Below are 112,620 nucleotides of genomic sequence, written 5' to 3'. Positions count from 1 at the left end.
CTCACCGCGCTCAGCCTGGTCTCGGTCTGGCAGTTCGTCGGCATCCCGATGATGCTGATCTACGCGGCTCTGCTGTCGATTCCCGACGAGGTGATCGAGGCGGCCGAATGCGACGGCGTGACCGGCATGGCGCAGTTCTGGAAGATCAAGCTGCCGCTGATCCTGCCCTCGATCGGCATCATCTCGATCCTGACTTTCGTCGGCAATTTCAATGCCTTCGACCTGATCTACACCGCGCAGGGGGCGCTCGCCGGGCCGAACTATTCGACCGACATCCTCGGCACCTTCCTCTACCGTGCCTTCTTCGGCTTCCAGCTGCAGGTCGGCGATCCCAACATGGGCGCTACCATCGCGACGATCATGTTCCTGATCATCCTCGCCGGCGTCTGCGTCTACCTGTTCCTCGTGCAGACGCGCCTGCGTCGCTACCAGTTTTGAGGCGCGCCATGAGCCTAGCCACCCGCTCCTTGCCCCGCACCATTGGCGCGCATGCGATCCTTCTGACCTACACCATGATCGCGCTGTTTCCGGTGATCCTGGTGGTGATGAACTCGTTCAAGTCGCGCGCCGGCATCTTCGGCGCGCCGCTGACGCCGCCGACACCGAAGACCTTCGACCTGATCGGCTACACCACCGTGTTCGGCCAGGGCGATTTCATCCACTATTTCCAGAACAGCCTTGTCGTGACCGTCGCCTCGCTGTTCTTCGTGCTGCTGTTCGGCGCCATGGCCGCCTTCGCCCTGTCGGAATACCGCTTCCGCGGCAACACGATGATGGGGCTTTACCTCGCGCTCGGCATCATGATCCCGATCCGCCTCGGCACCGTCGCCATCCTGCAGCTGATGGTGGCGAGCGGGCTGGTCAACACGCTGACGGCGCTGATCCTGGTCTACACCGCGCAAGGCCTGCCGCTGGCGATCTTCATCCTGTCGGAATTCATGAAGCAGGTTTCCAACGATCTGAAGAATGCGGGGCGCATCGACGGGCTGTCGGAATACACGATCTTCTTCCGCCTGGTGCTGCCGCTGGTGCGTCCGTCGATGGCGACGGTCGCCGTCTTCACCATGATCCCGATCTGGAACGATCTGTGGTTCCCGCTGATCCTGGCGCCTTCGGAAGAAACCAAGACGGTGACGCTCGGCGCGCAGCTCTTCCTCGGCCAGTTCGTCACCAATTGGAACGCCATCCTGGCGGCACTCTCGCTGGCGATTCTGCCGGTGCTGATCCTCTATGTCATCTTCTCGCGGCAGCTGATCCGCGGCATCACGTCGGGAGCGGTGAAGTGAGTTCAGAAAAACCCCTTCGTGTTGTCGTCGCCGGCCTCGGCAATATGGGCCGCAGCCATGCGCTGGCCTACCATACCAATCCGGGCTTCGAAATCGCCGCGCTCGTCAACCGCTCCGACGTGCCTTTGCCGGACGGGCTTGCCGGCTACGGTATCAGACGCTCGTTCGAGGACGCGCTGCGCGACGAGAAACCGGATGTCGCCGCGATCGCCACCTATTCCGACAGCCATGCCGATTATGCGGTGCGGGCGTTCGAGGCCGGTTGCCATGTGTTCGTCGAAAAACCGCTGGCAACGACGGTGGCCGACGCGCAGCGCGTCGTCGACGCCGCCAAGGCCAACGGCAGAAAGCTGGTGATCGGCTATATATTGCGCCACCACCCGTCCTGGGTGCGGCTGATCGCCGAGGCACGCAAACTCGGTGGTCCTTATGTCTTCCGCATGAACCTCAACCAGCAGTCTTCCGGCCACACCTGGGGGACGCACAAGCAGCTGATGCAGACGACCTCGCCGATCGTCGACTGCGGCGTGCATTATCTGGACGTGATGCTGCAGATCACCGACGCCAGGCCGGTCGAGGTGCGCGGCATGGGCGTGCGGCTGACCGACGAAGTCGCTCCCTCGATGTATAATTACGGCCATCTGCAGGTGCTGTTCGAGGACGGTTCGGTCGGCTGGTACGAGGCCGGCTGGGGGCCGATGATCTCGGAAACGGCCTTCTTCGTGAAGGACGTGATGTCGCCCAAGGGCTGCGTGTCGATCGTGATGAAGGAGGGGGTGAAGTCCGACGACATCGATACCCACACCAAGACCTCGACCATCCGCCTGCATAGTGCTGTAACCGGGCCGGACGGCAGGTTCGCCAAAGAGGACCAGATGCTGTCGATGGAGGGCGAGCCGGGCCATCAGGAGCTCTGCGACCTCGAACAGGCCTTCCTGCTCAAGGCCATCCGCGAAAATATCGACCTCACCCGCCACATGGACGATGCCGTGAAGTCGCTCGCCGTCTGCCTCGCCGCCGACGAGAGCGTGCGCACAGGCGCCCCCGTGAAACTCTAGAACAAGGACGAAGCCGTGGGCTCGCTGAAGATCGAGAATGTGAAAAAGGCTTTCGGGCCGGTCGAGGTGCTGAAGGGCATCGACCTCGAGGTGACGGATGGCGAATTCGTCGTTTTCGTCGGCCCGTCCGGTTGCGGGAAATCGACACTGCTGCGCGTCATTGCCGGGCTGGAGGACTCGACCTCAGGCCGCGTGCTGATCGACGGCACCGACGTTTCGGTAACGCCGCCCGCAAAACGCGGCATCGCCATGGTGTTCCAGACCTACGCGCTCTACCCGCATCTGACGGTGAAGAACAACATGGCGCTTGGCTTGAAGCAGGCCGGCACGCCGGCGGCCGAGATCGAGCGCCGGATCAAGATCGCTTCCGCCATGCTCTCGCTCGAGCCCTATCTCGAGCGCCGGCCGGCGGAACTGTCAGGCGGCCAGCGCCAGCGCGTCGCCATCGGCCGCGCCGTGGTGCGCGAGCCAAAACTGTTCCTGTTCGACGAACCGCTCTCCAACCTCGACGCGGCATTGCGTGTAAACACAAGGCTGGAGATCGCGCAGCTGCACCGGCGGCTGAAGGCGACGATGATCTACGTCACCCACGACCAGGTCGAGGCGATGACGCTGGCCGACAAGATCGTGGTGCTCAATGCCGGCCGCATCGAGCAGATCGGCAGCCCGATGGAGCTCTACAATTCGCCGGCCAATGAATTCGTCGCCGGCTTCATCGGCTCGCCGAAGATGAATTTCATCGACGGCGCGAAGGTGGGCGAGACGGCCAAGACCATTGGCGTGCGGCCGGAGCATCTCACCGTCGACACGAAGTCCGGCGCCTGGAAGGGCATGGTGGTGCATGCCGAGCATCTCGGCGCCGACACCAATCTCTATCTAGACTGCGAGAAGGCCGGGCTGATCACCGTGCGCATCTTCGGCGTCTACAACGCCGAACCGGGCTCGACGCTGTATGCGACGCCGGATGCGGCGAAGACGTACCGGTTCGGAGCGGATGGGAAGGTGGTGAAGTAGGTGGCGCGCCCTCTCCTTCTCCCCTTGTGGGAGAAGGTGGCCGCGAAGCGGCCGGATGAGGGGTGTTGGAAGGATATCGTCGCGGCAGAATTAAGTGCGTTCGGGATCCTTCAATCTTCAAGGTCGCACTCCGCTGGAGCACCCCTCATCCGTCTCGGCGCTGCGCGCCGATCCACCTTCTCCCACAAGGGGAGAAGGGAAAGTCTGCGCTCTACTCGTCCGCCTTGAACGTCTGCTTCTGCTGGCCCAGTCCCTCGATGCCGAGCTCGACGACGTCGCCGGCCTTCAGGAACACCGGCGGCTTCATGCCCAGCCCGACGCCGGGCGGGGTGCCGGTGGAGATGATGTCGCCGGGATGCAGCGACATGAACTGGCTGAGATAGGACACCAGATACTTCACGCCATAGACCATGGTCTTGGTCGAACCGTTCTGCATGGTCTTGCCGTTGACGGTCAGCCACATCTTCAGGTTCTGAGGATCGGCGACCTCGTCCTTGGTCACAAGCCACGGGCCGGTCGGGCCGAACGTGTCGCAGGACTTGCCCTTGGTCCACTGGCCCTGGCGCTCGGCCTGGAAGGCGCGCTCGGAAACGTCATGCGCGACGCAGTAGCCGGCAACATAATCCAGCGCGTCGTCCTCGCTGACATATTTCGCCGTCTTGCCGATGACGACGCCTAGTTCGACCTCCCAGTCGGTCTTGACCGAGCCGCGCGGGATCAGCACGTCGTCATCCGGCCCGACGATCGCCGAGCTTGCCTTCATGAAGATGATCGGTTCCGGCGGCACGGTGGCGCCGGTCTCGGCGGCGTGATCGGAATAGTTGAGGCCGATGCAGATGAATTTGCCGGTGCCGGCGACGCAGGCGCCCATGCGTGGGCTACCGGAAACCGCCGGCAGCGACATCGGATCGAGCTTGGACAGCATCTCCAGCGAGGCCGGATGAAGCGTCGTTCCGGCTATATCGGCGACATGAGCGGAAAGGTCGCGGATCGTCCCATCCGCATCGAGCAGGCCGGGCTTTTCGCTGCCAGCTTCGCCATAGCGCAACAACTTCATCTTCTTCTCCACCTTGCGGCCCAGCGGCCGTTTTCACAAATTCCCGTCAAAGCCAGCGGACCGTAGTCGTCGACCCCATCGGCGGCAAGCGCGCCATTTGTTCGAGCCGGCTAACCAGGAAGATTTTTCAGACGCTTCGATCCACCAAACGCGGGGATCGGCTTCTGTCTTCCCGTTCGCCGCTATTCCTTTCAAGCACCCGTCAGATCGACCAGCCGCCGTCGATGTTGTAGGCCTGCCCCGAGGTATAAGTGGCGCCTGCCAGATAGACGGCGAGGTCGGCGATCTCTTCCGGCGTGCCCAGCCTTCCCATGGGCTGGCGGGCGATGAAGGCGGCGCGGGCGGCCTCATAGTCGCCCTGCGCATGCATGCGGTCCTGTAGCGACGGGCTCTCGACGGTGCCGGGGCAGATGGCGTTGCAGCGGATGCCCTTGGCGACATAATCGGCGGCGACCGCCTTGGTCAGGCCGACGACGGCCGCCTTGGTCAGGCCGTAGGCGAAGCGGTTCGGCACGCCCTTTTGCGAGCTCGCCAGCGAGGCCATGTTGATGATCGAGCCGCCGCCGCGCTCCAGCATGCCGGGCAGCACGGCGCGGATGGTGCGGATCATCGAACGGACGTTGAGGTTCAACGCAAAATCGAGGTCCTCGTCCTTCATTTCCAGGATCGAGCCTGCATGGACGAAGCCGGCGCAGTTGAACAGAACATCTACCCGGCCGATCTCGGTGAAGGCAGAAGCGACGGCTGCCTCGTTCAGCACATCGAGCTTGCGGGTTTTTACGCCTGACGTCCTGGCGAGCTCGGCAAGGAGCGGCTCGTTGATGTCGGTGGCATGGACGGTGGCGCCCGCCTTGGCAAAGGCAAGCGCGCTCGCACGTCCAATCCCTTGCGCCGCCGCGGTGACGACCACGACCTTGCCTGCCAGATCCGTCATGCTTTCCTCCTGGTGCCGCAAGCGTTCTACCGGCAGCCAAACTAGGCGCAATGTGCCAGGCGAGCTTGTCGCCTGATTTGCCGAAGATAAATTGTTTTTTCTGGTTAAAGAACACGTGACGAGGCGTCAAGCCTGGAACAGACATCGCTTCGGGTTTCGGATTTGCCCATCGCCTCTTTCCGAGTGCAGGCGCTGCCCCTCACCTGCCTGCCGGCATCCTCTCCCCGTATAGTGACGGGGAGAGGGGCGCTGCCACCACCGGTTTCGCCAATCACCAACGTCGAAAAAGGGCGCGGTCGTTGCGGCCAGCTCCCTTCTCCCCGTCACTATACGGGGAGAAGTGCCCGGCAGGGCGATGAGGGGCGGCGCCGACTTAGGAAATTGGCCATCCCACCACAAGCTCGAAACTGGCGTTGGTTTGAAGCGACTACCCTTAAGCCGGCAAGGCTGCGGCAAAAGCGAACATCGTGCTTCGCAAGTTTAGTCGCCGTAGGGCACCCAGACGTTCTTGACCTCGATGGCGCGGCGTAGGAAGGCCTCGCCGGCGGCCTCGCTCGACGCCCAGTCGAGACTGCGGCCATTGCCGGTCCAGACGCGCTTGAGGTTGCCGATGGAATCGGCCTCCGCCTTGGCGCAGGTCTCGGCATCGCCGAACACCCAGAGCCCGTCGACGTCGTCATGCTTGGCCAGCACGCCGCAAAGCTCCGCGCTGCGGCCAGTGACGATGTTGATAGCGCCAGCCGGAATATCGGAATATTCGATCACCTGATAGAGGTCGGTGGCTAAAAGCGGGTGCCGTTCGGACGGGACGGCGACCACCGTGTTGCCCATGGCGAGCGCCGGCGCGACCAGCGAGACGAAGTTGAGCAGCGGCTGGTTGTCCGGCGCGACGATGCCGACGACGCCGACCGGCTCATGCAGTGCCAGCGTGACGACACGGGCCGGCGGCTGGTGGACGCGACCCTCGAACTTGTCGGCGAGACCGGCATAAAGGAACAGCCGCTCGATGGAGAGGTCGACCTCCTGCCGCGCGGCCTTGGCGGCGACGCCGGTGAGCTGGACAAGGCGAGACGCGAATTCCTCGGCGCGGCCGGACAGGTTCTCGGCGAAGTAATAGAGCACCTGGCTGCGATTGAAGGCCGTCGCATCCGGCCAGGCCTTGCAGGCGCGGGCAGCAGAAACCGCGTCGCGGATGTCCTTGCGGTTGCCGAGGCCGACTTCGCCGGCGAGCTTGCCCTTGGCGGTGGCGACGCCAAGCGAGTAGCTGCCGTCCGGGCGCACCTGCTTGCCGCCGATAAACAGTTTTGCCGTGCGGTCGATTGCCGAGCCGTCGGCCTGTTCGACCGGCTGGGCCGAGCCGGCCGAGGCCGGCTTGATCACCGGGCCGGCCGGCAGCTTGGCGGCAAGATATTCGAACATGCCTTCGCGGCCGCCCTCGCGGCCGAAGCCGCTTTCGCGATAGCCGCCGAAGCCGCAGGCGGCGTCGAACATGTTGGTGCCGTTGACCCAGACAACGCCGGCCTTCAGTTGCGGCGCCACGTGCAGAGCCAGATTGACGTTCTCGCTCCACACCGAGGCCGCCAGCCCGTAGCGCGTGTTGTTGGCGAGCTCGATGGCTTCCTCCGTGTTGCGGAAAGTCATCGTCGCCAGCACCGGGCCGAAAACCTCTTCCTGCGCCAATATATTAGCCGGCGAAACACCTGTCGCGAGCGTCGGCAGGTGATAGTAGCCGGAAGACGGCAGAGCGGAATCCGGCTGCCAGCAGACGGCGCCCTGCTTCGCGCCTTCGGCGATCAGGCCCTTGACTCGATCGAGCTGGGTGCGGTCGACGAGCGGGCCGATATCGGTGTTCTTGTCGAGCGGGCTGCCGACGCGCAGCCGGCTCATCCTGACCTTGACCTTGGCGATCAAAGCCTCGGCGATGCCTTCCTGCACCAAAAGGCGCGAGCCGGCGCAGCAGACCTGGCCCTGGTTGAACCAGATGCCGTCGACCAGACCCTCGACGGCGCTGTCGAGATCGGCATCCTCGAAGACTATAAAGGCCGACTTGCCGCCGAGCTCCAGCGAAAGTTTCTTGCCCGATCCGGCGGTTGCCTTGCGGATGATCTTGCCGACCTCGGAAGAGCCGGTGAAGGCGATCTTCCGGACGCCGGGATGGTTGACGATCGCGGCACCCGCTTCCGGCCCGCCCTGGACGATGTTGACGACGCCTTTCGGCACGCCTGCCCGCTCGCAGATCTCGGCAAACAGGATGGCCGTCAGCGGCGTGAATTCGGCCGGCTTCAGCATCACCGTGCAGCCGGCGGCTAAAGCCGGCGCGATTTTCCAGGCCAGCATCAGCAGCGGAAAATTCCACGGGATGACCTGGCCGACGACGCCGACCGGCTTGTGATCGGGAAAATCCTTCTCGAGCGTCTGCGCCCAGCCGGCATGGTGGATGAAATGGCGGATCGCCAGCGGCACATCGATGTCGCGGCTCTCGCGGATCGGCTTGCCGTTGTCGATCGATTCCAACACCGCGAACAGGCGCTGATGCCGCTGCATCGCGCGGCCGATGGCGTAGAGCACCTTCGCGCGCGCATAGCCCGAACTGGCGCTCCACTTCGGCAGCGCTTTGGCAGCCGCCGTAACGGCGGCGTCTATGTCGGCAGCGCCGGCTTCCGATATCTTGGCCAGAAGCTTGCCGGAGGACGGTTCGCTGGTCTCAAAAGTCTTGCCACTGGCTGCCGCTTTCCAGGCGCCGTCGATGAACAGCGCTTTCGCGAAATCGCGGCCCGCGAGCCAGGCATCGGCCTCGTTGCGGGCTTCCGGCGCCGGGCCGTATTCCATGGCGTGATAGCGTTCGAGGATGTTCATGGGGCGCCTCCTTTACCCTCCCCCTTGTGGGGAGGGTCGATCGGCGAAGCCGAACGGGTTGGGGGTAAATGGCTAATGGTTTCGTTCATAGGACCGGCCGTTCTGTTCTTTCGACCCCCACCCCGCCGCTTCGCGGCGACCCCCCACAAGGGGGAGGGTGGGAGCTACGCCATCGCGTGGCGATGGTTGGCCGAGTAATGGCCGGTCAAATGATGCTCGAGCTGGCGTTCGATGTCGGTGAGCAGGCTCGACGCGCCGAAGCGGAACAGGGCCGGCTCGAGCCAGGGCCGGCCGAGCTCTTCCTTCATCAGCACCAGCCAGTCCAGCGAGACCTTGGCGGTGGAAATGCCGCCGGCCGGCTTGAAGCCGATCAGGTAGCCGGTCTCCTCGAAATAGGCGCGGATAGCGCGCACCATGGCAAGGCCGACGGGCAGCGTGGCGTTGACGCTTTCCTTGCCGGTCGAAGTCTTTATGAAATCGGCACCCGCCATCATGGCCACCATCGAGGCGAGCATGACGTTGCGCAAAGTGGCGAGATCGCCGGTGCCGAGGATCACCTTGAGATGGGCATCGCCGCAGGCGGCGCGCATGGCGACGATCTCGTTGAACAGCTCGCGCCATTTGGCGCCGTAGACCAGGCCGCGCGGAATGACGACGTCGATCTCGTCGGCACCGTCCTTTACCGAAGCCTCGATCTCCTGCAGTCGGGTCGAGAGCGGCGCCAGCCCATGCGGGAAGGCGGTGGAGACGGCAGCGACGTGGATGCCGGTGCCGCGCACGGCATCGACCGCGGTGGCGACAAAGGGATGGTAGACGCAGACCGCCGCCGGGCGGATGGTCTCGCCTGATATGCCGAGACCCTCGACGATATCGCGGCGCAGCGGGTTGATCGCCTTGGCGCAGAGCCGGCGCACACGCTCGTCGGTATCGTTGGAGTTCAGCGTGGTCAGGTCCATGCAGGCGATGGCGCGCAGCAGCCAGGCGGCCTGGTTGTCGGCCTTGATCGAGCGCCGCTTGGTCAGCGTGGCGACGCGGCGCTCGAGCGCCGAGCGGTTGACGCTGCGCACCGATTCCAGGAAACCGAGATCGAGCTTCATGCCGGGGTTGCGGGCAATGCCGTGTTCCAGCGGCATCGGTGTGTTGGCCGCGGCGCGCGCCGGCAGCGGCATGACCTTGGACGCGCCGGTCCCTGTGCCGGCCTCGCGGATCGTGCTCATCTCCTGCCCTTTCATTCAGCGACCTCAGCCGAAGATAACCCGCGAAGTTGTCCTTCACGAGTCCTTCGGCGGGTCATAGCTGAAAAAGGCGGCCAAAGCAGCCGATTTTTGACTGCATGGTCAAAACAGCTGCGGCAGGACGGCGAAGCTGCCCTCAGCCGACGAAGGCGCGCTCGACCACGAAGGTCGCCGGATGGCTGAGCGAACCTTCCTGGAAGCCGAGGCTTTCGGCGAGTTCCTTGACGTCTTTCAGCATATGCATCGAGCCGCAGATCATGATGCGGTCGGTCTCGGGATTGAGCCTGTCGATGCCGAGGTCGGAATAGAACTTGCCCGAGCCGATCAGAGCGGTGATGCGGCCCATGCGCGCCGATTCCTCGCGGGTCGTCGAATTGTAGAGCGTGACGCGGCCGCCGGTCAGCTCGCCGATCAGCGGATCGCTCTCCAGCGCCGCAACCAGCTCCTGGCCATAGGTAAGCTCGGCATTGTCGCGGCAGGTGTGGGTGAGGATGACCTCGTCGAACTTCTCGTAGGTGTCGGGATCGCGCAGCAGGCTGGCGAAGGGCGCGATGCCGGTGCCGGTCGAGATCATGACCACGCGCTTGGCGGGCGTCAGAGCGTCGAGCACCAGCGTGCCGGTCGACTTCTGGCGCATGATGACGGTGTCGCCGACCTCAATCTTCTGCAGCTCGGAGGTCAGAGGGCCATCCGGCACCTTGATCGAGAAGAATTCGAGCTCGTCGTCCCAGGCGGGGCTCGCGACCGAATAGGCGCGGAAGATCGGCTTCTCTGCATTGGGAAGGCCGATCATGACGAACTCGCCGGAGCGGAAGCGCAGCGACTGCGGGCGGGTGATGCGGAAGGAGAACAGCCGGTCGGTATAATGCTTCACCGACACCACGGTCTCGGCATAGACATTGGCCGGGATCGGGAACTGCAGCGGCTTTGCGCCGGCAATTTTCAACGCGGATGTCGTGTTCATCAAACCCAACTTTCCAGCCCGGACGGAACCCGCTAGGGCCAAACTCTCTCCTGCGCGCCCGAACGGTCAGGTTCCGGCGTGCTCCCTGCACACTGCCAAGCGGTAAGCTCTTGTGTCCCGAATTTATTAGTATACAAATGATCTTCAGGTCAAGATGGCAGCGTAAAACGCCTTTCCAAACCAAGGCATATCCGTAGTCCTGGCATTTCGGGTTTCGGCAATGAATGAGAAATTTTCGGCGTCGGCGGGCAGCGTCGTTGCCGGCATCGATGTCGGCGGGACCTTCACCGATCTGCTCCTGATCGACGGCAAGGCGGGCGGCAAGGTCCATATCGCCAAGACGCCGACGACGGTGGAAAACCAAGCCTTCGGCGTGGTCGCCGCGCTCGGCGCCACCGGCTTCCCGGTCGACGGCATCGACCTCATCGTGCACGGCACGACGACCACCACCAACGCCGTGCTGGAGCGGCGGCTGGCGCGAACCGGCATGATCACGACGCGCGGCTTTCGCGACGTGATCGAGCTCGGACGGCGCACGAGGCCGCAGGCCTACGGAATGACAGGCACCTTCGTGCCGGTCATTCCGCGCGATCTGCGGCTCGAAGTGTCGGAGCGGGTCGAGGCTTCCGGCGCCGTTCGTGTCGAGCTCGACGAAGCCGAGATGCGCGATGCGTCGAAGAAGCTGCTCGATGCCGGCTGCGAGTCGCTGGTCATCCATTTCCTGCATTCCTATGCCAACCCCGCGCATGAGCGGCGCGCCGCCGAAATCGCGGCGGAGCTCTGGCCGAACGGCCATATCACCACCGGACATGCGCTGCTTTCGGAAGCGCGCGAGTTCGAGCGCGGCGTGACGGCGGCGGTCAATGCCTCGGTGCAGCCAATCCTCGAGCGCTATGTCGAGCGGCTGCGCAAGGAGCTTGCCACCAAGGGCTACGCCCGCGACTTCCTGATCATGAACGGCAATGGCGGCATGATCTCGGCCCGTTTCGTCACGCTGGAATCGGCAAAGACCGTGATGTCCGGCCCGGCTTCCGGTGTGATCGCGGCCGCCTATACCGGAAAGCGCGCCGGCTTCGGCAACCTCGTCACCTACGACATGGGGGGCACCTCGACCGACGTGGCGCTGATCCGCAACGCCGAACCCGCCGTTTCCAACGAGATCGAGATCGAATATGCGATGCCGATCCATGTGCCGATGGTGGCGGTGCACACCGTCGGCGCCGGCGGCGGCTCGATCGCGCGTGTCGACGCGGCCGGGCTGATCCAGATCGGCCCGGAAAGTGCGGGCGCCAATCCCGGCCCGATCTGCTACGGGCGCGGCGGCACGGAACCGACCATCACCGACGCCAATCTGGTGCTCGGCAGGCTGGCGCCGAAGAAGCTGCTGGCGGTCGACAATCCGGTTACCGTCGAGCGCGTCACCGGCATTTTCGAGGAAAAGATCGGCAAGCGCAGCGGCCTTTCCGGCGTCGAGGCCGCGGGTGCCATCTTGAGGCTCGGCAACATGAAGATGGCGGGCGCCATCCGCATGGTGTCGGTCTCGCGCGGCCATGATCCGCGCGATTTCGCGCTGTTCGCCTTCGGCGGCGCGGGGCCGTTGCATGCGACGGCGCTGGCCCGCGAACTCGGCCTGCCCAGGGTGCTGGTACCGGCGCGTCCCGGTATCACCAACGCGCTCGGCTGCGTCGTCGCGGACCTCCGCCACGACTTCGTCAACACAATCAACTTGCCGGTTGCAAACCTCGACGAAGCGAAGCTTCGCGAGGTGTTGGAACGGCACCGGAACGAAGGCGAGGCGCTGATCGCCAAGGAAGCCGTCAAGCCCGACGCGATCCGCGTCACCCATTCCGCCGACATGCAGTTCGTCGGCCAGACGCACATCATCAATGTGCCGCTGCCGTCGTCCTCGGTTTCACGAGAAACACTGCAGGAACTGTTCGAAAAGGCCTATTTCGCGCGCTTCAAGGTCGAGCTGCCGGAAATCCGCGCCAATCTCGTCAATCTCAACACCTCCGTCACCGGCGTGCGGCCACAGATCGACCTGTCGCGGCTGATCGACCCGGCGGGCCGCGCGGCAACGATCGAGGAGGCGCGGCGCGAGATCCGGCCGGTCTGGTATCACGGCACCTGGCACGACACGCCGGTCTATGCCCGCGAAAAGCTGCCGCTCGATGCCGTGATCGAGGGACCGGCGATCCTCGAACAGATGGACGCCACCACAGTGCTCGAACCCGGCGACCATGCGCGTTCGGACGCGGACGGCAACATTATCATCGACATCGGCGAGGCCTGACAATGCCAGCGTTCGGGGCAAAGCTCGACACGATCACGCTTTCGGTGCTGCAGGCGGCGCTGCAGCAGGTTTGCGACGAGATGGACCTGACGTTTTCGCGCGCGGCCTTCTCGCCGGTCATCGCCGAGGCCAACGACCGCTCGGACGGCATCTATTCGGCCGTAGACGGCTCGCTGATCGCGCAAGGCAGCCAGGGCCTGCCGGTGTTCGTCGGCGTCATGCAGTATTCGACCAAGACCGTGATCGAGATGATCGCCGACGGTCGTTGCCTCGCCCCGGAGCCGGGTGACATCTACATCGTCAACGACCCCTATCTCGGCGGCACGCATCTGATGGATGTGCGCTTCGTCATGCCGGCCTACCGCGACGGCAAGATCTTCTGCTGGCTCTCCAACACCGGCCACTGGCCGGATATAGGCGGCTCGGTGCCTGGCGGCTTCTCGGCCTCGGCCACCGCCGTCGAGCAGGAAGGCCTGCGGCTGCCGCCGGTGAAGCTGTTCAAGAAGGGCGTGCTCGATCCGGAGATCTACGCCATCATCTGTTCGAACATCCGCGTCGCCGACCAGCGCATCGGCGACATCCGCGCGCAGGCGGCGGCACTCTTGATCGGCCAGGACAGGCTCAATGAAATACTGGATCGTTACGGCGACGAAACCGTCGTCGAGGCGATCGCGGAACTGCGCCGACGCGCCGCCGAGCAGATGCGCGCCTCGATCGCCGTGATTCCAGATGGCGTCTACCGCTCGCAGGCCTTCGTCGATTCCGACGGCGTGGTGAACGAGCCGCTGACCATCAATCTCGCTGTCGAGAAGCAGGGCGAGACGCTCACCTTCGATTTCGCCGGCTCCTCGAAACCCTGTGCGGGGCCGATGAACAGCGTGCTGGCGACGACATTGTCGTCCGTCTATCTCGCCATGCGCCATATTTTTCCGGAGGTGCCGATCAGCGCCGGCGCCTTCGAACCGCTGCACGTCAAGCGGCCTGAAGGCACATTCCTCGACGCCAAGTATCCGCGCCCGGTTTCGGGCTGCGCGGCGGAGGTCTCGCAGCGCATCGCCGAAGCGGTGTTCGCCGCCATGGTGCAGGCACTGCCGGAGAAGGTGACGGCGGCGCCCGCCGGCTCCAGCGGCAATTTCGCGCTCGGCGGCAACGACCCGGCGCGCGGCCGCGACTATGTCATGTACCAGATCTCCGGCGGCGGCTACGGCGGCAATGCCGGCCATGACGGACTGAGCAATGGCTGCTCGACCATCGGCATTTCGAAATCGCCGCCGGTCGAGATCATGGAACAGGCTTTTCCGGTGCTCTACCGGCACTATGCGCTGCGCGAAGGCTCAGGCGGCGCCGGCAAGCATCGCGGCGGCTTCGGGCTTGCCTATGAGGTCGAGATATTGCGAGGTGAAGCCCGCGCGTCCTTCGTCATGGATCACGGCCGCTTCGGGCCGCAGGGCGCGCTCGGCGGCAAGGATGGCGCGCCGAACAGCGTGACCGTGTTCCGGAACGGCGAAGCGCATGTGCCGCCGCATCTTTCGAAAGAGCAGGACATCGCGCTCAAGGCCGGCGACCGCGTGCGCGTCGGCACGCCCGGGGGCGGCGGCTATGGCGATCCGCGCGAACGTGACGTGAGGCTGGTCGCCGAGGATGTCCGGCTCGGTTACTATACGGCCGAACAGGCCAGGGAGATGTTCGGGGTGGGCCTGTCGGCGGGCGGGCCGCAACCCAATCCAAGCGCCTAGGTCGAGTTCCCGCCAACCCCCCTCTGCCCTGCCGGGCATCCCCCCGCAAGGGGGAGATCAGCCGTCTTCAACGCTTTCGCCAATCGCCAGCGTTGGAGGAAAGGCGCGGGTACGAAGCTGCTAATCCTCCCCCCTTGCGGGGGAGATGGCCGGCAGGCCAGAGGGGGGTGCTGTCCCTCCAGCGCCTAAAGATGTCACCCTGTCGAAAGCACCTTTCAGGCCAGCTTCGCCAGCAACCGCAGGAAAGTCGCGGCCTCCTTTGCCGTCAGCGGCGCGAGGGTCTCTTCGGTGATGGTGCGGGCGAGCGGGATCAGCCGCTCGATCGCCTCGCGGCCTTCCGGCGTCAGATTGACCAGCAGCCGCCTTTTGTCGACTTCGTGCTTGGAGACTTCGACGAGACCCCGGGCCTTCAGCCGGTCGATGACGCCCTTCACGGTGGCGGCATCCATGGCGATCAGCGTGCCGAGCTGGTTCTGCGAGGTTTCGCCGATGTCGTAAAGCTTGGCCAAAGCGGCGAATTGCGGCGGCGTCAGGTCGCCGATATGCGAGGCGAAAAGCGAGACATGGCGCTGATGCGCCTTGCGCAGGATGAAGCCGACCTGGTCCTGCAGATGGTAGTTGTTCTCGTCGCCGTCCTCGGCCTCGACCAGCCGCAGCAGATTGTCCTCGCCGCTCATCTCAGGCCGTCCCATGCCTTGATGTCCGCGGCCGCGAGGCCGCCCATGCGGTCGTGGACGCGCGGGCCGCAGGCCATGGCGAGGCAGAACAGGATTTCGTCGGGACGCGGGCCGTCGCTCACGCCTACCTCCATGGCGTCGAAATGGCTGCGCACATAGGCGGCGTTGATGTGGCCGAGCGGCACATCGAGTCGCGAGCCGAAGGCGCCGACCTTCTTGGCCGACGGCACGATGGCCCTGGCGTCGCCGAGGCGCTCGCGCATGGCGTAGCCGCCCGGCACATGCCACAGCGCGCCGTGCTCCAGCTCGCCGGCGGAGCCGACGATGGCGCCCTTGCCGTAGCCGTCGATCTTCTTCACATCGCAGCCGAGCGCCGCGATCAGCCTGTCGGAGAGCAGAAGCCCGAGCGGTTTCAGGTCTTCCATCGCGCCCTGCAAATCCTCGACATAGCGGCCGGCAAAGGGGTTCTTGACCACGGCAAGCGCCGCCGCGCGAAGGCGCGGTTCCTTCGCCGCGGGGCCGCCGTCGTGGAATATCTCTTCGGTCAGGACCGCGACCTTTCGGATCGGAAAGTCAGGCATGGGCAGTTTCCTTCGCTTGATGCTTGTTGGGCGCGGCCAGCGCCACGGAGCCACAGATGCGGGTTTGACCGCCAAGAAACAGCGCCGATGCGGCGATCAGGCCGCGCCGGCGAAAATCTTCTGCGACGGCAAGTCCGTTGTCCAGCGCCCGCGCCACTTCGCCCGCCGCAAGCGCGCCGACGCCTTGTGTCACCGGCATCTCGCCGAGATCGCTGTCGGGCGCCAGATCGCGCGCCGAAACGCGTGCGATGGCAGGATGACCGGGCAGGTCGACGGCGTTGGCGATAAGCGTCGCCGCCGCGTCGGCCTCGGCGCCGGTCGGCGCCAGAACGGTGACGGCATCGGCGATCCCCAAAGAGAACGACCGGCCGCGCCAGCCGCTGGTGGCAATGCCACGCACGCCGTCCTCGGCGCGAATGGTGACGCGGTTGGCCATGCCATGCCCAGTGCCTGCAATGGCCGATGTCATCGACTGGCCTTTGCAGAGATGGAGGGCGCTATCGCCGCCATTGTTGACATAGGCGCGGTCGAGCCGGCGGCCGGCGACCAGTGAGCTAAGAATTTCGTCGGCTACCGAACCGGCAACGGCGGCCATCGGGGTGATAAAGCACTCCGCCAACGGCATGACGGCTGCCTCCATGCGGCGCGCCGTCGAGCCGGCGAAGGCGCGCGGCGCCAGGAAGAACGCAGGCAGGCGCAATTCGGGAAGCTCTTTGACCAGCTCGATCAGGATCGTCTGAAAACGAGCAACCGCCTGCGCGTAAGCGGCGCGGCATTCATCCGCGGAACCAAACGCCTCGACGATGAGGTCGATCGGCCCATGGTTGAGATGAAGCCTTTTGCCGTCGGCCAGCCAGTGCGCCTGCGGGCCGTTCATCAGCCGGCTCCGTTAGCCGCGCCGCGCCGAAGCTGAGCCAGCGGCGGCCAGGGATTGTTGACCGGCGCGCCTGTGCTGCTGCGCGGGTTGAGATATTCGCCGCCCTTGGCGAGAATGTCCTCGACGCTACGGATCTCGCTTTCGTAGCCGCCCAGCCGGACATAGTCGTCGCGGCGCAGCGTGAACTCGATCGGCGCCACCAGGGCCGGCGTCGGCACGTAGCCGAAGGCGCCTTCCGGCACCCGGGTGACGTCGACCATCAGCGTGATGCCGCCACCCGGCCAGACATAGACCGGCGCGCCGCCGACCGTGACATAGGTCCTCAGGCCCTGCACCGAGCGGGTGAGATTGACCGGGTTCTCGGTGACGCCGGCGCGCAGCGAGCCGCCGGCGCCGCCGATGAAGAGAACCGTGCACAGCGCCGGCTCGCAATTGTCCTCGATCAGGCCGACGGATTTCTGCAGCCGATCCGGAAACGGCTTTTGGACCGGTTTCAGCTGGTCGTCGAGCTCGTAATAGGCGAACTGCTCGCCGGTGGTCGAAACCATCAGCAGCGACAGGCCGGGACGAGCGCCCTTCTTGGCGTTCCAGTCGCCGAGGATCGACAGTGGGTCGTCGATGCTGGTACCGCCCCAGCCGAGGCCCGGCTCCGATACCTTGAAATAGCGGCCGGGCGTCGAGCGGCGGCCGATGATTTTTATCCCCGTATCCTCCCAGCCCAGCACCTTGCCGGCCTGATGCTCGGAGACGACGCCGGTGATGTGGTCGTCGACTACCACCACCTCGTCGACAAGGCCGCGCCATTGCGTGGCGAACATGCCGATGGTGGCCGAACCGCAGCCGACGCGCATGCGGTGTTCGGCCTTGCCGTCGATGACCGGCGCCTTGCCGGCCTCGACGATGACCGTCGCGCCGCCGTCGATGGTGAGCTCGACAGGCTTCCTGTTGCACAGGTTGAGCAGCGCATCGCAGGTGGCGCGTCCTTCGGCCTTCGAGCCGCCGGTCAGGTGATGGACACCACCGAGCGACAGCATCTGCGAGCCGTACTCACCGGTCGTCACATGGCCGACCGCCTCGCCTTGCGAGCGCACGATCGCCGTCTCGTCGCCGATGTGGCGGTCGGTGTCGATCTTCACCTTGACGCCGCAATAGGAGAAGATGCCCTCGGTGACGACGGTGACGAGGTCGACGCCCTCGACTTCCTGGCTGACGATGAAGGGCGCCGGCTTATAGTCGGGATAGGTCGTGCCGGCGCCTATAGCCGTAACGAAGCGACGGCCGGTGTTGACCAGCTCGCCATTCCAGGCTTCGCCCTCGGCGACGAAGGGCACGACGGCGCCGCCGGTCTCGGCCGAATGGTCGAGAATGGTCAGCGGGTCCATGCGCACGATGCGGCCGCCGACATTGCCATAGCGGTCGCAGGCGCCGGTGCGACCGCCGGCGATGTAGCACATGACCGGACAGGCATCGCAGCGGATCTTTTCCGCCACCTGCTTCTCGCCGGGATCGTGGGTCTCGAAACGTTCGGCAAGCTCGCTCATCGGCGCGCCTCCTTCTCGCGGATCGCCGCCAGGATGCGGCTCGGCGTCGCCGGCACCTTGGTGACCAGAACGCCGATGGCATGGCGGATGGCGTTGAGGATCGCCGGCGCCGTCGGGATCAGCACATGCTCGCCCAGGCCCTTGGCGCCGAAGGGTCCTTCCGGGTCCGGAACCTCGACCAGTATGTGCTCGATGGGCGGCACGTCGCCGATGGTCGGGATGAGATAGTCGTGCAAATTCTCGGTGCGGCCGGGGATATATTCTTCCATCAACGCCATGCCGATGCCTTGCGCGATGCCGCCCTCGATCTGGCCTTCAACCAGCACCGGGTTGATCGCCTTGCCGACATCATGCGCGGCGGTGATCTTGATGAGCTTCACGGTGCCCAACTTGAGATCGACCTGGAGCTCGGCGATCTGCGCACCATAGCCGTAGACCGCGTAAGGCTTGCCCTGGCCCTTGGCGTCGAGCGGCAGCGTCGGCGGGTCATAGGTTTCCTCCGCGACGAAGACCAAGCCGTCGGCATCGGCCTTCAGCGCCGACAGATCGATGCGCCGCGCGGCATCGCCTTCCTGGATGGAAATGCCGGCGCCATCGAGCGCGATCACCGCCCGGCCGGAGACATTGGCGAAGCGCAGGATCTTTTCGCGCAGCGCGCGGCCAGCCTTCTCGGCCGCCTTGCCTGTCACAAAGGTCTGGCGCGAGGCGGATGTTTTGCCGGCGTCGGGGGTGATGGCGGTATCGGCGCTCTTCAGCCGAAACTTCTCCAGCGGCAAGCCGAGCGCGTCGGCGCAGATCTGGGTGATGACGGTGTTGGAGCCCTGGCCGATATCGACCGCGCCCTGATGCAAGATGACCTCGCCGGAGGCCGAAATGCCGACCTTGATGGTCGAGGGATTGGGCAGCGAAGTGTTGCCGCAACCATACCAGCAGGAGGCGACGCCTACGCCGCGCTTGCTCGTCGTATGCCTCGCGTTAAAGGCTTCCGCTTCTGCGAGCGCGCGCGTCCAATGCGGCTCAAGCTCTTCCAGGCATTCGCCGATGCCGACGCCCGTCTCCAGGCGCTGGCCCGTGACTGTTTCGCAGCCGTCGCGCAGGCAGTTCTTCAGCCGGAAATCGAGCCTATCCATGCCGAGCTTTGCGGCGAGCTCGTCATAGAGCGTTTCCTGCATGATGGTGGCCTGCGGCACGCCGAAGCCGCGGAAGGCGCCGGCGATCGGGCCGTTGGTGTGGATGGCATAGCCGGTCGCGCGGTAGTTCGGCGTCAGATAGGGGCCGGATGCATGCACCGGGACGCGATTGGCGACCGTCGGCCCCCAGCTCGCATAGGCGCCGGTGTTGAAATCGCCCTCGAAGACCATGCCGGTGACGCGGCCTTCGGCATCGGCGCCGATGGTCGCCTTCATCTCGGCGGGATGGCGCTTGGTGGTCGACATCATCGATTCATTACGCGTGTAGGCAAGCGCCGCCGGCCGTCCGGTCTTCATCGCCACAAGGCCGATCAGCGGCTGCAGCGAGACGTCGAGTTTCGAGCCGAAACCGCCGCCGGTGGCGGTCGGCACGATGCGGACTTTCTCGACCGGCAGGCCGAGCACCTTCGCTGTCTCGTCGCGGTCCATATAGGGCGCCTGGGTGCAGGCGACGACGACCAGCGTGTCGTCATCCATGTAGGCGTAGCCGGCTTCCGGCTCGATATAGGCATGCTCGACAAAGGAGGTCTCGATCGCGCCGGACGCTGTGACGGCGGCACCTGCAAGCGCACCATCGGGATCGCCGCGCTCGACATAGCCGGAGGTAAGCAGGTTCGCTGGGCGGTGCTGGTGGATCAGCGCCGCGCCGTCGGCCTTGGCATCGCGCGGCTGCAGCACGTGCGGCAGCTCCGTCCAGGCGACCGGGAAATCCGTCAGGTCGAGATCGAGGATCGCCTCGCGCTCGCCGGCCACCAGCGCCACCGCCTCGCCGCGCAGGCGGGCGAAGCCTTCGGCCAGCGCCGGCTGGTCGGCAAAGGGGCCGATGACACCAAAACAGTTCTTGCCGGGAATATCGGCGGCGGTGAAGACACCGGCGATGCCGAAATGCGCCTTCGCCCACGCCTCGATATCGCCGAAGCTGAAACGCGCATGATAATGGGGCGAGCGGATCACGAGCACCGCCAGGGCATCGGCCGGAAAGGAATCGCCGCCGAATTTTTCGTCGCCGGTGACTTTCGGCACGCCGTCGAGCCGGATCGGCGAAGCGCCGACGGCACGGCCGACTTCGGGAAAGCGAAGATCGACGCCGTTCATATGCTGCGAAGCCTGCATCACCGCCGCGACGATCTTCCTGTAGCCGGTGCAGCGGCAAAGCACGCCGCCCAGCGCATCCTGCGTCTCGGCCTCGCTCGGCGTGGGGTTGCGTTCCAGCAGCGCGGTGGCCGCGACCAGCAGGCCGGGCGTGCAGATGCCGCATTGCGCGGCGCCATGTTCGAGGAACGAGGCTTGCAGGGCGGACAGCCGGCCATTGGCAAGGCCTTCGACAGTGGTGACGGAAGCACCTGCCACGGAGGCCGCCGGCATCAGGCAGGCGCAGACCGGATTGCCGTCGACCAGCACGGTGCAGGCGCCGCAATCGCCGGCATCGCAGCCGACCTTGGTGCCGGTCAGCCGCAACTCGTCGCGCAAAACCTGCGACAGCCGCCGCACCGGCGGCACCGACACGCTGACAGCTGCGCCGTTGACCTCGAAGGCAATGTCGGCGCGTTCCATACCGGATTGGGCCATGCCGGATTGCGTCATACCGGACTGGGCAATGCTCATGCCGCCACCTTGCCTTCGTCAGGGCCGATAGCGGCGCGCACCGCGCGGACGACGATCTCGCGCGCCGCATCCCGCCGGTACTCGGCGCTGCCACGCACGTCGGCGATCGGCGACAATTCATCGATCGGCGCGGACAGCACCGCGTCCACAAGCCCCCGGGTGACCGGCCGGCCGCGCAGCGCCGCCTCGACGCCGGCGAGCCGGCGGGCGACCGCCGAGCAGGAACCGACCGCGATCGCCGCATCGGCGACCAAGCCGTCTTCGATAACAATGCGAGCCGCCGCCATCGCAATCGAGATGACGAGATAGCGCCGCGCGCCGAGCTTGACGAAGGCCGAGGCGCCGACCGCGGAAGACCTCGGCACGCGTATGGCGGTGACCATCTCGCCCGGCCGCAGCGCGGTGCGGCGATTGCCGAGGATGAACGCATCAAGCGGCAGATGGCGAGTGGCTTTGGCCGACCGCAGTTCGACATCGGCATCGAGCCCCAGCAGCGCCGGCACGCCATCCGCGGCGGGCGAGGCGTTGCAGAGATTGCCGGCAACCGATGCGACATTCTGGATCTGGACCGAGCCGACTTCGCGCGCGGCGGCCTTCAGCGCATCGAATGCGGCCGGCAGCGGATGGCGGACAATATCGGTCCAGGTGGTGCGGGCGCCGATCAGCCAATGCTCGTCCGTCTCTTCGAGGTCGCGCAGCGCGGCGAGACCGTTGATGTCGAGGATGTTGTCGCGGAAAGGTTTGGCGCCCTGCGCGGGATAGAAATCCGTGCCACCGGCAAGAATGCGCCAGCGGTCCTCGCCAAGCAACGCTAGCGCCTCGTCGACCGTGGTGGGTTTCGCGTAACGGATCACGCTTTGCCTTCCAGACAGTTGGGCCTTCCAGACAAATTGGACCTTCCCGAAAAGGGGCCTTCCCCTGGCCCTCCGAAGTGCCTGCTTCGGGTCTTCCTGCCGGTATTCGGACCGGTCAAATTCATTCGTATGCAAATGATATCAGGCCGGCGGCAATTGTCAAAGCCAGAGTTTGTCCTGCACGGCAGGCCGGACCGACCGCAACGCGATTGTTACGCCTTCGGAGGTTGACGCCGCCGGCCATCTGGTCAAGGTTCTGCGTCCGGTCGCGAGAGCGGCATTTTTACTGGGACCCAAGTCGAAACGAGAGGGAACCGCATGGCCGAAGAAGCGCTCATCGTCATCGACCTGCAGAACGATTTTTGCCCCGGCGGCGCGCTGGCGGTTGCCGGCGGCGACGAAATCGTGCCGCTGGTCAACGACCTGATCCGACGGTCCGAGCATGTGATCCTGACGCAGGACTGGCACCCCGCCGGACATTCGAGCTTTGCCTCCAGCCATCCGGGCAAGCAGGCCTTCGAAACCATAGAGATGCCTTACGGGCCACAGACGTTGTGGCCGGATCATTGCATCCAGGGCAGCCTGGGTTCCGATTTCCATTCCGGGCTCGCCTGGACCAAAGCCGAGCTGGTGATCCGCAAGGGGTTCCGTACCGCGATCGATAGCTATTCCGCCTTCTTCGAGAACGATCACACGACGCAAACCGGTCTCGCCGGTTATCTGAAGGAACGCGGCATCGGCACGATCACCCTGGTCGGCCTCGCCACCGATTTCTGCGTCGCCTTCTCGGCGCTCGACGCGGTGAAGCAGGGGTTCAGGACGACCGTGCGGCTCGATGCCTGCCGAGGCATCGACCTCAACGGCTCTGTCGAGGCGATGCTGAAGCGCATGCACGAAGCCGGCGTGACGCTCGAAGACCATTCGGCGGACTGACCGGACTGTGGGGAAGGCGAAGATTCCTTTCGCGTGGGGAGACCCCCTCGCCCGGATTGCCAACTTGCAGCGCCGGGATGCGGGCTCCCCCTTCTCCCCTTGTGGGAGAAGGTGTCGCCGAAGGCGACGGATGAGGTGTGCTCCAGGGAATGCCAGCGTCTCACTCCTCTGGAACACCCCTCATCCGTCTCGGCGCTGCGCGCCGATCCACCTTCTCCCACAGGGGGAGAAGGGAGGGCGCGGAGCGGCCAAATGAGGGGGCTTTTCTCATTCGCCGCACTTACCATAGCGGCGCTGTTTCCAGCCCAGGCGCTAGCCGCCGAGCTCCACGAGCTGCCGGGAGCGGCGATGTCGCTGTGGTGGGCGTTGCCCTTTGCCGGCTTGCTGCTGTCCATCGCGACCGGGCCGTTGCTCTTCCACCACGTCTGGGAACACCACTACGGCAAGATCGCCGCTGCCTGGGCGGTGCTGGTTGTGATTCCGCTGGCGGTCGCCTTCGGGCTTCCAACAGCAGGCGAAGCGGTGCTGCACACGCTGCTCACCGAATACATGTCCTTCATCATCCTCCTGTTCGCGCTCTACACGATCTCGGGCGGCATCCTGCTTGCCGGCAACATCCACGGCACGCCGCTGGTCAATGCCGGCCTGTTGCTCATCGGCGCGGTGCTTGCCTCGATCATCGGCACGACCGGCGCCTCGATGATCCTGATCCGGCCGATCCTGCGCGCCAACGACAACCGGCCATTCAACGCCCATGTGGTGATCTTCTTTATCTTCCTGGTCTCCAACATCGGCGGCTCGCTGACGCCGCTCGGCGACCCGCCGCTGTTCGTCGGTTTCCTGCGCGGTGTCGATTTCTTCTGGACCACCACCAATCTCTGGCGCGAGACGCTGTTTACCGGCGGGCTGGTGCTTATGGTCTTCCTGGTGCTCGACATCGTGCTGCATCGCCGCGAAGCTGGCGCACCGAAGATCAAGGATCCGACGCCGGACACCAAGGTGCGGCTGCGCGGACTGGCCAACCTGCCGCTGCTTGCAGGCGTGATCGGCGCGATCCTGCTGTCGGCGAGCTGGAAGCCGGGCATCGGCGTTTCCGTGCTGGGAGTAGGCCTCGAACTGCAGAACCTGGTGCGCGACGCCATCATCGTGGCGCTGGCCTTTCTGTCGCTTCGCGTGTCGTACAAGAGCCACAGACACGCAAACGGCTTCACCTGGGGGCCGATCGCCGAGGTGGCGAAATTGTTTGCCGGCATCTTCATATGCATCGTGCCGGTCATCGCCATCCTGAGGGCCGGCCACGAGGGCGCGCTGGCGCCGCTGGTGGCATTGGTCACGTCGTCCGACGGCCAGCCCAACGACCTCGCCTTTTTCTGGTTGACCGGGGCGCTGTCATCCTTCCTCGACAACGCGCCGACTTATCTGGTGTTCTTCGAGCTTGCGGGCGGCGATGCAAGGCATCTGATGACGGAGGCCGCCTCGACGCTCGCCGCGATCTCGGCCGGCGCGGTGTTCATGGGCGCCAACACCTATATCGGCAACGCGCCCAACTTCATGGTCTATGCCATCGCCCGCCATCGCGGCGTGAAGATGCCCGGCTTCTTCGGCTACATGGCGTGGTCGGGTGCGGTGCTGATTCCGACATTTTTGATCGCCGGGTTTTTGTTATTTCGATGAGCTGAGCTACTCAATTTCCACCGTCTGCGCCGCCCCTCATCTGGCTGCCGCCATCTTCTCCCCGTGAACGGGGAGAAGGGAGCTGGCACCGCCGATTTCGCCAATCACCGACGTCGCGGAGTGGGCGCCAAGGTCGCGGCAAGCTTCTTTCGCCCCGTTCACGGGGAGAAATGCCCGGCAGGGCAATGAGGGGCAGCGCGACGTTCGGAAAATCTTGGCATGGGCACCGATTTCAGCGCTTTATCCCACGCCCACATACCGCCGCACCGCCGACGGATCGGCGCGCAGTGCTTCGACATGGACCGTTTCGCGGTTGCGGCCATTCTCGATGAATGAGACGCGGTCGGCGACCGAGAGCACGGCGTCGACGCGCTGCTCGACCAGGATCGTCGAGACGCCGAGCTCGCGCAGCTTCGTCACCGTCTCGCGGATTTTCGCGATCATCGACGGCATCAGCCCTTCGGTCGGCTCGTCGAGCAACAGCACCTGCGGCTCCAGGCACAACGCTCGCGCCATGGCTAACATCTGCTGCTCGCCGCCGGACAGCGTGCCCGAACGTTGCCTCAGCCGCTCGCGCAGCAGCGGGAAGAGATCGAGCACGCTCTCGCGGGTTTGCTTGCCCTTGCCGCGCGCCATCAGGCCGATCTCGATGTTTTCCGCCACGCTCATGTCGGCGAACAGCCGCCTGCCCTGCGGCACATAGGCGACGCCGGCCTTCGGCACGTCATGCGCAACGAACCCGGTCAGTTCCTTGCCGTTCAATTTGATCGAACCGGCCGCTGCCGGCACCAGGCCCATGATCGCCTTCAGCGTCGTCGTCTTGCCGGCGCCGTTGCGGCCGAACAGGCAAAGCACCTCGCCCTTGTTGAGGACGAGATCGAGGCCGTAGAGCACCTGGACCTCGCCATAGAAGCAGTCGAGCCCGGAAATGGTGAGCAGGCCGCCATCGGTTCTGACCGGATCAGCCATGGGTCGCTCCGAGATAGGCATCCTGGACTTCAGGATTGGCGCGGATCTGGTCCGGCGTGCCCTCGGCGAGGATCTTTCCCGCATTGAAGACGGTGATGCGGTCGGCGAGGTGCATGACGACCGGCATGTTGTGCTCGATCAAAAGCACCGTCGCGTCCTTGGCGATCTCGCGCACCAGGGTGATGAAGTTGTCGATCTCGCTGTCGGCCAGGCCTTGCGTCGGCTCGTCGAGGATCAGCAGGCGCGGCTTCAGCGCCAGGCCCATCGCCACTTCCAGCAGGCGCTGGTGGCCGTAGGACAATTGCCCGGCCGGCGTGCCGGCGCGGTCGGCAAGGCCGGTGCGCTCCAGCGCCGCCATGACGCCGCTCCTGACCTGCCCCTTCGAGCGGCCGTCCGTCAGCGTGCGCTGCACCGGCAGCGCGACATTGTCGAAGGCCGTGAGGTTGGCGAAGACGCTGGTGATCTGGAACGTATAGGCGACCCCGAGGCGAGCCCGCTTGTAAGCCGGCATGGTGGTGATGTCGGCGCCGTCGAAGACGACCATGCCGGAGGACGGCCGGATGCGACCCGAGAGCAGGCTGACGAAGGTGGTCTTGCCGGCGCCGTTGGGGCCGATGATGGCGCGGATCTCGCCCGGCATCAGCGCGAAGTCGACGCCGTCGACGGCGCGCAGTCCGCCGAAATTTCGCGACAGGCCGCGGGTGGTCAGCAGCGGCATCACGGCAGCCGCCCCAGCCAGCGCTCACGGATCGAACCCAGAATGCCTTTCGGGAAGAACAGCACCAAAAGGATCAACGCCACGCCGACGATCAGCAGATAGGCGGAGGTGAAGCCGCTGGTGATGTCGGTGACATAATACATGAACAGCGTGCCGATGAGCGGCCCAAGCGTGGTCGCAGCACCGCCGAGCAGCACCCAGAGCAGCGGCAGGATCGAGTACTGCACGCCAGCGAAGCTCGATCCGACATAGCCGAACAGCAGGGCATAAGCCGCACCAGACGCGGCGCAGATGGCGCCGGAGGCAACGACGGCGGCAAGCTTGTTGGCGACCGTGTCGTAGCCCAGCATCCTGGTGCGTTCCTCGTTCTCGCGGATGGCAACCAGCACGCGGCCGAAGCGGGAGCGGACGACGGCAAGCGTGATGAGCAGCACGACCGAGAACAGCACCAGCGCGCTCATGTAGCGCACCGTCGGATTGGTCAGCTCGAGCGAAACGCCACCAAAATCGAGCGTGCGCGATGCCTGCTGGATGACCACGCCCTGGTCGCCGCCGGTCCAGGCGGCGAAATAGAGGATGAGCAGGTAGAAAACCTGGGCGAACATCATGGTGACGATCATGAACGCCACACCCGAGGTGCGCAGCGCCAGCAGGCCGATGACCAAAGCGAGCAGCGCGCCGCAGGCGACCCCGGCAACGAACGCTTCGGGCACGCCCCAGCCGAGGTGATAGACGGTCAGCCCCGCGCCATAGAGGCCGGCCGAGAAGAACATGGCGTGGCCGAGGCTGAGCAGGCCGACATAGCCGAAGAGCAGATTGTAGCCCATGGCGAAGACGGCGAGCGCCATGATGCGGGCGAACAGGCCCTGGTGATAGTCCGGCAGGATGAAGTTCAGCGCGAACAAAAGCGCGATGACGCCGATATGCAGCGCATAGGTCTTTGCCGGCGAAGCATCCCTCATCGCGGTGTGGTCCCGAACAATCCTTGCGGCCGGAACACCAGCACCATGGCAACGACCAGCGTGGCGATGATCTTGGCCAAGGTCGGCGAGAAGAACATCGAGATGATGCCGTCGGAGAGGCCGATCAGGACGGCGGCGACCACGGTGCCGCGCAGCGAGCCGAGACCGCCGATGATGACGACGATGAAGGACAAGAGCAGCGGGTCCTGCCCCATCAGATAATGCGCCTGGCTGATCGGCACGATCAGCACCGCGGCGATTGCCGCCAGCATGGCGCCGACGGCGAAGACCCCGGCATAGACACGCTCGACCGGGATGCCGAAGGCCTGCGCCGTCTCGCGGTCATATTGCGTGGCGCGCATGATGAGCCCAATCCTGGTGCGAGTCAGCACCAGCCAGGTGATGACCAGCAGAACGGCGGAGGCAGCGACGACCGAGAGCTTGTAGCCGGAATAGCCGAACCACGGCAGGAGGATGCGGTAGTTGAAGGGCGGCTCCACGGGGCGCGCTTCCGGACCGTAGAAGGTCAGCGCCAGTTGCTGAATGATATAGAGCATGCCGATGGTGGCGACGATGGTGCTTTCGGGATTGTAGTTCAGCCGGCGCAGCACCAGCCACTCAGCGAGAAACGCGACCAGCCCGACCAGCAACGGCGCAATCACCAGTGCCGCCACGAAGCCGATGGCCGGATGGCCCGAAATCGCCGTCGAGATCGCCCAGGCAAGAACCGCGCCCAGCATGAAGAACTCGCCATGGGCGACGTTGACGACGCGCATGACGCCAAACACCAGCGACAGGCCAAGTGCCGTCAGTGCCAGCACGGCGGAGGTGACGAGGCCTTCGAGGGCGGCGAGGAGGAGATGGGGGCCGAAATGCATGGATTACACGCCGATGGATGCGCGAGGCACCCCCCTCTGCCCTGCCGGGCATCTCCCCCGCAAGGGGGGAGATTGGCAGTTTCTGCGACGGCGCCCACTTGTCGACCGTGGAGATTGGCGAAACCCAAGGCGACATCTGATCTCCCCCCTTGCGGGGGAGATGTCCGGCAGGACAGAGGGGGGTGCCTGGGCGCTCACGCTCGGTGAAACGGCACCGGTCACAGCGCGTGCGTCGTGTAATCCCCCTCAGCCTCGTAGAGGCCGTCTTCGATCTTGGTCTTGTGGACGACCTTGAGCTTGCCGCCTTCGACCTTCGAGATGTTCTGGATACCGAAGCACTGGTGGATCTTGCCGTTGAAGGTCTTGGCCCCCTGCGGATGCTCCGGCCCTTCGGCGAATTCCTTCAGCGCCTCGGTGGCCTCGACCAGCTTGGCGCGGTCTTCGGGTCCCTTGTAGCCGGCATCCTCCATCGCCTTCTTCACGACATAGAGCGTTTCCCAGCAGCCGAACATGTGCGAGGCGGTTGAAACGTCCTTGGGGTCGCCGACGGCGGCGCCGTTGTCATCGATGCCGACGGCGGCGCGGTAGGCCTTCTGCGCGGCGGAATCGTCAGGCTGCGCATAGCGCGGCGAGCCTTCCCAGAAGTGGCTGCCGTCAAGGAATTCAAGGCCGGGGCTGTTGATGTCGGTGGCCTCGAGCGAATCCATGAAGCCGAAGAGCTGCGGCCGTTGCGTACCATAGAACTCGCCGAGCTCCTTGACGAAGGTGAGCACGGCCGGGCCGACCATGACGTGGTAGATCACCTCGGTCTCGGCCGGGATCTGCGGGAAGTACTTGGTGAAAGAGCTTTCCGTCGGCGGGATGGCGATCTGGGCTATGACGTCGGCGCCTTGCGCCTTCAAGGCCGGCGGCAGGTAGTCGCGGTGGTCGTAGCCGAAGGCGAAGTCGGGGAATATCTGCGTCACCTTCTTGCCGGCGTTCTGCGCGATCCACGGCGCCATCGACTGGATCTGGCTCTTCACGTCGGTGATGCCGGGCTGGAAGACGTAGCGGTTGAGTTTGGTCGAGGCGACGTGGTGGCCTTCGCTGACCACGAAATAGGGAATCTTGTTCTCGCCGGCGGCGGGCGCCGAGCCGATCACGACATGCGAGAACAAAGTGCCGAAGACGATGTCGGTCTTGTGCTGCTTGGCGAACTTGGCGACAACCTCGGCGCCACGGGCGGGGTCGGTGCCGTCATCCTCGATCACCAACTCGACCTTGCGGCCGCCAATGCCGCCGGCGTCGTTGATCGCCTTGACGGCGGCGGCGCTCGTCTTCTCGTACCAGCGGCCATAGGCGGCGCCGATGCCGGTGCGGTGCGACTGGAAGCCGATTTTGATCGGCGCCGAGCTCTGCGCCTGGCTGTAGCGGACGAAGCCGGGCGCGAGCGCCAGGCCGGCACCGGCGGCCATCCCCTTCAGCGCCGTGCGGCGCGAAAGCGTCGTCTTGGAGAGGTCGAAAAATCCGTTCTTGTCAGCCATGTCCGTTCCCCTGTTTTTCAAGTTTTGACCAGCGATAAGGCGGCTAATCCATCCTCGCTCGGAGAATGGAAAAATTGCATGTGTACAAACTAAATCACCAAAGCCACGACGTGGCAAGCGAGCTTCCACTCGAGCGCCGCGCGTCGTCTCGGGACGCGCAAAGGACGCTGGAGCACTTTGATTTTGCGCATGATCCTTTCCGAAAATCGAACCCGATTTTCGGGGTCATGTGCGCGTCACGACGCGGCCCTTGTCTCATCCCGCCGTCGGCGTGGCAAGCAACCAAAGGCCGAAGATCGTATAGGCGATCATCAACAGGGTGAGCGGGAACTGGCCGAGCGCGGCGCGCGACGGCTGCGGGTGCAGACGCCAGGCAAGGCAATGCGCGACGAGAACCGCCAGCACATGGCCGGCGATGATGACGCCGGCCTGGACATTCCATAGCCACCAGGCCGACTGGGCACCGGCGACAACACCGGCTTCCACGATCATGTTGGCGGTGCCGAACAGGTTCCATCCCTGCGCGAAAGGATCCGACAGGGCGACCAGCGCATACTGGCCGTCGACCAGCAGCACGGTGAGGTAATGCGCGATGTGGTAGGCAAGCGCGATCGGCACGATCGACCAAACCAGCAGGCCGGCGGCCTTGCAAAACAGATGCCGCTCGCCGGCAAGGCGCTGGCCGAGAAGGACGGCAAGCGCGAACACCGCCGCCAGCAAAACGAAAGTCAGCACGAGGCCGAAGCTGCCGATGCCGATCAGCGCGGTGCGGCCTGGGTATTCCAGCGGATTGACGCCGAACAGGCCGAGCCAGAAGAAGGTTTTCGACAGGCCGTCGAACGATACTGAAGACAGGGCCAAGAGGAGAAGGGCTGTACCGCTCAGCGGCAGCGGCTCGGCCGCCAGCAGCTTGGCGCCGGGCCAGCAGAGCGAGAGGCGGGCCTCCCGGCGCTCAAGGGGCGCGAAGCGGGCGACCATGGAGAAGAAGACCGACAGGAATTCGCCGCGCTTACTCCAGTCGTTATAGCCGAAGATGAGCATCGCAATGAAGCTGACCAGCCAGTAGAGGCCGGCAGCATATGCCAAACGCGCCGGGTCGTCGGGCGCCGGATCGATCAGCTCGAACCAGGCGAAGGCGAAGAACAGCACGAAGGCCGGCCAGAAGCCGAGCCATGACGGCAGGCGTGGCGGGTGCCTGCGGTCGCTGCGTCGGCTGAAGAGCCGGCTTGCAATGCGCCAAGGTCCGTACCACGGGCTGAGCCATGACCAGAGGTCGCCGAACACGCCCTGCAACAGCGTGAATCCGGCCCAGAGCAGTGTCCAGATCACCAGCGGCAGCGGGTTGGAAAGCGGGTCGCGGCTGCCGAAGACGCCGGCGGCGACGAGAAGCGCAAAGCCGGCAAAGGAAAGCAGGCTGACGATGATGCGCGGACTGTCGGTGAGGGTGAGCAAGGGCAGGCGCCGGCGCCAGAAGCGATCGAGGGCGGCAGGCGGCAGCAGTGCCAGGACAAGGAAGCTGATGGCCACGGCAAAAGCGCCGCCGACGAGGTAGTAGCCGGTGGGGAGGAGAAGAACGTGGCCACGATCGGAGGCGTGGGCGAAAGCGGGGGTGGGGAGGAACGAGGCAAGTGTAGCGGCCAATGCGATTACCTGGAGGAGATCAACTCCAGCGTCGCGATCCTTCACACCCCCCTCTGTCCTGCCGGACATCTCCCCCGCAAGGGGGGAGATCGGATGTCGCCTTGGCTTTCGCCACTTTTCGATGTCGCAGAAAGATGCGGGGTGCCCGAAGCTGCCAATCTCCCCCCTTGCGGGGGAGATGTCCGGCAGGACAGAGGGGGGTGGGCGGGAACTCAACGTTTCAGAGTTATGGGCGTCGGGGGGTGATCCAGGCATGGACATCACCGGCCACCCCTCACACCTTCACCAACTGCTCCACCCGCCCCTTCTCGCCGAAAATCCTCAGATACCGTTTGATCTCCTTCCCGTCCCCCGTCGCCTTGGCCGGGTTGTCCGAGAGCTTTACCGCCGGCCGCCCATTGGCTTCGGTGACCTTGCAGACCAGCGAGATGGCGTCGAGGCTGTCGGTTTCGGTCGGGGCGCAGCCTTCGAAGTCGTTGGTGAGGTTGGTGCCCCAGCCGAAGGACATGCGCACCTTGCCGCGGAAATGCCTGTAGGTCTCTTCGATGGTCTCGACCTCCAGACCGTCGGAGAAGATGAGCAGCTTCTGCTTGGGGTCCTTGCCCTTCTTGCGCCACCAGTCGATGATTTTTTCGCCGCCCTCGATCGGCGGCGCGCTGTCGGGGCGGAAGCCGGTCCAGTCGGCGACCCAGTCCGGCGCGTCGCGCAGGAAGGAGTCCGTGCCGAAGGCGTCGGGCAGCACGATCAAGAGATTGCCGCCATAGTAGCGCTGCCAGTCCTGCAGCACCTTGTAGGGCGCCTGGCGCAACTCCTCCTCGGAATTGGCAAGGGCTGCAAACACCATCGGCAGTTCATGCGCGTTGGTGCCGAGCGCTTCGAGGTCGTTGTCCATGGCCAGGAGTACATTGGAGGTGCCGGTGAAGGCGTCGCCGATGCCTTCCTTCAGCGCCTCGACGCACCAGCGCTGCCACAGGAACGAGTGGCGGCGTCTCGTGCCGAAATCGGAAATGCGGATGCCCGGCAGCGCCTTCAGCCGCTCTGTCTTGGCCCACATCTTGGCCTTGGCGCGCGCATAGAGCACGTCGAGCGCAAAGGGGCCGTAGGAGCGCATGGCCGCGCGGGAGCGAAGCTCATTTATGATGGCGAGCGCAGGGATTTCCCAGAGCGTGGTGTACATCCACGGCCCGGCGAAGGAGAGCTCATATTGGCCATCGCGTTTGGAGAGCTCGTAGTCGGGCAGCCTGAAACCTTCCAGCCAGGCTAAAAATTCCGGTTCGAAGATCTGTTTGCGGCCATAGAAATTGTTGCCGCCCAGCCAGATCATCTCCTTCTTGGAAAAACGCAAGGTGCGGGCATGGTCGAGCTGCTCGCGCAATTCGCCCTCGTCGATATCGTCGGCGAGACGCACCGAGGTCGTGCGGTTGATCAGCGTGAAGGTGGCGTCGACCTTGGGATACATGCCCCAGATCATCTGCAGCATCAAAAGCTTGTAGAAGTCGGTGTCCAGCAGACTGCGGACGATCGGGTCGAGCTTCCAGGTATGGTTATAGACGCGCCGCGCTATATCGGTTTTTGCCATGCTTGCTCATCCATAAAGCGCAACGCACGGAAACGCCGGCGCCACGCTTCAAGTCCTCGTTTGAGCAATTCCGGAGGGACGACCGTCGCGCAGTTTTCCCGGAATTGCTTTAGCCAACTGCCTCTTAGCACTGTATTTTCGAACGCGCTTCCTGCTTTGCAAGCTGGCCCGACAAAAAGCAGCTATGCGAGTCCAGCCATCAGGACGCCGCCCTGGAGCATTTCACCGTTTCACGGAAGGCGAAATGCTCCATCTTTCTTTGTTTTGACGCAATTCCGGACGGAGACTACGGCGAAGCCGCCGAGCCTAAAGCGCGTCGCGCTGAACCAGGTTCAGGCGACGCGCTTTACGTCTTTGTATTGATGCATGTCGTTGTCCCAGAACCGCTGCGCACTTCTGGGCGACATGCATTAACCGTTTCACACTTTTCCTGGAATTGCCCTGGCTCCGATAACCTTGAGGGCGGGGCGTTTCCTGCGACTGGGTATGCGGCCAGCCACCGGCGCGTCGGCGCGGCCCTCGTCCTGTTCCTTCTCGGCGAACAGCCAATCGATGAAGAGCTGGACGATCGGCGCCGAGCGCATTTCGTTGCGGCAGACGACGTAGAAATCATCGACCGCCGGCACCGACAATGTGAAGGGCGCGACGAGCATGCCCCTGGCGAGCAGAGCGCGAGCGGTGACGGAATCGCCGAGTGCCACGCCATGGCCGTGCACGGCGGCCTCCGTCGCCATGCGCGCGTCGCCCAGATGATGGCGGCGGCCGCGCTCCAGATCGAGCGCGTCGGCGGCGGCCAGCCAGGTGTGCCATTCGCGGCCGTCGTCACCATGCAGGAAGACGTGATCGGCAAGGTCGCGGACGCTGCGGATCGGCCGGTTGTTGATCAATGTCGGGCTGACCACCGGAAAAAGTTCCAGCCCGGACCATTTGCGCATCCAGCAATCGGTCCAGCTGCCGTCGCCGTAATGCACGCAGACATCGATCTGCGGGGCGCGAATGTCGCGGGCGTCGTTGGACGGGATGAGCGTGAGCTGGATATCAGGATATTGCGCGGTGAAGGAGCCGAGCCGCGGCGTCATCCACAACAAGAGCAGCGCCGGCACGCAGGACACCGACAGCGCGCCGGCGCTTGCCGGCCGCGTCATGCGCTGGGTGGCGGCGGCGATGCCGTCGAAGGCGGCGGAAACCGCCGGCAGGAACTCGGCGCCATGCGGCGTCAGCTTCACACGCTGACCGGTGCGCTCGAAGAGTTTTACGCCGAGCGACTGCTCGAGCGCCTTGATCTGGTGGCTGACGGCGCCATGCGTGACATTGAGCTCGCCCGCCGCCTTGGTCAGCGAGGCGTGCCGCGCCGTGGCCTCGAAGGCGCGCAACGGGTTCAGCGGCGGCAGGCGCTTGGCCATGGAGGGCTCCAATTTTGTGAGATTTTCTCACAGCAAAGACCCTAACAATATCAATTGATTTTTCAATGCGGCTGCCCGACACTTTTGCCCGGAACAGCTTCAGGAGACGTGGTATCCGCAGGCCAGCGGGGCAACGATCCAGCCGAAAGGCTGGCTTGGCAGCCACCTATGCGGGCAGCACCGCAAGCAGGCACAGAGGAGGACGGACATGGGTTACGATCGCGGCAAGCTCGAAGCGTTGCGCCGCAAGTATGGCGAGAGCCATGGCGGCGAGATGTTCGACCCGAAATTCCGCAAGGTCGCCGACAAGATCTTCAACAAGTCGGGCACGCGCCTCGCCCCCTATTCCGGCATCCCGACCTTCCTGGCCGCGCCCTACCGGGAAATTGCCGCCGACAATGCTGATTTCGGCGACCTGCAGGTGGCGATGATCGGCGTGCCGATGGATCTCGGCGTCACCAATCGTCCCGGCTCGCGCTTCGGGCCGCGCGCGCTGCGCGCCATCGAACGCATCGGCCCCTACAACCATGTGCTGGAATGCGCGCCGACGCATGAGCTGCGGGTCGCCGACATCGGCGACACGCCATTCCGCAGCCGCTACCGGCTGGAGATCAGCCATGAGGACATCGAAAAGCGCACCAACCAGATCGTCGATGCCGGCGTGCTGCCGCTCTCGGTCGGCGGCGACCATTCGATCAGCCATCCGATCCTCAAGGCGGTCGGCAGACAAGCTCCTGTCGGCATGATCCATATCGACGCGCACTGCGACACCAGCGGGCTGTTCGACATGACCAAGTTCCACCATGGCGGACCGTTCCGCAACGCTGTGCTGGACGGCGTGCTCGATCCGTCGCGCACGATCCAGATCGGCATTCGCGGCTCGGCCGAATATCTGTGGGAGTTCACCTATGAGTCCGGCATGACCGTCGTGCATGCCGAGGAGGTGACCGGGCTCGGCATCCCGGCCATCATCGAGAAGGCGCGGAAAATTGTCGGCGACGGCCCGACCTACATCTCCTTCGACGTCGACAGCATCGATCCGGCCTTCGCGCCGGGCACCGGCACGCCGGAAGTCGGCGGGCTGACGACGCGCGAGGTGCTCGAGCTGCTGCGCGGCTTCAAGGGCCTCAACGTCGTCGGCGGCGACGTCGTCGAGGTGGCGCCGCAATATGACGCCACCACCAACACCGCCCATGTCGGCGCCCAGGTGCTGTTCGAGATCCTCAGCCTGATGGTGTTCAGCCCGGCGATCAAGAAGGGCTGACGATAACTCTTTGTTTTCACGCAATTCCGGACGGAAGCTATGCCGAAGTCGCCAAGCCTAAACCGCGTCACACTTTTCCTGGAATTGCTCTAACCAATACGGCCGCCGCGCTGGAGCCGGCGGCCGGGTGCAACAACAAGCTTCCAGCAGGGGAACCACAATGACACTTCATGCCAAGTTCAAGTCATCCATTGCCGCGGCGATGATGCTCGCCACGGCGGGCTTCGCTCTCGCCACCCAGGCCGCGAAGGCCGACGCTGTCGACGACATCACCAAGGCCGGCGCCATCAATGTCGGCATCTTCTCCGATTTCCCGCCCTTCTCCTCGGCCAGCGCCGACATGAGCATCAAGGGCTACGACGTCGACGTGGCGCAGGCGATCGCCGATGCCTTGAAAGTGAAGCTCAACCTGGTCAGCGTCACCGGCCAGAACCGCATCCCTTATCTCACCGACAAGCGCGTCGATATCCTGATGAGCGTCGGCTACTCGAAGGAGCGCGCTCAGGTGATCGATTTCGCCGCCGCCTACGCGCCCTATTACATCGCCGTCATCGGCCCGGCCGCGCTTGCCGTCAAAGGCAAGGAAGACCTCGCCGACAAGTCGATCGCCGTCAATCGCGGCACGCTCGAGGATACTTCTCTGACCCAGGCGGCTCCGGCTTCCGCCGACATCCGCCGTTTCGACAACTACAATTCCGTCATCCAGGCCTTCATCTCCGGCCAGACGCAACTGATGGTCGTCGGCAACGATGTCGGCGCGCAGGTGCTGGCCAAGCAGGATGCACTGAAGCCGGAGCAGAAGTTCCAGCTGCTCACCTCGCCTTCGCATATCGGCCTCAACAAGAACGAGGACCGGCTGAAGAAGGCCGTCAACGACGCCGTCGCCAAGATGCTGGCCGACGGCAAGCTGGACGAGAGCTCGAAGGCCTGGTTGAAGACGCCGCTCAATCCCGACAACCTCAAGGATTGATCCCGAGCGGTTCGGCTCCATAAGAGGCCCGAACCGCTTCCACTTTCTTCGCGCTAGGCGCGGCCAACAAGGTCAATCGCCATGGGCTACAGCCTGGACTTCGGCTGGCTTGCGGGTGCCGTGGGTGCGATCGCGCGCGGTGCGGGGACGACGATCCTCCTGATCGCCGTCACCACGCTCGCGGGAACTTTTCTCAGCATCCTCGGCGCGGCGGGAAAGAGAAACGGCCCCAAGCCGGTTCGCCTGGCGATCGCGGCCTATGTCGAGGTGATGCGCAACACGCCCTTTCTGGTGCAGCTTTTCTTCATCTTCTTCGGGCTGCCCAGCCTCGGCGTCAGGCTAGACCCGATCCTGGCCGCGATGCTGGCGATGACGCTCAATATGGCCGCCTACACGATCGAGATCGTCGGCGCGGGGCTCGACGCCGTGCCGCGCGGGCAGACGGAAGCCGCGCTGGCGCTTGGGCTGAGGCCTCACCAGGTGTTCGTCAAGATCGTGCTGCCGCAGGCGCTGAAGGTGATCTATCCGGCGCTGACCAGCCAGATCGTGATCATGATGCTGGAATCGGCCGTGGTGTCGCAGATCGCGGTGCGCGAGCTGACCTACGAAGCCGATATGCTGCAGGCGCGCACCTTCCGCGCCTTCGAAACCTATCTGGTGGTGACCCTGGTCTATCTCGGCCTGTCGATGGGACTGCGCCGGCTGCTGGTCGGCGGCGGGCGCCGCATTCTTGGAGCCGGCGTGTCATGATCGAGTTCACCTTCTGGGACATATTGCGCAACCTCCTGCTCGCTGCCCGCTGGACGGTGCTTTTGTCGCTCGCAGCCTTCATCGGCGGGGCGCTGGTCGGGCTGGTTGTGCTGTTCTTCCGCATCGCCAAGAACAAATGGGGGAAGCGGGTCGCCTCGGGCTACATCGCGCTGTTCCAGGGCACGCCGCTTTTGATGCAGCTCTTCCTGATGTTCTTCGGCCTGCCGATGCTGGGGCTGCGGATCGAGCCTTGGACGGCGGCGATGCTTGGGCTCACCTTCTTCGCCAGCGCCTATCTGGCCGAGATCTGGCGCAGCGGCGTCGACGCGCTGCCGCGCGGCCAATGGGACGCCGGCGCCAGCCTCGGGCTGCACTATCTGCAGGAGTTGAGGCTGATCATCCTGCCGCAGGCCTTCGCGATCACCCGCGCGCCGACCGTCGGCTTCCTGGTGCAGCTCATCAAATCGACGGCGCTGACCTCGATCATCGGCTTCGAGGAACTGGTCAGGACCTCGAACGCGATCAACAACGCGACCTTCGAGCCGTTCAAGGTCTATGGGCTGGTGGCGCTGATCTTCTTCGTCATGTGCTTTCCGCTGACGCAATACGCGCGGCGCCTGGAGCAACGCGCGGGAGCGCACTAGAGCATGATGCCGAAAAGTGTGAAGCGGTTTTCGGGCGACATCATGTTCTATCTCTTTGATTTAGAGACGGATTCTGATTTCAGGCCGACTCGACCTGAATTCATCCGGCTCTAAGCCGGCAAAGATACAAGGCGTGCAGGCTGCCGATCGTGCCGACAGCCTGTCTTGTCAATGCCCGAGGGCCAGCGCCGGCGCGATGCGGCCGCGCCGCAGCCAGCGCGCCAGCAGCAGTGCCGCCACCACAGCCAGTCCCGAGGCCAGGCCGATCCAGATGCCGACGCCGTTCAGGCCAAAATGGAAGGCGAGCAACACGCCGAGCGGCAGGCCGACGCCCCAATAGCCGATCGCCGCGTAGATCATCGGCACTTTGGTGTCGTGCAGGCCGCGCAGCATGCCGGCGGCCACCGCCTGGGCGCCGTCAAAAATCTGGAAAAGTGCTGCAAACACCAGGAACGACACGGCTAACGTGATCACCCTGGCATTGGCCGGATCGGCGAGATCGATGAAGGCGCTGATCAGCGCATGCGGCCACAGGATCATCACCAGGCCCATCAGCGCCATGAACGAGACGCCGATGACGAAGGCGGTCCAGCCGGCGCGCGAGACGCCTTCCGGATTGCCGGCGCCATGCGCCAGGCCGACGCGCACGGTCACCGCCTGGTTGAGGCCGAGCGGCACCATGAAGGAGATCGAGGCGATCTGGATGGCGATAGCGTGCGCGGCCAGCGAATCGGCATCGATCAGGCCCATGAGCAGGGCCGCCGCGTTGAAGATCGTCACCTCGAAGGCGAGGATGCCGGCGATCGGCAGGCCGAGCCTGAGCAGGCCGCGAAAGCGCGGCCAGTCGGAGCGCCAGAAGCGGCCGAACAGACGATAGCGGCGGAACTTCTTCTCCTTGATCACCACCACCGCCAGGCCGATGAACATCAGCGTGCTGGAGAGCGTGGTGGCGAGGCCGGAGCCGGCAATGCCCATCGATTTGACGCCGAGATTGCCGAACATGAACACCCAGTTGAAGAAGGCGTTGCAGGCGACCGCGACGAACACGATGATCAGTGCCCAGCCCGGCCGCTCCAGGGCCGAGATGAAGGAGCGCAGCACGATGTAGCCGTAGAAGGGCAGCACCGCCCATTGCAGCGAACGCAGATAGATGCCTGCCTGATGCGCGAGCTCCGGCTTCTGGCCCATGGCCAGCAGCACCTGTTCACCATGCCAGAGGAATACCCAGATCGGGACCGAGATCAGGATCGCCAGCCACAGGCCCTGGCGCACGGTGCGGCGCAGGTCGCGCACCGAATGGCGGCGACAGCCAAGCTCGGTCGCCATCATCGGCGAGGTCGCAAGCATCAGGCCAAGGCCGAAGATCATCGGCATGAAATAGAGGTTGGAGCCGAGCGCGCCGGCGGCCAGCGTATCCGGCCCCAGGCGGCCCATCATCATGACGTCTGTCGCGGTCATGGCGGTCTGGCCGAGATTGGTGAGCACCATCGGCCAGGCGAGCGCCAACGTCGCCCTGATTTCCTGACGCCAAAGATTTTCCGGCGCGCGAGCGCCGGCTTCGATCGCAGACATTATTCCGCTCTTTCAGATCGCGGCGCATCGGGACCATGCCCGGAAGCCGCACTGCAAACGGCGGAAATGCGCCGTTTGCGTCGCCTTGTGAACGAAATGCGACATTTTGGCAAGAGAGGAGGGCTGGTTAGCGATTGATCCAGCCAATGCAAGCCACCGCGGCCCGTCGCGACGACTGCCAGGTCGCTACCAGGTGCGACCAGCTACAGCGACACAGGCCATTGGGCGACACGCGACTCCGACGCCGCCCCCGGCAAGGTTCAGGCCTCCGCCGACGAAAGCAGCGGTTTGCGGCCGCCGAGTATGTAGGCGGCCGACTCAAGGATGATGCCGTTCGTGTTGATGTCGGTGACCTCGATGCGCTTGCCGGTCCGTTCAGACACTCCAGCGGAAAAACCCATTCCCTTCATCTTGGCGCGCTCCCTGACATGGGCCACGAGCTTTTGCGCGTAGTCGCCCGGCCGGGCCGCGAGCCATAGATAGGCGCCTTTGGAATTGACCAGCCGCAGAGAGTCGGAAAGCTTCGCCGCCTTGTCGAGCGCGGAGGTCTTCAACGTGTCGACCGGGAAAGTGCCGCCATCATCGGTCAGCTGGTAACCCTGATAGGTGAAATACGGAGGCCCGGCCATAGCGGTCTCGGAAACGCAGGTCAGGATGCCGGTATCCCGGAAGCGCTTCATCTGAGCGGCGTAGAGGATGTCCGCGATGAGGCGCCCGTGTGGTGACCCGCCCAACTCGATTTCCTCGGTGACATGGGGCTCGGTCGCGATGCGGCCGCGCCGCTGGATTTCCGCCATGGCCGCGAGGGCGGCGTCCATATCGTTGCTCGGATCGGGAGTGGTGAACGCCGCCGATATCGCCTCGCCCCAGAGGCTGTATCCGCGGCCGGCATAGCCGGCATAGCTGTTGTACGGTGCCGACGAAATCTTGCCGGCGTCACTGACCACATGCAACTCGCCGTCTTTGAGGACGGGCCCGAACGACCAATGCCGCACCAGCTTGAACACCGGGAAAGCACCCGCCGTGTAGCTGTCCAGAATCTTGAGTGCAACCAGCAGGCGTCCAACGTCGGCACTGTCGAAGCCATCGCGCTCGCCGCCCTTCGAGCTAAGCCGCCGCTCGGTATTTGGGAGCTTCACCCCGGCAAAGCTGAAATCACCCTGACTCAGGAATGCGAGGATTCGATTGATCATCTTCTCGAATTCGGTCTGGTCGATGATGCGCATTCGCTGAGCGGAAACCGCCGCCAGGATGTGCGATCCGGTATCCCACATCGTTGTGAACGGATATCCGGTCTGCCTGCCGAATTCGACCCACGACGTGGCGGGCGCCATGCCGTTGAAGTTCTTTGCACCCCAATCGAAATAGGTCCAGGCCAGTTCGGCATCGGCTCTCAGCGCTTCCTCTTCCAGCCGATGCGGATCGGGTTTTCTCCAGTCCTTCACCGACACGTCGGCACGGGCTTGCCTGACACGATCCACCTTCGGCATCGCGGGGCAGACGGCTTTGTAATACTCCGCGAAATTGACCAGCGTCGTGCCCGGCTCGCCCGACATCCGAGCGATGGAGTCGAGTATCACTTTCTTTTTTTCGGGCGTTTTGGCGGTGTCCGGGTGAACGCAAAAGACCGCGTCATTGTCCGCTCCAAGGTAATCGAAAACCTGTTCCTCGGAGAAATAGGGAAGGTCGCCCGTCCAGGCGCTTTCGAACTTGATGGTGTTGGACACATGCAGGAGTCCGTGCCTGTCGAGCCCATTGAACCAGCGCAGGGTCCCCTTCTCGGCGGCGAATATCGGCGTCCCTGTGCCAGCCACGGCATTGAGCGTGTTGTCGTCGAAATCGTCGTTCGGGGGAATGTAAGTCAGCGGCAGCCTGCCGGTGGAGCGGTAGATTTCGCTCATGCAGTCCCTGATGAGGTCGACATCCTTTCCGAGCGAGTTTCCGAGCAGTTCGGAAGGCGTATGGTGCCAGCCATGCCCAGCGATATCGTATCGCTGGTCCGCGAGCATCGATTGCAGATAGTCCTTGCTGCTTTCGTCCGCCGACAGCAGGCCCGCCTTGGGAGCCGGGATGATGGCGTCGGTAACTGGATAGCCGGCTTCAATGAGACCGCGCACGAAGGCCATGTGGCTCGGATCGGTGTCGCTGTCGAGGCGCAGATCGTCTACCCTGACCACGATGTAGCGCCTGCCGGTACCGCGGCTCTGCGCATAGAGCTTTTGCGGGGTCAGTACACGCGCGGCGCCGGATGAGGTGGCTGCAAGCACTGCCATGGCAACGCCAGCCGCATAGTCGGCCGCATCTGCGTTGGACAAACCGGCGAGCGCGTCAAAGGGGATTTCAACGATAATCGGGTCGGTGTTGGCGGTAAGAGCCGTGATGTTCGGCGCAAGCGTGGCCGGCGCCGTCAGGGCGGCGACAGTCCCATTGCCCGGTGTGGCGGATGTCCGCGCCGAGGCAAAGGTGTTCACAAGACCGGTGTTGGTCGTCCAGTAACCGCCATCCGACGGCTGCAGGCCAACCTTGTCGTCGTGTTCTCCCGCGAGACGAATGACGGTGCGGATGCCGGCGGACCGCATCGATGCGGCGTCCTGGTAGGATTGCAGCGGCTGATTGGTGGTCAGCGTCAGCGCGGTGATGACGGCCTTGGACTTGTAACGGTCGAACGCGTTGATCATGTGCGAGAAGGCGGCCTGCATTTCGCCCGCCTGCCGGGCCTGAAGATAAGGATCGGGCAGCGCGATCGTCGTGGCATGGATTCCGAATTCGATGGCGTTCGGAACCAGTTCCACGGACTGCCTGATCCACTTGGCCAGCCCCGAGCTGTAGCTTGGAATGTCGCCGGGGTCGCCAGTCATTTTGATGGTCATGGCGATCGGCAGACCTGCGGACGAGAAGGCGTTTGCGACAGCTCCGAGCTTGCCTGTATCGGCACGGGCGCCGACGCCGCTGACGATCACGATCAGCGGATTGGGCAGGCGCGCCGCCGCCGTGGCGACACCGCGGCCGGCAACGGCCAGGAGCGGGATGGTGATGCCGCCGAGAAGAAGCGAGCGCCGGGTAATGTTCATGAGTGCCTCCTGCCGGCGGCGGGGATCGCGTACCGCGCCGGGCTCACCCAGCGGCCGTCGGATTTCGCGGAGAAGGATTTGGCAAGGGCGCGCAGGAAAAGCGCGGCATCGAGAAGCCGGATGGCGGGAAAGGCGATGCCGTAGAGCATCAGGCTCGGCCGCCGCTCGATGAGCGCAACGATAAAAGTGAGCGCATAGTCGACGGCGAGAAACAACGCGAGGAGAATGAGAGGCGAGACCGGCCGTATCGCCAATTGGCCTATCGACAATGCGGGGATTTCAAAGCCGGTCGTCAGATACGCCAGGGTGGCCAACGGCAAGGCGAGGGCGAAAATCGATATGACGAGCAATTCCGCCAGCAAGCCGCCGAGCGAAAGCCAGAAACGGCTTGGCCAGACCCCGTGCCGGCGCACCGTCTGCCAGAAGCCGAGATACCAGCGTTGCACCTGTTTGCGATAGTCGGAGAGGCTGAAAGGGTCTTCCGACGAACATCGCGCTCTCGGCGTATAGGCGACGCGTCCCAGCCGTTTGTGCTGCACCTCGAAGGTCATGTTGAAGTCTTCGATGACAAGGCCCGGGGCCGTGATGTCGATCTGGATCAGAGCCTGGGTGCGATACATGCTTGCAAAGCCAGGCGCGATATAGCTCACGCTGGTCCATTTCCAGGACTGGCCATACTGGAACGCCGTCTGCAGGATCCTGTAGAGGCGTGTCCGATAGGCGGCGAAGAGCATATCCAGCGTCGGCAGGCGCTGATCGCGCCAGCGCGACAGGACATGGCCCGCGACGACGCAGACACCCGGATCGTCAAACAGCGGAAGGGCGTAGTCGAAATAGTGCGGGTCGATTTCGGAGTCGGCGTCCTGGATCAGCACGGCCTTGAACCGCTTGCAAAGGCGATAGTGCTTGATAGCCCGGTCTATGGCCTTGGCCTTGCCCCCGTTGGGCTGGATATCAAGGGCCCTGCAGCCCAGGCTTCGGGCGATAGCCACCGTGGCGTCTCTCGACCCGTCGCTGGCAACATAGATCTGCCGGGCCGGGATAATCGCCTTGAGAGCGGCAATGCATTTGGGAAGCGCGATCTGCTCGTTGTGCGCCGGAATGACGACCGCTACATCGGCGACCTTGATGGCGCGAGCGCCCGCGGCGACCTTGCGGCTGCCGAGCTCGGCGATGAAGCGCAGCAGTCCGACCGTGCACCAGAACGCGATGTTGATGCCCAGCGACGCACTGAGCACCATCAAGGTCAGGTTGAGGACGGCCGTCGCGCTCATGGCGAGGCGGGCTGCGGCCGATCGCCCAAGACCGGCGCGCTGCGGTCCTTGCTGCGCGCGAAGCCGAAAGCCGCGCGAGCCGGCTTGATCTCCATCGAGGCAAGCAGATCCTGATAACTCTGGCGAATGCCTGCTTCCAACGGAATGTTCGGCCGCCAGCCAAGAGCCCGCAGCTTGGTCGTGTCCGGCCAGCGGCCGCGGTGATCTTCGATGAAATGGTCGCGAAAGGCAGCTTCCCCCGAGAGCCCGGTCGCCTTTTTCACCGCGGAAAAGAGATCGCGGACGGTGATCTGTTCGTCACCGCCGACATTGTAAACCTCGCCGCTGTTGCCCTTCTCGACGACGGTGAGAAGCCCGTTCACCAGATCATCGACGTGGAGAAAGGTTCGCGTCTGTGTTCCGTCGCCATAGATCGGCACGGGTTGGCCGGCGATGAGGCGCGTCAACATACGCGGGATGACACGCTGGTCCTTGGGCGACATGGCCGGACCATAGGTGTTGAAAATGCGCACGATGCGCACCTCGACGCCGTATTTGCCGCCCCAGAAGCGGGTTAGCGCCTCGCCGAAGCGCTTGCCTTCCTCGTAAGGACTGCGCGGGCCGACGGGATCGACCCGCCCGACGTAAGTTTCAACCTGCGGGAAAACGTCCGGATCGCCGTAAGCCTCGGCGGTGCTGGCAAACAGATATTTCGCCTTGCACCTGCGCGCTATCTTCAACAGGTTCAGCGTCCCGGCGGACGAGGCCATCAGCATCTGCTCGCCCAGCCGCTTGATGTTGGGAACGCCCGTGGGACAGGCCAGGTTATAGACATGGCTGTAACGGCGACGCTGCAATCGGCGGCAAATTGCCGGATCGGCGACATCCATCTTGATGAACCCGAAGTTCCGATGCCGCGACAACTGGTCGACATTCGCCTGGCGACCGGTGGAGAGATTGTCGACGACGTCGACATGCGCGCCCTGATCGAGAAGGCGACGGGCCAGATTGGTCCCGAGACACCCCGCGCCTCCCGCGATAAGGCATCTGACCTCGTTGCTGTTCATGCTCATAGAGCGACAATCCTCGCTTGCAAAAGAAGAGAGCCGCACCCCCTAATTGTGCGCCTTTCTCCATGAAACGAGGATTTCCCCAGGCAATGCAACTAATAGTTAATAATATGATAAACAACAGTGGTTAATTACGGCCTTGTAATCATTGCCTTTTTTGGGACTTGTTTTTTAACGTGATCTAAAATGAAACAAGTGCGTGCGAAGCCGGCACAAGCAGCACACTTGACAATCCAAAGAATTTTGACCCGGCGCGGACCGCTGTTCTTTGCCTTTGCGGCTCCGCGCATGGCTCAGACGCGCATGAAACCGCGTGGCACAAGAGTTGCATGGCGACCCGCGACAATGTGGGGTTATGACGCCGGCTACCAGAAGTCCTGTCCGTCAGAATTCACGGCATTGCAATGCGGCGCCCGTCCCGGGCCAGCGCCACCGATGGAGGCAACAATGACTTCGGCCGAGCAGGCTCGCGGCGCGACACTTCATTCAAGACTTGAATCACGAACGGCCACGATCGGCATCATCGGACTTGGCTATGTCGGGCTGCCGCTTGCCGCGGTTGCGGCGCGAGCCGGCTTCCGGGTGATCGGCTTCGATATCGACAACAGCAAGGTCGAGAGACTGAAAGCGGGCCGGTCCTATATCGGCGCCGTTACCGACGAGGCCTTGCAGGACATCAGCGCGAGCGGGTCTTTCCAGGCGACATCGGATTTCGCGGCCATCGAGGAATGCGATGTCATCTCCATATGCGTCCCCACGCCGCTGACAAAGCAGCGCGAGCCCGATCTTTCCTTCGTGGAAGGAACAACGCGCGCCATCGCGGCCCATCTGCGCAAGCACCAGCTTGTCGTGCTGGAATCGACCACATATCCCGGCACCACCGATGAGGTGATGAAGCCCATACTGGAAGCGACGGGCTACAAATCCGGCAGGGATTTCTTCCTCGGCTATTCGCCGGAACGCGAGGATCCGGGCAGCATAGGCTTTGAAACCGCTACCATTCCGAAGGTTGTCGCCGGCGACGGCCCAGTCGCTGCGAAACTGGTGGCGCTCTTCTACGGCGCGATCGTGGAGAAAGTGGTGCCTGTCTCAACCATCAAGGTGGCTGAGGTGGTGAAGCTGACGGAAAACATCTTCCGGGCCGTCAACATCGCTTTGGTCAATGAGCTCAAGGTCATCTATTCCGCGATGGGGATAGACATCTGGGAAGTCATCGAGGCGGCAAAGACGAAGCCCTTTGGCTACATGCCGTTCTATCCCGGTCCGGGGCTCGGCGGACATTGCATCCCGATCGACCCGTTCTACCTGACCTGGAAGTCGCGCGAGTTCGAGGTGTCGACGAAGTTCATCGAGCTTGCCGGCGAGATCAACGTCTCCATGCCGCACTATGTCATGTCCAAGCTGTCGGAAGCCCTCGACACGCAGCTTGGCCTGCCGTTGAGCCAGGCAGCGATCCTGATCGTCGGCGTTGCCTATAAGAAGAACGTGGCGGACGTGCGTGAAAGTCCGGCGCTCAAGCTGATCGAGCTGCTCGAAACACGCGCGGCGGACATTGCCTATCACGACCCTCATGTCGCGCGGATACCGAAGACGCGCAAACACCCGACTCTGGCCGGCAAGGATTGCATCCGCCTCAACCGCGACTCCATCGCGGCCTATGATGCGGTCGTCATCGTCACCGATCACGATGGGGTGGACTACGGGCTGCTGGCAAATCATTCGCGCCTGATCATCGACACGCGAAACGCCATGCAGCGCAACGGCATCGTCTGCGACCGGGTGGTAAAAGCCTGACGGAAACCGGAAATTTCTCACCTACGGCATGGCGCATCCGCAATGATCCGGGCCACGGCAGTGCCGAGCGACGAGTGCCCTGTAGTCCGGGTCGGTGTTTCCGGAGAAGGCGCAGCCAATCTCAAGACCACGGCTGCGCCCCAGTTCCTTGAGCCGAACGCCCAAGTCCGCCACGTTACCCAATCGCGTCGAGCGCCTGCCGCTGGCGATGCATTTCGAGGAAGATGCGGTAGTCGCGGTCGAAGCGGGCGCCGGCGGCCTTGTTGGGCGCGCGCGTCCTGCCGCCCTGCTGCATGGCGACACAGGCCGCGTTGAGATCGCCATAGAGTCCGGCGGCGGTCGCCGCCACCATGCCGGTGCCGAGCAGCACCGCCTCGTCGGCCAGCGGCTCGACCACCGTGCAGCCGGTGGCGTCGGCATAAAGCTCCATCAAAAGCGGGTTCTTGGTGTGACCGCCGGTGACATGCAGCGTGTCGATCAGATAACCGTTCTCGTTCAGCGCCTCCAGCACATGGCGCACGCCAAGCGCGATGCCGACGGCAGTGCGCCAGTAGAGCTTGCACAGGCTGTCGAAGGAGGAATCGAGCGTCAGGCCGCTGATGACGCCGACCGCGTGCGGGTCGGCGAGCGGCGAACGGTTGCCGTGAAAGTCCGGCAGCACATGCAGCCTTGCGGCCAGCGCATCGCCGTCCTCGGCGCGCAGCTCGGCGACGCGGCTGGCGATCTTCATATGCATGGCCGCGTCCGGCTCACCGCCGGCGCCGTGCCAGCGGATGATGTGGTCGAGCAGCGCGCCGGTGGCCGACTGGCCGCCTTCCGCCAGCCACAGCGTCGGCAGTGCCGCGCCGTAATAGGGGCCCCAGACGCCGGCAAAGGGCTGCGGGTCGGGCGACATCGCCATGACGCAGGACGACGTGCCGGCGATCAGCGCCAGATGCCGGCTGATGTTTTGCTCATCGCCGGCAAAGCCGCCGAGCACGCCGAGCGCGCCCGCGTAGGCGTCGATGACGCCGGCGCCAACCCGGCACTTCTCGGTCAGCCCAAGTTCCGCCGCCGATTGCGCCGTCAATGCGCCGATGTCAGCGCCGACGGAGCTGGCTTTCTCCGGCAGATTGCCGTGCTCGAACAGGTCGCCGAGGCCGACAAGCTCGAAGAAATCGCGCCGCCAGCTTTTTTCCTCATGCGCGAGATAGGTCCATTTGGCGGTGAGCGTGCATTGCGAGCGGGCAAGCGAGCCGCTTGCCTTCCAGGTCAGGAAATCGGCGAGGTCGAATAGGTAGCCGGCTTCATTCCAGGTCTTCGGCAAATGACGCTTCAGCCACATCAGCTTCGGCGTCGCCATCTCAGGCGACATCACGCCGCCGATATAATCGAGAACGGCATGACCGCTCGTCGTGCATTCATCGGCCTCGGCGATGGCGCGGTGATCGAGCCAGACGACGGTGTCCCAGCGCTTCTCGCCGGTGACCGAGACGCTGAGCTGGCCACCCTGCCTGTCGCGAACGACCAGCGAGCAGGTGGCATCGAAAGAGATGCCGGCGATTTCGCCTGCGGCGACGCCGGATTTCTGGAGAGCGACCCGCACGGCCTTGCACACCGCCGACCAGACATCTTCCGAATCGTGCTCGGCATGATCGGGCTTGGGCTGATGCATGGCGATCGGATGGTCGGCGCGGCCGAGCAGGTTGCCCCGCGAGTCGAGAATGCCCGCGCGAGCGCTTCCGGTGCCGACATCGACCGCGCAAACAAAGCTTTTCGTCAAGATGCTTTTACTCTCGCTCCCAGGCCTGCAATCAGATCGGGCAATTGCAGCATGTCAGCGAATATAGAGTCCGGCTCCGTCGACGCAAGCCGCGCCTTGAGGGCGGGGTTGGACGCATGCGAGCCACCGGTGAATGCAAGGACGCGCATGCCCGCCGCTCGAGCCGCGGCAATGCCGGCGGGACTGTCCTCGATCACCAGGCAGTTGCGCGGATGCGCCCGCATGCTGGCGGCAGCATGGAGGAAAAGGTCGGGAGCCGGCTTGCCGCTTTTGACCATTGTGGCGCTGAAGAGATGCGGCTCCAGAAGCGAGAGCAGGCCGGTGACGTCGAGCGCGTAGCGGATGCGTTCCAGCGTGCCTGACGAGGCGACGCAGCAAGGCGGCCCGAGCTTCGGCAGCACCTCCTTGACGCCGGCGATCGGCTTCAGTTCCTCGCGGAATTTGCGCATCAGGTCGACGCGCATGGCCGTCAGATGCTGGTCGCTGATTTCCAGTCCGAAGTCGCGGCCGAGGATTTCACGGACGCTTTTCATGCTTTTGCCGAGGAAGTGCTCGTAGGCGGCGTCTTCGCTGACCGCGCCGCCGGCGCGCTCGATCATGCCAAGCAGCGCCGAAACCGAAAGCGCCTCGCTGTCGACCAGGACGCCGTCACAGTCGAAGATGACCAGTTCGGGCGTCATCGAGGCATGCTTCCAGTGGGTCTTAGATCAGGATAACGCTTCGTTGAATCGTCATCCTGAGCCAACTCTTTGTTGGAGCGTGATCTATTCCGAAAACCGGTTCCCACTTTTCGGGATCACGCTCTAGAGCTTTCCGGCGAGATAGCGCGTCAGGGTTTCGCGCGCGCCGTTCGCCCACAGGACCTTCAAGGCATGGGCGAAGGCCTCGGCGAAGACGGGCGAGCGGCCGACATCGCCATAGATGTCCTCCATCGCCAGCCAGGCCTTCGGATCGCCCTTCGCCGCTTTCGCGGTCGCCTGCATGCGGTCCCAGCTCGGGTCGTTCGGCTCGATGACGGCGCCGCTGTCGGTGGTGCCGAAGCAGTAGCGGCACCACAAGGCCGATTCCAGCGCGAGACCAGCGACGCCCTTGCCCGCCTTGAGCCGGTCGGCGATCGTCGGGATGATGAATTTCGGCTGACGATTGGAGCCGTCGAGGCAAAGCCTGCGGATGGTGTCGCCGATCTTCGGATTGGAGAAGCGGCCCTCGATGAGCTGGTAATAGTCCTCCAGATCGGTGTCCGGCACGGGCGGCACGGTCGGGATGATCTCGTCATGCTCGAGCTTGGCGAGGAAGGCCCGCACCAGTGGCTCCTGCATGCCTTCATGGACGAAATGGATGTCCATCAGCCCGGCTGGATAGGCGATGGTGGCGTGGCCGCCATTGAGGATGCGGATCTTCATCAGCTCGTAAGGCGAGACATCCTTGACGAACTGGACGCCGACCTTCTCCAGCGCCGGGCGGCCGGCGGTGAAATGATCCTCCAGCACCCATTGCTTGAACGGCTCGCAAAACACCGGCCAATTGTCCTCCAACCCGAAATCGTCGGCGAGGATCTTGCGCTCGCGGTCGGTGGTGGCCGGCGTGATGCGGTCGACCATGCCATTCGGGAAGGCGACCTTGTCCTCTACCCATTTGGCAAGGTCCTCGTCGATCAGCCGTGCCAGGCCTATGACGCCGTCGGACGTGACATGGCCGTTATGGGGGATGTTGTCGCAGGACATGATTGTGAACGGCACGATGCCGTCGGCGCGCCTGCGCAGCAGCCCGGCGAGGATGATGCCGAAAACCGTTTTGGGCGCTGCGCCTGCTTGAGCGTCGGCAACGATGTCGGGATGGGCCGGGTTGAATTTGCCGGAGGCCGGGTCGATGAAATAGCCGCCCTCGGTGATGGTCAGCGAAACGATCTTGATCGCCGGGTCGGCAAGCTGGTCGATGATCGCGGCAGTATCGCCGGGCGTCAGGAAATCGATCATGGCGCCGGTGACGCGGGCGCTCATATGACCCTGGTCCTGCTCGACCACGGTGGTCAGCCAGTCCTGTTCCTCGAGCTTGGCGCGGCCGACCTTCTCACCCTCGAACACGCCGGCGCCGATCAGCGCCCAGTCATGGCCCTCGCCGGTGCCGAAGAGGTCGTCGAGATAGACCGCCTGGTGCGAGCGGTGGAAGTTGCCGACGCCGAAATGGACAATGCCCGCCTTCAGGGTGGAGCGGTCGTATTTCGGACCGGCGACCTTGGCCGGCAGCCTGGCGAGGTTCGAGGAAGAGAGTTTTACGGTCATCGCATTTTACCCTTTGGCCGATCGGCGGCCCGACTGTTTCCGCCTTCTTCGGGTGGGCGAGGATGAGGGGCAACACCTGGTGTTCCAGCATGCTGCCCCTCACCTGCCCCGCGGCGTCTTCTCCGGAGGAAAGAAGAGAAGCGCCTCCCCCCTCAACTCATCCCCGTCAACTCATCCATTGGCCGCCATCGACGTTGTAGGTCTGGGCGACGATGTATTCGGCCTCGTCGCTGGCGAGGAAGACCGCCATGCCGGCGAGATCCTCGGGCTTGCCCATGCGGCCGTAGGGAACGCCCTCGCCGACAAGCCGCTTCTTCTCGCCTTTCGGCCGGTTCTCATATTTGGCGAACAGCGCGTCGACCTGATCCCACATGTCGCTGTCGACGACGCCCGGCGCGATGCCGTTGACGTTGATACGGTGCTTGATGAGATCGAGCCCGGCCGATTGGGTGAGCGAGATGACGGCGGCCTTGGTGGCGCAGTAAACGGCGACCAGCGGCTCACCGCGGCGGCCGGCCTGGCTCGCCATGTTGATGATCCTGCCGCCCTTGCCTGCGGCGATCATCGAGCGGGCGGCCGCCTGCAGCATGAAGAGCGTGCCGGCGACATTGACCGCGAACAGCTTTTCATAGCTCGCCTTGGTTATCTCGACGATCGGCGCCAGGTCGAACAGGGCGGCGTTGTTGATCAGGATGTCGAGGCCGCCGGTCCTGGCCTCGACCGCCTTCACCGCCGCATCGATCGAAGCCAGGTCGGTGACGTCGAGTTGGACAGCGTAAGCTCCTGGGCCGATCGCTTTCGCCGTCGCTTGCGCCGCTTCCAGGTCGATATCGGCAATCGCCACCGTCGCACCTTCGCGCGCATAGGCTTCGGCGAAGGCCCTGCCGATGCCGCGCGCCGATCCGGTGATCAGCGCCGATTTGCCCTTCAACCTCACTGCGCCAGCGCCTTGCCGTCGGCGCTGAAGCGATGCAGCTTGGCCTTGTCGGGCGTCAGATAGACGGTGTCGCCATGCCTCACCGCAACCTCGCCGTCGGCCCGGACATTGACGGTGCCGATGCCGTCCGCCTGGACGTGCAGGAAGGTGTCGGAACCGAGATGCTCGGCAACGCCGACCGTCGCCTTCCAATCACCTGACGTGGTCGAGATGTTGAGATGCTCGGGCCGGATGCCGATGGTCTTGGCGCCATACTTTTCCGCCGGCGCGCCCTCTATCATGTTCATCTTGGGCGAGCCGATGAAGCCGGCGACGAAGAGGTTCTTCGGCGTCTTGTAAAGCTCCATCGGCGAGCCGACCTGCTCGATATTGCCGGCGTTGAGCACGACGATCTTGTCGGCCATGGTCATGGCTTCGACCTGGTCGTGGGTGACGTAGATCATCGTCGTCTTCAGCTGATGGTGCAGCTCGCTGATCTCCAGGCGCATCGTGCCGCGAAGTGCGGCGTCAAGGTTGGAGAGCGGCTCGTCGAACAGGAAAGCCGAGGGCTGGCGCACGATGGCGCGGCCGATGGCGACGCGTTGGCGCTGGCCGCCGGAGAGCTGGCCGGGGCGACGCTCGAGATAGTTGGTGAGGTTCAGCACGCGGGCGGCGTCCTTGACCTTCTTGTCGATGGTCGCCTGGTCCTCGCCGGCCATCTTCAACGGGAAGGCGATGTTCTTGGCGACCGTCATATGCGGGTAGAGCGCGTAGGACTGGAACACCATGGCCAGCTTGCGCTTGGCCGGAGCCTCCTGAGTGACGTCGCGGCCGTCGATGGTGATGGTGCCTCCGCTGACGTCCTCAAGCCCGGCGATGAGGCGCAGCAGCGTTGACTTGCCGCAGCCGGACGGACCGACGAACACGACGAACTCGCCGTCCTCGATATTGAGGTCGATGTCGGGAATGATCGTCGTCGACCCGAAGGACTTGGAGACGTTCTTGAGCGTGATGTTTCCCATGGTTTTCCTCCCCGGGGGATTTCTTCGTCGTCCGCCGCTTGGCAGTGCTCTTACTTCACGGCGCCGTCCCTATTTCACAGCACCAAAGGTGAGGCCGCGCACCAGCTGCTTCTGGCTGAACCAGCCCATGATCAGGATCGGCGCGATCGCCAGCGTCGAGGCCGCCGAGAGCTTGGCCCAGAACAGGCCTTGCGGGCTGGAGAAGGAGCTGATGAAGGCGGTGAGCGGTGCGGCATTGGTGGTGGTGAGCCGGATCGTCCAGAACGCCTCGTTCCAGGCCAGGATGATGTTCAAGAGCATCGTCGAGGCGATGCCGGGAACGGCCATCGGCGTCAGCACATAGATGATCTCGTTCCACAGCGAGGCGCCGTCCATGCGCGCCGCTTCCAGGATCTCGCCCGGAATCTCGCGGAAATAGGTGTAGAGCATCCACACCACGATCGGCAGGTTGATCAGCATCAGCATGACGGTGAGGCCGATGCGGCTGTCGAGCAGGCCGGTGTCGCGGAAGATCAGGTAGATCGGAAACAGCACCGCGACGGCCGGCATCATCTTGGTGGAGAGCATCCACATCAGGATGTCCTTGGTGCGCTTGGTCGGCGAGAAAGCCATCGACCATGCCGCCGGGACAGCGACCAGGAGAGCCAGGACGGTGGAGCCGACCGACAGGATCACCGAGTTCAGGAAGAACTTGAAATAGCCGCTCTGCGCCTGCACCTCGGCGTAGCTTTCCATGGTGCCCGACGGGATCAGGGCAAAGCCCTGGATCGCCTCCTGCTCCGACTTGAACGAGGTAATGATCGTATAAAGGATCGGAAAGAAGATCAGCAGGGCGACGATCCAGGCCGCGGCCGTGGCGATGGTCTTGTGCTGGGTGGTGACTGCGCGTGCCATCTTGTCCTCCCTATTTGTCGAGGTTCTTGCCGACGGCGCGCATGGCGAAGAAGGCAACGATGTTGGCGAGAATGACGGCGATCACGCCACCGGCGGACGCCTGACCGATTTTGAACTCCAGCAGCGCCTTCTGGTAGACGAGGAAAGGCAGGTTGGTGGAGGCATAGCCCGGGCCGCCATTCGTGGTGACCAGTATCTCGGCATAGATCGAGAGCAGGAAGATCGTCTGGATCAGGATGACGACGGTGATGGCGCGCGACATATGCGGCAGCGTCAGATAGATGAAACGGCTGATGAAGCCGGCGCCGTCCATCTCGGCCGCCTCTTTCTGCTCGCCGTCGAGCGACTGCAGCGACGTCAACAGGATCAGCGTCGCGAAAGGCAGCCATTGCCAGGCGACGATGATGATGACTGCCGTCAGCGGATGCTGCCCGAACCAGTCGACCGGTTGGACGCCGAAGAAGCGCGCAATGTCGGCGAAGACGCCGTATTGCGGGTGCATGATCATGTTCTTCCAGACGAGTGCGGCAACCGGCGGCATGACGAAGAACGGCGAAATGACCAGGATGCGCACGATGCCCTGGCCCCAGATCGGCTGGTCGAGCAGCAGCGCAAGAAGAATGCCGCCTATGATGGTGATCAGGAGGACCGCCACGACGATGGTCAGGGTGTTGAGAATGGCGGCGAAGAACGCCGGATTGTCGTAGAACAGCTTGTAGTTGGACAGCCCGACGAAGCCGTCGCGGATCGGGTTCAGCGGATTGTATTGCAGGAACGAGAACCAGAGCGTGAAAGCCAGCGGCACGATCATCCAGATGAACAGCAGGATCACCGATGGCGCCATCATGAAACGGGCAAGCGAACGGGTTTGTTGAGTAGCCATGGCGGTCACCCTCCCAAAGTCAGCCGGATTTTCAGAGTTGTGCCAGAGTTTTCCCGATTTTGAAGGGTGGCCGCCCGAACTGGGTTTCGGGCGGCCACCTGCCGGTCATGGTAGGCGACCGGCATTCGGCACCGGGAGGAGCCTTACTTGATGTAGCCGCCCTCGGTCATCGCCGCGGTGGCCGCGTCCTGAGCCTGCTTCAGCGCATCGTCGACGCTCGACTGGCCGGCGAGCGCCGCCGAGAAGAGCTGGCCGATGGTGGTGCCGAGGCCCTGGAATTCAGGAATGGCGACGAACTGCACACCGACATAGGGCACCGGCTTGACGGTCGGATGCGTCGGGTCGGCGGCGTTGATGGAGTCCAGCGTCATCTTCGCGAAAGGCGCTGCCTTCTGATACTCCGCATTGGCGTAGAGCGAGGAGCGCGTGCCCGGAGGAACGTTGGCCCAACCTTCCTTCGCAGCGACCAGCTCGGCATAGTGCTTGCTGGTTGCCCAGGAGACGAATTTCTCGGCGGCATCGGCCTTCTTAGTGCCGGCCGGGACCGCGAGCGACCATGCCCACAGCCAGTTGCCGCGCTTGCCGAGACCGTTGTCGGGCGCCAGCGCGTAGCCGACCTTGTCGGCGACCTGCGAGGCCTTCGGATCGGAAACGAAGGACGCCGCGACGGTGGCGTCGATCCACATGCCGCACTTGCCCTGCTGGAACAGCGCCAGGTTCTCGTTGAAGCCGTTGGACGAAGCGCCTTCCGGACCGTCGGCCTTCATCAGGTCGACATAGAACTGCAGCGTCTTCTTCCATTCCGGCTGGTCGAATTGCGGCTTCCAGTTCTCGTCGAACCAGCGGGCGCCGAAGGAATTCGACATGGCGGTGAGGAAGGCCATGTTCTCGCCCCAGCCGGCCTTGCCGCGCAGGCACACTCCGTTCACGCCGTTGGCGCGGTCGGTCATCTTGTCGGCGGCCTGCTTGATGAAGTCCCAGGTCGGCGCGTCGGGCATCTTGAGCCCGGCTTTCTCCATCAGGTCCTTGCGGTACATGACGAAGGAGCTTTCACCGTAGAAGGGCGCGGCATAGAGCTTGCCGTTGACCGAAAGGCCGCCGGCGATGGCCGGGATGATGTCCTTGACGTCGTAGTCGTTGCCGAGCTTGTCGAGCGGCAGGAGCCAGCTCTGCTTTGCCCAGATCGGAACCTCGTAGGTGCCGATGGTCATGACGTCGTACTGGCCACCCTTGGTGGCGATGTCGGTGGTGACGCGCTCGCGCAGCACGTTCTCTTCAAGCGTGACCCAGTTGAGCTGGATGTCGGGGTTAGCCTTGGTGAAGTCGTCCGTCAGCTTCTGCATGCGGACCATGTCGCCATTATTGACGGTGGCGATGGTGATGGATTCGGCATGCGCGGCGAAAGCAAGAGCACTGGCCGACAACAGGCCCAGGGTGAGCGTGCGAAGTTTCATCAATTCCTCCCATAAACCAAGTTGAGCATTTGCCTTGGCTTTGGGCAATTACTCACTTGGCATGAATTATGTCAAGCCGGAATCTGTGCTGCAGCGCAACAGAAATGACGCAACGTGACCCCAACCCGGCGATGCGGCCAGGATGTTGGAGAGGAAACAGAGGGCAGTCGGCTTACGGGCAGGCGATCTCGGCAAGGATCCAGTCGCGGAAGGCGCGGATCTTCGGCACGTTGCGGCGCGCCGTCGGATAGACCAGCCAATAGGCATGGCCGTCATCGCCCACCAGGTCGAAGGGCTGGACCAGGCGGCCGTCCGCGATCTCGTTCTTGAACAGCGCCCTGGTCAGGATCGCAACGCCATGGCCGGCAATTGCCGCGTTCGCCTCATAGGCCTGCGCGCCCATGCTGCTGCCCGGCCGTTTGGCGAGGTCATGCGCGCCGACGCCGGCGGCCTCGAACCATTGCGCCCACCAGATGTCGCCGGGATCGAGGATCGGCAAGCGCAACAGATCCGCCGGCTCGTTGACGCCGCCGATGCTCGCCGCGAGCTTGGGGCTCAGCATCGGGGTGAAATCGGCGTCGAGCAGTTTATGCGCCTCGAGGCCCGGCCACTTGCCGCCACCGGAGCGGATGGCGAGATCGACATCCTCGCGCGCGAAGTCGGTCAGGCGGCTCGACGTATCGAGCCGCACGGCAAGTGCCGGATGAGCGATCTGGAACGCGCCCAGATGCTGCGCCAGCCAGTTCGAGGCAAAGGTCAACACGGTGGTGACGCATAGCAGGCCGTCGGCGCCGCCGCGCGCCGCGGCATAGGCCTGGCCCAGAATGGCGAAGGCTTCGCTGACGGCGGGCGCCAGGCGCTGACCGGGCTCGGTCAATTCAATCTGCCGTGGACGGCGCAGGAACAGCGGCGCGCCGATGCGCTCCTCAAGCAGCTTGATCTGATAGCTCGCCGCGGCCTGGGTCATGCCCAGCTCCTGCGCCGCCTTGGTGAAGGACAGGTGCCGGGCCACCGCTTCGAACACCCGGATCGCCTGCAGCGGCGGCAGCGGCGCAAGCTGCGGAGAGCTGAGATCGGGCATAAGGCCTCCTTATGGGTCATGATCGAGGTTTGATTGGAAGCACGAACCGGCCAACCCGATATTTGGGGTCGACGATCAATCCAGTTCAAGCATGGCGAAGGCTGAAGATCATGGTCACGGTTCAGGAAAAGCTCGTTTCAACCCCGGTGCGCGGCTGGTTTTTCATGCTGGCGCGGGAATTCTCACGGTTTTCGGGCCGTAGGCGCGGCTATGTCGATGTCCGGGAATTGTCGGAGCATCTAAAGCGCGACATGGGCTTTCTCGACGGCAACGATCCGCGCGGCCGCTCGCAATAGCCGGCTGTTTTTATCGGTCGCGCGTGGGCTGTCCGGCTCGGATCATGCGCCGGCGAGCAGGGCTTCGGCCGTCCGCTCATCGGTGATGAGGCCGTTGACCAGCCGGCGATTGACGGCGGCAAGGATGCCCGGCAGTTTGCGTTCGCCCATGGCCAGGGCAATGACCAGCGACCTTTCCCGCGACGGCAGCGCGGCGGAGGAGACGCGGTCGTTGGTGATGCCCTCGATCATGCGGCCTTCGCGGTCGAAGACCCAGCCGACGATCTCGGCGATGCCGCCGGCTTTTTGCAGCGCCTTCAACTCGCTTTCCGAAATGAAGCCGTCCTCATAGAGCGGTGCCCTGGCACCGAGGTCGCCGATGCCGACGAAGGTGACGTCGGCCTCGGCGGCCAACGCCAGGGTCGGCTGGATCATCGGCTGGTTGAGCAGCATCTCGCGCTCTTCCGGCGAGGACGCGATGACCGGAAGCGGCATCGGGAAGGAGCGCGCCTTGACGCGGTCGGCCATGGTGAAAATGACGTTGTAAAAGGCCGCCGAACCGTCGGGCGAGATGTTGCCGGTCAAGGACACCACCTTGTGCTGCGGGCATTCCATCGGCGGCAGTTGCTCGATCGCCGCCTTCAGTGTTCGCCCGGTACCGATCGCCATGACGATGGGGGCTTCCGAGCGGAGCCGGCGTTCGATCTCGGCGGCCGCCGCCTCGGCGATGCCGATCGTCGTCGAGCTCGACGTCGGATCGCTCGGCACCACTTCGACAAGGTCGAGCGCGAAGCGTGACTTCAGCCGCGCGGCGAGGTCGAGGCAATTGGCGATCGGATGATCGACCCGCACCTTGATCAGGCCCTCCGACATGGCAAGCGATACCAGCCGCTGCGCCGTCTGCCTGGAAATGCCGAGCTTGGCGGCGATCTGGTCCTGCGTGTTGCCGGCAACATAATAAAGCCAGCCGGCGCGCGCGGCGTCGTCCAACCTCGTGCTGCCGGTTTCCTGTCGCGAATTCACGTCCTGCCTCCCGGCCCGTAGACAATCCTGAAACGGGCGCTATAGCTTACAGCGAATACGCCCGCGCGCAATTGTCTATCGAATGGGCAATTGCTTGGAGTGTTGCAGGCTCCCGAAGGATCAATCCGCCGCTTGCCCAGGCCATTTGCCGGCGGGACGGTTTATCTCCATCGGGAAACCCATTAAGGGGATCGGCGAAGGGAGCCGCGCATGACGCCGAAAGCCGTTTTCTGGGATATGGACGGGACGCTGGTCGACAGCGAGCCGCTGCATGAGGCAGCACTTGTGGCGGCGCTGCGCAGCGTCGGCGTCGCGCCGCCGGTCGACCTGCACGAGCGCGTGCTGGGCATCGCCGCATGGCCGGTCTACGAGATGCTGCGCGACGAGTTCGGCCTTGGCCTGCCGTTCGACGACTGGATCGTGCGCAAATATGATCACTACCTGCCGCTGGCCGAAACGCTGAAGCCACGCCCCGGCGCGATCGAAGTGTTCAACGAATTGCGGGCGCTCGGCGTCGAGCAGGCGGTGGTGTCCAACTCCGACCGGCTCATCGTCGACGCCAATCTCACCGCCGTCGGCCTTATCTATCCGGGCATGCGCACCGTGAGCCGCAACGATGTGATCGAAGGCAAGCCCTTCCCCGAGCCCTTCCTGCGCGCGGCCTATCTGGCCGGCGTCGATCCGGCGGATGCGGTCGCGGTCGACGACAGCCGCACCGGCGCCATGGCCGGACTGGCGGCGGGCATGAAGACGATCTTCTGGCCGGAAGCGCCGATGGAAGGTCCGCCCGGCGCCATCGTCATCAACAGCGCCAAGGAATTGCGGGCTCAGCTGGGACTCTGAATAAATTTTCCAGGCGTCGGCGCCGCCCCTCATCCGCCCTTCGGGCACCTTCTCCCCGTGAACGGGGAGAAGGAAGGAAGCCGCTCAATTCCGGTAGATCGGCTCTTCCTCGTCGAGGATCGCCTTCAGCTCGGCAAGATGGCGTTCGGCCTGGCCGGGGTAATCGTCCATTTCGCGCGCGGTCTTCTCGGCGATCTCGTCGGAGAGCGTGCGCAGCGGGCGGCCGGTCCACAACGCCTTGATGTAGGTCTCGGCGGCGCGTTCGAAATAGAACATGCGGTTGAAGGTGTCGGCAACGCTGTCGCCGATGACCATCACGCCGTGATTGCCCATGATCATCACCTTGACCTTGGGGTCGGCGAGAAGCTGCGAGCAACGCTCACCCTCCTCCTCGAAGGCCAGCCCGCCATAGTTGGCGTCGACGACATGGCGGTTGAAGAACATGGCGGAGTTCTGATCGACCGGCGGCAGCGTCGAATCGGCCAGCGAGGCAAGCACCGTGGCGTGGATCGAATGGACGTGCATGGCGCAGCGCGCATGCGGGACGTTGCGATGGATGGCGCCATGCAGGCCCCAGGCGGTCGGATCGGGCGCATTGGGACCGGACAGCGTTTCGGGGTCGTTGGCGTCGATCAAAAGCAGGTCGCTCGCCTTGATGCGCGAGAAATGCACCTGGTTCGGGTTCATCAGGAACTTGGTGCCGTCCTCATTGACGGACAACGAGAAGTGGTTGGCCACCGCCTCGTGCATGTTGAGCCGGGCGGTCCAGCGGAAGGCGGCGGCGAGATCGACCCGCTCCTCATAATAGGGCAGGTTGCTCAGCGGTTCCTTGTGCAGGCGGGCAAGGCTCATCGAAAATCCTCCGGTTAAGTCTTGTTTTTACGACAATGCCGCGCGTGGCCGCTGCCAGCAACCGCAAACTAATGGGTCAGGTCGCCCTCAGGCGGCGGGGCGCGCCGATTGCAGCCCGCCATGCTCGACGATGAAGTCGATCACGTCCTGCAAGCCCTTGCCGCGCGACAGATCGGTGAAGCCGAACGGCCGCTTGCCGCGCATGCGGGCGGCGTCGCCTTCCATCACATCCAGGTTGACGTTCACATAGGGCGCCAGATCGCTCTTGTTGATGATGAGGAAATCCGAGCGGGTGATGGCCGGGCCGCCCTTGCGCGGGATCTCCTCGCCCTGGCAGACCGAGATGACATAGAGGGTCAGATCGGCGAGGTCGGGTGAGAAGGTGGCGGCTAGGTTGTCGCCGCCGGATTCGATGAAGATGATGTCGAGGTCGGGGAATTTTTTGTTCAACTCGGCGATGGCGCGCAGATTGATCGAAGCATCCTCGCGGATGGCGGTGTGCGGGCAGCCGCCGGTCTCGACGCCGACGATGCGCTCCTCGGGCAATGCTTGTAGCCGCGCGAGCATCATCGCATCCTCCTTGGTGTAGATGTCGTTGGTGACGACGGCGATGGAGAAGTCGTCGCGCAACGCCTTGCAGAGCTTTTCGGTGAGCGTCGTCTTGCCGGAGCCGACAGGGCCGCCGATGCCGATGCGAAGAGGACCGTTTTTCGACGTCATGCCGGAAACTCCGTGATGGCAAGAACTGCGAAGCCCAGCCCGATCAGCAGGCAGAGCGGCGAATAGAGGCGCTGGTCGAGCCGCGCGAAAGGCTGTTCCGGAGCGAGCCGGCGCCACCAGGGTGTGAAGCCGGCAATGCCGCGCCCAAAGAAGACGAGGCCGATCATCAATGCCGTGGCCGCCAGGCCCTGCTTTGGAAAGGGGGTCGCAAAAGCACCCTCGAGCGCCAGCGGCCACAGCGTTGCGAGAACGAGGCAAGCGGCGACAGCGAAGCTCGCGAGGGCCGAAGGCATCTCGTCGACGCCGCGGAAGCCGACGACGGCGCGGGCGCAGGATGCCTGATCGGTGCCCGGCCAGATGCCGCCTATGCCCCAATAGACATGCAGCGCGGTGATAACCAGCAGGACGAAAGAAAGGGTGACAGCGAGGACGATCATGCGCGGAACAGCCGCGAATATTGGGTTTCGTGCTTCATGGCCATGATGTCGGAGTTAATGGCCGCGCCGCCCAGATCGTCCAGGCTGGAAGCGGCGGCGCGTGAGGCAGTCATCAGCGCCAAAGGCTCGAAGCCGGCTAACAATGCGACAGCATCGGTTTGGCCAATGACACCAAGCCTGATCGCCGCCTGCACCAAATTGGAGAAGAAGGCCTGCAGGAAGGCGGACAGCGCCTCCGAAAGGCCGATGCCGCCGCTGCCCGCAACGGCACCGACCGCAACGCAATAGGGGCAATCGGCCGGCAAGCGCTCCAGCGCCGGGGACGACCAGGCGGACGCCGCCTCGAGAAAGGCCGTGCCCTGCAGCATGGTTTCTAGATGACGTTCCTGCGAGCCAGCCAGCGCCTCGGTCAGCGCGGCGACTTCCGCCAGGTCGCCACCGTCACGCGCGCGCCGCCAGCTTTCGGCGAAGAGCACGGCGTCGTTCCAGGCCGATCCCATCTCGACCAGCGTCTCCAGCCACCGGGCGAGATCTTCGCGATCTCCGATCAGGCCATCATGCACGGCGCGCTCGAGGCCATGGCTGTAGGAGAAGCCGCCGACCGGAAAGGCCGGCGACAGCCAGGCCATCAGCCGCAAAAGCGCGACGCTGGAAAGCTGCTCAGTCATGGTGATGGTGGTGACCATGGTCGTGATGATGATGGTCGTGCACATGATCATGGTCATCGGGGTCATGAACATGGTGGTCATGCGAATGGCCGTGATCGTGACTGGAATACGCACCGCGCACCGGGCTGAACGGTTGCGAAACCTCGCTCACCTTGGCGCCGAGACCTTCCAGCATCGCCTTGATGACATGGTCGCGCAGGATGAGGATGCGGTCCGGCTCGATGCTTGCCGCTAGGTGCCGGTTGCCGATGTGCCAGGCAAGCTCGGTGAGATGCACGGCGTCGCGGGCGCGGATGTCGTAGACCTCCTCCGGCGCCGCGACGATCTCGATCTGACGGCCATCCTCCAGCACCAGCCGGTCGCCATTGGCGAGCGCCACCGGCTCGGGCAGGTCGACCAGCACCTTGTCACCGGCCGCCGTCTCGATGGCGCGGCGGCGCAGATGCCGCTCGTCATGCGGCAGCACCGCTTTGTCGTATGGCGCCGCCGAGCCGGCTTCGCCGGCGGAAAGCACAGAAACGGCGCGCGGGAATTTGGTGAAATCGGTGGTGATGTTGAGCTTCATTTCATGGCTCCGCCGTTAGCTTGCGCGCAGGCACGAGCAGGTCGCGACAGCACGCGGTCGAAATAGGCATTCACCCGATCGGACTCGATTGGGAATCGCCCGGCGCGGGCCCAGTTGCCCATATCGCCGAGCAGCACATCGACAGCAGAGAACCGAACCCCCAATGCGAAGGGCTTGTCGGCGAGCCGGCGATCGAGCGCTTTCACTTCCGAGGCGAAATCATGGGTGGCAGCCGGGCCGACATCGACCCGCACTTCCTTGGGCAACAGAAAGCGGTGGCGCAGCTTGTTCCACAGCGGCGCTTCCAGCTCGCTCTGGGCAAAATGCATCCAGGAATCCATCTCGGCGCGGCCGGCGAGGCCCGGATTGGCGCCCATGCCTTTGTCGGCATGCTTGTCCGCCAGATAGACGCAGATCGCGGCCGAATCCGTGATTTTCAGATCGCCGTCGATGAGGATCGGCACTTTGCCCGAAGGGTTGAGCACATAGGCTTCCGGCGAGCGTAACTTGACCTCGACGAACTCGTAGGGCTGTCCGAGCTCCTCGAGCATCCAGAGCACCCGGCTGACCCGGGATCCACGTGATCCGACGGCCTTGTACATGGTTGAATCCTGCATTCCCCAAATCTAGACCAACGCGGGCATCGGCCCAATGCCTCTTACACGATGGTGTCGAAGAGCCGCAGGATGAACGATATCTGGTAGATCAGCGCCGCCGCGACGAAGGCGATATGGAAACGGCGGTCGCGAACCAGAATCGCCACCAGGCAAAGCGCCACGAAGACGGGCGTGCGGATCAGATATTCGTTGCCGAAGCGGGCGAAATGCTGCGGGCCCTTGAGCAGCGTGTCGATGACGTCGAGCAGATAAGTCGCGCCAAGCAGCCCGAAGAACCAGGCGCGGCGCGAATAAAAATAGTCCTCGTAGCTGGTGTAATCGAGCATCGAATCCGGAAACAGCAGCGCACAGAGCAGGAACAGCGTGATGGCGTAGAAGATGATGAACAGGTATTTGCCGAAGGTCCAGGACTGGATGGCGTAGAGCCCGAACTCCCACCACCAGAAATGCACCAGCATCAACAGCACCGAGCCGACCCAGGCGAGATGCACCGCGTAGAGCCGGTACTGGCCGGGATGCTGGACAATGCGGGCAGTTCCCGAAAGCAGCCGGGTGACGCCAAGGCCGATCACCATGCCCATGACGATACGGATATGCGGGAAGATGTCGTGCGGAGAAGCGATTTCGGTGGGCATCGGCCTTAAACAGAAATGCGGAAAAGAAGCGCGGGTGATTCAGTCTCGCAGGAAATCGCCCATCGAAAGCGGCCCACCTGGCCAAAATCGACCGTCGAGCGCCTGCTTGGATGTAAAGGGAGGTTCGCCGGGGAAATGTGCCCTCCTGAATCCTGTCTCCCTGACAGCAACAGGCAAAGCGGCCTTATACGCCTCCTCGAAGATTTGGGCGGGATATCGGCGAAGGCTCGGGCTATCCTTAATGATGCCGTCGATCCAAGTACGCTGCTCGGAAATCGACGCCTGCCAGCTATGGCACCTGTGGCCGGGTTGGAATTCCCACTTCAACAGGTGTGTGATCAGCACTTCCATCCGGCTACGGATCTCCCGCTTGTCCCTCCTTCCCAAGCTCTCGATCTCCTCGGCCAAATTCTCGCGGTCAAGCTCGGAAAGACGCCCCTCGCGCAGCAGCGCGCCTTGCTCGGCACACCACTGGACAAAATCCGCTTCATAGGGCGTCAGCGCCCGGAGACGATCAATCCTGTTCATGGGCGCATGATGCCCTCAATTTGCGAAAATCGCAAAGAAGGCCCAGTCTGCGCGTCCGGACGCCGCGATCAGAACAAAAAGTACCGTTGCGCCATCGGCAGCACGGTCGCCGGCTCGCAGGTCAACAATTCGCCGTCGGCGCGAACCTCATAGGTCTCCGGGTCGACCTCGACATGCGGCGTGGCGTCGTTGAGCACCATGGAATGCTTGCCGATCCCGCCGCGCGTGTTCTCGACCGCGATCATCGCCTTGTCGACACCCAGCCTGCCCTGCAGGCCGGCATCGAAGGCGGCCTTCGAAACGAAGGTCACCGAGGAATTTGTCAGCGCCTTGCCATAGGCGCCGAACATCGGCCGGTAGTGCATCGGCTGCGGCGTCGGGATCGAAGCATTCGGGTCGCCCATCGGCGCCGCGGCGATCGAGCCGCCGACCAGCACCATCTCCGGCTTGACGCCGAAGAAGGCCGGGTTCCACAGCACGAGATCGGCGCGCTTGCCGACCGTTATCGAGCCGACCTCCTTCGACAGCCCGTGCGCGATCGCCGGGTTGATCGTGTATTTGGCGATGTAGCGACGGACGCGGAAATTGTCGTTGTCGCCGATTTCCTGAGGCAGCGCGCCGCGCTGGCGCTTCATCTTGTCGGCGGTCTGCCAGCAGCGGATCGCCACCTCGCCGACGCGGCCCATCGCCTGGCTGTCGGAGGAGATGATCGAGAAGGCGCCGATATCGTGCAGGATGTCCTCGGCCGCGATCGTCTCCTTGCGGATGCGGCTTTCGGCGAAGGCGATGTCTTCCGGGATCGACGGCGACAGATGGTGGCAGACCATCAGCATGTCGAGATGCTCGGCCAGCGTGTTGACGGTGTAGGGTCGGGTCGGGTTGGTCGAGGACGGGATGACGTTGGGCAGGCCGCAGACCTTGATGATGTCGGGCGCGTGGCCGCCGCCGGCGCCCTCGGTGTGGAAGGCATGGATGGTGCGGCCCTTGATGGCCGCCACCGTGTTCTCGACAAACCCTGACTCGTTCAGCGTGTCGGTGTGGATCATCACCTGCACATCGTAGTCGTCGGCGACCGAAAGGCAGCAGTCGATCGCCGCCGGTGTGGTGCCCCAATCCTCATGCAACTTCAGCGAGCAGGCCCCGGCCAGCACCATCTCCTCAAGCGCCGCCGGCCGCGAGGCATTGCCCTTGCCCGACAGTCCGATATTCATCGGAAAGGCGTCGAAGGACTGGATCATGCGCGCCATGTGCCAGGGCCCCGGCGTGCAAGTGGTGGCCAGGGTGCCGTGCGCCGGCCCGGTGCCGCCGCCAAGCATCGTTGTGATGCCGCTCATCAGCGCTTCCTCGATCTGCTGCGGGCAGATGAAATGGATATGCGCGTCGAAGCCGCCGGCGGTCAGGATCCTGCCTTCGCCGGCGATGATCTCGGTGCCGGGGCCGATGATGATGGTGACGCCGTCCTGCGTGTCGGGATTGCCGGCCTTGCCTATTGCCGCGATGCGGCCGTCCTTCAGGCCGATATCGGCCTTGACGATGCCGGCGAGCGCATCGACGACCAGCGCGTTGGTGATCACCGTATCGACCGCGCCGTCCGCCCGCGTCACCTGGCTCTGGCCCATGCCGTCGCGGATGACCTTGCCGCCACCGAATTTCACCTCTTCGCCGTAAACAGTGAGGTCCTTTTCGACCTCGATGAACAACTCGGTGTCGGCAAGCCGCACCTTGTCGCCGACCGTCGGGCCATACATCTGCGCATAGGCGGCGCGGGTTATCCTGGCCATCAGCGATTGCTCCCGAAATTCAGGTTGCCAAAAGTAAGGTTGCCCAAAGTAAGGTTGTTTGGGCGCGAGCTGCACATTGTCGCCACCCAATGGTCACGCAATGACCCGCTCAGTGACACCTTGCGCTCCCATTTGGCGGTTGAGGTGGCCTGGTCAGCCCAAAACGACCGTTTGCCAAACCGATGGAAGGAACATCCATGCGCAAAACGATATTCTTCGCCGTGGCCGCCACCCTGATGATGGCGGGCACTGCCAGCGCTCAGCAGCAGCCGACGCCGCAGCCCGGCCCGGCGCCGACCGCACCCGCGCCGGCCGCGCCTAAGGCTCAGCCTGGCGTACCGGCGATCCAGAGCGTCAGCATCATCGACATCACCGAACTGCCCAAGGACACGCAGACGCAGGTCAACCAGATCGTGGCGCAGCGCGGCGACGTCGGCCTGCAGACATTGCGCAAATCGATCGACGCCACGCCCAAGGTGAAGTCCGCGCTGGAGGCCAAGGGCGTCAGCTCGGCGCAGGTGATCGCCGCCAGCATGCAGCCCAACGGCGCGCTGACACTGATCACCAAGAAGGCGAGCTGATTGCACGCCAAGGCGGGCCGGTTCGCGGCCCGCCAGCCAGTTTTTGAAGGGAACCTCCGGCCAAGCAGAACCGTTTCGCTTTTTTCGCCCCGCCACGAGTTCAGTCAGGAGCGAGCGATGGCGAATGTCTCGCGCTTTGCAAAATGGACCCCTGTGGTTGCCGCCACGCTTTTCATGGCCGCGCTCCATGCCGCATCCGCCGCGCAGCCGCTGAACGGCAACAGGCCGGCCGCTGCAATCGTCGATTCCGAAATCCGGCAGGAGGAGACGCTTTCCAGGACGGAAGCCGGAAAGGTCATCACGGCCATCGACCGCACCCGCGAAAACATCGGCACGGTGCGCAAGACCACCAAGCTCGACACGGTCGACATCGTGTTCCTGACCGATGCGGCGCGCAGCGAAGGCGGTCCGCCACCAGCGATCGAGAACAAGGTGAAGCAACATAAGGACGATGTGGCCGAACTGCGCCGGGAGATCGAGGCGAATGCCTTGCTCTTCAACGCGATCGATTCGCGGCGCGTGCTGGCCGAGGACGTGCTTGCGGTGGAGTTCGACAACCCCGGCAAGATCGTCATCTACGCCGCCGCCAAGCCGCCGAAGTGATTTGAGCGCGCCGGCGGACGTCACAGCTTGCCCATCACCTTCTGCTGGAAACCATAGACCTCGCGCTTGCCGCCCAGCGGCACCAGGGTGACATCACGCTCCTGCCCCGGCTCGAAGCGCATGGCGGTGCCGGCGGCGATGTCGAGCCGCATGCCGCGCGCGCGTTCGCGGTCGAATTTCAGGCCCTCATTGGTCTCGAAGAAGTGATAGTGGCTGCCGACCTGGATCGGCCGGTCGCCGCTGTTGGCGACCTTGAGCGTGACGGTCGGCCGGCCTTTGTTGAGCTCGATCTCGCCCTTGGCCGCGATGACTTCGCCGGGGATCATCGTGCCCTCACAAAACGCCGAAGGCCAGACCGACGCCGACCGCCGCGCAAGCGGCCCCGGCGGCGCGCGCCATGCTTCGGAAGCGCAGGCCAAGCCTGAGACCGGCCGCAATGCCGAGGCCATGGAGCAGCGCCGTGGCGGCGGCAAAGCCCGCCATATACTCCAGCCCACCGGCATTTTCGGGCACTTCCGTGCCGTGGGCATGACCGTGGAACAGCGCGATCACACCGATGATGGCAACGCCGGCCGAGACTGGCAGGTCGACCGCCAGCGCCACCAGCAGACCGAGCGCCACGACGGAAGCCAGGATGCCCGGTTCGACGAAAGGCAGCGGCACATGCAGCATGCCGAGCGCGGCGCCGACCAGCATGACGCCAAGGAAGGCGAGCGGCCAGGCCCACACCGCCTTGCCGCCCTTCATCACCGCCCACAGGCCGACGGCGAGCATGACCGTCATATGGTCGAGCCCTGACAGCGGATGCGCGAAACCGGCGGCGAAGGAAGAGGGCGTGCCGGCGCCGACATGGGCTTCAGCCGGCATTGCCGCAGCCAGCAGCAGAATGGCGGCGAGCGTGCCGCGTGTCGTCGAAGCGGAGATCATCTTTCTGCCCTTTCCAATTGACCCGGTTAAGCGGCCTTGCGCGGACCGCAACCTTCGGCCTTGATAACGCGCCTGGTCGATGGCGGATATTTCGTCAACTTGAATGCCGGCCGGATCGGTCGCGGCGAGAAATTGCCGCCGCAATTCGGGCAGACGCCGCCGAGAACATTGTCCACGCAGTCGGCGCAGAAGGTGCATTCGAAGGTGCAGATCAGCGCATCGGCTGCCTCCGGCGGCAGATCCTTGTCGCAGCATTCGCAATTGGGCCTGAGCTCCAGCATCGGTCTCACCTTATGGGTTCGTGCACGGTCACCAGCTTGGTGCCGTCGGGAAACGTCGCCTCGACCTGGACGTCGTGGATCATCTCGGCGATGCCGTCCATAACCTGGGCGCGGGTGACGACATGCGCTCCCGCCTCCATCAGCTCGGCGACCGGACGGCCGTCGCGCGCGCCTTCGACGACGAAGTCGGTGATCAGGGCGATGGCTTCGGGATGGTTGAGCTTGACGCCTCGTTCCAACCGCTTGCGCGCCACCATCGCCGCCATGGCGATCAGCAGCTTGTCCTTTTCACGCGGCGTCAGGTTCATGCAACTTCCCGGCAATCGAAATCAGAGTGACCACAATTTGGGCAGGCCCGCCCGCCCATTGAGCAGTTCGACGAGCGGAACCAGCCGCTTGCGGAGCTGGTAGCCGTCGCCGGCACAAAGCCTCGCAAGAAGCTTGCCAGATCGGCCGACGCTCCAGAAACTGGCGCCGCCCTCGCCCCCGACATGGGGGTCGCCGATGATGGCGCGGGCCGGCTCCAGCAGGCTTTCCGCTTGCGGCGAAACGAGCAGCAAGGTGGCGACGGCAAGCGCACCGCCGGTCGCCGCCGGTCGCTGGAGCGTTGCCGCGATATGCTGGCCGACCCGGAAATCCTCCGCATGGATCAGCGCGCCGCCCTGGCGGACTCGCCAGCGGTCATGGAAACTGCCGTTGAGCGGCCGCTCGCCCATCGCAAGCCGGCCGAACAGCGTTGCTTCGAGTATCAATGCCTCGGCATCCTGCGCGAGTTCGACATCGAGCCTGCGGGCGAAGGCGGCATGATCGAAAACGATGGTTTCCTGCGGCAGCCAGGCGATGCGGCCGCGTGGGGCGACCCGCAGGCCGACGCTTGTCTCGGCCCTGTCGGCGGCGGCGCGATAGACCTTCTCGCAGGCCTGGGTGGTGACGGAAACGGAGGCGTCGGCGCCAACCTCGATCGCCCAGCCGAGGCGGTCGCCGCCGGTCAGCCCGCCGGCGGTGTTGATCAGCACCGCCTCGAGCGGGTCGCCTTGCACCGCCGGCAGCCGGATTTTGGCCGATCCGTCCTGGTAGAGCCGCCGCAAGCGCGTCCGGCCACCGCTTTTGCCGCAGAAAAGCCTGCCTAGCCCGGCAACACGTTGCGCGGCAGGCAAAGGAGCGGCGGGCCGCGAGCTGTTCTCGATCATGTCCACGACCCCAGGTTAAGCACTCCGACGGCTTTGTCGATATATCGCTTGTTGCTTGACATCGTTTCGGTTTCTATAGAGGGAAGCCACCCTGGAGCGGTCGCGCGGTGCCTGGCGAGGGAAGGGCAACGGCGTTTGTTGGATCCGGGGATCAAAAAGGGGCGCTGATCCGTTGGCGTCGGGAACGACAGGGAAGGAACCGAATGGCTGACCAGCTGACGACCGAGATCATCGAAAAGATCAAAGCGCATGCCGATACTGGCGGCGAGGAAATCACCACCAGCACCGATCTCAGCGCGCTCGGCATCCATTCGCTGGAGTTGACCGAGATCATCTTCGATCTCGAGGAAAAGTATGGCATCGAGATCGAGATGAACACCGTCGACGCCTGGAGCAATCTCAAGAACGTCGGCGACATGGTCGAGGCGGTTCGCGAACTGATCGCGAAAAAAGCCTGATCGCATGCAAAAACGCGTCGTCATCACCGGCATTGGCGGAATTTGCGGGCTCGGCAACGATGTGCCGGCCATGTGGGATGCCATGCGCGCCGGCCGCTCGGCCATCGGACCGATCGACAATCCGTCGCTGCATGACCTCAAGGTCAAGACCGGCTGCGAAATCAAGCAATTGCCGGACCATGGCATCGACCGCAAGCAGGTCGTGTCGATGGACCGCTTCAGCCTGCTGGCGGTGATCGCGGCGCGGGAAGCCATGCGGCAGGCGGGATTGGTTGCACATGCCGACAACACCTACCGGATGGGCGCAATCGTCGGCATCGGCGTCGCGGGCTTCGAGACCATCGAGGAGAATTACCGCGCAATCCTGATCGAGGGGCGCAACCGCGCCGCCATCTTCACCGTGCCGAAAGTGATGCCGGGTGCGGCCGCCGGCCAGGTCAGCATGAATCTCGGGCTGCGCGGCCCCGTTTTCGGCGCCACTTCGGCCTGCTCGTCGGCCAACCATGCGATTTCCACGGCGGTCGACCAGATCAGGCTCGGTCGCGCCGACGTCATGCTTGCCGGCGGCACCGAAGCGCCGCTGGTGTGGGGCGTGCTCAAGGGCTGGGAGGCGCTCAGGGTGCTTTCGCCCGACACCTGCCGGCCATTCTCGGCCGACCGCGCGGGCCTGGTGCTTGGCGAAGGCGCCGGCATGGCGGTGCTTGAAAGCTACGATCACGCGATGGCGCGCGGCGCCACCATCTTGGCCGAGATCGCCGGCGTCGGGCTTTCGGCCGACGCTGCCGACATCGTCGCGCCGACCGTCGAGGGACCGGAAGCGGCGATGCGTTTCTGCCTGGCGGATGCCGGGCTCAATCCGGAAGATGTCGACTACCTCAACGCGCACGGCACCGGCACCAAGGCCAACGATCAGATCGAAACCGCGGCAATCAAGCGGGTCTTCGGCGAGCATGCCGCTTCGCTTTCGGTGTCCTCGACCAAGTCGATGCATGCGCATTGCCTGGGCGCTTCCGGCGGGCTGGAGATGATCGCCTGCGTCATGGCGATCCGCGACGGCATCGTGCCGCCGACCGCCAACTACCGTGAACCGGACCCGGACTGCGACCTCGACGTGACGCCGAACCTGGCGCGCGAGCGCAAGGTGCGCGCGGCGCTCAGCAACAGTTTCGCCTTCGGCGGAACCAATGCGGTTCTGGCCTTCAAGGCGGTCTGATCGCAGCCGCCCGGTTGACTGTGTGCGCATGGCAAGCCGGTTGCCGGTGTATTGATCGAGGCCGGCCGGGGTCCTAATTCTTTGCTCACCCGCCATGAGCGCCGCCCGGCGCCGAGCCCCATCCGGAGTTTGCGATGACCGACCTATCCGCCTTTCCGATCGCCAAGCGCTGGCCGGCGAAGCATCCGGACCGCCTGCAGCTTTATTCCGCCACGACCCCCAATGGCGTGAAGGCGTCGATCGCGCTGGAAGAGATCGGCCTGCCCTACGAGCCGCATTACGTAGATATCGGCAAGAACGAGAGCTGGACACCGGAATTCCTGTCGCTCAATCCGAACGGCAAGATACCGGCGATCATCGACCCGGACGGTCCGGGCGGCAAGCCGATCGGCCTGTTCGAGTCAGGCGCTATCCTGCTCTATCTGGCCGACAAGACCGGCAAGCTCATTCCCGCCGATCCGGCACGGCGCTACGAGACGATCCAGTGGGTGTTCTTCCAGATGGCGGCGATCGGCCCGATCTTCGGGCAGGTCGGCTTCTTCCACAAATTCGCCGGGCGCGAGATCGCCGACAAGCGGCCGCTGGAGCGTTACCGCGACGAGTCGCGGCGACTGATCGGCGTCCTGGAAACGCGGCTGAAGGGCCGCAAGTGGATCATGGATGACGACTACACCATTGCGGACGTGTCGATGCTGGGCTGGGTGCGCAACCTGATCGGCTTCTACGAGGCGCGCGAGCTGGTCGGCTTCGATGATTTCCCGACAGTGGCCGAATGGCTGGAGCGCGGCCTGGCGCGGCCTGCGGTGAAGCGGGGCCTCACCATTCCGGCGAAGGGCTAAAAGCGTTCCAGGAAAAGTGTGGATCGGTCGGGCTCGGCGACTTCGCCGCAGCCTTCCGTCCGGAATCGCGTAAATTCTAAAGCGCGTCGCGCTGAGCCGGATTCAAGCGACGCGCTTTAAGTCTTTGTTTTGATGCATGTCGTTGCCCCAGAACCGCTGCACACTTCTGGGCGACATGCATTAAACGCTATTTCGCCTTGGCCTTGGCGCCACCCCGGCCGAACATGGAAGCCGCAAGCCGCGCGGTGGCGACGACCGCGCCTGTCGCAACGCTTGCCGCAGTGCGGATCGGTCCCGACTTCTTTGCCGCCGGCTTGGGGTGCTTCGCGCTCCTGGCCGCGACCTTGTGAACCGTGCCAGGCGTCACTTTCTTCGGGGCCGCCTTGCCGAAAGCCGGCTTGGCATCCTTCGAACGCTCGGCGACCGCTGGGCCGGCGCCGGCCTTGGCCTGCGTCGTCCTGGACTGGTTGGCCCTGTTTTTCTTGGGCGCGGGTTTTCTGCTGTTGGTTGCCATCTGACGGCTCCTGCTATTTTCTTTTTCGCAATTCCGGGACGGAAAGCGGTTGCACACTCTCCTGGAATTGCTCCGGCGCCGGACAATTCGGGATAGGGTCATAACGACGTGAAAACCTTAAGGTTCCCGTCGGAAAGTATTGAAAATTGAGCGGGTTAACCAACCACCATATCGGCCGGCCGGCGCCGCGCCAGCACCCGTTCGATGTTGGGCATGTCATTTGAAGCGATCCAGGCGCGGGCGTCCTCATCGGACTTGCCGTGGCCGCGCCAGCGCTCCATCAGCCGGCGCTCGAGCTCATTGCGCGGCACGTCGACGAAGATGGTGAAATCGAAAAGCGGCGCCAGCCGCGACCATGGCTCCTCGTCGAGCAGCAGATAATTGCCCTCGACCAGGATGAACTTGGTGTCGGCGCCGACGATCTCGGCCGCCGCGCGCGACAGTTCGATGCCGCGATCGAAAACCGGCATGGCGATATCGGGTTCGCCGGAACGGATGCGCTTCAGCAGTGTCTCGAAGCCGGCGAAATCGAAGGTTTCCGGCGCGCCCTTGCGGGGGCGCAAACCACGGCGGTTGAGAATGATGTCGTCATAATGGAAGCCGTCCATGGACACGACCTCCGCGCTGCCCTCCGGCAGCAGCTCATGCAGCGAAGCGGACAATGTCGACTTGCCTGAACCTGGCGGGCCAGCGATGGCGACGATGAAGCGCTTGGCCTTGCCGGCGCGCTTGAAGATGGCGGCTGTGATATGGGCGATCTCGGACATCGGCGCCTTTCCGGGTGCGGTTCGGCCCGCATCTTGGCGGGTGTGGATGGAAATTTCAAACCTGGTTCCTGGAAGCCGAGGTTTCAACCGATTGTTTGGCAGTCTCCCGCCTTCGAAATTAGGCGAAGACGCCCCATCCCATCGTCATCCACGGGCGGAGCAAGGAGCGAAGCGACGCGCGCAGACCCGAGGATCCACGCCGTTACGCGTGAGCGCCGCCTACGGTGCAGAATTTTGCTCCGCTGCACTCTGCGGCTGAGGTCACGGCATCGATTCCAGGTCTGCGCGCGTCGCTTCGCTCCTTGCTCCGCCCTGGAATGACGAGCTTTTAGAACGCTCTGCCCCCTGAGCCCTTACGCCGGAACCGAGCGGCCGATGCGCAGGAACTCGCCGTCGAACGGCACCTCCCGCGCTGCCCCGTCGGAAGCAAGCACGCGCAATCGGTCGGGCGCGGCTTCCAGACCGCTCGGCGGCTCGGCCTGGGCGAACGGAACCGCGCCGATGACATGGCGGAACGAGACCGACCGTCCTTCGGCAAGTGCAAAGGCCGTCGCCACGCCTTCGTGCTTCAGCCAGTTGTCGCCCAGCGAAGCGGTGTGGCCGACAGCCGTGCGGCCATCCTCGATGCCGAGCACGCCGATATGGCGGCCGCTCCAGGGCGCGTAGTCGCGGCCGCCATTCGAGAACCACAGCATGGTGACCGGCAGTTCGGCCGGGTTCTTCAGCACCAGCACCAGGTCCTGCTCGGCGCGGCGGGCGATCGCCGTCCAGCCCGGGCCGCCGTGATCCGCCTCGACCAGGGTGATGAAATCCTCGCGCCTGTCCTCCATGCGGTAGTCGGTGAGGTCGGCGGTGCCGCCGGCGGCCAGCGGGAACTGCGTGAGATCCGTGGCGCGGGCCGGATAGGCCAGCCGAAAACGGCCGCGCGCGGGATCGGGCTCGAGCGGCGTCGGGGGCGTGACCGCCACGCGCTTCGGCGAAAACGCCAACCAGCCGCCGCCCTGCATCGCGGTCATCGGATGATGGGCGACGGAGACGGCGCCGGAGCCACCGGAAAAGACGTGTTCCTGGTAGAGGAAGGGATGGCCGTCGCGCAGCGTTAAGACCTTGTCGACGGCCGCGCCCATCACCTTGCGGCGCAGCCGGAAGACGGCCCGCCAGCCTCCGGCAATAGCGCCGTTTTCGACGACGTCCCATTCGCTGTTGGCCGGCCAGCCATGCAAGGGTGCCGCCTCGACGTCGCTGGTGGAGAAGGGAGCGCAGAGGAAATCGCCGGACAGTCGCACGGTACCTTCGGCCAGGTTTTCCGGCAGCGTCTCGCGCGGCGCGCCGACCCAGGGGGCGCGATGCAGCGGCTTCAGGATAAGGCCGTCGATTTCGACCTGCATGGCGGCGATGTGGCCAACGGCGAGATCGAGCGAAACCGAGACGCCCTTTGCGCCGATCGTGACCGTATCCATGCATACCTCCCCGAATCTTTGAGATCAGCAGAACCTGCTCTGCGCCTTCTCCGCAAGCGGGACGGCTGGCATTTTGCATCACTGCTGTTTGCAGTGGCGGCGCGGGAGACCACTTCTCGACTGTCGGCGCCGCCCCTCATCGCCCTGCCTGGCACTTCTGCCCGAATAGGGACGGGGAGAAGGGGCAGGCCGCAACGCCGGCGCGTCTCGCCACAACTTTGGCGATTAGCGAAAACATCGGCGATAGCGCCCCTCTCCCCGTTTACGGGGAGAGGATGCCGGCAGGCAGGTGAGGGGCGGCGCTGGCCTCTGAAAGGAAGCAAAAGCTGGGCAAATTCGTTTCTATCGCCGTTAACCAGTTGGACGTGGCGGACGGGTTACGTTAGCTTCGCCGCATCTCAGCAACAGCTTTAGAACCGTCTTGCCCACTCCCTTCCCTATCCTGCAAAAACTGATCGCCGTGCTGGCACTTCTCGCGCTCGCGACCGGCTGCACGACGGCCGCGCCGCCGGAAAGCGTGCTGACCGTCCCGGCGCAGCCGCAGAAATACGCGGCGATCGTCGTCGATGCCTCGACCGGCAAGACGCTGTTCGAGGTCAACTCGACGGCGCAGCGCTATCCGGCCTCGCTGACCAAGATGATGACGCTCTACATGCTGTTCGAGGCGATGGAGACCGGCCGCGTCACCAAGGAGACGCGGATCCCGGTTTCCGACCATGCAGCCTCGCAGCCGCCGACCAAACTGCGTTTCCGGCGCGGCGAGACGATCGACGTCGATTCCGCCATCCGCGCCATGGTGGTGAAGTCGGCGAACGACGTGGCGGTGGCAGTGGGCGAATATCTGGGCGGCGGCAGCGAGGACCGGTTCGCCGCCATGATGACCGCCAAGGCGCGGCAGCTTGGCATGAGCAGCACCAGTTTCCACAATGCCTGCGGCCTGCCCGACGATGCGCAGGTGACCACGGCGCGCGACATGGCGGTGCTGGGCCTTGCGCTCGAGCATCGCTTCCCGCAGCATTTCCACTATTTCTCGGAAAGCGACTTCATGTTCCGCGGCCGGCTGGTGCGCGGCCATAACGACATGCTGGGACGGGTGCGCGGCGTCGACGGCATCAAGACCGGCTATATCCGCGCCTCCGGCTACAACATCGTCACCTCCTACAATGCCGACGGACGGCATCTGATCGTGGTGGTGATGGGCGCAGCCAGCGCGCGCCAGCGCAACGACCATGTCGAGCAGCTGATCCAGCGGAGTTTGAGGCCGACGACCGCCGACGCCGCCCAGCCCAGGCTGATGTATGCCGGGCAGCAACCGGCCTCGCCACCGCCCGGCCTGCCGGCGTCGGACTCAGCGTTGCCCGGTCTGCCGCCGCCGGGTTCGGTCTCGCCCGCGTCGTCGCTGCCGGGTTTGCCGGCAGCCGATTTGCCGTCGCCGGATCTGGCGTCGCCCAGTTCGCCGCTACTGCCGACGCAATAAAGCGTCGTGAAGGCCCTGCCTGCACCGGCTAACCTATCAGCCTCGTCATCCAAGGGCGAAGCAAGGAGCGAAGCGACGCGCGCAGACCCTGGGATGACGAACCAACGGGCGCGTCGCCCTATCCCGTTGCCCTACCTAACCACCAGCACCGGGATTTCCGTCAGCGACACCACCTCCGCGGTTTGGCTGCCGAGCACCAAGCGGCCGATGCCGCGGCGGCCATGCGAGGCCATGACGATGAGATCGGAGCCTTCGCTGGCGGCGACCTCGAGGATCGCCTCGGCGGGCGCCTTGTTCTCGACATGGATGCCCTTCGAGCCGACACCCTTCGCATCGGCCTCGGCCTTGCATTTGTCGAGCACCTCGCGGCCGTATTTGCGGGCGTTTTCCTCGTAATTGGTGAGCTCGTCGGCGGCGACATAGCCGGCCATCGCACCGCCCCAGGCGAGCGCCGGGAAGGGTTCCGAGACGTTGAGGAAGGTGACGGCGGCGCCGAGGCCCTTGGCGAGTTCCAGGCCGTGGGCGACGCCCTTGCCGGCGAGCTCCGAGCCGTCGGTGGTGATCAGGATTTTCTTGTACATGATGACGATGCCTCATTGTTGCGTTGGCGGGAGTGGGCTTGAGGGTGATGTAGTTTGCCGAATGGCCTGGCTACAGGGGTGGGGATGGTGCCAGCGGCCCGGGATCGTCGCGCCAGCGGCCGGGCATCAGATTTTTCGAGGATGGCGCCGCCCCTCACCTGCCTGCCGGCATCCTCTCCCCGTATGGTGACGGGGAGAGGGGCGCTGCCGTCGCCGGCTTCGCCAATCGCCAGCGTTGCAGGAAAAGCGCCGAGGTGGCGGCCAGCCACCTTCTCCCCGTCACTATACGGGGAGAAGGTGCCCGAAGGGCGGATGAGGGGCGGCGCGGACTCCGGAGATTGGCCGCTGCTCGCCAGTCCTTCGGATTGCGCTCTCCGCTACGGCTTTTTGCCCGGACAGCACCCCCCACCCCATCACAACAACTTGTTCTGTCACACGAGTTACACACTCGGCATGGATATGCCGCGCCGGCTTGGCGTATCGTAGCCGCAAAGACAGGAGCACCGAGCATGGCCAGCGACCCCAAGGCGCAGAAGAAAGCGGACGACGAGAACGACGTCGCCGGCGAATATCTCGAAGCCGAGACCGTGGCGGAGGACCCGCATGAGGCGGCCGACGAGATCCTCGAAGCGCCGGAGGTGCCGGACTCCGAACCGCACGTGCCCGGCACCGCCAGGGTCAAGCCCAAGAAAAAGCCCTCGGCGATCAGCGGCAGGAAGTTCCGCAAGCGCGACCTTGTGCGCATCGACGATTTGAGGCCGAGCCTAGCCGACCGCATCCGCGCCGATCATCCCGACCTGCCGCGCGGCGCCCGCGTCAGCCGCGCCGAGCTCGGCCGCTACCGCATGCGCTACATGGAGGAATTGCTGCAGCAGGAGCATGGCGAATTCTCCGAGCTCGACCGCCAGGTGGTGGAATCGATCGCGAGACAGGACACGATCTCGGAAAACTCGGAAGACGAGTTCGAGGAGCATCGCTCGTTTGCCGACCGCGTCTCCGACGGCATGGCCGAGTTCGGCGGCAGCTGGTGGTTCCTGATCTCGTTCGCCGGCATCCTTTTGGTGTGGATCGGCATCAACCTGCTCGAAGGCATGGCGGGCGCCTTCGACCCCTACCCGTTCATCCTGCTCAACCTGATGCTCTCCTGCATCGCCGCCATCCAGGCGCCGGTGATCATGATGAGCCAAAAGCGGCAGGAAGCCAAAGACCGGCTGCGCTCCTTCAACGACTACCGGGTGAACCTGAAGGCCGAGCTGGAAGTGCGGCACCTGCACGAAAAGCTCGACTACCTGATCTCGCGCCAATGGCAGAGGCTGGCCGAGATGCAGCAGATGCAGCTCGACGCCATGCACGAGCTGGCAAGCGCGAAGAAGCAGAAGCGGGCGACGCATGGCACGAGACGGAGGGTGGCGAAGGCCGAGGTGGAGGGGTGAGGCCTGGGAGCCTGGGTTCCTCGCCCCCACGAAGCGGGTACGGAGCGGGGAGAGGTGGCTCGGCAAAGCCGAGACGGAGAGAGGGGGAGCGCCATGGCCGATAGGCTATCGGTGGGACAATCAACCATCACAAGTCGTCGCCATTCCAATTGGCCGTTGAAGCCCGCAGCGGCTTCCGCTAAGAAGCCTTCGACGGCCGGCTCACCGGCCGGTTCGTTTTCCGGTTCCCCGGGAAGCACCCGTAGCTCAGCTGGATAGAGCGCTGCCCTCCGAAGGCAGAGGTCACAGGTTCGAATCCTGTCGGGTGCGCCATCTGCTGGCGCCATAGCCCTCACCCCAGCGTCTCCCTGATCGCCGCCGCCAACCGCTCCACCCCGTCCCGCGTCTGTGCCGCATCACATGCCGCATAGCCCAGCACCAGCCCTTGCGTCGGCGCCGTGTTCTGGAAGTATTTCGACAGCGGCGAGACGTTTATCGCCCTTCTTGCCGCCGCCTGGCTGACCTTGATGTCGTCGATGCCTGCCTTGAGATAGCCCACCACCTGGATGCCGGCTTCGGCGGGGGACAGCGTGATCTCGTCGCGCAGGCGCTCGGTCACGATCTCGCGGAAAAGCTGGCGGCGCTGGGCGTAGATGCGGCGCATGCGCTTCAAATGCCGGCTCATATGGCCTTCGGTGATGAAATCGGCCAGCGCCGCCTGCAGCAGCAGGGGCGCGAACTGGCCGGTGGTGGAGAGCGCGTTGACGATGCGGCCGGCGAGTTCCGGCGGCAGCACCATGAAGCCGAGGCGAAGCGCGGGGAACAACAGCTTGGCGAAGGTGCCGACATAGATGACGCGGCCGGAACGGTCCATGCTCTGGATCGCCGGCACGGGGCGGCCCTGAAAGCGGTACTCGCCGTCGAAATCGTCCTCGATCACCCAGGCGTTCGCGGTCTCGGCGATGTCGAGCAGGCGCAGCCGCTCCTCCATGCGCATGGTGATGCCGAGCGGATGCTGGCAAGCCGGCGTCACATAGATGAGGCGGGGCAGCGGGTTCGGCATGTCGAAACGCCAGCCGCGCTCCTGGTCGACCGGGATGGGCAGGATTTTTGCGCCGGCCACGGTGAAGGCGGCCTTGGCGCCGTAATAGCCGGGCTCCTCCATCCACACCGTGTCGCCAGGGTCGAGCAAAAGGCGGGCGAGAAGATCGAAGGCGGCCTGCGCGCCGGTGGTGACGACGATCTGCTCGGGCCGGCAGCGCACGCCGCGCGCCGAGAACAGATAACCGGCGATCGCCTCTTTCAGCGCCGGATGTCCGGTGACGTCATAGGTGCCGAACAGGGTCTCGCCGCCATGGCTGGCGCGGCGCGCGACCAGCCTGCCCCAGACGCCGAAGGGAAAGCTTTGCGCATCCGGCATGCCGGGGTGGAAGGCGACATGGCCCGGCCTGCCGTGATGATAGGGCTGGCTGAGCAGTTGCTGGCCGCGCCGCGAGGGCGCGCGCAGCGGGACAGGCGGCGCCTCGCGCGGTGCTTCTCGCGGACCGTCGGGCAGGTCGACGATGACAGGGCGCGCGCCCTGGCGGTTGGCGAGGTAGCCCTCGGTGACGAGCTGGTCATAGGCGGTGACGATGGTGTTGCGACCAAGGCCAAGCTCGGCGGCCAAAGCCCGCGTCGAAGGCAGCTCCGAGCCCGGCGCCAGCGTGCGGTCGCGGATGATGGCGACGAGGCCGTGATAGAGCTGGCGCGAGAGATGCTCGGGGCTGGCGCGGTTGACCGCCAGCATGTCGAGGGGGAAGGCCTGGGGCTTGGGGTGGAGGCGCATGGGTGTCAGTCTCTGCGGCCTGCTGGCCGCGGAAGCTTCCAAAGAGCTTGCTTTGCAGCGTCGAGTTCCCGCCCACCCCCCTCTGGCCTGCCGGCCATCTCCCCCGCAAGGAGGGAGATCAGATGTGGCCGTCGCTTTCGCCAATCGCCAACGTCGCAGAAAAAGCGCCGGCGGCGGAGCCGCCAATCTCCCCCCTTGCGGGGGAGATGGCCGGCAGGCCAGAGGGGGGTGCCTCGCGCCGACGACGGACGCTTAGATCGGGCAATGAACCTCGGCTCTTGCATATGCAACACCCCTTCCATGGTCCCTCCCCCCATGCTGCCACAGCCGTGGCCGGACTTGAACTGGTTCCTTCATTTTCCGGAAAACTGGTCCTCGCGAGGGAGACAGAGCGGCGTAGACTTAACCCTATGACGTTGGGGTAAGACGTCGACGGGAAGGCAAGTTCGGCAAGACGCTGGGAGGGCGTCCGGCCGAATGAAGAAGCGGCAGGGCTTCGCGCCCCGCCGCCAGAACCGCAGCCATTTCCTCCCGAGACCGGACACCCCGCAGCCATCCCGGCTGCGGGGCGGAAAGCGAGCAATGACGACAGTTCGACTTGGCATCAATCCGATCACCTGGACCAATGACGACGTGCCGGAATTGGGCGGCGACACGCCGCTGGAAACCTGCCTCAGCGAGACAGCCGAGGCGGGCTATGCCGGCACCGAGCTTGGCGGCAAGTTTCCGCGCGACAGCCGCGCGCTGAGGCCGATCCTCGACCATTACGGGCTGGCGCTGGTCTCCGGCTGGTATGACGGCCGCATCTGCGAGAAGGATGTGGACGAGGAATTCGAGGCGATTCGGCCACATTTGACTTTATTGCGCGATCTCGGCGCCAGAGGTGTCGTCTATGCCGACACCTCGCGCGGCCGGCATGGCGCCATTCACGACCCGATCTCGCAACGGCCGAAGCTCATGGACGGGGAATGGAAGGCCTACGGCGCCAAGATCACGCGGCTGGCCGAACGTTTTTCCGATTTCGGCGTCGGCATGGCTTTCCACCATCACATGGGCACGATCGTCGAGACCGACGAGGAGATCGACAGACTGATGCATAGCACCGGCGAGGCGGTCGGCCTGCTCTACGATACCGGGCACTGCGCCTTTTCCGGCGGCGACCCGGAGCAGCTCTTGCGCCGGCATGTCGAGCGCGTCGTGCATGTCCATTGCAAGGATGTGCGCCCGGCGGTGCTGAAGAAGGCGCGCGCGACCGACATGAGCTTCATGGGCGCGGTGATGGATGGCATTTTTACAGTGCCCGGCGACGGCGCGATCGACTATCCGACGCTGCTCAAAATCCTCGCCGATAAGGGCTATTCCGGCTGGCTGGTGGTGGAGGCCGAGCAGGACCCGGCCAAGGCGCATCCCTTGACCTATGCGACAATGGGGTATCGCAATCTGAAGAAGCTGGCGCAAGGCGCAGGCTTCTACGTGCACGAGCGCAAGGCCTGAAGGCAGAATGGGGACGCCGGGGAGGGCGATGAGTTCGGTTCTGTATAAAAACGTGGTCAAGAATTTCGGCGCGCTCAACGTGCTGCGATCGCTCGACCTCGCCGTGCCGGACCACAAATTCCTTGCCCTCCTCGGCCCGTCGGGCTGCGGCAAGACGACGGCGCTGCGCATCCTGGCCGGGCTCGACATGCCGACCGCCGGCAAGGTCTTCATCGGCGAGCGCGACGTCACCCGGCTGCAGCCGCGCGACCGCGACATCGCCATGGTCTTCCAGAGCTATGCGCTCTATCCGCAGATGACGGTCGCCGAGAATATCGGCTATCCGCTGTGGATCCGCGGCGCGCCGGCGGCCGAGCGAAAAGCCAAGATCGGCGAGGTCGCCGCCATCCTCGAAATCGGCCATCTGCTCGACCGCAGGCCGCGCCAGCTCTCCGGCGGCCAGCGCCAGCGTGTGGCGCTGGCCCGCGCCATCGTGCGCGACCCGGCGGCCTTCCTGATGGACGAGCCGCTGTCCAATCTCGACGCGCGGCTTCGGCTCACCATGCGCGGCGAGATCAAGCGGCTTTGCCAGCGCCTCAGCGCCACAACCATCTACGTCACCCACGACCAGGTCGAAGCGCTCACCATGGCCGACTTGGTCGCCGTCATGCATGGCGGCGAACTGCAGCAGATGGCGCCGCCCATCGATATCTACGACCGTCCGGCAAACCGCTTCGTCGCAACCTTCGTCGGCAATCCGCCGATGAACATCCTGCCGGCCGGGCTTGCCGACAATGGCGTGGCGGTGGCCGGCAAGGTCGTCCCGCTGGATATCGCGCGGCTCGCCGCCTGCCGCGCCGCCGGGATCGTCGAAATCGGCTTGCGGCCGGAGGACTGCAGCCTCGCCTTGACCGGCACGCCGGGTGCCCTGCCCGGCGAAATCTACGTCGTCGAGCCGATGGGCAACGAGACGCTGGTCAATGTCCGCCTCGAAGGCGGCAACGTCTCGGTCAGGGCCGGCCGCGATTTCAAGGGTGCGGTCGGCGAAAGCATCGGCGTCGCCTTCGACCCGGCGAACGCCTGTTTCTTCAATTCGGCCGGCCTCACAGCCGTCCATAGGATCAACAACAACGGGAGAGAGAAATGACGCATTCCAGCAGACTTACTCGCCGCTCCATCATCAAGGGCGGGCTGGGCCTGGCTTTAGCCACCACGGCCCTCACCACGCTCGGCTTGCCGATGCCCGCCAGGGCAGCCGGCAAGAAGGTCATCATCGGCGCCTTCGCCGATGGCGGGCTGACGCCGTTCAAGCAGAAGATCATCCCGCTCGCCAAGGAGCAGGGCTTCGACATCGAGTTCCTCGAGGATGAATATGGCGTGACGCTGGAGAAATGGTTCGCCGACGCCCAGAGCGGCGCCGGCCAGTACGACCTCTATCTGCTCGACGATCCATGGGTGCCGCAGTTCGGCGCCGCCAACGTGCTCGAGGATCTCGGCGCCGGCGGCATCGACGGCTCCGGCAAGGATTGGATCGGCTCGATGATCGACATGGGCTACTGGCCGCCGCAGAAAGGGCCGCGCGTCAAGGGCTTCGAGAACGCCAAGCCGACGCTGATCTGCGTGCCCTTCGTCGGCGACCTGCAGACGCTCACCTATCGCAACGACGTCTTCACCGGCGGCGCGCCCAAGACCTGGGACGAGGTGATCGCCAAGGGCAAGGAAGGCGTCGCCGCCGGCAAGATCAAGTATCCGGTCGTCTTCCGCGGCGTTACGGGCAACCCGATCGTCACCAGCTGGTATCCGATCTTCCTGTCGTTCGGCGGTTCGTTCTTCGACGACAAATGGAATCCGATCTTCAATTCGGCCGAAGGCAAGGCATCGGCCGATTTCTTCGTCGGCACGATGAAGCAGAACGCGCCGAGCGGCGTGGTCGAGTTCGACTCCGACCAGGAGGGTGCGGCGATCCTCGGCGGCGATGCCGGCGCCATCATCCAGTATTCCGGCAATGCCTTGAAGGCCGACGATCCCGCCCAGACCAAGGTGGCGGGCAAGCTCGATTTCGGCGTCGTGCCGAAGCAGCAGTCGGCGATCGCCCAGATGGGCATCTTCATCGCCGGCGTTCCGAAATCGGCTCCCAACAAGGCGAACTCGATCGAGTTCCTGAAGTGGTATGTCAGCGCCGAAACCCAGGCCAAGCTGTCGGAAGCCGGCTCTATTCCCGTCAAGCGCAGCGCCTTCGGCATCGCCAAGCCCGGCAACCGGCTGATCCCGGTCGCCCTGCAGCAGCTCGACGCCGGCGCGCTGCCGAGGCCGCGCACGCCGGACTGGGCCAAAGTCGAGGAGTTGCTCGGCATCGAGCTCAACAAGGCGCTGCAGGCCGGATCCGGCGGCGGCGCCGCGCTCGACACGGCCGCCAAGCAGGTCAAGGACTATCTGACCACGGCAGGTTACTACTGATGCGCAGCGCAGCGCAGGCTCGCAGATTTCGCCTGCAGGGGGCGGGGCTCGACCTCGCCCTCCCATACCTCATGCTGGCGCCGGGCCTGACGATCGTGCTCGGCGTGCTCGTCTATCCGCTTTGGGATGGCCTCAGGGCCAGCGCGAAAGCCTATCGCTATGGGTCGCCGGTCGCCGATGTCGGATTCCAGAACTATGTGCACCTATGGAGCGACGCGCAGTTCCTGAACTCACTCTGGGTCACGGTGAAGTTCGTCGCGCTGTCGGTGTCCTTCGAGGCGGTGCTCGGCTTCGCGCTGGCGCTGTTTTGCCTGCATGAATTTCGCGGCATCCGCCTGCTCAGAACCGTGCTCATTATTCCGATGGTGGTCACGCCGGTCGTCGTCGCCATCGTCTTCCGCCTGATCTACGCCAGCGACGCCGGCATGCTGACTGCGCTGTCGGCGGCCATCGGCGGTGGCGAGGCGCAGATCCTCGGCAACCCGCTCAACGCCTTCATCGGCCTGGTCGTGCTCGACGTCTGGGAATGGACGCCGCTGATGTTCCTGATCCTGCTCGCCGGGCTGCAGTCGCTGCCGCATGAGCCGTTCGAGGCGGCGCGCGTCGACGGCGCCGGCGCCTGGCGGGTCTTTGCCGACCTCACCTTCCCGATGATGCGGCCGGTGCTGGCGGTGGCGATCGTGCTCAGGACCATCGATGCCTTCGGCACCTTCGACCAGGTCTTCGTGCTGACGCGCGGCGGGCCGGGCGAGGCGACGAGGCTGATCTCGATCTACGGCTACGACACCGCGTTCAAGTTCCAGCAGACCGGATACGCGGCGGCGCTGTTCGTGACGGTCGGCCTCGTCGTGCTCGCGCTCGCCTTCAGCGCGATCCGGCTCCTGCGCAGGATCGACGCGTCATGAGCATTCGTCTGGCACGCATCCTGACTACCATCTTCGTGCTGGCCGTCGTGCTGCTGCCGATCTACTGGCTGGTCTCCACCTCGCTCAAGTCCAACCGCGAGATCACGCAGGAAGGCACGCTCTACCCGCACGTGCCGACGTTCGACAACTACGTCCGGCTGTTCACCGAAAAGCAGTTCGGTTCCTACCTGACGAACTCGCTGGTGGTGACCTTCTTCTCGGTCGCGATCGCGCTCATCGTCGGCGCGATGGGTGCCTATGCGATCGCAAGGTTCCGCCTGCCTTTCGCCGCCGAGCGCAAGGTCGGCCTGTTCCTTTTGACGCTGCGCATCATCCCGCCGGTCGTCATCCTGATCCCCGTCTATCTGCTGATGCTCAGCCTCGGCCTGCTCGACAGCTGGCTCGGCCTGATCGCCACCTACACCGCCTTCAACGTCACCTTCTGCGTCTGGATGATGGAGAGCTTCTTCCGCGAGATCCCCGTCGATCTCGAGGAGGCCGCGATGGTCGACGGCGATTCGCGCTTCGGCGCCTTCCGCCGCATCACGCTGCCGCTGGCCGCGCCCGGGCTCGCGGCGACCGCCATTTTCGCGGTGCTGGTCACCTTCAACGAATTCCTCTTCGCGCTGGCGCTGACTGCCACGCCACGCGCCATGACCATGCCGCGCGGCACCGCGACGCTGATCGGCCGCATCGATACGGACTGGGCCTCGATGGCGGCGGCCGGCGTCATCGGCGCGCTGCCGATCGTCTTCTTCGCGCTCCTGGTGCAGCGCCATCTGGTGCGCGGGCTGACCATGGGCGCGGTGAAATGAACGCGCCGGGGCAGCACTGAACCGGCCGCTCCGCGATGGCGCGGCCCGATAGGAAAGTCGAACGCATGATGGATGCTTGTCTGTTCGGGGTGGGGCTGATCGGCCGTGTGCATGCGGGCAATCTCGCGCGTCACCCAAAGGTGCGGCTGCGCTACATCGTCGACCCCAATCGCGAAGCGGCGGAGAAGGTCGCCGCCGTTACCGGCGCCGAGATCGCCGGCACGGAAGCCGTGATGAACGATCCGTCGGTGAAAATGGTGTTCATCGCCTCGGCGACGCGCACCCACGCCGAACTTGCCATGGCCGCGGCGGCGAAAGACAAGGCGATCTTCTGCGAGAAGCCTATCGATCTCGACCTCAAGCGCACGGACGAGTGCCTGGCCGCGGTCGAGAACGCCGGCGTGCCGTTCCAGATCGGCTTCAACCGCCGCTTCGATCCGAGCTTCCGGGCGCTGAAGGAGCGCCTTGACGGCGGCGAGATCGGCGCCGTCGAGCAGGTCATCATCACCAGCCGCGATCCCGAACCCGAAACCGAGGAAGCGCTGGCTGGAGGCGGGGGCGTCTTTCGCGAGATGACCATCCACGACTTCGACATGGCGCGCAACCTGCTCGACGAGGAGCCGGTCGAACTCTTCGCAACCGGCTCCTCGCTTGTGGCGCCGCAATACAGGAAGCTCGGCGACTACGACACCGCGATGTTCATCCTGCGAACGGCGTCCGGCCGGCAATGCCACATCAACAACAGCGTCAGGGCTGCCTATGGCTACGACCAGCGCATCGAGGTGCATGGCGCCGACGGCATGCTGCAGGCCGGCAACCGGCTGCCGACCTCGGTGGAAATGTACGGTGGCAAGGGCATATCGCGTGACAAGCCTTACTACTTCTTCGTCGAGCGCTACGCGGAGTCCTACGCCGCCGAGATCGATCACTTCATCACATGCGTCGAGACGGGCAGGAAGCCGGCCGTCACGGCCAGCGACGGCCGCAAGGCCATGATCCTTTGCGAGGCGGCCCTCGCCTCCGCCCGGTCCGGCAGGTTCGAGCCCGTAAAGCTCTGAGCGGATGGTCCAAAGTCAAGCGGGAGTCCCGAAATGAAGATTGGCATGATCACCGACAGCCTGGGCAACCTGTCCTTCGACGAGATGCTGCGCGCCTCTGCCGAACTCGGGCTGGAGACGCTGGAGTTCGCCTGCGGCAACTGGTCCTCGGCGCCGCATATCGATCTCGCGGCCATGCTGGACAGTGCGGCGACCCGCGCCGAATTCGTCGCCAAGGTCCGCGACCACGGGTTGACAATCGCGGCGCTCAATTGCTCGGGCAACCCGCTGCATCCGGGACCGCAGGGCAAGAAGCACCGCCAGGTGACCGAGGACACGATCCGGCTGGCGAGCCTCATAGGCATCGACCGCGTGGTCATGATGTCCGGATTGCCCGGCGGGCCCGGTGACGCCAACCCCAACTGGATCATCACCGACTGGCCACCCGAATGCGCCGACATCCAGCGCTACCAGTGGGACGATTGCATCATCCCCTACTGGCGCGATCTCGTTAAGTTCGCGAACGATCTCGGCATCGGGAAGCTTTGCCTGGAATTGCACGGCCATCAGGCGGTCTACAACGTCCAGACGCTGTTCCGGCTGCGCGATGCCGTCGGCGAGACGGTCGGCGCGAACTACGATCCGAGCCATCCGATGTGGATGGGCGCCGATCCCATCGCCGCCGTGCGCAAGCTTGGCTCCGCGATCTACTATGTCCACGCCAAGGACACGCGCGTCGAGCCGGTGCCGGCCGGCATCGATGGCGTGCTCGATGCGCGTCCACCAAATCACTATGCCGAAAGGGCCTGGAACTACATCACGCTGGGCTATGGCCATGGTGAAACCTGGTGGCGGCAGTTCTGCACCGCGCTGAAGCAGGCGGGCTACGACGACGTGCTCTCGATCGAGCACGAGGACATGATGCTTTCGCCGATGGAAGGCATGCGCAAATCCGTGGCGTTGCTACGCAACGTCGCCATCAATCTGGCCTGAAGCGGGCCAATCCGAGCGTCCGCAGACGGCTCGCACGCGGCTCGTACCGCACACAATCCGCAGGTTGAAGGCGAATGCCGAGCTGCCCGCACCCACGCCGATATTCGCGAGGCAGCCGCCACCGGCGCCGGCCGTTGCGCCGGTTTGGGCGTTCGCCCGAATTATCTCACATCCACCCAGCGCTGCTCCTGGAACGAGCGCGCCATCGCATGCACGGTGCGCTCGATCTCCAGCCCCTCGTCGAAGTCGATGATGCGGGCCGGCTTGCCGGCGATGCGCATCAAGAGCTCGCGGCATTCGATCATCTTGAGGTCGTTGAAGCCGAGGCCATGGCCGGGCGCCGGCAGGAACGAATCATAGGGCTTGTGGTGCGGCGCCACCAGGACGGTGCGGTAGCCCTGCTCGGTCGGCCGGTCGGCGGTGAGGTAGAGCTGGAATTCGTTCATCCGCTCCTGGTCGTAGAGGATCGAGCCCTTCGAGCCAAAGATCTGGATGGCGATGCGGCCCTTGCGGCCCCAGGCCGAGCGGTTGACCAGCAGCGTGCCGGCAACGCCGTTTTCGAGATGCATCAAGACGCTGGCGATATCGTAGGTCTCGACCGCGCGGCGGCCGCCGGAAGCGACCTTGCGGTCGGCATAGGGTTTCACCATGTCGCACATGACACGCGAAACTCGGCCGAACAGCGCCTTGATCAGCGACAGCGGATGGACGGCGAAATCGTCGAGCGCGCCATAACCGGAAGCCGCCTCATGCTTCCAGAAGAACAGCGCTTCCGGATCGGCCATGAAATCCTCGTCCATCTCGATGCGCACGAGGTTGACGTCGCCGATGATCTTCTCCTCGAGCAGCGCGCCGATATGGCGGATGGCGGGGTTCTGGATGTAGTTGTAGCCGAGCACGGCGACCTTGCCGGATTGCTTGGCAGCCTTTGCCATCGCCTCGGCCTCGGCAAAGCTCGGCGCCATCGGCTTCTCGCACCACAGATGCTTGCCGGCTTCCAGAATGGCGATCGCCATTTCGGGATGGAACTGGTTGGGCGTGGTCAGCGAGACGATTTCGACTTCCGGATCGTTGACCACGGCGCGCCAGTCGCCGGAGCCTTTCGCGAAGCCGAACTCGCCGGCCTTGCGCCGGGCAAGCTCGTCATTCACCTCGCCCAGATGCACCAGCCTCGGCTTCTCGACATCGGGAAAGACGGTGCCCACCGCATTCCAGGCGATGGCGTGGCACTTGCCCATGAAGCCCGTGCCGATGAGGCCCACTGCGACCATGTCGATTGTCTCCGCGCCAGAGCAATTCCAGGAAAAGTGTCGAGCGGTTTTCCGTCCGGAATTGCGTCAACAAACAGATGGAGCGGTTCCGTGAAAGCGGAATCGCTGGAAGAATTGATATGGATGAATTAGTCCATTTCGATGAAGAATGGAACATACAAATCATTTTTTATGGTGTTCTTGCGCGAACTCGTTATGATGAGGCAGGAGAGGGACAAACTTCATGGGCGTGGGCGGAGCGACGATGGACGAACGGGTGCCTCGCGATTTCGAAACACTGCGCGCGACGATCCTGGACAGGCGCGCGAGCCTGCCCAAGCGCATCGCGCAGATCGCCGCCTATGCGCTCGACAACCCCGACGACATCGCTTTCGGCACGGCGGCAAGCATTGCCGCTTCGGCCGGCGTTCAGCCCTCGACGCTGATCCGTTTTGCCCAGCAGCTCGGCTTCGACGGCTTCACCAGCCTGCAGCTTGTTTTCCGCGAGCGTCTGCGCGAGCGCAACTCCTCCTATGACGAGCGGCTGGCGGCATTGCGCGCCAAGGCCGAGGAAGGCGGCGGGCATCGGGCGATCTTCGACGGCTTCGTCGCCGCCGCCAGCACTTCGCTGGGCGACATTTCGCGTTCGCTCAACGATGCGCATTTCGAGGAGGCGGTGGCGCTTTTGGCGAGAGCCGAGACCATCTATGTGCTGGCAAAGCGTCGATCCTATCCGGTCGCGTCCTACATCGCCTACGCGCTCGGCAAGCTCAAGATTCGCAACCAGCTGGTGGAATCGGCCGCCGGGCTGAATGCCGAGATGATCGGCTTCGCCACGCCGCGTGACGCCGTCATCGCCATCAGCTTCTCTCCTTACGCGCCTGCGACCATCGAGGAGACGCGCTCGATCGCCGAACAGGGCGTGCCGATCGTGGCGATCACCGACTCGTCCTTCTCGCCGCTGGCACAATTCGCCAAGGTCTGGTTCGAGGTGGCCGAGGCCGATTTCGGCGGCTTCCGTTCGATCTCGGCGACAATGGCGCTTGCCATGGCGCTGACCGTCGCCGTCGGCGAGAAGCGCCGCGAAGTCGGACGCCGGCGCAAGGGCTGAGCCTCGCCGACGAGCGCTTTTCATCATGGGAACGCTCATTCCATATTGACTACAGATTGGAATTAATATTTCATATTGACGGCACCACGCCGCCGCTTGCGCGTGCTGTCCAAAACGACGCTGCTCTGCACAACAAGGCCGATGGGAGGTTCGAATGGGCGAAGCCGTGGAAGGGAAATACCCGCCGCTCGACGTCATCACCATCGGCCGCGCCTCGGTCGATCTCTATGGCCAGCAGATCGGCTCGCGGCTGGAGGACATCGCCTCCTTCGCCAAGTCGGTCGGCGGCTGCCCGGCCAATATTTCCGTCGGCACGGCGCGGCTCGGGCTGCGCTCGGCGCTGCTTACCCGCGTCGGCGACGAGCAGATGGGCCGTTTCATCCGCGAGCAGCTGCGGCGCGAGGGCGTGTCGGTCGACGGCTTGAAGACCGACAAGGAACGGCTGACGGCGCTGGTGCTGCTTTCGGTCGAGGACGAAGGCGTCTCGCCGATGATCTTTTACCGCTCCGACTGCGCCGATATGGCGCTCGCCGAAGAAGACATCGACGAGGCTTTCATCGCCTCGGCGCGTTCCGTGGTCGTCACCGGCACACATTTCTCGCGACCCAATTCGGATGCCGCGCAGCGCAAGGCGATCCGCCTCATGAAGGCCAAGGGCGGCAAGGTGGTGTTCGATATCGACTATCGCCCGAACCTCTGGGGTCTGGCCGGCCATGCCGAGGGCTTCGAGCGCTATGTCAAATCCGACCGTGTCTCCTCTCAGTTGAAGACGGTTCTGCCCGACTGCGATCTCATCGTCGGCACCGAGGAGGAGATCATGATCGCGTCGGGCGCCGACGATTGCCTGAGCGCGCTGAAGACGATCCGCGCGCTGTCGTCGGCCACCATCGTTCTGAAGCGCGGCGCCAAGGGCTGCATCGTCTATGACGGCCCGATCAGCGACGACCTCGAGGACGGCATCGTCGGCAAGGGTTTTCCGATCGAGATCTTCAATGTGCTGGGCGCCGGCGACGCGTTCATGTCGGGCTTCCTGCGCGGCTGGCTGGGCGGCGAAAGCTTTGCCACCGCCGCCACCTGGGCCAATGCCTGCGGCGCCTTTGCGGTGTCGCGGCTGCTGTGCGCGCCGGAATATCCGACCTTCGAGGAGCTGCAGTTCTTCCTCAAGCACGGCAGCAAGCATCTGGCGCTGCGCAAGGACGAGGCGATCAACCACATCCATTGGGCGACGACGCGGCGGCGCGACATTCCTTCGCTGATGGCGCTGGCCTGCGACCATCGCGTCCAGCTGGAGGACGTCGCGGCCAGGGTCGGCGCCGATACTTCGCGGATCCCCGACTTCAAGGTGCTCACCGTCAAGGCCGCGGCCAAGGTCGCCGCCGGCCGCGACGGCTACGGCATGCTGATCGACGAGAAATATGGCCGCGACGCGATGTTCGAATTCGCCCGCCATCGCCTCGCCTGGCTCGGCCGTCCGGTCGAATTGCCCGGATCGCGGCCGCTGCGCTTCGAATTCTCGCAGGACATCGGCTCGCAGCTCACCGAATGGCCTATCGATCATTGCATCAAATGCCTGTGCTTCTATCACCCGGACGACCCGGAAGCGCTGAAGAGCGAGCAGCAGCAGAAGCTGCGCGCGCTGTTCGAAGCCGCGCGGAAAGTCGGGCGCGAGTTGCTGGTCGAGATCATTGCCGGCAAGCACGGCAAGCTCGACGACACCACCATTCCGCGCGCGCTGGAGGAGCTCTATGCGCTGGGCATCAAGCCGGACTGGTGGAAGCTGGAGCCGCAGGCTTCGGCCAACGCCTGGGCGAAGATCGAACAAGTGATCGTCAGGAACGATCCGTGGTGCCGTGGCGTCGTGCTGCTCGGGCTGGAAGCGCCTCAGGACGAGCTGGTCGCGGCCTTTGCAGCAACGAGCAATGCGCCCATCGTCAAGGGATTTGCCGTTGGTCGCACCATCTTCATCAATGCCGCCGAACAATGGCTGGCCGGCAAGATGTCGGATGACGAGGCGATCGCCGACATGGCCGCGCGCTTCGAGCAGCTCACCGAGGCATGGCTTGCCGCACGCGGCCGCAAAGCAGCATAAGAAGACGGGCAGCATAACAAGACGGCATAGGGAAAGCCGGAGGAAACGACAAATGACCAAGACCGTTCGCCTGACGATGGCGCAGGCTGTTACCCGCTTTCTCGGCCGCCAGATGACCGAGATCGACGGTAAGAAAGTGCCGATCTTCGGCGGCGTCTGGGCAATCTTCGGCCATGGCAATGTCGCCGGTGTCGGCGAGGCGCTCTACCAGCTGCGCGACGAGCTGCCGACCTTCCGCGCCCATAACGAGCAGGCGATGGCGCATGCGGCGATCGCCTATGCCAAGGCCAATTTCCGCCGCCGCTTCATGGCCGCGACGACCTCGATCGGCCCCGGTGCGCTCAACATGGTGACGGCCGCCGCGCTCGCTCACGTAAACCGGTTGCCCGTCCTGTTTTTACCGGGCGATGTTTTTGCCAACCGGCTGCCCGATCCGGTGCTGCAGCAGGCCGAGGATTTCTCCGACGGCACGGCGAGCGTCAACGACTGCTTTCGCCCTGTCTCGCGCTATTTCGACCGTATCACACGGCCGGAGCAGATCATCCCGGCGCTGAACCGCACCATGCAGGTGCTGACCGATCCGGCCGAGTGCGGCCCGGTGACGCTTTCGCTCTGCCAGGACGTGCAGGCCGAGGCCTATGATTATCCCGAAAGCCTGTTTGCCGAGCGCGTCTGGACGCCGCGCCGGCTGCGCCCGGACCGCAATGAACTGGCGGCCGCCGTCGCGGCGTTGAAGGGCGCCAAGAAGCCGCTGGTTATCGCAGGCGGCGGCGTCCTCTATTCGCAGGCCTCGGACGAACTCGCCAAGCTGGTGCAGGGCGCCGGCATTCCGGTCTGCGAAACGCAGGGCGGCAAATCCTCGCTGCCCGATGACCATCCGCTCAACCTGGCGGCGGTCGGCGTTACCGGCACCTCGGCCGCCAACCGCCTGGCCGAAGAGGCCGACGTCGTGCTCGCCGTCGGCACGAGGCTGCAGGATTTCACCACCGGCTCCTGGGCGCTGTTCAAGAATGCAGGCCGCACCATCATCGGCCTGAACACCCAAGGTTTCGATGCCGGCAAGCATTGGGCGTCGCCGCTGGTCGCCGACGCCGCCGAAGGGCTTGCCGAGCTTGCCGCGGCGCTGAAGGGCTGGAAGGCGCCGGCCGCCTGGACCGACAATGCGCTGAAGGGCAAGACGGAGTGGCAGGCCGCCGCCGCCAAGGTGACGGCCTCGACCAATGCGGCCTATCCTTCCGATGCGCAGGTGATCGGCGCCGTGCAGCGCGCCATGGGTTCAGGCGTCACCCTTCTGCACGCCGCGGGCGGCCTGCCCGGCGAGTTGCACAAGCTCTGGCAGGCCGGCGCGCCGGGTTCGTATCACGCCGAATACGGCTTCTCGACCATGGGCTACGAGATTGCCGGCGGGCTCGGCGCCAAGATGGCGAAGCCCGACCAGGAGGTCGTCGTCATGGTCGGCGACGGCTCCTATCTGATGCTCAATTCCGAGATAGCGACGTCGGTCATGCTTGGCCTCAAGCTCACCATCGTGCTGCTCGACAACCGCGGCTATGGCTGCATCAACCGGCTGCAGATGGCGACCGGCGGCGCCAACTTCAACAATCTCTTGAAGGATGCCCGCCACGAGGTGATGCCCGACGTCGACTTCGCCGCCCATGCGGCTAGCCTCGGTGCGATTGCCGAAAAGGTGGCGTCGATCGCCGAACTGGAGACAGCGCTGGGCAAGGCGAAAAAGAACGACAAGACCACGGTGCTGGTCATCGACACCGATCCGCTGGTGTCGACCGATGCCGGCGGCCATTGGTGGGATGTCGCCGTGCCGGAAGTCTCGTCGCGACGCGAAGTGAACGCCGCGCGCAAGAAATATGAGGAAGCCGTGGGCAGCCGCCAGGGTTGAACTGCGTCGGCCTCGCAACGAACCGACATTTGGAGTGACGACTTGAAAGCCAAACTGGGCATGTCCCCCATCGCGTGGTGGAACGACGATCTCGTGGAATTGAGCGATGACGTGTCGCTGGAGGAGTGTCTGCGCCAGTCGCGCTCGGCCGGCTTCACCGGCATGGAGATGGGCCGCCGCTTCCCCAACGATCCGAAGGTGATGCTGCCTATCCTGAAGGCGGCCGACGTCACGCTTTGCGGCGGCTGGTTCTCCGGCACGCTGGTCGATGAGGATTTGGCGAAGAACAAGGACCGCATCCAGCCGATGATCGACCTGTTCAAGGCGGTCAACGCGCCCTGCATCGTCTATGGCGAGGTCGGCCGCTCCATCCAGGGCGATCGCTCCAAGCCTTTGGCCACCAAGCCGAAACTCACCGGTGACGAGATGAAGGCCTATGGCCGCCGCGTCACCGAATTCGGCGAATGGTGCGCGGAACAGGGCATGCCGCTTTCCTACCACCATCACATGGCGGCGGTGGTCGAGACCGAGCCGGAGCTCGACGCTTTCATGCGCCATTCCGGCGAAGGCATTCCGCTGCTGCTCGATGCCGGTCATCTCGCCTTTGCCGGCGGCGACGTGCTGCGCGCCATCGACAACCACCACAAGCGCATCAACCATGTCCATGTGAAGGACGTGCGCATGGGCGTGATCGACGGTCTCGACCGCGCCAAGCAGTCCTTCCTCGATGCCGTGGCGCTCGGCGCCTTCACCGTGCCGGGCGACGGCTCGCTCGATTTCGGCGCCATCGTCCAGCGCCTCGCCGATCACGGCTATGAAGGCTGGTTCGTGGTCGAGGCCGAGCAGGACCCGAAGAAGAACCCGCCGCTGAAAATGGCTGAGGTCGGCCACAAGGAGCTGATGCGGGTGATGACGGCCGCCGGCTACACGGTCGAGACGCAAGGCTTCCCGAATGCCTGAACGGTGGATTCGCCACGGCGGCCGGTCTATCTGATGCGCCTTGGGCAAATCCTGGATTGGCACGATGAAAGACTATGAGCATCCCTTCTTCCGGCCGCTGTGGCGCCGTATCGCCGTCGTGGCGGTCTGCCTGATCTGGTCGGTGATCGAGTTCGCCTCCGGCACGCCGTTCTGGGGCGTCATCGCGCTCGGCTTCGCCGGCTACGCCGTGTGGCAGTTTTTCTACCTCTACAAGCCGGCCGAGGAGAACAAACCTCCGGCCGAGCCGAAGGAATAAGCGTTCCATGGGTGGAAGGCTCACGGATCGGACAGGTGCGCAGGCGGATCGGATGCGTTGGCGATTGGCAGAAACGCTTTTCGCTTCGTCATCCACGGGCGAAGCAAGGAGCGAAGCGACGCGGCGCAGACCCGAGGATCCATGCCGTGACGTCAAAACAGCCGCTGCGGTGCAGAATTCTGCTCCGCTGCGCCCTTCGGCCGAGGTTACGGCATGCATCCTAGGGTCGCGACGGACCTTCGCTCCTGCTTCGCCCTAGCATGACGAAGTTTGGAGGCCTTGGCCAACCCACAAGGTCCGGTTCTCTCGACCGGTAGAATCGTTGAGACGGCAACTCGCCAGAGGTAGTGGGTATAGGAGAGACAAAAATGTCGAAACTGCTCGTCAAAGCCGACAAGGGCCACGGCCATGTCGCTCACGTCACGCCGCAAAGCGCCGGCTGGACTTATGTCGGGTTCGATCTGCATCGGCTCAAGCCCGGCGAGACGGCGTCCGGCAGGACCGGCGACCGCGAGGTCTGCCTGGTCTTCGTCACCGGCAAGGGCAAGGCCTCGGCCGGCGGCAAGGAACTCGGCCTGCTCGGCGAGCGCATGTCGCCCTTCGAAGGCAAGCCGTGGTCGGTCTATGTGCCGCAAGGCTCCGACTGGTCCGTGACCGCCGACACCGGGCTGGAGCTCGCGGTCTGCTCGGCACCTGGCCTCGGCGGCGACCTGCCCGTGCGCGTCATCAGACCTGACGATCTCGGCCAGGAAGTGCGCGGCAAGGGCACCAACACGCGTTACGTCACCAACATCCTACCCGAAGGCAAGCCGGCGGATTCGCTGCTGGTGGTCGAGGTCATCACCCCCGGCGGCCACACCTCCAGCTATCCGCCGCACAAGCACGACCAGGATAATCTCCCCGCGGAATCCTATCTCGAGGAGACCTATTATCACCGCCTCAACCCGCCGCAGGGCTTTGCCTTCCAGCGCGTCTACACCGATGCCGACCGCAACGGCGTGCGCGAGCTGGACGAAGCGATGGCGATCGAGGACGGCGACGTCGTGCTGGTGCCGAAGGGCTATCACCCCTGCGCCGCCTGCCACGGCTACGACCTCTATTATCTCAACGTCATGGCCGGACCGAAGCGGACGTGGAAATTCCATAACGCGGCCGAGCACGAGTGGCTGATGAAGGCCTGATCAGGCAGATCGGCAAAAGCCGTTGGTCCAGTCCGGAAAAATCGTCGGCTAATGACCTCGGGGCTGGACTTGCCTTCGAAAACCCATGAAAGCTTCGTCAATCCGTCATGGAAATCACCTATGGCAGCGGGTCTGATGCACGTCGCCGAAGCGCCTGAGCGTTTTTGGGACTTGCCAAAAACCAGGACTTGAAGCGCGTCGCATAATCCTTCGGGCGCAGCGCGCTTGACGAGGAACGCCCATGCGCTACGCCATCTACTTCACCCCGAGGCAGGACGAGCCACTGGCGCGCATTGCCGCCAACTGGCTGGGCCGCGACCCGTTCGGCGCGGCGACGCGGCCGGTCGAGGCGGTGGGTGATCTGTCGGCCGCGGAAGTCGCCTTCCACACCGCCTCCGCCAGGCGTTACGGGTTCCACGCGACGCTGAAGGCGCCCTTCCGGCTGGCGCCGAGCGAGACGGAAGCTTCGCTGCGCGCCGCGCTCGACACTTTTGCCGAGGCGACGCCGCCGGTCGTCGTTCCGCGCCTCGTCGTGGGCCAGATCGACGGCTTCTTCGCGCTGGTGCCGGAAGCTCCGTTCGCACCGCTGAACAGTTTCGCCGGCGAGGTCGTGCGCGCCTTCGATCGCTTCCGCGCGCCTTTGACCGAGGCCGAGATCGAACGCCGCAGCCCGGACGCGCTGAGGCCGGATGAGTTCCGCAACCTGTGCCAATGGGGCTATCCTTACGTTTTCGACACCTTCCGCTTCCACATGACGCTCTCGGGCCGCGTCGGGCCACAGGAAAGCCCACGTCTTCGTGGAGCGATCGACAGCCTGTTTGCCGACGTGCTGGGGCAGCCGGTGCCGGTGGATGCGCTGACATTGTTTGTCGAAAGCGAGCACGGTGCCCCATTCATGGCGCTTTCCCACCATGCGCTTGGCCATGGCCCGGCCCGCAAGACCGCCTAGGGTGGTTCATTGTTTCACGGAAACGCTGAACCGCCCTATCTCTTTGTTTTACGCAATTCCTAACGGAAAACCGCAAAGCACTTTTCCTGGAATTGCTCTCATTGATCGCCGACCGACCGCTCGAGATAGGACGCCTGAGATGACCGCCGAAACCATTCTCACCAATGCCCGCATCGTGCTGCCCGACGAAATCGTCGAAGGCTCGCTCTTGTTGCGCGATGGCTTGATTGCCGCCGTCGAGCCGGGTGCTGCCCGCACCGGCGAGGATATGCGCGGCGATTACATCATCCCGGGTCTGGTCGAACTCCACACCGATCATCTTGAAGGCCATTATGCGCCGCGCCCCAAGGTACGCTGGAATCCGATCGCCGCCGTGCTTGCCCATGACGCCCAGGTCGCGACCGCCGGCATCACCACGGTTCTCGACGCTTTGCGGGTCGGCATGGACGAAGATGCGGACCTGACCTCCGAGGACATCCGCAAGCTTGCCGACGCGATCGAAGACAGCGTGCGCGAGGATCGCCTGCGCGCCGATCATTTCATCCACCTGCGCTGTGAGGTCTCGGCGCCGGACTGCCTCAGGGCCTTCGCCAATTTCGAAACCGACGACCGGGTGAAGCTCGCCTCGCTGATGGACCATGCGCCTGGACAGCGCCAGTTCGTCAACCTCGAGACCTATGCCTATTACTACCAGCGCAAGCTGAAGCTGACGGATCGGGACTTCAAGAAGTTCTGCGAGAAGCGGATGGACGAATCGGCCCGCAATTCCGGCCCGAACCGGGTGTTCATCTCGGCCGCCTGCCATGAGCGCGGCATCGTGCTGGCGAGCCATGACGACGCGACCGCCGGCCATGTCGACGAGGCGATCGAACAGGGCGTGCGCGTCGCCGAGTTCCCGACCACCGAAGAGGCCGCCAAGGCCTCGAAGGCGGCGGGCCTCGGCGTGCTGATGGGCGCGCCGAACGTCATGCGCGGCGCCTCGCATTCCGGCAACGTCTCGGCGCGCACGCTTGCCGCCGACGGCTTGCTCGACATCCTGTCGTCCGACTACATTCCCTTCAGCCTGATCCAGTCGGCCTTCTTCCTCGGCGATGTCGTCGAAGGCATCTCGCTGCCGCAGGCGGTCGCCATGGTGTCGAAGAACCCGGCCGAAGCGGTCGGCCTTGCCGACCGCGGCGTCATCGAGCCCGGCCGTCGCGCCGACCTGGTGCGCGTGCGCGTCGACGACCATGTGCCGGTCGTGCGCACCGTGTGGCGTCAGGGCCGTCGGGTCGCATGATGGTCTCGGCCCTGATCGAGCGCGAACTGGCCGACAGCCTGCCGATCCGCAACGGCGTCTTCGTCGCGGTCGTCGGCCCGAGCGGCGCCGGCAAGGATACGGTGATCGGCTATGCCAAGGCGCGCTTTGCCGGCGAGACACGGCTGGAATTCGTGCGCCGTGTCATCACCAGACCCAGCGACGCGGCAAGCGAGGACCACGACACGCTGGCCGATGCCGCCTTTGCCGAAGCCGAGGCCGACGGCGCCTTCTCGCTTTGCTGGGACGCGCACGGCCTGCGCTATGGCCTGCCGGCCGATGTCGACTGGGCCGTGGCCAATGGCCATGTGGCGGTCGCCAACGTGTCGCGCGCGGTCATCCCGGCGCTGCGCGAACGCTACGCCAATCTGGCTGTGGTCGAGATCACCGCGGCGCCGGAGACCCTCGCGGAACGGCTGGCGGCACGCGGCCGTGAATCGCGCGGCGAAGTGCTTGCCCGCCTGGCGCGCAGCACGAGCGTCAAGCTGACGGGACCGGACGTGACCTCGATCGACAACAGCGGCGACAAGCAAATCGCCGGCGAACGCTTTGCCGAGGTGCTGCGCAAGGCGATGGCGTTCTCGGACCTGTCGGACATGATCTAAGGCCTTCCTCCTTCTCCCCATGCGGGAGAAGGTGGATCGGGGCGAAGCGCCGAGACGGATGAGGGGTGTTCCAGCTTGGCGATGGCCTTCTCCTGGCAGCACCGTTGTGCCCAAACGCCAGCGCCCCATTCCGTCCAGCACCCCTCATCCGGCCGCTTCGCGGCCACCTTCTCCCGCAAGGGGAGAAGGGGAGGCCGCGCCTACTTGTTGAAGTTGGCGATGAACTGCTTGAACTGCTGTGTCGGCGGCCTGGCGAACATTTCCTTCGGTTCGCCAACCGAATCCACCTCGCCCTTGTGAAGGAACATCACCTTGCTCGACACGTCGCGGGCGAAACCCATTTCATGGGTGACGACCAGCATGGTGCGCCCTTCCTCCGCAAGCGAGCGCATGACGCGCAGCACCTCGCCGACCAGCTCCGGATCAAGCGCGGATGTCGGCTCGTCGAACAGCATCACCTTGGGATTCATCGCCAGCGCCCGCGCGATTGCCGCGCGCTGCTGCTGGCCGCCCGACATGTGAGGCGGGTAGTAGTTGCGGCGCTCCCATATCCCGACGCGTTTCAGCAATGCCTCGGCCTGCTCCAGGCACTCCGCGCGCGGCCGCTTGAGCACATGCGTCGGCGCGGCGACGAGATTCTCGAGCACGGTCATGTGCGACCAGAGATTGAAGCTCTGGAAAACCATGGCGAGGTTGGCGCGGATCCTTTCCACCTGGCGGATATTGGCCGGCATTTGATGGCCGTCGCGGCCCCGCTTCATCTGGATAAGCTCGCCGTCCACCCGCACTTCGCCGGAATCCGGGGTCTCCAGGAGATTGATACAGCGCAGCATCGTGCTCTTGCCAGAACCCGAGGAGCCGAGGATCGAAATGACATCGCCCTTGTGCGCTTCCAGCGAAATGCCCTTGAGCACCTCATGATCGCCAAAGCACTTGCGCAGATCCTTGACGCTGATGGCTGCCTTATCGTCCTGGGACGGTGCTGCTTTCGCGGCAGGGGCGACATTTGCCGACATCACAACACCTCCGGGACGGGTTTGATTTGCTGACTCTGCTCAGGCGGGGGACGCAGATGCGGTGAAAGCAGGTATTCGACCCAGGCAAACAGTCGGGCGATCGACAGGTTGAGCAGAAGGTAGATCACGCCGGCGCAGGTCAGCACCTCGATCGGGCGGAACGTGTCGTGCTGGATTTTCTGCGCCGTCCCCATCATCTCCATGATGGTGACCACGGAAGCGAGCGCGGTCGCCTTGGTCATGAGAATGATCTCGGTCGAATAGGCCGGCAGGGCCAGCCGCAGCGCAATCGGCAGCGTGACGAGGCGGAAGCGTGTGAACGCCGACATGCCGAAAGCCTTGGCCGCCTCGATCTGGCCGACAGGCACCGCCCGCAGCGCGCCGCGGAAAATCTCGCTCTCATAGGCCGCGGTGTTGAGCGCCATCGCGACGATCGTGCAATACATCGGATCGCGCAGGATCGGCCACAGGATCGGGCTGTGGCGAACGAAATCGAACTGGGAGAGCCCGAAATAGATCAGATAGAGCTGCACCAGCAGCGGCGATCCGCGGAAGACGAAGACATAGGCGCGGGTGAAGTATTCGCCCAATTTGTAGCCCGACGCCCGCAACCAGGTCAGGCCAGTGGCGATAAGGAGGCCGATGGCGACGCCGAAGAACCAGATCTCGAGCGTCAGTGGCAGTGCCTTCAGCACGCTCCACATGGTCGAGAGGTAGAAATCAAAATCCACCGCGACCTCTCATTTCGGCCGCAAGAAACTGCGTGAGGTGTAGCGCTCGGCCTTGTCGAAGATCGGCGTCGAGATCGACGTCATCACCAGGTAAAGGATGCCGGCCAGCGTGTAGAAAAGCAGCGAATGATGCGTCGAACGCGCGGCCTTGTTCGCCGTCAGCATCAGTTCGGCGACACCGGTGACCGAGATGAGGGCCGAATCCTTGATGGTCAGCTGCCATACATTGCCAAGCCCCGGCACGGCGAGGCGCAGGACCTGCGGCATGATCACGAGGCGAAAACGCTGGAAGGCCGACATGCCATAGGCGCGGGCTGCCTCCAACTCGCCGCGATGGATCGCCAGAAACGACCCGCGGAAGACCTCGGCCTGATAGGCGCCGGAAATGATGCCGACCGCGAGAACGCCGCCGAGGAAGCTCGGCATGTTCAAAATATCCGTCGACCCAATCGATCCGGTCGACCTCGCCACGCCGGTCAGCACCTGCGTGCCGCCGTAATAGAAAAGATAGATGATCAACAGCTCCGGTTCGCCACGGAAGACCGTGGTGTAGCTCTCGCCGATAAACCGCAGTCCGCCGCGAGGCGAAAGCTTGGCCGCCGCCACAAGCGAGCCCAGCGCCGCGCCGATCAACATCGAGACCACGGTGACGGCGAGCGTCCAGGCGATGCCCCAGAGCAGTTGCACGCCCCAGCCGGCGGCCAGGAGCTCATAGGCCGTCGACAGCTGCGCCTGCAGATCGCTGAGAAACTCCACGTACGCCTCCCTCCCGGCGTCGGTTGCCCGCCTTTAAGCGCGTCGCGTCGAAACGGATTCAGGCTCGCGCTTCAAGTCCCTGTTTTGGTGCATGCCGTTCTCCCAAAATCTCCATGCGCTTTTGGGCGACATGCACCTTTATTTTGTGCATGTCGTTCCCCCAAAACCGCCATGCGCTTTTGGGCGACATGCACTCAATGCAAAAACGGGAGCAGCCTTGGCTGCTCCCGTTGCGACATTACTTGGTAATGTCGATCTTGAACCATTGCATGCTGTATTTCGACACCGAGCCGTCATCGATGGCGGCCTTGAGCGCCTTGTTGTAGATGTCCTGCAGGTCCTTGTCGGTCTTGCGGAAAGCGGCGCCGATGCCCGGTCCAAGGATCGGGCCACCCTTGAATTGCGGCCCGACGAATTCCAGGTCCTTGGCATCGGGCTTGGCCAGCGTGCCGAGGAAGTAGGTGGTGTCGGCGAAGGCCACGTCGATGCGGCCCGCCATCAGGTCGAGGTCGTGCTCGTCGGTGGTCTTGTATTCATGGACGTTGGCGACATCCTTGAGATACTTGTCGGCGAACGTCGCCTCCGTGGTCGAAACCTGCAGGCCGAGATTCTTGCCGGTGAGTTCCTTGCGCAGGGTGTCGAGCGCCGCCTTGGATTCGGCGTCGTCCTTCGACAGATCGATCATCTTGCCGCTGTTGGACAGCTGCGCCAGCGGGCCGTTCTTATCGGCAAGGAAGGCCACCGGCGAAGAGGCATAGGGGATCGAGAAATCGATCGTCTTCATGCGCTCCTCGGTGATCGACATGCCGTCCATCACAATGTCGAACTTGCCTGCCGTGAGGCCGGGAATGACGCCGTCCCAATCCTGCGCCACGATGTTGCATTCCAGCTTCGCGCGGGCGCAGACGTCGTTCAGTATGTCCACCTCGAAGCCGACGATCTTGCCGCTGGCATCCGTCTGGTTCCAGGGCGCATAGGAGCCCTCCATCGCAACCGTCACGGTCTTCCAGTCCTTGGCCATTGCCGGCGTCGAACTGGCCAGCGCCAGCGCGGCAAGCGCGATCCAACGTGATGAAGTCACAGTATTTCCTCCCATATTTTGTTCCTGGAATACGCGATTATAGATTGCTTAGCCCAGCCCCAATTCGCCGACAAGGGTTGTTTTCGGGGTCACGCGTTGTTGCAATCCGCCCGCGAATCCGGACTTGCCTGACGGCTTCCACCGCAAGCATCGATCCAATCAGGGCCGTGAACGGAAGCGCGAGCCTATTCCGCAGGCGCGCCGGCAACGTTGCGGCGCGCCGCTTCGATCATGCGGCGGCGGGCGCGGAAGACACCCCATTGCTGGTCGACCAGCACGCCGATCAGGATCACGCCGCCCATCACCGCGAAGTTGAGCGATGACGGGATGCCGAGCAGGTTGACCAGGTTCTGCAGTTCCTGCAGCAGCACGGTGCCGAGGATGACGCCGACCAGCGAGCCTTCGCCGCCGCGCAGCGAGAAGCCGCCCAGCACCGCCGCCGCGATGGCATAGAGTTCGTAGAACTGGCCGTGGCTCGCCGGCGAGATCGAGCGCGTATACATGGCGAAATAGATTGCTGACAGCGCCGTCAGCACGCCGCAGATGACATAGGCCGCGATCACGATGCGCCCGGTGCGGATGCCCGAATATTTCGCTGCTTCCTCATTCTTGCCGATGGCATAGAGATAGCGCCCGAACACCGAGCGGTGCAGCACCACCCACGTGACAATGGCGATGACGATGAGCGCGATGAAGCTGTTCGGCACGCCATAGGAACGACCCGCCGTCAGGAATTCGAGGTCCGGAAAATTCTGGCCGAAGGCGAAGCCCGCCGTGCCGTCGGCGGTGTAGAAGCGCGCCACGCCGCGATAGATCAGGAGACCGCAAAGCGTCACCACGAAGGGCTGCAGTTTCAGCCGCGTGATCAGCCAGCCATGCACGAAGCCGATGATGGCGCCGAGCATGATGATCAGCACGAAGGCCAACGGCCAGTCCACCTCGCGCACGGCGATGAAGTCGATGAACAGCGTGCCGAGCAGCGCGACCAGCGAGCCGACCGAGAGCTCGATGCCGCCGGTGATGATGACGAAGGCCTGGCCGATGGAAAGGATGCCGAACAGGCCAATCAGGTTGGAGGTGTTGGCGAGGTTGATCGGCAGCAGGAAGCGCGGGTTGATGGCCGTCACCACCGCGCCGACCACCAGGATCAGGATCAGCAGGCCGAGATCTTTCTTGCTCATTGCGCTCCTCCCACCGCTTGCAGCAGTTTCGGCTTCTTGCCGACCGCCAGCAAGAGCACGTTCTCCTGGCTGAAATCTTGCTTGTCGAGAATGCCGGAGATCTGTCCCTCATGCATGACCGCAATGCGGTCCGAGACACCGATCACCTCTTCCATGTCGCTGGAGATCATCAGCACCGCGACGCCTGCATCGGCCAGCGCCCGCATCAGTCCGTAAATTTCGGCCTTGGCGCCGATATCGATGCCGCGGGTCGGCTCGTCCAGGATCATCACCTTCGGGTTCATCGCCAGCCATTTGGCCAGCACCACCTTCTGCTGGTTGCCGCCCGACAACGTGCCGGTGCGCGTCAGGACCGACGGCGCCTTGATGCCGAGGTTCTTCTTCTGCTTCTCGGCAGTGGCGAGTTCGGCGCTGGCCGAGACCAGCGAACGCCTGGAGTGCGCCGGCAAATTGGGCAGCGAGATGTTCTGCGCGATCGAGAGATCAAGCAGGATGCCGGTCAGCTTACGGTCTTCCGGCACCAGGAAGATGCCGTTCGCCACCGCATCGGCGGCCGAGCCGACGCGGAGCGGCCTGCCGTCGAGCGCAACACTGCCGGCCAACCGCTCGTCAATGCCGAACAGCACGCGTGCCAACTCGGTGCGGCCGGAGCCGACCAGGCCTGCGAGGCCGAGGATCTCCGCGCGCCTCAATTCCAGGCTGACCGGCCGGTCCGGATAGGTGCTGGTGCGTATGGCGTCCGCCGACAGGGCCACGCTGCCCGGCGCGCGGGCGGCTTCGCCTGCCTTCTCGCGCTCCTTCAGCATGCGGCCGATCATCAGCCTGACCATCTCGTCGTGGTTGATCCGGTCTTTCGCGAGCGTGCCGGCCAGCGTGCCGTCGCGCAGCACCACGACGCGATCGGCAACGCGCTCGATCTCATGCAGCCGGTGCGAGATGAAGATGACGCTGATGCCTTCCGCCTTCAGCCCCTTGATGACGTCGAGCAGCTTTTCGGTCTCGGCGATCGGCAGGCTGGAGGTCGGCTCGTCGAGAATAACCAGCCTCGCCTTGATCGACAGCGCCTTGGCGATCTCGACCATCTGCTGCTGGGCGAGCGACAGCATTGCCACCGTCGCGTCAGCCGAGAAATTGGCGCCGACGCGCTTCAACAGCGGCGCCACCATCTCGCGCAGCCTGGCGCGGTCGACCAGCCTCAGCGGCCCGCCGCGCAGCGGCTCGCGGCCGAAGAAGATATTGGCGGCGACGTCGAGGTTTTCGAAGAGGTTGAGCTCCTGGTGCACGAAGGCGATGCCGGAGCCGATGCTGGCTTCCACAGTCAGCCCGTCATGCGCGACGCCATCGACGGTGATGGTGCCGCTGTCCGGCCGCGTCACACCGCCGAGGATCTTCATCAGCGTCGATTTGCCGGCGCCGTTTTCGCCGACCAGGCCGATGACCTCGCCTGGCCTGACCTCCATCGAAAACCTGTCCAGCGCCACAACACCCGGATAGGTCTTGCGCACGGCTTCCAGGCTCAGGAATGGAGCGGTCGTCGATTGAGCGAAGGATGTGTCGGAATAGTTCATCACGCCTGACAGCAGCCGGTGGGCTACAGACTGACGGGCCTTGAGAGGTCCGTCAACACGGACGCCGGCTCGAGGTCGATCCTCGAGCCGGCGCAATTTTTTCAAACTTATTTGCCCTGCATCGCCTTGAGATTGGCGGCGTAGGCGTCGACGTCAGCCTTACCGATTATCTTGGTCGGGATGATGATCAGACCCTTCTCCGGAATGCCCGACTTGTCGCCCTTGAGATAGGAAGCCATCAGCTTCATGCCCTGATAGGCCCATTCGAAGGGCTGCTGCACCACGGTGGCGGCGACAGTGCCTTCCTTGACGCCGCCCAGCGTGATCGGATCGTCGTCGAAGCCGACGACGGTGATCTGGCCGAGCTTGCCGGCGTCGCGCAGCGCTTCATAGATGCGCGGCGTGTTGTAGGAATAGAAACCGACCATGCAAGTGATGTCGGGGCTGGCGACCAGCGCGTCCTCGACGTTCTTCTTGGCACGCGCCTGGTCGATATCATCGCCGCGCACGTCGACCAGCTCGATCTTGCTGCCGGCCAGCCCGTCCTTCATGCCCTGGATGCGTTCCTTGGCATTGTCGGCACCGAGCAGTCCGACGAAGCCGAGGCACTTGCCGCCGTTCGGCATCGCCTTCTTGGCGATCTCGGCCGCCTGCTTGCCGGCGTCGACGTTGGACGAGCCGATATAGGCGACGCGCTTGGTCTGCGGCGCATCGGAGTCCGTGGTGAACAGCGCCGTTTGCGACGCGATCTTGTTCAGCCCGTCGGTCGAGGTCTTGGGATCGACGGCCGAAACCATGATGCCCTTGACGCCTGCCGTCACAAGGTCGTCCATCAGCCGCTGCTGGATGGCGACCGAGGACTGTTCGGGATATTTGAGCTCGAGATTGTAGTCGGGCAATTCGCCCTGCGCCTTCTTGACGCCGGCTTCCGCCGCCTTCCAGAAGTCTGATGCACCGTTGACGACGAAGGCCAGCGTCGGCTTGTCGTCGGCGCGCACGCTGGCGCTTACCGACAGGCCTAAAGCCAAGGCCGCCGCGGCGACGGATGCATTACGGATCATGGATTTCATAGTTCAACCTCCCTTGTAGAACTCATCGCTGATGTCTCGGCTGCGGCCCGGACAACCCTCCCTCAAGGGTGTGGCGAAGGTCCGCCGACTCAAGAACGGTGCCGATCCGGCCGCGGTCGAGACACTAGACACTCAGTTGGCGTTCGTAAATAGTCCGATTTGTCTGACATTTTCGTGAAATGGATGCGGACCGAATCCGGCGATGCCGCCGGGATATCGAGCGAGCGCCCTTCACGCCTGCCGGCACCGGTCCGAAGCCCGGACGGTTACGGCGAGTTGACACTAGAATGCTTACGGCTATTAGTAAAGAGTATTAGTTATGACACCGGAACGCGCGCTTTCGAAGCGGAGGAGACGCTGGTCGCGAGACGCGGCGGGGTGAGGGAAGCGAACGCGGCGAGGCTTGTCACCGCGCGGAGAACTCAGAGATTGTCGGCGTCGCTGACCTTGCCCGACCGGTTTCGTCGCGATGCGGCGCGGCTGGCAATATGTATGCCGTATATGCTAATATCTATTACCATGGTGCGCTTTCGATAAGCTCACCGACCTCGACCAACTTGCCGTTGCCGTCGGCCTTTGCTTTAGAGCCGGCTGGGTTTGGGAAATGACCATGAGTGAACCGACGGAACTGCGTGATCCTGCCGAGGCCTCCAGGCGCCGCAAGCCAGCCGCCAAGCCCAAGGGGCGTGTCACCATGACCGATATTGCGAGAGCCGCCGGCTGCTCGCAGGCGACGGTGTCGTTCGTGCTCAACAATTCGCCGGGCATCAGGCTGTCGCAGCAGACACGCGACCGGGTGATCGAGGCAGCGCGGGCGCTGGGCTATTCGCCGCCGGTCTTTTCAGCGCTCCGGCCGCCGGTGACGCCGTTCGAAGGCCTGGATAGCGTCATCGGCTTCGCGGTCGACCAGCTCGCCACCAGCCCCGAGGCGGTGGTCGCCATCGAGGGCGCGCGGCAGGCTTCGTGGAACGCCGGCAACGTGCTTCTGGTGGCGCAGACCATGGGCGATGCGGTGATGGAGCCCCGCGCCATCCAGGCGCTGACAAGGCGCGGCATCTCGGCGCTGATCTACATGACCATCTTCACCCGCGAGATCGCCGCACCCGATTTCCTCTACAGCCTCGATATGCCGGTCATCCTGCTCAATTGTTACACCGCCGACTATGCTTTTCCGGCCGTGGTTCCCTCCGAGATCGCCGGCGGCCAGAGCGCGACAAGGCATCTTATCGGCCATGGCCATCGCCGCATCGCAACCATCACCGGCGAGCCGTGGATGCAGGCGGCGCAGGATAGACTCAAGGGCTATCGCCGCGCTTTAGCCACCGCCGACATCCCGTTCGACCTGGAGCTGGTGGTCGAGGGCGACTGGTCGGCCAGCGCCGGCTATGCCGCGACGGTCAAGCTGCTTGGACTCAAGGAGCGCCCCACCGCCATCTTCTGCCAGAACGACCGCACGGCGATCGGCTGCTACGAAGCGCTGAAGGAAGCGGGCCTGCATATCCCGCAGGACATTTCCGTGGTCGGCTACGACGACGAGGAGATCGCCCGCCATCTCTTCCCGCCGCTGACCACCTCCATCCTGCCGCATCTGGCGATGGGCCAATGGGCGATCGAGCAGTTAGAGACGCCGCCAACGCCCGGCCGCGGCCGGTATCCCATCACCAAGCTCGAATGTCCGCTGGTAGAGCGGGAGAGCGTGGCAAGTGTCAAGGGAGCAGCAGGATGAGACCTCGTAAGGATGCGGCGCGAGAGGATGATCTGATTCAGATTTGGGCACTGACGGAGACGAAGGCTATGCTTAGCCGGGCCGCGAATTTGCGCGGGGAGAAATTGTCGGAGTTCGTGCTGAGCAGCGCCCTCAGGCAGGCCGAGGAAACCATTCTTGATCAGCGCATCTTCTTTCTGGACGACGATGCGCATCAAAAATTTCTCGATCAGCTTGATAGCCCGACTAAGCCGTCCGAAGAACTTCACTCGCGTATGGCCAACAGGCTCGTCTGGGAGCACTGATAGAAACTAGCACGGATGATCACGGGGTTGCCTGCCCGTACAATTCTGGGAACCCGTCCGCAGAAGCCCGCCATCAGTTGGAACGGCATAGCCGTTTAGCGAGCGTGAGATCGCCCACATAAACATTCTGGCGCGCCACGATATCCTTGCTTCGGCAACGAGATCATACGGCGCCTATGCAGCAACTGCGCCGTCGTTTAGCTTACGCTCATGAATGCGAGGCTCAGATGACGTCCACCTTCACCGTCCATGCAGCATCCGGTTATGAACAACTCATGGGGCGATGGAGCCGCAGGCTCGCGACCAAATTCATCGACTTCACCGGTCTGGCCGCCGGCGAAAAGGTCCTCGATGTCGGCTGCGGCACCGGCAGCCTGACCTTCGAGCTGGCGAAATCGGCCGATCTCGCGGAAATCCAGGCCATCGATTTTTCCCCGGTCTTCGTCGCGGCGGCGAAGGAGAAAAACACCGATCCGCGCGTCACCATCAGCCAGGCCGACGCCACGGCGCTGCCATTCGCAGACAATGCGTTCGATCGCGCACTGGCGCTGCTGGTGCTGCACTTCGTGCCGGAGGCCGGCAAGGCGGTAGCCGAGATGCGCCGCGTGGTGCGGCCGGGCGGCGTGGTCGCGGCCGTGGTCTGGGATCACTACGGCGGCATGGCCGGCATGCGCATGATGATCGACACAGTGGCAGCGCTCAGCGAGAGCGGGCGCCAGATGCGCAACCGCTATTGCTTCCAGCCGATGATGCAGCCGGGCGAGATGAAGCGGACCTTTGTCGAGCAAGGCCTTGCCGACGTCACCGAAACCGAGCTGATGGTCCGGATGGATTATCAGAACTTCGACGACTATTGGGCGCCGATCGGCGCCGGCGAAGGCCCGCTCGGCAAATATATGGCCACATTGGATGCGGCCGAGCGGGAGCGGGTCGAGGCCGCTGTCCGCGATGCCTATCAGGCCGGCCGGCCCGATGGCCCGCGATCCTTCGCCAACATCGCCTGGGCCTGTCGCGGCATCGTGCCCTGAAATTCACGTCGACCCGCGACTGGGCGGCGCCAGCGGTCTCATCGACATGGGGACACCCGGCTTGTCGAAAGCCGGCAACGCATCAGTTGCCGGCGGCCGCCGGAGCATTGCTCTCCCAGCCGTCGACCCACACCTGCCGCAGCCGGTCGCCTTCGCCCTTGAACCACAGGCCCGCCGGCCGACAATCCTCGATGCGGTCGCTGCGGAAATTGCGGATCGCCAGGCGCAGCTCGCACCAGGCGACGATGTTGGCGGTCTCGGCATAATAGATCAGCGCGACCGGGCGGATGATGCGTTCGGTCGCCCGTCCCGCCTCGTCGCGATAGGACAGAGCCAGTTTCTCCTCGTCGCGGATGGCGCGGCGGACCAGCGCAAGATCGACGGCGGAGGCGGAGGGTGCTGCAAAACCCCAGGCATGAAGGGCGTTGGCGTCGAGGGTCTGCCGCAAGGGCGGCGGCACCGCGCCGGCGATCTTGGCGCCGACGCGTTTTGCGGCCTGCTTGAGCTCGTCGTCGCCGGTGCGCTCGAGCAGCGCGAGCGACAGCACGATCGCCTCCATCTCCTCGATGGAAAACATCAGCGGCGGCAGGTCGAAGCCGGGGCGCAGGATGTAGCCGATGCCGCGCCCGCCTTCGATCGGCACGCGCATCGCCTGCAGGGCCGCAATGTCACGATAGACTGAGCGTACCGTCACTTCCAGCCGCCCGGCGATCGTCGCCGCCGTCACCGGTTTTCGGGCCAGACGCAGGATCTGGATGATCTCGAACAGGCGCGAGGCCTTGCGCATTTCCACACCCGATTGAAACGCAACTGACACATCCCCGTCAGTTGAAGTGACCTATAGGGCTGCCTACCCGGTTGAAAATCAACAGATTCCTTTGCACCCACGCGGGTGAAGCGACAGGCAACTGACATGAGCTATGGCGAAAACCTCTGGCTGTTCTTCGTGCTTCTGTTTGGCATCATTGCCGTTCCAGGCATGGATATGCTGTTCGTGCTGGCCAATGCGCTGACCGGCGGCAGCAATCGAGGTCTCGCGGCGACCGCCGGCATCATGCTCGGCGGCGCGGTACACACGCTGAACGGCGCGATCGGCGTCGGCCTACTCATGCATTTCGTGCCGATGCTGTTCACGCCGCTGCTGGTCGCCGGCGCCGCCTACATGGCCTATATCGGAATTTCGCTGATGCGCAGCTCGATCACCGTCGGCGACAACGGGCCCACGGGGAGCCGCTCGGCCTGGAAAGCGTTTCGGCAAGGCATGGTCACCTGCCTGATCAATCCGAAGGCCTATCTCTTCATCCTTGCCGTCTATCCGCAATTCCTGAAGCCGGCTTACGGTCCGATCTGGATGCAGGCAACCGTGATGGGATTGCTGACGGTTGCGACGCAGGCCGCGATCTATGGCGGGCTCGCCGTCACCGCCGGCCGCAGCCGGGGGCTGCTGGTCGACAATCCGCAAGCGACCATACTTGCCGGTCGCGCGGCAGGGCTGCTTTTGTTCACGGTATCGATATTTACTGTGTGGGAAGGATTGAGGGCGGCGTGAGCGCAAAGGACCCACGCCGCGTTCCTTCCAGCACCCCTCATCCGTCTCGACGCTTCGCGTCGATCCACCGCCCGGGGTCGAGCCGCGGGTCTCGCCCCGTCCTTCGGACCCACAAGGGGGGAAGGAAGAGGCGTCACGCCGCGCCCTGGCGGCTGGCGAGCATCTCGCGCTTCACCGACCGGCGCCATTCGACGGCGCCGGCAAGACCGTGCAGGACCGTCTCGGTGGTCGCCCAGTCGATGCAGCCGTCGGTGATGCTCTGGCCGTAAGTGAGCGGCTTGCCGGGCACGACGTCCTGTCGTCCGGCGACGAGATTGCTCTCGATCATGACGCCGATGATGCGCTCGTCACCCGCGGCGACCTGGCCCGCCACGTCATGCGCGACCTTGGGCTGGTTCTCCGGCTTCTTGGCGCTGTTGGCGTGGCTGACATCGATCATCAGCCGCGGCGCGACGCCGATGCGGCCGAGCTCGGCAGCGGCGGCGTCGACGCTCGCCGCATCATAGTTCGGCACAACGCCGCCGCGCAGGATGACATGGCAATCCTCATTGCCGGTGGTCGCCGCAATAGCGCTGCGGCCGCCCTTGGTCACCGCCATGAAATGATGCGGCTGGGCGGCCGACTTCACCGCCTCGCCGGCGATCCTGAGATTGCCGTCGGTGCCGTTCTTGAAGCCAACGGGGCAAGAGAGGCCGGAAGCCAGTTCGCGATGGATCTGGCTTTCTGTCGTGCGCGCACCGATCGCACCCCAGGCGACGAGGTCGGCTATGTATTGCGGCGTGGTCATGTCGAGGAATTCGGTCGCTGCCGGCAGGCCGAGATTGTTGACGGCCGACAAAACGTTGCGCGCCATGCGCAAGCCCTTGTCGATGTTGAAGCTGCCGTCGAGATCGGGATCGTTGATGAGGCCTTTCCAGCCGACCGTGGTGCGCGGCTTCTCAAAATAGACGCGCATGACGATTTCGAGCCGGTCGGCCAGGGCCTCGCGCAGCGCCGCCAGACGGCTGGCGTAGTCCACGGCGGCGACCGGATCGTGGATGGAACAAGGGCCGACGATGACCACAAGTCGATCGTCCGCCCCCGCCAGGATGGAATGGATGGCGTTGCGCGAAGCGGCAACGGTGCGCGTCGCCGTGAGTGAGCGCGGTATCTCGCGCATCACCTCGTCCGGCGTTGTCAGGACCTTGAGTTCCTTGACCCGAAGGTCGTCTGTGGTGGTCAACACGGCTTTCTGCTCCTGGTTAGGAGACCTGCCGGCTTGAAACAAAAAAGCCGCCAGGTCTGGCGGCTTGTCGGATTTTTGATCTGCAATCTTCAGATCGAGCGCAATCCTCCCGCCGCCAGCGAGCTGCTAAAGTACCAATAGGTGGCGGACAGGTTGATCATGCGGCTCATATAGTCGATGCGAAGGCGCTTGTCACGTCCCTGCTGGCGGCTAATTCTGCATGGGCCGAATCCTCGCGATTTCGTCATCAACTCTGAGGAATGGCGGCGTCTCTGAGCCTAGCGTTTAGGGTGACGACGATCTTTCGCATGACCGCG

At 64.3% G+C, this 112,620-nt stretch carries 104 protein-coding genes and 1 tRNA gene (1 of these 105 only partly in view); 43 read left to right on the top strand and 62 right to left on the bottom strand.

Annotation, left to right across the window (positions count from 1 at the left end; translation table 11 throughout):
• The 4 genes in view from ACWGS9_RS17265 to ACWGS9_RS17250 are tightly spaced (at most 15 nt apart) and all read left to right on the top strand, a layout consistent with a single transcriptional unit that may run on beyond the window.
• Positions 1-438: the final stretch of a carbohydrate ABC transporter permease gene (locus ACWGS9_RS17265; RefSeq protein WP_454506444.1), read on the top strand. It extends 492 nt beyond the left edge of the window; only the last 438 of its 930 coding nucleotides appear in the window; the start codon falls outside the window, past its left edge; its stop codon occupies positions 436-438.
• A gap of 8 nt (positions 439-446) precedes the next feature.
• A complete protein-coding gene (locus tag ACWGS9_RS17260; protein ID WP_454506386.1) occupies positions 447-1,286 on the top strand; it encodes a carbohydrate ABC transporter permease in 840 nt (279 codons plus the stop codon).
• Positions 1,283-2,344, top strand: a complete 1,062-nt coding sequence (locus ACWGS9_RS17255) for a Gfo/Idh/MocA family protein (protein WP_454506385.1) — start codon at positions 1,283-1,285, stop codon at positions 2,342-2,344. Before ACWGS9_RS17260 ends, ACWGS9_RS17255 begins: the two co-directional genes overlap by 4 nt.
• Before the next feature lie 15 nt (positions 2,345-2,359).
• A complete protein-coding gene (locus ACWGS9_RS17250) occupies positions 2,360-3,358 on the top strand; it encodes an ABC transporter ATP-binding protein (protein WP_454506384.1) in 999 nt (332 codons plus the stop codon).
• 211 nt (positions 3,359-3,569) lie between these two features.
• On the opposite strand, the gene ACWGS9_RS17245 is transcribed toward ACWGS9_RS17250, so the two are convergent.
• The 5 genes from ACWGS9_RS17245 to ACWGS9_RS17225 all read right to left on the bottom strand — a co-directional run bounded on the left by ACWGS9_RS17245 (position 3,570) and on the right by ACWGS9_RS17225 (position 10,404).
• Complete coding sequence (locus ACWGS9_RS17245; protein ID WP_454506383.1) at positions 3,570-4,415, bottom strand: fumarylacetoacetate hydrolase family protein; 846 nt, start codon at positions 4,413-4,415, stop codon at positions 3,570-3,572.
• 202 nt (positions 4,416-4,617) lie between these two features.
• Positions 4,618-5,349, bottom strand: a complete 732-nt coding sequence (locus ACWGS9_RS17240) for an SDR family oxidoreductase (protein WP_454506382.1) — start codon at positions 5,347-5,349, stop codon at positions 4,618-4,620.
• 480 nt (positions 5,350-5,829) lie between these two features.
• Complete coding sequence (locus ACWGS9_RS17235; protein WP_454506381.1) at positions 5,830-8,205, bottom strand: aldehyde dehydrogenase family protein; 2,376 nt, start codon at positions 8,203-8,205, stop codon at positions 5,830-5,832.
• 164 nt (positions 8,206-8,369) lie between these two features.
• Positions 8,370-9,422, bottom strand: coding sequence for a deoxyribose-phosphate aldolase (deoC, locus tag ACWGS9_RS17230; protein WP_454506380.1), 1,053 nt, complete (start codon positions 9,420-9,422; stop codon positions 8,370-8,372).
• A 154-nt stretch (positions 9,423-9,576) separates the two neighbouring features.
• On the bottom strand, positions 9,577-10,404 hold the full coding sequence (locus ACWGS9_RS17225) for a ferredoxin--NADP reductase (protein ID WP_454506379.1): 828 nt from the start codon (positions 10,402-10,404) through the stop codon (positions 9,577-9,579).
• A gap of 220 nt (positions 10,405-10,624) precedes the next feature.
• Between ACWGS9_RS17225 and ACWGS9_RS17220 the strand changes: the two genes are divergently transcribed.
• Both ACWGS9_RS17220 and ACWGS9_RS17215 read left to right on the top strand, forming a co-directional pair.
• Positions 10,625-12,697 carry a hydantoinase/oxoprolinase family protein gene (locus tag ACWGS9_RS17220; protein WP_454506378.1) on the top strand — a complete coding sequence of 691 codons (2,073 nt, stop codon included), beginning with the start codon at positions 10,625-10,627 and terminating at the stop codon, positions 12,695-12,697.
• Positions 12,698-12,699: 2 nt separating this feature from the next.
• The gene (locus ACWGS9_RS17215) at positions 12,700-14,433 is read left to right on the top strand and encodes a hydantoinase B/oxoprolinase family protein (RefSeq protein WP_454506377.1); all 1,734 of its coding nucleotides are present in this window, start codon (positions 12,700-12,702) and stop codon (positions 14,431-14,433) included.
• Between the two features lie 215 nt (positions 14,434-14,648).
• Here ACWGS9_RS17215 and ACWGS9_RS17210 read toward each other — a convergent pair whose 3' ends face one another.
• The 6 genes from ACWGS9_RS17210 to ACWGS9_RS17185 are packed head-to-tail and all read right to left on the bottom strand — an operon-like array spanning position 14,649 to position 21,758.
• On the bottom strand, positions 14,649-15,110 hold the full coding sequence (locus tag ACWGS9_RS17210) for a MarR family winged helix-turn-helix transcriptional regulator (RefSeq protein WP_454506443.1): 462 nt from the start codon (positions 15,108-15,110) through the stop codon (positions 14,649-14,651).
• Positions 15,107-15,691: an amino acid synthesis family protein gene (locus ACWGS9_RS17205; protein ID WP_454506376.1), complete on the bottom strand. Its 585-nt coding sequence runs from the start codon at positions 15,689-15,691 to the stop codon at positions 15,107-15,109. The genes ACWGS9_RS17210 and ACWGS9_RS17205 overlap by 4 nt, the downstream gene beginning before the upstream one ends.
• On the bottom strand, positions 15,684-16,568 hold the full coding sequence (locus ACWGS9_RS17200) for a UPF0280 family protein (protein ID WP_454506375.1): 885 nt from the start codon (positions 16,566-16,568) through the stop codon (positions 15,684-15,686). The genes ACWGS9_RS17205 and ACWGS9_RS17200 overlap by 8 nt, the downstream gene beginning before the upstream one ends.
• Positions 16,568-18,109: a 6-hydroxynicotinate reductase gene (locus tag ACWGS9_RS17195; protein ID WP_454506374.1), complete on the bottom strand. Its 1,542-nt coding sequence runs from the start codon at positions 18,107-18,109 to the stop codon at positions 16,568-16,570. The genes ACWGS9_RS17200 and ACWGS9_RS17195 overlap by 1 nt, the downstream gene beginning before the upstream one ends.
• Positions 18,106-20,904: a molybdopterin-dependent oxidoreductase gene (locus ACWGS9_RS17190; protein ID WP_454506373.1), complete on the bottom strand. Its 2,799-nt coding sequence runs from the start codon at positions 20,902-20,904 to the stop codon at positions 18,106-18,108. Before ACWGS9_RS17190 ends, ACWGS9_RS17195 begins: the two co-directional genes overlap by 4 nt.
• Positions 20,901-21,758 (bottom strand): FAD binding domain-containing protein, encoded by an 858-nt coding sequence (locus ACWGS9_RS17185; protein ID WP_454506372.1) that lies wholly within the window; start codon positions 21,756-21,758, stop codon positions 20,901-20,903. Before ACWGS9_RS17185 ends, ACWGS9_RS17190 begins: the two co-directional genes overlap by 4 nt.
• Before the next feature lie 318 nt (positions 21,759-22,076).
• On the opposite strand from ACWGS9_RS17185, the gene pncA reads away from it, so the two are divergent.
• Together pncA and ACWGS9_RS17175 are read left to right on the top strand one after the other, a co-directional pair.
• Positions 22,077-22,691: a bifunctional nicotinamidase/pyrazinamidase gene (gene pncA, locus ACWGS9_RS17180; protein ID WP_454506371.1), complete on the top strand. Its 615-nt coding sequence runs from the start codon at positions 22,077-22,079 to the stop codon at positions 22,689-22,691.
• A gap of 252 nt (positions 22,692-22,943) precedes the next feature.
• On the top strand, positions 22,944-24,365 hold the full coding sequence (locus tag ACWGS9_RS17175) for a sodium:proton antiporter (RefSeq protein ID WP_454506370.1): 1,422 nt from the start codon (positions 22,944-22,946) through the stop codon (positions 24,363-24,365).
• A 240-nt stretch (positions 24,366-24,605) separates the two neighbouring features.
• Here ACWGS9_RS17175 and ACWGS9_RS17170 read toward each other — a convergent pair whose 3' ends face one another.
• From ACWGS9_RS17170 to gcvA (ACWGS9_RS17135), 8 genes are all read right to left on the bottom strand, one after another.
• Entirely contained in the window at positions 24,606-25,334 is a 729-nt protein-coding gene (locus ACWGS9_RS17170; RefSeq protein ID WP_454506369.1) for an ABC transporter ATP-binding protein, read from the bottom strand.
• Positions 25,327-26,055: an ABC transporter ATP-binding protein gene (locus ACWGS9_RS17165; RefSeq protein WP_454506368.1), complete on the bottom strand. Its 729-nt coding sequence runs from the start codon at positions 26,053-26,055 to the stop codon at positions 25,327-25,329. The genes ACWGS9_RS17170 and ACWGS9_RS17165 overlap by 8 nt, the downstream gene beginning before the upstream one ends.
• Entirely contained in the window at positions 26,052-27,014 is a 963-nt protein-coding gene (locus ACWGS9_RS17160) for a branched-chain amino acid ABC transporter permease (protein WP_454506367.1), read from the bottom strand. The genes ACWGS9_RS17165 and ACWGS9_RS17160 overlap by 4 nt, the downstream gene beginning before the upstream one ends.
• Positions 27,011-27,892: a branched-chain amino acid ABC transporter permease gene (locus tag ACWGS9_RS17155; RefSeq protein ID WP_454506366.1), complete on the bottom strand. Its 882-nt coding sequence runs from the start codon at positions 27,890-27,892 to the stop codon at positions 27,011-27,013. Before ACWGS9_RS17155 ends, ACWGS9_RS17160 begins: the two co-directional genes overlap by 4 nt.
• Before the next feature lie 218 nt (positions 27,893-28,110).
• Positions 28,111-29,415 carry an ABC transporter substrate-binding protein gene (locus ACWGS9_RS17150; protein ID WP_454506365.1) on the bottom strand — a complete coding sequence of 435 codons (1,305 nt, stop codon included), beginning with the start codon at positions 29,413-29,415 and terminating at the stop codon, positions 28,111-28,113.
• Between the two features lie 255 nt (positions 29,416-29,670).
• On the bottom strand, positions 29,671-31,125 hold the full coding sequence (locus tag ACWGS9_RS17145; RefSeq protein ID WP_454506364.1) for a hypothetical protein: 1,455 nt from the start codon (positions 31,123-31,125) through the stop codon (positions 29,671-29,673).
• Positions 31,126-31,330: 205 nt separating this feature from the next.
• Complete coding sequence (gene pncB / locus ACWGS9_RS17140; protein WP_454506363.1) at positions 31,331-32,635, bottom strand: nicotinate phosphoribosyltransferase; 1,305 nt, start codon at positions 32,633-32,635, stop codon at positions 31,331-31,333.
• Between the two features lie 419 nt (positions 32,636-33,054).
• Positions 33,055-34,038 carry a transcriptional regulator GcvA gene (gene gcvA / locus ACWGS9_RS17135; RefSeq protein WP_454506362.1) on the bottom strand — a complete coding sequence of 328 codons (984 nt, stop codon included), beginning with the start codon at positions 34,036-34,038 and terminating at the stop codon, positions 33,055-33,057.
• Positions 34,039-34,246: 208 nt separating this feature from the next.
• Between gcvA (ACWGS9_RS17135) and speB the strand changes: the two genes are divergently transcribed.
• From speB to ACWGS9_RS17115, 4 genes are all read left to right on the top strand, one after another.
• Positions 34,247-35,302, top strand: a complete 1,056-nt coding sequence (gene speB / locus ACWGS9_RS17130; RefSeq protein ID WP_454506361.1) for an agmatinase — start codon at positions 34,247-34,249, stop codon at positions 35,300-35,302.
• 160 nt (positions 35,303-35,462) lie between these two features.
• The gene (locus tag ACWGS9_RS17125) at positions 35,463-36,272 is read left to right on the top strand and encodes a transporter substrate-binding domain-containing protein (protein WP_454506360.1); all 810 of its coding nucleotides are present in this window, start codon (positions 35,463-35,465) and stop codon (positions 36,270-36,272) included.
• Between the two features lie 81 nt (positions 36,273-36,353).
• A complete protein-coding gene (locus ACWGS9_RS17120) occupies positions 36,354-37,022 on the top strand; it encodes an amino acid ABC transporter permease (RefSeq protein ID WP_454506359.1) in 669 nt (222 codons plus the stop codon).
• Positions 37,019-37,666 carry an amino acid ABC transporter permease gene (locus ACWGS9_RS17115; protein WP_454506358.1) on the top strand — a complete coding sequence of 216 codons (648 nt, stop codon included), beginning with the start codon at positions 37,019-37,021 and terminating at the stop codon, positions 37,664-37,666. Before ACWGS9_RS17120 ends, ACWGS9_RS17115 begins: the two co-directional genes overlap by 4 nt.
• 168 nt (positions 37,667-37,834) lie before the next feature.
• Here the strand turns inward: ACWGS9_RS17115 and ACWGS9_RS17110 are convergent, their stop codons facing one another.
• The 4 genes from ACWGS9_RS17110 to ACWGS9_RS17095 all read right to left on the bottom strand — a co-directional run bounded on the left by ACWGS9_RS17110 (position 37,835) and on the right by ACWGS9_RS17095 (position 44,635).
• Entirely contained in the window at positions 37,835-39,238 is a 1,404-nt protein-coding gene (locus tag ACWGS9_RS17110; protein WP_454506357.1) for an MATE family efflux transporter, read from the bottom strand.
• Between the two features lie 260 nt (positions 39,239-39,498).
• Positions 39,499-42,309, bottom strand: coding sequence for a DUF3131 domain-containing protein (locus ACWGS9_RS17105; RefSeq protein ID WP_454506356.1), 2,811 nt, complete (start codon positions 42,307-42,309; stop codon positions 39,499-39,501).
• A complete protein-coding gene (locus ACWGS9_RS17100; RefSeq protein WP_454506355.1) occupies positions 42,306-43,583 on the bottom strand; it encodes a glycosyltransferase family 2 protein in 1,278 nt (425 codons plus the stop codon). The genes ACWGS9_RS17105 and ACWGS9_RS17100 overlap by 4 nt, the downstream gene beginning before the upstream one ends.
• A complete protein-coding gene (locus tag ACWGS9_RS17095; RefSeq protein WP_454506354.1) occupies positions 43,580-44,635 on the bottom strand; it encodes an NAD-dependent epimerase/dehydratase family protein in 1,056 nt (351 codons plus the stop codon). Before ACWGS9_RS17095 ends, ACWGS9_RS17100 begins: the two co-directional genes overlap by 4 nt.
• 444 nt (positions 44,636-45,079) lie before the next feature.
• On the opposite strand from ACWGS9_RS17095, the gene ACWGS9_RS17090 reads away from it, so the two are divergent.
• Positions 45,080-46,426 carry a nucleotide sugar dehydrogenase gene (locus tag ACWGS9_RS17090; protein WP_454506353.1) on the top strand — a complete coding sequence of 449 codons (1,347 nt, stop codon included), beginning with the start codon at positions 45,080-45,082 and terminating at the stop codon, positions 46,424-46,426.
• A 175-nt stretch (positions 46,427-46,601) separates the two neighbouring features.
• Here ACWGS9_RS17090 and ACWGS9_RS17085 read toward each other — a convergent pair whose 3' ends face one another.
• From ACWGS9_RS17085 to gcvA (ACWGS9_RS17045), 9 genes are all read right to left on the bottom strand, one after another.
• A complete protein-coding gene (locus ACWGS9_RS17085) occupies positions 46,602-48,188 on the bottom strand; it encodes an FGGY-family carbohydrate kinase (protein WP_454506352.1) in 1,587 nt (528 codons plus the stop codon).
• Positions 48,185-48,868 carry an HAD family hydrolase gene (locus tag ACWGS9_RS17080; RefSeq protein WP_454506351.1) on the bottom strand — a complete coding sequence of 228 codons (684 nt, stop codon included), beginning with the start codon at positions 48,866-48,868 and terminating at the stop codon, positions 48,185-48,187. The genes ACWGS9_RS17085 and ACWGS9_RS17080 overlap by 4 nt, the downstream gene beginning before the upstream one ends.
• Before the next feature lie 123 nt (positions 48,869-48,991).
• On the bottom strand, positions 48,992-50,470 hold the full coding sequence (locus tag ACWGS9_RS17075; RefSeq protein WP_454506350.1) for a mannitol dehydrogenase family protein: 1,479 nt from the start codon (positions 50,468-50,470) through the stop codon (positions 48,992-48,994).
• A gap of 166 nt (positions 50,471-50,636) precedes the next feature.
• Positions 50,637-51,407, bottom strand: a complete 771-nt coding sequence (locus tag ACWGS9_RS17070; protein ID WP_454506349.1) for an L-iditol 2-dehydrogenase — start codon at positions 51,405-51,407, stop codon at positions 50,637-50,639.
• Positions 51,404-52,408, bottom strand: a complete 1,005-nt coding sequence (locus ACWGS9_RS17065) for an ABC transporter ATP-binding protein (RefSeq protein WP_454506348.1) — start codon at positions 52,406-52,408, stop codon at positions 51,404-51,406. The genes ACWGS9_RS17070 and ACWGS9_RS17065 overlap by 4 nt, the downstream gene beginning before the upstream one ends.
• Positions 52,409-52,477: 69 nt before the next feature.
• Positions 52,478-53,302 carry a carbohydrate ABC transporter permease gene (locus ACWGS9_RS17060; protein ID WP_454506347.1) on the bottom strand — a complete coding sequence of 275 codons (825 nt, stop codon included), beginning with the start codon at positions 53,300-53,302 and terminating at the stop codon, positions 52,478-52,480.
• A 10-nt stretch (positions 53,303-53,312) separates the two neighbouring features.
• Entirely contained in the window at positions 53,313-54,185 is an 873-nt protein-coding gene (locus tag ACWGS9_RS17055) for a carbohydrate ABC transporter permease (RefSeq protein WP_320216372.1), read from the bottom strand.
• A gap of 143 nt (positions 54,186-54,328) precedes the next feature.
• The gene (locus tag ACWGS9_RS17050) at positions 54,329-55,639 is read right to left on the bottom strand and encodes an ABC transporter substrate-binding protein (protein WP_454506346.1); all 1,311 of its coding nucleotides are present in this window, start codon (positions 55,637-55,639) and stop codon (positions 54,329-54,331) included.
• 172 nt (positions 55,640-55,811) lie between these two features.
• Positions 55,812-56,720, bottom strand: a complete 909-nt coding sequence (gene gcvA, locus ACWGS9_RS17045; protein WP_454506345.1) for a transcriptional regulator GcvA — start codon at positions 56,718-56,720, stop codon at positions 55,812-55,814.
• A gap of 110 nt (positions 56,721-56,830) precedes the next feature.
• On the opposite strand from gcvA (ACWGS9_RS17045), the gene ACWGS9_RS17040 reads away from it, so the two are divergent.
• Positions 56,831-57,016: a hypothetical protein gene (locus ACWGS9_RS17040; RefSeq protein WP_454506344.1), complete on the top strand. Its 186-nt coding sequence runs from the start codon at positions 56,831-56,833 to the stop codon at positions 57,014-57,016.
• A gap of 42 nt (positions 57,017-57,058) precedes the next feature.
• Here the strand turns inward: ACWGS9_RS17040 and ACWGS9_RS17035 are convergent, their stop codons facing one another.
• Positions 57,059-58,018 carry a sugar-binding transcriptional regulator gene (locus tag ACWGS9_RS17035; RefSeq protein ID WP_454506343.1) on the bottom strand — a complete coding sequence of 320 codons (960 nt, stop codon included), beginning with the start codon at positions 58,016-58,018 and terminating at the stop codon, positions 57,059-57,061.
• 210 nt (positions 58,019-58,228) lie between these two features.
• Between ACWGS9_RS17035 and ACWGS9_RS17030 the strand changes: the two genes are divergently transcribed.
• Complete coding sequence (locus ACWGS9_RS17030) at positions 58,229-58,861, top strand: HAD family hydrolase (protein WP_454506342.1); 633 nt, start codon at positions 58,229-58,231, stop codon at positions 58,859-58,861.
• A gap of 84 nt (positions 58,862-58,945) precedes the next feature.
• Here ACWGS9_RS17030 and ACWGS9_RS17025 read toward each other — a convergent pair whose 3' ends face one another.
• From ACWGS9_RS17025 to ureC, 9 genes are all read right to left on the bottom strand, one after another.
• Entirely contained in the window at positions 58,946-59,713 is a 768-nt protein-coding gene (locus ACWGS9_RS17025; protein WP_454506341.1) for a class II aldolase and adducin N-terminal domain-containing protein, read from the bottom strand.
• Between the two features lie 87 nt (positions 59,714-59,800).
• On the bottom strand, positions 59,801-60,433 hold the full coding sequence (gene ureG / locus ACWGS9_RS17020; protein ID WP_454506340.1) for an urease accessory protein UreG: 633 nt from the start codon (positions 60,431-60,433) through the stop codon (positions 59,801-59,803).
• On the bottom strand, positions 60,430-60,870 hold the full coding sequence (locus tag ACWGS9_RS17015) for a DUF3995 domain-containing protein (RefSeq protein WP_454506339.1): 441 nt from the start codon (positions 60,868-60,870) through the stop codon (positions 60,430-60,432). Before ACWGS9_RS17015 ends, ureG begins: the two co-directional genes overlap by 4 nt.
• A complete protein-coding gene (locus ACWGS9_RS17010; protein ID WP_454506442.1) occupies positions 60,867-61,583 on the bottom strand; it encodes an urease accessory protein UreF in 717 nt (238 codons plus the stop codon). The genes ACWGS9_RS17015 and ACWGS9_RS17010 overlap by 4 nt, the downstream gene beginning before the upstream one ends.
• Positions 61,531-62,103 carry an urease accessory protein UreE gene (ureE, locus tag ACWGS9_RS17005; protein WP_454506338.1) on the bottom strand — a complete coding sequence of 191 codons (573 nt, stop codon included), beginning with the start codon at positions 62,101-62,103 and terminating at the stop codon, positions 61,531-61,533. Before ureE ends, ACWGS9_RS17010 begins: the two co-directional genes overlap by 53 nt.
• Positions 62,100-62,705 (bottom strand): glutathione S-transferase family protein, encoded by a 606-nt coding sequence (locus ACWGS9_RS17000; protein ID WP_454506337.1) that lies wholly within the window; start codon positions 62,703-62,705, stop codon positions 62,100-62,102. Before ACWGS9_RS17000 ends, ureE begins: the two co-directional genes overlap by 4 nt.
• 56 nt (positions 62,706-62,761) lie before the next feature.
• Positions 62,762-63,355, bottom strand: coding sequence for a hypothetical protein (locus ACWGS9_RS16995; RefSeq protein WP_454506336.1), 594 nt, complete (start codon positions 63,353-63,355; stop codon positions 62,762-62,764).
• A 39-nt stretch (positions 63,356-63,394) separates the two neighbouring features.
• Entirely contained in the window at positions 63,395-63,883 is a 489-nt protein-coding gene (locus tag ACWGS9_RS16990; RefSeq protein WP_454506335.1) for a DUF29 domain-containing protein, read from the bottom strand.
• Positions 63,884-63,951: 68 nt separating this feature from the next.
• On the bottom strand, positions 63,952-65,664 hold the full coding sequence (gene ureC / locus ACWGS9_RS16985) for an urease subunit alpha (protein ID WP_454506334.1): 1,713 nt from the start codon (positions 65,662-65,664) through the stop codon (positions 63,952-63,954).
• A gap of 197 nt (positions 65,665-65,861) precedes the next feature.
• On the opposite strand from ureC, the gene ACWGS9_RS16980 reads away from it, so the two are divergent.
• Entirely contained in the window at positions 65,862-66,245 is a 384-nt protein-coding gene (locus tag ACWGS9_RS16980) for a hypothetical protein (protein ID WP_454506333.1), read from the top strand.
• 117 nt (positions 66,246-66,362) lie between these two features.
• The gene (locus ACWGS9_RS16975) at positions 66,363-66,848 is read left to right on the top strand and encodes a hypothetical protein (RefSeq protein ID WP_454506332.1); all 486 of its coding nucleotides are present in this window, start codon (positions 66,363-66,365) and stop codon (positions 66,846-66,848) included.
• A 20-nt stretch (positions 66,849-66,868) separates the two neighbouring features.
• Here the strand turns inward: ACWGS9_RS16975 and ACWGS9_RS16970 are convergent, their stop codons facing one another.
• Genes ACWGS9_RS16970 through ACWGS9_RS16950 form a run of 5 tightly spaced genes read right to left on the bottom strand, consistent with a single transcriptional unit; the run spans position 66,869 to position 69,246 of the window.
• Positions 66,869-67,174, bottom strand: a complete 306-nt coding sequence (locus tag ACWGS9_RS16970) for an urease subunit beta (protein WP_320216387.1) — start codon at positions 67,172-67,174, stop codon at positions 66,869-66,871.
• A 7-nt stretch (positions 67,175-67,181) separates the two neighbouring features.
• Positions 67,182-67,775: a HupE/UreJ family protein gene (locus ACWGS9_RS16965; RefSeq protein ID WP_454506331.1), complete on the bottom strand. Its 594-nt coding sequence runs from the start codon at positions 67,773-67,775 to the stop codon at positions 67,182-67,184.
• Positions 67,776-67,801: 26 nt separating this feature from the next.
• Positions 67,802-68,056, bottom strand: a complete 255-nt coding sequence (locus ACWGS9_RS16960; protein ID WP_454506330.1) for a DUF1272 domain-containing protein — start codon at positions 68,054-68,056, stop codon at positions 67,802-67,804.
• A gap of 5 nt (positions 68,057-68,061) precedes the next feature.
• Complete coding sequence (locus ACWGS9_RS16955) at positions 68,062-68,364, bottom strand: urease subunit gamma (RefSeq protein ID WP_041003069.1); 303 nt, start codon at positions 68,362-68,364, stop codon at positions 68,062-68,064.
• Between the two features lie 21 nt (positions 68,365-68,385).
• On the bottom strand, positions 68,386-69,246 hold the full coding sequence (locus ACWGS9_RS16950) for an urease accessory protein UreD (protein WP_454506329.1): 861 nt from the start codon (positions 69,244-69,246) through the stop codon (positions 68,386-68,388).
• 203 nt (positions 69,247-69,449) lie between these two features.
• Between ACWGS9_RS16950 and ACWGS9_RS16945 the strand changes: the two genes are divergently transcribed.
• From ACWGS9_RS16945 to ACWGS9_RS16935, 3 genes are all read left to right on the top strand, one after another.
• Entirely contained in the window at positions 69,450-69,704 is a 255-nt protein-coding gene (locus tag ACWGS9_RS16945) for an acyl carrier protein (RefSeq protein ID WP_454506328.1), read from the top strand.
• Positions 69,705-69,708: 4 nt separating this feature from the next.
• On the top strand, positions 69,709-70,917 hold the full coding sequence (locus ACWGS9_RS16940) for a beta-ketoacyl-[acyl-carrier-protein] synthase family protein (protein WP_454506327.1): 1,209 nt from the start codon (positions 69,709-69,711) through the stop codon (positions 70,915-70,917).
• A 134-nt stretch (positions 70,918-71,051) separates the two neighbouring features.
• Positions 71,052-71,756 (top strand): glutathione S-transferase family protein, encoded by a 705-nt coding sequence (locus tag ACWGS9_RS16935; protein WP_454506326.1) that lies wholly within the window; start codon positions 71,052-71,054, stop codon positions 71,754-71,756.
• A gap of 187 nt (positions 71,757-71,943) precedes the next feature.
• On the opposite strand, the gene ACWGS9_RS16930 is transcribed toward ACWGS9_RS16935, so the two are convergent.
• From ACWGS9_RS16930 to ACWGS9_RS16920, 3 genes are all read right to left on the bottom strand, one after another.
• Positions 71,944-72,270, bottom strand: coding sequence for a hypothetical protein (locus tag ACWGS9_RS16930; RefSeq protein WP_454506325.1), 327 nt, complete (start codon positions 72,268-72,270; stop codon positions 71,944-71,946).
• Positions 72,271-72,425: 155 nt separating this feature from the next.
• On the bottom strand, positions 72,426-73,037 hold the full coding sequence (locus ACWGS9_RS16925; protein WP_454506324.1) for a nucleoside triphosphate hydrolase: 612 nt from the start codon (positions 73,035-73,037) through the stop codon (positions 72,426-72,428).
• 353 nt (positions 73,038-73,390) lie between these two features.
• Positions 73,391-74,497, bottom strand: a complete 1,107-nt coding sequence (locus tag ACWGS9_RS16920; RefSeq protein WP_454506323.1) for a hypothetical protein — start codon at positions 74,495-74,497, stop codon at positions 73,391-73,393.
• Between the two features lie 421 nt (positions 74,498-74,918).
• Here ACWGS9_RS16920 and ACWGS9_RS16915 point away from each other — a divergent pair, with 421 nt between their 5' ends.
• Positions 74,919-75,974: a D-alanyl-D-alanine carboxypeptidase family protein gene (locus ACWGS9_RS16915; RefSeq protein WP_454506322.1), complete on the top strand. Its 1,056-nt coding sequence runs from the start codon at positions 74,919-74,921 to the stop codon at positions 75,972-75,974.
• Positions 75,975-76,105: 131 nt separating this feature from the next.
• On the opposite strand, the gene ACWGS9_RS16910 is transcribed toward ACWGS9_RS16915, so the two are convergent.
• A complete protein-coding gene (locus ACWGS9_RS16910; RefSeq protein WP_454506321.1) occupies positions 76,106-76,555 on the bottom strand; it encodes a universal stress protein in 450 nt (149 codons plus the stop codon).
• A gap of 509 nt (positions 76,556-77,064) precedes the next feature.
• Here ACWGS9_RS16910 and ACWGS9_RS16905 point away from each other — a divergent pair.
• Both ACWGS9_RS16905 and ACWGS9_RS16900 read left to right on the top strand, forming a co-directional pair.
• On the top strand, positions 77,065-77,988 hold the full coding sequence (locus tag ACWGS9_RS16905; protein WP_454506320.1) for a DUF1003 domain-containing protein: 924 nt from the start codon (positions 77,065-77,067) through the stop codon (positions 77,986-77,988).
• Positions 77,989-78,223: 235 nt separating this feature from the next.
• Positions 78,224-78,300: transfer RNA gene (locus ACWGS9_RS16900), tRNA-Arg, on the top strand.
• A gap of 19 nt (positions 78,301-78,319) precedes the next feature.
• On the opposite strand, the gene mocR is transcribed toward ACWGS9_RS16900, so the two are convergent.
• On the bottom strand, positions 78,320-79,792 hold the full coding sequence (gene mocR / locus ACWGS9_RS16895) for a rhizopine catabolism transcriptional regulator MocR (protein WP_454506319.1): 1,473 nt from the start codon (positions 79,790-79,792) through the stop codon (positions 78,320-78,322).
• Positions 79,793-80,374: 582 nt separating this feature from the next.
• On the opposite strand from mocR, the gene iolE (ACWGS9_RS16890) reads away from it, so the two are divergent.
• From iolE (ACWGS9_RS16890) to ACWGS9_RS16860, 7 genes are all read left to right on the top strand, one after another.
• A complete protein-coding gene (iolE, locus tag ACWGS9_RS16890) occupies positions 80,375-81,286 on the top strand; it encodes a myo-inosose-2 dehydratase (protein ID WP_454506318.1) in 912 nt (303 codons plus the stop codon).
• A 28-nt stretch (positions 81,287-81,314) separates the two neighbouring features.
• On the top strand, positions 81,315-82,412 hold the full coding sequence (locus tag ACWGS9_RS16885; protein WP_454506317.1) for an ABC transporter ATP-binding protein: 1,098 nt from the start codon (positions 81,315-81,317) through the stop codon (positions 82,410-82,412).
• Positions 82,409-83,722: an extracellular solute-binding protein gene (locus ACWGS9_RS16880; protein ID WP_454506316.1), complete on the top strand. Its 1,314-nt coding sequence runs from the start codon at positions 82,409-82,411 to the stop codon at positions 83,720-83,722. Before ACWGS9_RS16885 ends, ACWGS9_RS16880 begins: the two co-directional genes overlap by 4 nt.
• Entirely contained in the window at positions 83,722-84,627 is a 906-nt protein-coding gene (locus ACWGS9_RS16875; RefSeq protein ID WP_454506315.1) for a carbohydrate ABC transporter permease, read from the top strand. The genes ACWGS9_RS16880 and ACWGS9_RS16875 overlap by 1 nt, the downstream gene beginning before the upstream one ends.
• Positions 84,624-85,442, top strand: a complete 819-nt coding sequence (locus tag ACWGS9_RS16870; RefSeq protein WP_454506314.1) for a carbohydrate ABC transporter permease — start codon at positions 84,624-84,626, stop codon at positions 85,440-85,442. Before ACWGS9_RS16875 ends, ACWGS9_RS16870 begins: the two co-directional genes overlap by 4 nt.
• A 65-nt stretch (positions 85,443-85,507) precedes the next feature.
• Positions 85,508-86,500 carry an inositol 2-dehydrogenase gene (iolG, locus tag ACWGS9_RS16865; protein ID WP_454506313.1) on the top strand — a complete coding sequence of 331 codons (993 nt, stop codon included), beginning with the start codon at positions 85,508-85,510 and terminating at the stop codon, positions 86,498-86,500.
• Between the two features lie 33 nt (positions 86,501-86,533).
• On the top strand, positions 86,534-87,472 hold the full coding sequence (locus ACWGS9_RS16860; RefSeq protein WP_454506312.1) for a sugar phosphate isomerase/epimerase family protein: 939 nt from the start codon (positions 86,534-86,536) through the stop codon (positions 87,470-87,472).
• Between the two features lie 161 nt (positions 87,473-87,633).
• Here ACWGS9_RS16860 and ACWGS9_RS16855 read toward each other — a convergent pair whose 3' ends face one another.
• Entirely contained in the window at positions 87,634-88,743 is a 1,110-nt protein-coding gene (locus tag ACWGS9_RS16855) for a Gfo/Idh/MocA family protein (RefSeq protein WP_454506311.1), read from the bottom strand.
• Positions 88,744-88,987: 244 nt separating this feature from the next.
• Between ACWGS9_RS16855 and ACWGS9_RS16850 the strand changes: the two genes are divergently transcribed.
• From ACWGS9_RS16850 to phnN, 9 genes are all read left to right on the top strand, one after another.
• Positions 88,988-89,833, top strand: coding sequence for a MurR/RpiR family transcriptional regulator (locus tag ACWGS9_RS16850; RefSeq protein WP_454506310.1), 846 nt, complete (start codon positions 88,988-88,990; stop codon positions 89,831-89,833).
• A gap of 154 nt (positions 89,834-89,987) precedes the next feature.
• Positions 89,988-91,922: a bifunctional 5-dehydro-2-deoxygluconokinase/5-dehydro-2-deoxyphosphogluconate aldolase gene (locus ACWGS9_RS16845; RefSeq protein ID WP_454506309.1), complete on the top strand. Its 1,935-nt coding sequence runs from the start codon at positions 89,988-89,990 to the stop codon at positions 91,920-91,922.
• Between the two features lie 52 nt (positions 91,923-91,974).
• Entirely contained in the window at positions 91,975-93,819 is a 1,845-nt protein-coding gene (gene iolD, locus ACWGS9_RS16840) for a 3D-(3,5/4)-trihydroxycyclohexane-1,2-dione acylhydrolase (decyclizing) (RefSeq protein ID WP_454506308.1), read from the top strand.
• A gap of 42 nt (positions 93,820-93,861) precedes the next feature.
• Positions 93,862-94,779, top strand: a complete 918-nt coding sequence (iolE, locus tag ACWGS9_RS16835) for a myo-inosose-2 dehydratase (protein ID WP_454506307.1) — start codon at positions 93,862-93,864, stop codon at positions 94,777-94,779.
• Between the two features lie 64 nt (positions 94,780-94,843).
• The gene (locus tag ACWGS9_RS16830) at positions 94,844-95,056 is read left to right on the top strand and encodes a DUF3329 domain-containing protein (RefSeq protein ID WP_127424821.1); all 213 of its coding nucleotides are present in this window, start codon (positions 94,844-94,846) and stop codon (positions 95,054-95,056) included.
• A 368-nt stretch (positions 95,057-95,424) separates the two neighbouring features.
• On the top strand, positions 95,425-96,237 hold the full coding sequence (iolB, locus tag ACWGS9_RS16825; RefSeq protein WP_454506306.1) for a 5-deoxy-glucuronate isomerase: 813 nt from the start codon (positions 95,425-95,427) through the stop codon (positions 96,235-96,237).
• A 241-nt stretch (positions 96,238-96,478) separates the two neighbouring features.
• Entirely contained in the window at positions 96,479-97,186 is a 708-nt protein-coding gene (locus ACWGS9_RS16820) for a DUF1045 domain-containing protein (RefSeq protein ID WP_454506305.1), read from the top strand.
• Positions 97,187-97,325: 139 nt separating this feature from the next.
• A complete protein-coding gene (locus tag ACWGS9_RS16815) occupies positions 97,326-98,465 on the top strand; it encodes an alpha-D-ribose 1-methylphosphonate 5-triphosphate diphosphatase (protein WP_454506304.1) in 1,140 nt (379 codons plus the stop codon).
• Positions 98,462-99,088, top strand: a complete 627-nt coding sequence (gene phnN / locus ACWGS9_RS16810) for a phosphonate metabolism protein/1,5-bisphosphokinase (PRPP-forming) PhnN (protein ID WP_454506303.1) — start codon at positions 98,462-98,464, stop codon at positions 99,086-99,088. The genes ACWGS9_RS16815 and phnN overlap by 4 nt, the downstream gene beginning before the upstream one ends.
• A gap of 200 nt (positions 99,089-99,288) precedes the next feature.
• On the opposite strand, the gene ACWGS9_RS16805 is transcribed toward phnN, so the two are convergent.
• The 7 genes from ACWGS9_RS16805 to ACWGS9_RS16775 all read right to left on the bottom strand — a co-directional run bounded on the left by ACWGS9_RS16805 (position 99,289) and on the right by ACWGS9_RS16775 (position 106,491).
• Positions 99,289-100,104, bottom strand: a complete 816-nt coding sequence (locus ACWGS9_RS16805) for an ABC transporter ATP-binding protein (protein WP_454506302.1) — start codon at positions 100,102-100,104, stop codon at positions 99,289-99,291.
• Positions 100,104-100,835 carry an ABC transporter permease gene (locus tag ACWGS9_RS16800; RefSeq protein ID WP_454506301.1) on the bottom strand — a complete coding sequence of 244 codons (732 nt, stop codon included), beginning with the start codon at positions 100,833-100,835 and terminating at the stop codon, positions 100,104-100,106. The genes ACWGS9_RS16805 and ACWGS9_RS16800 overlap by 1 nt, the downstream gene beginning before the upstream one ends.
• Positions 100,836-100,844: 9 nt before the next feature.
• Complete coding sequence (locus ACWGS9_RS16795) at positions 100,845-101,591, bottom strand: ABC transporter permease (RefSeq protein WP_454506300.1); 747 nt, start codon at positions 101,589-101,591, stop codon at positions 100,845-100,847.
• Between the two features lie 238 nt (positions 101,592-101,829).
• Positions 101,830-102,672: a transporter substrate-binding domain-containing protein gene (locus tag ACWGS9_RS16790; protein WP_454506299.1), complete on the bottom strand. Its 843-nt coding sequence runs from the start codon at positions 102,670-102,672 to the stop codon at positions 101,830-101,832.
• Positions 102,673-102,857: 185 nt separating this feature from the next.
• Positions 102,858-103,853, bottom strand: coding sequence for an ABC transporter permease (locus ACWGS9_RS16785; protein ID WP_454506298.1), 996 nt, complete (start codon positions 103,851-103,853; stop codon positions 102,858-102,860).
• Positions 103,850-105,421 (bottom strand): sugar ABC transporter ATP-binding protein, encoded by a 1,572-nt coding sequence (locus ACWGS9_RS16780; protein WP_454506297.1) that lies wholly within the window; start codon positions 105,419-105,421, stop codon positions 103,850-103,852. The genes ACWGS9_RS16785 and ACWGS9_RS16780 overlap by 4 nt, the downstream gene beginning before the upstream one ends.
• A 107-nt stretch (positions 105,422-105,528) precedes the next feature.
• Positions 105,529-106,491, bottom strand: coding sequence for a sugar-binding protein (locus tag ACWGS9_RS16775; protein WP_454506296.1), 963 nt, complete (start codon positions 106,489-106,491; stop codon positions 105,529-105,531).
• Positions 106,492-107,101: 610 nt separating this feature from the next.
• On the opposite strand from ACWGS9_RS16775, the gene ACWGS9_RS16770 reads away from it, so the two are divergent.
• The 3 genes from ACWGS9_RS16770 to ACWGS9_RS16760 all read left to right on the top strand — a co-directional run bounded on the left by ACWGS9_RS16770 (position 107,102) and on the right by ACWGS9_RS16760 (position 109,529).
• Positions 107,102-108,217, top strand: a complete 1,116-nt coding sequence (locus ACWGS9_RS16770; RefSeq protein ID WP_454506295.1) for a LacI family DNA-binding transcriptional regulator — start codon at positions 107,102-107,104, stop codon at positions 108,215-108,217.
• Complete coding sequence (locus ACWGS9_RS16765) at positions 108,214-108,501, top strand: type II toxin-antitoxin system TacA family antitoxin (protein WP_454506294.1); 288 nt, start codon at positions 108,214-108,216, stop codon at positions 108,499-108,501. The genes ACWGS9_RS16770 and ACWGS9_RS16765 overlap by 4 nt, the downstream gene beginning before the upstream one ends.
• 227 nt (positions 108,502-108,728) lie before the next feature.
• Positions 108,729-109,529: a class I SAM-dependent methyltransferase gene (locus tag ACWGS9_RS16760; protein ID WP_454506293.1), complete on the top strand. Its 801-nt coding sequence runs from the start codon at positions 108,729-108,731 to the stop codon at positions 109,527-109,529.
• An 82-nt stretch (positions 109,530-109,611) separates the two neighbouring features.
• Here the strand turns inward: ACWGS9_RS16760 and ACWGS9_RS16755 are convergent, their stop codons facing one another.
• Positions 109,612-110,316, bottom strand: coding sequence for a helix-turn-helix transcriptional regulator (locus ACWGS9_RS16755; RefSeq protein WP_454506292.1), 705 nt, complete (start codon positions 110,314-110,316; stop codon positions 109,612-109,614).
• A 126-nt stretch (positions 110,317-110,442) separates the two neighbouring features.
• Between ACWGS9_RS16755 and ACWGS9_RS16750 the strand changes: the two genes are divergently transcribed.
• A complete protein-coding gene (locus tag ACWGS9_RS16750) occupies positions 110,443-111,078 on the top strand; it encodes a LysE family translocator (protein ID WP_454506291.1) in 636 nt (211 codons plus the stop codon).
• A 133-nt stretch (positions 111,079-111,211) separates the two neighbouring features.
• Here ACWGS9_RS16750 and ACWGS9_RS16745 read toward each other — a convergent pair whose 3' ends face one another.
• Complete coding sequence (locus tag ACWGS9_RS16745) at positions 111,212-112,303, bottom strand: 3-deoxy-7-phosphoheptulonate synthase (RefSeq protein ID WP_454506290.1); 1,092 nt, start codon at positions 112,301-112,303, stop codon at positions 111,212-111,214.
• Positions 112,304-112,620 lie beyond the last annotated feature (317 nt).

The organism is Mesorhizobium sp. Arg314 (genome assembly GCF_053714275.1).
This window is presented reverse-complemented; position numbering and strand designations above follow the sequence as displayed.

What these genes read in the sequence shown, in the direction of transcription:
- ACWGS9_RS17260 (WP_454506386.1), top strand. Translation starts at nt 447, where the DNA reads ATGAGCCTAGCCACCCGCTCCTTGCCCCGCACCATTGGCGCGCATGCG.
- ACWGS9_RS17245 (WP_454506383.1), bottom strand. Translation starts at nt 4,415, where the DNA reads ATGAAGTTGTTGCGCTATGGCGAAGCTGGCAGCGAAAAGCCCGGCCTG.
- ACWGS9_RS17240 (WP_454506382.1), bottom strand. Translation starts at nt 5,349, where the DNA reads ATGACGGATCTGGCAGGCAAGGTCGTGGTCGTCACCGCGGCGGCGCAA.
- ACWGS9_RS17235 (WP_454506381.1), bottom strand. Translation starts at nt 8,205, where the DNA reads ATGAACATCCTCGAACGCTATCACGCCATGGAATACGGCCCGGCGCCG.
- deoC (WP_454506380.1), bottom strand. Translation starts at nt 9,422, where the DNA reads ATGAGCACGATCCGCGAGGCCGGCACAGGGACCGGCGCGTCCAAGGTC.
- ACWGS9_RS17225 (WP_454506379.1), bottom strand. Translation starts at nt 10,404, where the DNA reads ATGAACACGACATCCGCGTTGAAAATTGCCGGCGCAAAGCCGCTGCAG.
- ACWGS9_RS17220 (WP_454506378.1), top strand. Translation starts at nt 10,625, where the DNA reads ATGAATGAGAAATTTTCGGCGTCGGCGGGCAGCGTCGTTGCCGGCATC.
- ACWGS9_RS17215 (WP_454506377.1), top strand. Translation starts at nt 12,700, where the DNA reads ATGCCAGCGTTCGGGGCAAAGCTCGACACGATCACGCTTTCGGTGCTG.
- ACWGS9_RS17210 (WP_454506443.1), bottom strand. Translation starts at nt 15,110, where the DNA reads ATGAGCGGCGAGGACAATCTGCTGCGGCTGGTCGAGGCCGAGGACGGC.
- ACWGS9_RS17205 (WP_454506376.1), bottom strand. Translation starts at nt 15,691, where the DNA reads ATGCCTGACTTTCCGATCCGAAAGGTCGCGGTCCTGACCGAAGAGATA.
- ACWGS9_RS17200 (WP_454506375.1), bottom strand. Translation starts at nt 16,568, where the DNA reads ATGAACGGCCCGCAGGCGCACTGGCTGGCCGACGGCAAAAGGCTTCAT.
- ACWGS9_RS17195 (WP_454506374.1), bottom strand. Translation starts at nt 18,109, where the DNA reads ATGAGCGAGCTTGCCGAACGTTTCGAGACCCACGATCCCGGCGAGAAG.
- ACWGS9_RS17190 (WP_454506373.1), bottom strand. Translation starts at nt 20,904, where the DNA reads ATGAGCATTGCCCAGTCCGGTATGACGCAATCCGGCATGGCCCAATCC.
- pncA (WP_454506371.1), top strand. Translation starts at nt 22,077, where the DNA reads ATGGCCGAAGAAGCGCTCATCGTCATCGACCTGCAGAACGATTTTTGC.
- ACWGS9_RS17175 (WP_454506370.1), top strand. Translation starts at nt 22,944, where the DNA reads ATGAGGGGGCTTTTCTCATTCGCCGCACTTACCATAGCGGCGCTGTTT.
- ACWGS9_RS17170 (WP_454506369.1), bottom strand. Translation starts at nt 25,334, where the DNA reads ATGGCTGATCCGGTCAGAACCGATGGCGGCCTGCTCACCATTTCCGGG.
- ACWGS9_RS17160 (WP_454506367.1), bottom strand. Translation starts at nt 27,014, where the DNA reads ATGAGGGATGCTTCGCCGGCAAAGACCTATGCGCTGCATATCGGCGTC.
- ACWGS9_RS17155 (WP_454506366.1), bottom strand. Translation starts at nt 27,892, where the DNA reads ATGCATTTCGGCCCCCATCTCCTCCTCGCCGCCCTCGAAGGCCTCGTC.
- ACWGS9_RS17150 (WP_454506365.1), bottom strand. Translation starts at nt 29,415, where the DNA reads ATGGCTGACAAGAACGGATTTTTCGACCTCTCCAAGACGACGCTTTCG.
- ACWGS9_RS17145 (WP_454506364.1), bottom strand. Translation starts at nt 31,125, where the DNA reads ATGTCCGGCAGGACAGAGGGGGGTGTGAAGGATCGCGACGCTGGAGTT.
- pncB (WP_454506363.1), bottom strand. Translation starts at nt 32,635, where the DNA reads ATGGCAAAAACCGATATAGCGCGGCGCGTCTATAACCATACCTGGAAG.
- gcvA (WP_454506362.1), bottom strand. Translation starts at nt 34,038, where the DNA reads ATGGCCAAGCGCCTGCCGCCGCTGAACCCGTTGCGCGCCTTCGAGGCC.
- speB (WP_454506361.1), top strand. Translation starts at nt 34,247, where the DNA reads ATGGGTTACGATCGCGGCAAGCTCGAAGCGTTGCGCCGCAAGTATGGC.
- ACWGS9_RS17125 (WP_454506360.1), top strand. Translation starts at nt 35,463, where the DNA reads ATGACACTTCATGCCAAGTTCAAGTCATCCATTGCCGCGGCGATGATG.
- ACWGS9_RS17120 (WP_454506359.1), top strand. Translation starts at nt 36,354, where the DNA reads ATGGGCTACAGCCTGGACTTCGGCTGGCTTGCGGGTGCCGTGGGTGCG.
- ACWGS9_RS17115 (WP_454506358.1), top strand. Translation starts at nt 37,019, where the DNA reads ATGATCGAGTTCACCTTCTGGGACATATTGCGCAACCTCCTGCTCGCT.
- ACWGS9_RS17110 (WP_454506357.1), bottom strand. Translation starts at nt 39,238, where the DNA reads ATGTCTGCGATCGAAGCCGGCGCTCGCGCGCCGGAAAATCTTTGGCGT.
- ACWGS9_RS17105 (WP_454506356.1), bottom strand. Translation starts at nt 42,309, where the DNA reads ATGAACATTACCCGGCGCTCGCTTCTTCTCGGCGGCATCACCATCCCG.
- ACWGS9_RS17100 (WP_454506355.1), bottom strand. Translation starts at nt 43,583, where the DNA reads ATGAGCGCGACGGCCGTCCTCAACCTGACCTTGATGGTGCTCAGTGCG.
- ACWGS9_RS17095 (WP_454506354.1), bottom strand. Translation starts at nt 44,635, where the DNA reads ATGAGCATGAACAGCAACGAGGTCAGATGCCTTATCGCGGGAGGCGCG.
- ACWGS9_RS17090 (WP_454506353.1), top strand. Translation starts at nt 45,080, where the DNA reads ATGACTTCGGCCGAGCAGGCTCGCGGCGCGACACTTCATTCAAGACTT.
- ACWGS9_RS17080 (WP_454506351.1), bottom strand. Translation starts at nt 48,868, where the DNA reads ATGACGCCCGAACTGGTCATCTTCGACTGTGACGGCGTCCTGGTCGAC.
- ACWGS9_RS17075 (WP_454506350.1), bottom strand. Translation starts at nt 50,470, where the DNA reads ATGACCGTAAAACTCTCTTCCTCGAACCTCGCCAGGCTGCCGGCCAAG.
- ACWGS9_RS17065 (WP_454506348.1), bottom strand. Translation starts at nt 52,408, where the DNA reads ATGGGAAACATCACGCTCAAGAACGTCTCCAAGTCCTTCGGGTCGACG.
- ACWGS9_RS17060 (WP_454506347.1), bottom strand. Translation starts at nt 53,302, where the DNA reads ATGGCACGCGCAGTCACCACCCAGCACAAGACCATCGCCACGGCCGCG.
- ACWGS9_RS17055 (WP_320216372.1), bottom strand. Translation starts at nt 54,185, where the DNA reads ATGGCTACTCAACAAACCCGTTCGCTTGCCCGTTTCATGATGGCGCCA.
- ACWGS9_RS17050 (WP_454506346.1), bottom strand. Translation starts at nt 55,639, where the DNA reads ATGAAACTTCGCACGCTCACCCTGGGCCTGTTGTCGGCCAGTGCTCTT.
- gcvA (WP_454506345.1), bottom strand. Translation starts at nt 56,720, where the DNA reads ATGCCCGATCTCAGCTCTCCGCAGCTTGCGCCGCTGCCGCCGCTGCAG.
- ACWGS9_RS17040 (WP_454506344.1), top strand. Translation starts at nt 56,831, where the DNA reads ATGGTCACGGTTCAGGAAAAGCTCGTTTCAACCCCGGTGCGCGGCTGG.
- ACWGS9_RS17030 (WP_454506342.1), top strand. Translation starts at nt 58,229, where the DNA reads ATGACGCCGAAAGCCGTTTTCTGGGATATGGACGGGACGCTGGTCGAC.
- ACWGS9_RS17025 (WP_454506341.1), bottom strand. Translation starts at nt 59,713, where the DNA reads ATGAGCCTTGCCCGCCTGCACAAGGAACCGCTGAGCAACCTGCCCTAT.
- ureG (WP_454506340.1), bottom strand. Translation starts at nt 60,433, where the DNA reads ATGACGTCGAAAAACGGTCCTCTTCGCATCGGCATCGGCGGCCCTGTC.
- ACWGS9_RS17015 (WP_454506339.1), bottom strand. Translation starts at nt 60,870, where the DNA reads ATGATCGTCCTCGCTGTCACCCTTTCTTTCGTCCTGCTGGTTATCACC.
- ACWGS9_RS17010 (WP_454506442.1), bottom strand. Translation starts at nt 61,583, where the DNA reads ATGTGCACGACCATCATCATCACGACCATGGTCACCACCATCACCATG.
- ureE (WP_454506338.1), bottom strand. Translation starts at nt 62,103, where the DNA reads ATGAAGCTCAACATCACCACCGATTTCACCAAATTCCCGCGCGCCGTT.
- ACWGS9_RS17000 (WP_454506337.1), bottom strand. Translation starts at nt 62,705, where the DNA reads ATGTACAAGGCCGTCGGATCACGTGGATCCCGGGTCAGCCGGGTGCTC.
- ACWGS9_RS16995 (WP_454506336.1), bottom strand. Translation starts at nt 63,355, where the DNA reads ATGCCCACCGAAATCGCTTCTCCGCACGACATCTTCCCGCATATCCGT.
- ACWGS9_RS16990 (WP_454506335.1), bottom strand. Translation starts at nt 63,883, where the DNA reads ATGAACAGGATTGATCGTCTCCGGGCGCTGACGCCCTATGAAGCGGAT.
- ureC (WP_454506334.1), bottom strand. Translation starts at nt 65,664, where the DNA reads ATGGCCAGGATAACCCGCGCCGCCTATGCGCAGATGTATGGCCCGACG.
- ACWGS9_RS16980 (WP_454506333.1), top strand. Translation starts at nt 65,862, where the DNA reads ATGCGCAAAACGATATTCTTCGCCGTGGCCGCCACCCTGATGATGGCG.
- ACWGS9_RS16975 (WP_454506332.1), top strand. Translation starts at nt 66,363, where the DNA reads ATGGCGAATGTCTCGCGCTTTGCAAAATGGACCCCTGTGGTTGCCGCC.
- ACWGS9_RS16970 (WP_320216387.1), bottom strand. Translation starts at nt 67,174, where the DNA reads ATGATCCCCGGCGAAGTCATCGCGGCCAAGGGCGAGATCGAGCTCAAC.
- ACWGS9_RS16965 (WP_454506331.1), bottom strand. Translation starts at nt 67,775, where the DNA reads ATGATCTCCGCTTCGACGACACGCGGCACGCTCGCCGCCATTCTGCTG.
- ACWGS9_RS16960 (WP_454506330.1), bottom strand. Translation starts at nt 68,056, where the DNA reads ATGCTGGAGCTCAGGCCCAATTGCGAATGCTGCGACAAGGATCTGCCG.
- ACWGS9_RS16955 (WP_041003069.1), bottom strand. Translation starts at nt 68,364, where the DNA reads ATGAACCTGACGCCGCGTGAAAAGGACAAGCTGCTGATCGCCATGGCG.
- ACWGS9_RS16950 (WP_454506329.1), bottom strand. Translation starts at nt 69,246, where the DNA reads ATGATCGAGAACAGCTCGCGGCCCGCCGCTCCTTTGCCTGCCGCGCAA.
- ACWGS9_RS16945 (WP_454506328.1), top strand. Translation starts at nt 69,450, where the DNA reads ATGGCTGACCAGCTGACGACCGAGATCATCGAAAAGATCAAAGCGCAT.
- ACWGS9_RS16940 (WP_454506327.1), top strand. Translation starts at nt 69,709, where the DNA reads ATGCAAAAACGCGTCGTCATCACCGGCATTGGCGGAATTTGCGGGCTC.
- ACWGS9_RS16935 (WP_454506326.1), top strand. Translation starts at nt 71,052, where the DNA reads ATGACCGACCTATCCGCCTTTCCGATCGCCAAGCGCTGGCCGGCGAAG.
- ACWGS9_RS16930 (WP_454506325.1), bottom strand. Translation starts at nt 72,270, where the DNA reads ATGGCAACCAACAGCAGAAAACCCGCGCCCAAGAAAAACAGGGCCAAC.
- ACWGS9_RS16925 (WP_454506324.1), bottom strand. Translation starts at nt 73,037, where the DNA reads ATGTCCGAGATCGCCCATATCACAGCCGCCATCTTCAAGCGCGCCGGC.
- ACWGS9_RS16920 (WP_454506323.1), bottom strand. Translation starts at nt 74,497, where the DNA reads ATGGATACGGTCACGATCGGCGCAAAGGGCGTCTCGGTTTCGCTCGAT.
- ACWGS9_RS16910 (WP_454506321.1), bottom strand. Translation starts at nt 76,555, where the DNA reads ATGTACAAGAAAATCCTGATCACCACCGACGGCTCGGAGCTCGCCGGC.
- ACWGS9_RS16905 (WP_454506320.1), top strand. Translation starts at nt 77,065, where the DNA reads ATGGCCAGCGACCCCAAGGCGCAGAAGAAAGCGGACGACGAGAACGAC.
- mocR (WP_454506319.1), bottom strand. Translation starts at nt 79,792, where the DNA reads ATGCGCCTCCACCCCAAGCCCCAGGCCTTCCCCCTCGACATGCTGGCG.
- iolE (WP_454506318.1), top strand. Translation starts at nt 80,375, where the DNA reads ATGACGACAGTTCGACTTGGCATCAATCCGATCACCTGGACCAATGAC.
- ACWGS9_RS16885 (WP_454506317.1), top strand. Translation starts at nt 81,315, where the DNA reads ATGAGTTCGGTTCTGTATAAAAACGTGGTCAAGAATTTCGGCGCGCTC.
- ACWGS9_RS16880 (WP_454506316.1), top strand. Translation starts at nt 82,409, where the DNA reads ATGACGCATTCCAGCAGACTTACTCGCCGCTCCATCATCAAGGGCGGG.
- ACWGS9_RS16875 (WP_454506315.1), top strand. Translation starts at nt 83,722, where the DNA reads ATGCGCAGCGCAGCGCAGGCTCGCAGATTTCGCCTGCAGGGGGCGGGG.
- ACWGS9_RS16870 (WP_454506314.1), top strand. Translation starts at nt 84,624, where the DNA reads ATGAGCATTCGTCTGGCACGCATCCTGACTACCATCTTCGTGCTGGCC.
- iolG (WP_454506313.1), top strand. Translation starts at nt 85,508, where the DNA reads ATGATGGATGCTTGTCTGTTCGGGGTGGGGCTGATCGGCCGTGTGCAT.
- ACWGS9_RS16860 (WP_454506312.1), top strand. Translation starts at nt 86,534, where the DNA reads ATGAAGATTGGCATGATCACCGACAGCCTGGGCAACCTGTCCTTCGAC.
- ACWGS9_RS16855 (WP_454506311.1), bottom strand. Translation starts at nt 88,743, where the DNA reads ATGGTCGCAGTGGGCCTCATCGGCACGGGCTTCATGGGCAAGTGCCAC.
- ACWGS9_RS16850 (WP_454506310.1), top strand. Translation starts at nt 88,988, where the DNA reads ATGGACGAACGGGTGCCTCGCGATTTCGAAACACTGCGCGCGACGATC.
- ACWGS9_RS16845 (WP_454506309.1), top strand. Translation starts at nt 89,988, where the DNA reads ATGGGCGAAGCCGTGGAAGGGAAATACCCGCCGCTCGACGTCATCACC.
- iolD (WP_454506308.1), top strand. Translation starts at nt 91,975, where the DNA reads ATGACCAAGACCGTTCGCCTGACGATGGCGCAGGCTGTTACCCGCTTT.
- ACWGS9_RS16830 (WP_127424821.1), top strand. Translation starts at nt 94,844, where the DNA reads ATGAAAGACTATGAGCATCCCTTCTTCCGGCCGCTGTGGCGCCGTATC.
- iolB (WP_454506306.1), top strand. Translation starts at nt 95,425, where the DNA reads ATGTCGAAACTGCTCGTCAAAGCCGACAAGGGCCACGGCCATGTCGCT.
- ACWGS9_RS16820 (WP_454506305.1), top strand. Translation starts at nt 96,479, where the DNA reads ATGCGCTACGCCATCTACTTCACCCCGAGGCAGGACGAGCCACTGGCG.
- ACWGS9_RS16815 (WP_454506304.1), top strand. Translation starts at nt 97,326, where the DNA reads ATGACCGCCGAAACCATTCTCACCAATGCCCGCATCGTGCTGCCCGAC.
- phnN (WP_454506303.1), top strand. Translation starts at nt 98,462, where the DNA reads ATGATGGTCTCGGCCCTGATCGAGCGCGAACTGGCCGACAGCCTGCCG.
- ACWGS9_RS16805 (WP_454506302.1), bottom strand. Translation starts at nt 100,104, where the DNA reads ATGTCGGCAAATGTCGCCCCTGCCGCGAAAGCAGCACCGTCCCAGGAC.
- ACWGS9_RS16785 (WP_454506298.1), bottom strand. Translation starts at nt 103,853, where the DNA reads ATGAGCAAGAAAGATCTCGGCCTGCTGATCCTGATCCTGGTGGTCGGC.
- ACWGS9_RS16780 (WP_454506297.1), bottom strand. Translation starts at nt 105,421, where the DNA reads ATGAACTATTCCGACACATCCTTCGCTCAATCGACGACCGCTCCATTC.
- ACWGS9_RS16775 (WP_454506296.1), bottom strand. Translation starts at nt 106,491, where the DNA reads ATGAAATCCATGATCCGTAATGCATCCGTCGCCGCGGCGGCCTTGGCT.
- ACWGS9_RS16770 (WP_454506295.1), top strand. Translation starts at nt 107,102, where the DNA reads ATGAGTGAACCGACGGAACTGCGTGATCCTGCCGAGGCCTCCAGGCGC.
- ACWGS9_RS16765 (WP_454506294.1), top strand. Translation starts at nt 108,214, where the DNA reads ATGAGACCTCGTAAGGATGCGGCGCGAGAGGATGATCTGATTCAGATT.
- ACWGS9_RS16760 (WP_454506293.1), top strand. Translation starts at nt 108,729, where the DNA reads ATGACGTCCACCTTCACCGTCCATGCAGCATCCGGTTATGAACAACTC.
- ACWGS9_RS16755 (WP_454506292.1), bottom strand. Translation starts at nt 110,316, where the DNA reads ATGCGCAAGGCCTCGCGCCTGTTCGAGATCATCCAGATCCTGCGTCTG.
- ACWGS9_RS16750 (WP_454506291.1), top strand. Translation starts at nt 110,443, where the DNA reads ATGAGCTATGGCGAAAACCTCTGGCTGTTCTTCGTGCTTCTGTTTGGC.